Origin of the sequence: Pseudomonas sp. Pse79 (genome assembly GCF_024519615.1) — a bacterium.
Lineage (GTDB): Bacteria > Pseudomonadota > Gammaproteobacteria > Pseudomonadales > Pseudomonadaceae > Aquipseudomonas > Aquipseudomonas veronii.
Window position 1 is genome coordinate 183,698 of record NZ_JALJRR010000001.1, and the last position, 115,343, is coordinate 299,040.

Sequence of the window (115,343 nt, forward strand, 5' to 3'; positions counted from 1 at the left end):
CTGCTGGATCAGTGCTTCGCTGGGCTTTTCTGGTGGGACGTTGGCCAGGCGTGCTTCCAGCCATTGCAGTTTGCCGTCCCAGGCGGGGAGTTTGGCGGGGGGTAGGGGGAGGATGTCGTTGATTTCGGGGACTTTGGGGGCAGCATAGGAGTAGTTTGCGAGAATTCGCCAGATTTTTTCATAGCGCTCGGCGCGCTCAAGGTCTTCCTGTTGACCAATGTAGTACAACTGGTCATCAGGCTGAGGGCCACGAAAGCCTTTGCCCAAACGAGAGGCCGAACTTTCGTCGCCGGCAGCCACCCCCATCTGTAACACTTCGAGTGCCTGCTGGAAGAGCCCCATATTTTTTAGGTTGATGCCGAGGGCGCCAGCTGCATCACCGTGCCCCTGCTCAGCGGCACAGCGCCGCATTTGTCGAGCAATGTCAGGGGCGATATTAATGGGTGCCAGCTTGTCGCCTACAAAGGCTTGGGCCAGGGCACTCCCCTGATCAGAAGCCTTGCGGAAGTAGCGCAGAGCCATTTCCGGGTCCTGTTTTAGCCCAGCCGAACCGCTTTTCAGAAAGAGGCCGATAAAGTAGTACCCCGTCGCCACATTCGCGTCGATCAGTTGCTGGCTCAGGCGCAGATGCTCATCCCCTCTGAGCTTGAACTTTCCACGCATGGTACCGTTCTGCAAGTTGATATTGGCCTTGTAGTGACCGTTCTCAGCGGCAATTCGATACAGTCGTTCAATCTCGGCATCAACGGTCTCGTCCTGCTTGAGCTGGTTATTTTTTTGCAACCAGCGGGCGTACTGGAATAGAACGTCGGCTCCGGCCGACGGTTGGGGAATAGTCTCGTGTACGCAGGTAAAGGTCAGTTTTTCCTTAGCCTCGGCGATCGGGTTCATGGGAAGGTCCTGGTTCAGGTCAGTAAGGGCATCGCCGTTATTACAGGCGGCCAGCAGTAAGCTTGATAGAAGGATCCGACGCATCAGTCGAGGTCCTTCAGTGTCTTTTCGTCGTAAAAAAAACCGACGAGGGGAGCACAAGGCGCGCGCATGAGTTCTTGAAGTCCCTTGTTTTCCTTAATGACCTCATCCCATGCAATGAACGCCAATGCCGGATCATCCTGCGCCCCCTTGCTATTCGTATGCAGATCCCACAACCGTCGCCGCAACGCCCGCGTCACACTCATCCACTCATGCGCAATGTTCAGCTCGCTATCCACCTGCATGCTGCGCGTGTTGATATTCGCCGAGCCGTGGGTGGTGAACACGTCATTGACGATCATCAGCTTGGAATGGATGTACACCGGCATCCACTGCTGCCCCGCCGGCGAATCAGGCGCGACCAGTGAACACACGTGGATTTTCAGGCCTGGGCGCGACTCTGGTTCAAGCGTGCTTTGCTCAATCGCCGCGATCTGGGCTTTGAGAGCTGTCTGTCGAGACGCATTGTTTCTGGCGGCGTCCCGTTGGGCTTCACGGGCCTTATCGCTTATCTCGCCACCCCCCAGTGCGTCGGTCAGGCTGGTCAACGTGAGCAAGGCTTGTCGCTCAAGCAGTTCAGCCAAGGTCGGCGTCTGCGCGTTGGCTTGGGCTTTGGCCTGTTCAATGCGCTGCAACTTGGTGATTTCAGGAATGGTATCGCCGCGTCCGAGGCTTTCGAGCATGCGCTGGGTGTTCAAGCTCCCCGGCCCCACGCCGTCTGGGCTGGCATTGGTGATTACAAACAGGTGTAAATTTCCATGCAGGCCCGGATCACGCCCAGCGCCGGTTTGGACTTCGGCCGCCGCTTTGATCGCCTCGGCCAATGGCGGCCAGCGAAAGTACTGGTTCTCGATGTAGATGAATTGGGTCGCGTTGTTGACCGCCTTCAGGTAGATCTTTTCGATATCGCGCTTGCCGTCTTGTGCCTGGGTACGCACGATTTGGGCCAGTTGGCGGGTGACGCCGGGGGCGCATTGCAGTTGGGGGGCCACCGCCATCGCTTTGCGCGATGCGAGCAGGTCTTCACCGGTTTCCTTGCGCCAGGCGGTGGCGAAGTTATGGTGCAGGTGCTCCAGAATCGGCCCGCTGATCTGGCTGGAAATATCCTGGCGTGGTGTGTTGCCACGCGGCCCGCGATTGGGTGCAGGCTTGCTGCCCTCGGTGCGGTTCAGTGCTGAGTGCTTGTCGGTGTCCCAGTACTCGTCGAGCATGTTGTGGCCCATGACAAAACCAACGGCGCGGTCTGTCTGTTCATAGTCGATCAGGACGGTCTTCTGATGGTGGGTCGCAGTGCTGGCCAGCACGCCCAACGTGCTGAGGCTGAGCTGTGGGTCGAGGCTTTTGTATTTGGCCTGATAGGCAATTTCAGCCCGTTCATACATGCTGAAACCGCGGCCGACAAACACCGGCACATTACGAGCCACTCGGATCGCGGGCGCTAAGTGATCGGCGAATGCACATCGGGAAAACCATTTCCGATCTTCGGTATATTGGTCAGCGGTGGAGCTCTGCATCGCCCGATCCTTGATACGAAGCGGTCCTTTACCGGGAAGGTTGGCCTCGCCCCCTGCGCCCGCAGCATTGAACGGCATCTCCCAACCGAGCACCCGAACCTCGATCCCTTTCCCGGCTTTGGTCATCAGCAGTTCGCCAATGCTTGGGGCACTGCCATCGCGGATAAAGTACATCGACGGTTGAAACCCCCAGCAGATGATGTCGATGGTTTTAGTGGCTTGGGCGATAGCCAGATGCACGGCCTCGAAGGCTTCTTCACCGTTGATCAGCGGCTTATAGGTGGCTTTCGCAGGAGGGTACTCGGTGTTCGGCACGTACCAGGGCGCGGAGCAGGTCACCTGCTGTGTGTGTTGCAGGGCGACGGGGGCGACGATATCGGGTTCAGTCATGAAGTTTTCCCTTCCTGGTCATTGATCACGGCGGCATACAGGGCACGGTGATCCGTGTGCGATGTGGGTTGGCTCACCTCGGTGTCGGCTCGCGAGAGGTGGTTGTGCATGCCGCCATTGGCCAGGTGTGCTTGTTCGGCATTGCGATAGTCAGTAGGCACCGGGATCTGGTAGCTCACCCCGTTGGCCAACACCATTCGGTACTGCTGCGTCACGACCGCGTGGTCGATCGACACTTGCCCGGACTTGTCCAATACGCCGTGATTGAGCACTGCACCATCGGCGTAGAGCGTGTAGGGCATGCCTGCCCAGCCTTGATCAGGGGCATTGGGGGTTTGCGGCACGTTGAACCGCAACGCTTGTTTGAACAGGCTTTGTGGGTACTCCGGATCTGCGGCTTTCTGGCTGGCTGGACCGAGGGCTTCGAAGTACGCCGATTTGATCAGGTAGTCGCCCAGGGTCCCTGACTCGATGCTGCTCGCATCGAGGGTGATGTAGCTGCCGCCGGCATTGAGGGTGATTTTCTGCTTCGCGACGATACGGATTTCATCTTCGCTGCTGATGATCTCCAAACCATGGCGGGCCATCAGTTGCAGCGCGTCGTTTTGTGCCTGGATCTTTACCGGGCCCTGGTTGGCGATCAATTGGATGCCCAGCTTGCGCACGAACAGGCTTACCCCTTGTCCCACGCCGATGAACAGGCGCTTGACCACACTGATATCCGCCTCGGCTCCGGCGTTGATCATCAGGTTGTCCTGAGCGGCCAATTGCAGGTGTTGGCCGCTGGTTACGGCAACGCCTTGGGGGGCGCTGAGCAATACGACCGAGGCCTTGAGTTGATCGAGCTGGTCTCGCATCAATCTCAGTTGCGCTTGCACATCCGCTGGACCTGCGTTGGCGGCCTGGGCATCGGTCGATAATCCTTCCAACTGGTCACTCGCCTGTTGCAACCGGCCCAGCGCGGTGCTCATTTCCAGCATGTGTCCCTGAGCCTTGGGTTGTGCGTCTGCACTGATCAAGATCCCACTGCCGGCACGAATGGCGGCATGCCCATCGGTCCGCAATTCCGCGCCCTGGCCTCGCGGTTGGCGCTTGGCATCAACCAAATGCCCCAGGTTGAGCTGGCTCTTACCACTGTGCTCAGTACTGAGCTTCACGTGTTCTTGCCCCCGCGTGTCGTCCATGCGCAATTTGTTATTGGCGGGGGTGCGCAAGACGTTGCGTTTGTAGTTGCGCAAGGTCACATGGTCAGGATGCTGGCTGTCGTGCAGGGCATGGGCGATGTAGGGCCGGTCGGGGTCGCCTTGTTCAAAGGCGATCGCCACTTCGGTGCCGGGGATCAACGGCAGGTGCAAGCCGTGGGTGTCGCCGGCGTAGGGCCTGGCCAGGCGGAGCCAGAGGCTTTCTTCGCCGGGTTTCCAGGTGTCGCGGTCGAACAGGAAATTGACCTTGTAGCGGCCTTCGATGTCGATGTGGCCGTAGGGGTCGTGCTCCTGCGGGCTGGTGACGCGGGCCGGGACGGTGCCGGCGATCCGAGGTTTTGGCGGCAGTGCTGGGCGAAAGCACACGGTTTCCGAGTAGGGAATGGCTTCAAAGTTGATTTCAAAACTGCGATCGCGGGCGGCGTGGGTGGTCAGTTGCGTGATCACCGCGCCGGGAGCAAAGGCCAGCGGCGCGCCGCCGGAGATGTTCAGGACCTGGCCGGGCGCCAGGGCGGCGCTACTGCTGACGCCGCTGAGTCGGGTCTGGCCGTTGAGGTAACGCTCGTGACGCAGGCGAGCATAGAAGTAGCCACTTTCGCTTTGCAGGTCTTCGTCATGGGCGTATCGGTCGCCCATCCCCGTGTACGCTTCGGCGTAGTGATAAGCCTCGCCGTAGGTACCGCTGGCGCCACGCGTTTGGTCGATCTCGCCATTCAGGTGAGCGTTGGCCACGCGGTGATGGTAGGTGCGGATGTTGACGCGTTTTTCCACCACGTGGTGGCTCGATTGCAGGCCCCACGTGCTGTCTTTTCCGCCGCTGCTGAGCCCGGATTGCGGGCGGTAGGCCAGCTCGACATCGAACGTGTAATGACGCTGGTCGTCGTGAAATTCCACCACGTCGATGTTCAACCGCTCATCGTGGGTGAAGCGATACCAGATGCCCACATCGGCCAATAAGCGCGAGATAAAGGCCAGGTCGCTTTCGCCATATTGCATGACCTGCTCGCGCCTGGGGTATTCGCGCACCAGCTTGAAGAGGAAGTCCTGGCCTTCAAAGTCGTGGCGGCTGCGCAGGATGCTTTCGACGATCTGCGGGACAGATTGGTGTTGATAAATGCGGAACTGGCGGCCTCGCCCAAGCAGGGCCAGGCGCGGTTGCAGAGTGATTTCGTAGCGGGCTTCATCAACGGAGCCGGACAGGCGTTTGAAGCCGGTAACCACGCCGTGCAAGACGCGCAGCGGTTCGCTCGAGGGCACGCTCAGGCCGCGAAAGGGCGGAGGCTGCGGCGCCCCGTACAGACTGAAGCAGGCGTTTTGGCCGAGCATCTTTTCAGCGGCAATGTCGCCGTCGGTGCTGGTGAATTCCACAGCATAGTTGAACGGTTGGCTCAGGCCTTCTGTGCCCTCGAAGGCCAGGACGTCGAGCGGCTCGTCAACATCGCGGACAGTGAGCGTGTGCCGACGATGGTCGAAGAAAACGCTCGGTAATACGCTGGAAGCCATTCCTTTTACTCCTAGGCGCGAAAGCCCGAAGAGTAAAGATTTGGTCTCGGTGATTAATGTCGGAAGATTCGCCTTTACGAGACAGCCACTTCCTGAACGTGTTTTTGCGCTCCCTCTCACACAGGGAATGCGGCGTGCTCGACGATGTCCTCAGTGAGGCGCCGAACTTGGCGATTTGGCGTGTCATCCTACAACCATGGTTTTCATGGTCAGCGCTGTATCCGCAGAATACCCAGATAAACGGCAATCTTTCAGATTGACAGCGCAGAGGGCGCCCGCTATAAAAGTCTCAGTTGTACGACGACATATGACGTTACATATGTCTTATCTAACAAAAATAAAAAGTGATGCCATGAACTTGAACGAGCCCATCAACGCCCATCGCGTGGGCCAAGCGGTAGGCAACTATCGCTGGACCATCTGCGCGATGCTGTTCTTCGCCACCACCGTCAACTACCTCGACCGCCAGGTGCTCAGCCTGTTGGCGCCACAGTTGTCCACGCAATTTGGCTGGAGCAACACCGATTACGCGAACATTGCGGCGGTGTTCCAGTTTGTCTATGCGATTTCCATGCTGTTCGCCGGGCGGTTCGTCGACAAGATCGGCACCAAGGCGGCCTATGTCGTGGCAATCGGCATCTGGTCCACCGGCGCCATCATGCATGCGTTCGCGGTGCCGATGGGCGAGGGGATCGCGGCCGTGAGCGGCGCGATTGGCCTGGCGGTGATTCCGGTGTCGATCGCGGGCTTTATGCTGTCCCGTGCGGTACTGGCGATCGGCGAGGCGGGCAACTTCCCGATTGCGATCAAGGCCACCGCCGAGTACTTCCCCAAGAAAGAACGCTCGCTGGCCACCGGCATTTTCAACTCGGGCGCCAACGTCGGCGCGATCCTGGCGCCGATCTGTGTGCCGCTGATCGCCGGGGTGTGGGGCTGGGAAGCGGCGTTCATGATCATCGGCATGCTCGGCTTCATCTGGGTCGCGGTGTGGGCCGCGCTGTATGAAAAGCCCGATCAGCAAAAACGCCTGTCGGCCGAGGAGCTGGCCTACATCCGCAGCGATCAGACGGTCCAGCCGTTCACCGCGCAGGCTGCAGGCGCGGCGTCGCAAAAAGTCTCATGGTTCAAGCTGCTGACCTATCGCCAGACCTGGGCCTTTGCCTTCGGCAAGTTCATGACTGACGGCGTGTGGTGGTTTTTCCTGTTCTGGCTGCCGACTTACCTGTCGGCGCAGTACGGCATGAAAGGCGCCGATATCGTCATGCCGCTGGCGGTGCTGTACAGCATGACCATGGTCGGCAGCATCGGCGGCGGCTGGTTCCCCAGCTACTTCATGGCGCGTGGTGATGCGCCCTACGACGGCCGCATGAAAGCCATGTTGGTCATCGCGCTGTTTCCGCTGGTGGTGCTGCTGGCGCAACCGTTGGGCTACATCAGCTTCTGGGTGCCGGTGTTGCTGATCGGCGTGGGAGCGTCGGCGCACCAGGCGTGGTCGTGCAATATCTTCACTACCGTGTCCGACATGTTCCCGCAGAAAACCGTGGCCTCGGTGGTCGGTATCGGCGGCATGGCCGGTGGCCTGGGCGGGGTGGTGATGACCAAGGTCGGCGGCTGGGTGTTCGATTATTACAAGTCCATCGGCGATATCCACACCGGCTACATGATCATGTTCGCGATCTGTGCGCTGGCGTACCTGGTGGCCTGGAGCGTGATGAAGACGCTCGTGCCGCGCCACAAGGAAATCACCGACCTGTAAACCGGGCGGGGCTTGAGTCGTGCCAGCCCCGCATCACAACGCACGCGCCCAGGTCTGGCTGACCAATGGCTTGCCGAAACTGAGGGTGGGCTCTTCTTCAACCAGCTCAAAACCGGCTTTCTGGTAGAGCCTGCGTGCGTCGGTGAGGGCGCTCATGGTCCACAGCATCATGCGCGTGTACCCGGCATGTCGGGCAAAGCGCAGGCATTCGTCCACCAGACGCTGGCCGATGCCCAGGCCCCGCGCACTCGCGTCGACGTAGAGCATGCGCAACTTAGCGGTGCTGTCGTCATGGCGCACGACGAACACTGAGCCCACCACCGCGCCGTCTTTCTCCGCGATCCAGCAGCGCTCACGGGTCGGGTCGAACTCGCGCAGGTACTTGGCGACAATCTCCGCCACCAACGCTTCGAACTCCCAATTCCATTGGTATTCTCGTGCATACAGTGCCGATTGCTGCTGCACCACCAGGCCCATATCGCCGGGTTGTGGGTCACGCAATACGTAGCTCGGCGCGCTGCCTTGCAGCAACGTCTGAATGCGCTGCATGGCTGCGGTCAATTGCTGTTGTTGCGGCTCGGGCAAGGCACTCAATAAGGCCATGACTTCTTGCTGGGTTTTCTCTTCCAGCGGAGCCAGGACTGACCGGCCGAGGTCGCTGAGGTGCAGTTGCACCGCGCGCGCATCGATGATCGAGCGGACTTTCTGGATCAAGCCCTTCTTCTCTAGCCCGCTGATCAACCGGCTCAAGTAACCCGCGTCGAGACTGAGCATCTGACACAAGTCGGCGCTGGTCAGGTCGCCACGCGAGGACAGTTCGTACATCACCCGGATTTCGGTGAGGGAGAAGTCGCTTTGCAGCAGGTGTTCCTGCAGCACGCCGATCTGGTGCGTATAGAAACGGTTGAAGCCGCGCACGATACCGGCGCGCTGCACAAGCAGGGGAGTGGACATGATGCGCGCTCTAATAGTTGCCTTGGGCAATTATATTGTTGCCTTAGGCAATTATGTCAATATGTTTAATTCAGCCGAACAGCACCTTCATCAGCGCGGCGACGATGGCTTCCGGTGCGTCTTCCTGCACCAGATGCCCCGCGTGCGGGACGCGAATGCAGGTCGGCTCCGCCAGCCGGCTCGCGAGTGCATCGCCTTGCGCCACGGCGAGCCACTGATCTTCCTCGCCCCACAGCAGCGTCACCGGGCAGCGGATCTCGGCGAGTCGCTGTTCGATCGCGTCGGTGTAGCGTTGATCCATCTGTGCGATCTGTCGATAAAAGGCCATCTGGCCTGTTTCGCCGGTCCACGGTGCGACATAGGTTTGCAGTACCTCGGCCGGCAGTGGCTTGAAGGCGGCACCTTGGATGTAGGCGCGCACAATTGCCTCGTGGATATATGCCGGTGCTTCGCTGAACGCCGATTCGTGCAGGCGCACGTGCTGGATCAACGGGGAGCCCCAGGGCGCCATCGCGACGGGATCGACCAAGGTCAGGCTGGCGTAGTTGCAGCCATCCAGCAGATGGGCGCGCAGCGCCGTGGCACCGCCGAAGTCGTGGGCGAGCATGTGCGGGCGGTCCAGTTGCCAATGCTCGAGCAGCGCCGTGAGCAGGGTGTTTTGCATGCCGAGGGAGACGTCCTGGCCGGAGGCTTTTTCCGACTGGCCGTAGCCGAGCAGGTCGTAATAGAACACGCGACACCGTTGCGCGAACAACGGCGCAATACGCCGCCAGACCTGGGACGAGAAGGGCGTGCCGTGAACCATCACCAGCGCCGGTCCCGCCGTGCCGATGTGCCCCCAGCGCACGGCCTGGCCGTGGAAATCAAAGGTGTCGGGTAATGCAATGGCGTCACGCGCGATGGTCATCGATGAATCTCCTGTGAGGATGATGCGAACGGTTATGAACACGCCGCCTGACACCGGCGAATGTTGAGGAGTGCGCAGCGGTCATCAGGCTTATCCATGAGGCCGTGCCTGCATGGTGCATAACCCCGATGCTGTGCTACAAACGAGTTCTCGGCCCTGAACGCATAACTTCAGATTATGAATATGTTCGGCAAGACCTTACCGCCGCTCGCCAGCTTGTTGCCCTTCGAGGCGGCGGCGCGCCTGGAGAGTTTCTCCAGGGCCGCCGATGAGCTGCACATCACCCAGGCCGCCGTCAGTCGGCAGATCCGCGGGCTTGAGGACAACGTCGGGGTGAAGCTGTTCTGCCGGCGCAATCGCGCGGTGTTTCTCACGCAAGAGGGGCGTGAACTGGCGCAGGTGGTCAGCCAGGCACTGCTCAGCATCAGCGAGAAGGCCACTGCTCTGCGTGCGACGCCCCAGCGCAACCGTGTGGTCCTGCTCTGTCAGTTATGCGAAGCGTTTTACTGGCTGATGCCGCGCCTGTCGACCTTCCACCAGCAATACCCGGCCATCGAAATCCAAGTGGTGACGTCCACCCGGCCACTCGCCGAATTCAATGACCACTTCGATGTGGCCCTGCAAAGCACGCGGCGCGCCAGCGGGCCGCATGCGTTGATGTTCTCTGCCGCCGACGAGGTGTTCCCGGTGTGCAGCCCGGCCTACCTGAGTGCGGAACGACCGCTGCACCTCAGCGAGCTGCAGCCCTGTACGTTTTTGCACCACAGCTCCGAGCCGCCCCATTTGATGGAGTGGGACAGCTGGTTGCAGGTGTTCGGCCAGACGCTGGCCAGCGACGCGCGCAGCGCCACGTTCGACAGCTACCCGCTGATGCTCCAGGCCGCTGTCGAAGGGCATGGGATCGCCATGGGCTGGCGGCGCACCGCGAGCCGGCTGATTGAAAGCGGGGCGCTGGTAAGGCCGTGCGTCGAGAGCGTGCATTTACCGCAGGCGCTCTCGGTCTACCGACAGCAGGGCGGCGGCAACCGCCCCGAGGTGATGGCGCTGTTGGCCTGGCTTGAGGCACAGTTGCAGAGCGAGGGCTGACGGGAGCGAAACCGCTTGCGCCAACCATGTGGCAATGTAAGCGTTCTACGCGTATTTCAAACATCCTTCGACAGCGAAAACGGAGCCTTTCCTTATGCCCACCCTGCACCTGCTGTGCGGCAAGATCGCCTCGGGCAAGTCGACGCTTGCCAAGGCGCTCGTCAGTGAACACGCCGCCATCTTGCTCAGCGAAGACCTGTGGCTGGCACAACTCTATCCCGGTGAAATACTCGCGGTGGCCGATTACGTGCGCTGCGCCCAACGCATTCGCGGGGTCCTGGGGCCGCTGGTGATCGATCTGCTGCAGTCGGGCGTCAACGTGGTGCTGGACTTCCCGGCGAACACCCTGGCCAGTCGCGAGTGGTTGCGTGGCCTGGCCCAGGCCGCACAGGTGGAACATCGCCTGCACTATCTGGAGCTGGATGACGACACCTGCCGCAGCCGCCTGCATGCTCGCAATGCCCAGGGTGAGCATGACTTTGCCGCGACCGATGCCGAGTTCGAACTGATCACCCGCCACTTCTGTGTGCCGAGTGAGGACGAGGGCTTGGTCATTGAGGTCCATCGCCCATGAGCATGGAATGGCCAGCGGGATTTCAGCGCTGATGTCATCGGTCACGCCGACACTGACGCGGCGTGACCGTTCTGTCACGGCTCAGTAGACATCGCGCAAGTAACGCTTCTGCTCACTCATCCGCCGCCAGTAATCGACGGCGCTCTCGACGCCCAGCCCGCCGTGGCGATGGGCAACCTGGCGCAGGGCCTGGTCGACATCCTTGGCCATGTGGCTGGCATCCCCACAGATATACAACTGCGCACCTTCCTGCAGCCAGCGCCACAGCTCGGCGCCGTGTTCGCGGATGCGATCCTGCACGTAGATCTTCTGCGCCTGGTCGCGGGAAAACGCCAGGCTCAGGTGGCTGAGCAAACCGTCGCGCTGCATGCCCTGCAGTTCATCCTGGTAGTAAAAATCGCTCGCCGCATGTTGCTCACCGAAAAACAGCCAGTTGCGGCCCTGATGCCCCAGGGCCCGACGTTCCTGCAAAAACGCGCGGAAGGGCGCCACGCCGGTGCCGGGGCCGATCATGATGATCGGCACATCACCGTCGGCGGGAAGCCGGAAGTGCTTGGAGGGCTGCACGAACACCGGCACTTCGCCGTTGCCGGCACGGTCGGCGAGGAAGGTGGACGACACCCCCTTGCGCTTGCCGTAGCGCACGGCCGCCACGGTGAGGTGGACTTCACGCGGGTACGCCTTGGCGCTGGACGCGATCGAATACAAGCGCGGTTGCAGGCGCTTGAGCGTGCCGAGCAGTTCGTCCGCCGAGCAGTCGACGGGGTATTCGTGCAGCACGTCCGCCAGTTGCCGGCCCCACAGCCAATCTTTCAGTTCGGCTTTGCGCTCAGGTTCGAGCAGGTGTTTCAGGCCTGGCTTGGCGCTGCGTGCGGCAATGAAGGCCAGGGTCTCGCTGTTGGGCCGGGCAATTTCAAAGTGCTCGGTCAGGGCCTGGTGCAGCGGCACGTCGCCGAGTCTGTCGATGTTTACGCAGGTGCTGGAACCCAGGCGCGTCAGCTCGAGCAACTCGCTGACCAGTTCCGGGCAGTTGCGTGGCATCACTCCCAGGGCGTCGCCGGCTTCGTAGGTCAGCGCGGAGTCCGCCAGGTCCAGGGAGAACTGGCGGGTTTCCTTGTGCGGGCTTTGCTGGTTCAGGTGCAGGTTGAGCAGCAACCGTGACGCATGAGGCTTGGGTTTGCCGCTCGGCGTGGCGAGCGCGACGGGCGTTGCCGGGTTGAGGGTGTGTAGGAACTGCGTGAACCAGGCATCGGCGCGCTCTTCGAACTCGGTATCGCAGTCGACGCGCTCCAGCAAGCGCGTGGCGCCCAATTCGAGCAGGCGCCGGTCGAGTTGTTTGCCGTGCTGGCAGAACTGGTCGTAGTTGGGATCGCCCAACGCCAGTACCGCGAAGCGCAGCGACTCCAGGCGGGTTTCGGCCAGGGTCAGGCTGTGCCAGAAACCTTCGCCGTTGTCCGGCGGGTCGCCGTCGCCGAAGGTGCTGCTGATCAGCGCGAGGTTCTGCGTGTGCGCCAGTTTGCTCGCGGGGAAGTCCGCCATTGCGCTCAGCTCCACCGCGATGCCGCCGGCGCGCAGGCGTTGGGCAAAGCGCTCGGCCAAGGCTTCGGCGTTGCCGGTTTGCGAGGCCCACAGCAAGGTGACGGCCGGGATGTCGGCAGCGGGCGCCGGTGCCACGGCGCTGGCCTCGGTGCGGCTGAACAAACCGCCCAACAGGCCGTCCAGCCACAGCCGCGCGTCCCTGGCCACGGGCGCATTCGCCGGCAGCGTCGGAACACCGCTGGCCTGGCGCGCAGCACTGGATTGCAGGCCACTGAGAAAACCGGCGAGGTAGGTGCGCTCATTGTCGCTCAATGACGGCGACGGCAGGTTGCGGATGCCGACCAGGTCGGCGAAGGCGTCGAGGCGCGACATGGCGAGTTCCTCTGTTAAGGGGGAAACGGGGTGGGCGGCCGGTGCCGATACATCGAGGAACTGGTGCTCGATCAGTTCGACCCGTTGCAGGGCGACCGCACAGAACTTGAACTCGGGCTGCAACGAAATCGGGTCGACCGCGTCATGGGTCACGGCGTTGATCGCCAGGTTGTCGCCGAACACATCGTTCCAGTGAAACGGCGCAAAACAGTTGCCCGCCCGCACACGGTCACTGATCACCGCGGGCAGCACGGCGCGGCCGCGTCGTGAGCGCACCTCGACCGGGTCTTTGTGCTTGATGCCCAGGCTGGCGGCGTCGTCGGGGTGGATTTCCACGAAAGGGCCGGGGTTGAGTTTGTTCAGCGTGGCGACCTTGCCGGTCTTGGTCAGGGTGTGCCACTGGTGTTGCAGGCGGCCGGTGTTGAGCACGAACGGGAACGCTTCATCGGGCATTTCCGCCGGGGACAGGTGCGGGCGTGGGAAAAACCGGGCTTTGCCGTGTTCGGTGGCGAAAACGATCGTCGGCTGGCGGCCGTCGGCGTCGGTCTTGAGGGGCTGGTTGATGCCGTTGTTCAAGTAGCGGATCGGGTTGCGCTCTGCGGCCTCAATCGACGCGCACGGCCATTGCAGCGGTCGTTCGCGCAGGCGCGCATAGCTGGCGCCGCGAATGTCGTAGCCGGTGGCGGGGTTCCAGGCGCGCTTGATCTCGTCGAACACCTCGGCGGCGGACGCATACGTGAAGGCGTCGGCGAAGCCCATTTCGCACGCGACCCTGGCGATGATCTGCCAGTCGGCCAGCGACTCGCCGGGTGGCTCCACGGCTTTTTGCATCAGGGTCAGGTTGCGCTCAGAGTTGATCATCACCCCTTCGGCTTCGGCCCACAGCGCGCCGGGCAAGAGGATGTCGGCGTAGCGATTGGTCTCGGTATCGAGGAACGCATCCTGGGTGATCACCAGTTCGGCGCTTTGCAGCGCTTCGATCACGGTCTGGCGATTGGGCGCGCTGGCCACCGGATTGGTGCAGATGATCCAGCAGGCTTTGATCTGCCCGGCCGCCATTTGTTCGAACATGCCCACGGTGCCACTGCCGGCCTGGCGCGGCAGGCTGTCGGCGGGCAGGTTCCACAGTGCTTCGATAAATGCGCGGTCGGCGTCGACCAGCACCGAGCGCTGCCCAGGCAGGCCGGGGCCCATGTAGCCCATTTCACGACCGCCCATGGCGTTGGGTTGCCCGGTCAGGGAGAACGGCCCGCTGCCGGGGCGGCAGATCGCGCCGGTGGCCAGGTGCAGGTTGCACAGCGCGTTGGTGTTCCAGGTGCCGTGGGTGCTTTGGTTGAGGCCCATGGTCCAGCAGCTCATCCACTCGGCGGCCTGGCCGATCCAGTCGGCGGCTTGGCGGATGTCGGCTTCGGCCAGGCCGGTCAGTTCGGCGACCCGCTGCGGCGGGTAGTCTTCCAGAAAGCCGGGCATGGCCTCCCAGCCTTCGGTGAACGAGGCGATAAAGGCCGGGTCGGTGTGCCCGTTTTTCACCAGCAGGTGCAGCAAACCGTTGAGCAGCGCGAGGTCGGTGCCCGGTTTGATCGGCAGGAACAGGTTGGCCTTGTCGGCCGTGGCGCTGCGCCGCGGGTCGACCACGATCAGTCTGGCGCCGGCCTTGACCCGGTCCATCATGCGCAGGAACAGGATCGGGTGACAGTCGGCCATGTTGGCGCCGATCACGAAGAACAGGTCGGCGCGGTCGAAGTCTTCATACGAGCCGGGCGGCCCGTCGGCACCGAGGGAGAGTTTGTAGCCGCTGCCGGCGCTGGCCATGCACAGGCGTGAGTTGGATTCGATATGCGCGGTCCGCACAAAGCCCTTGGCCAATTTGTTGATCAGGTACTGGGCTTCCAGCGACATCTGCCCGGACACGTAGAACGCCAGGGCGTCCGGGCCATCGCGGTCGAGGATGGCGCGCAAGCGGCCGGCGGTTTCGCTGATGGCCTTGTCCATGCCGATCCGCACCGGGTCATGCTCCCGCGCCTGGCGCAGGTAGGCGTTTTCCATGCGGCCGGACTCGGCGATGGCTTGCCCGCAGGTGGTGCCTTTGGTGCAGAGCCGGCCGGCGTTGGTGGGGTGGGCCTTGTCGCCGATCACCTTGACCACGCGGTTGTGCTCGACCTGCATGACGATGCCGCAGCCCACGCCACAATAAGGACACACGCTGCGTACACTTTGGTTTGCCATCGGTAACCCTCGGATCATTTCTGCCGCCCATAAAAAAACGCCCTGCAACCCTCCGTTGGAAACGGGGATTACACGGCGCCTTTGTCGTGAGTGGCAGTCTGCGTTGACTGCTTGGTATGCGTATTCCTAGCAAGTCACGCGCCAGGTTTTTCACAAGCCGCTGTGACGGGCCTGGTTGCCCCCAGCGCGGGCCCGTCACGCGCAGAAATGCACTTTTATGACGCCGGAGCGCACCAGTTGGAGGCACAACCAGCGGTGTCTGGCAGGGTTGAGCACCGTTTGCAGCCTTTGCGACGGGCATGGCGGCTGGTTGGCACAGAGCCTGCAAGCACACTGTACAACCCACCTCGGTCAACGACGATCGACAGGCCATACAGGTCATGGGCACCAGCGGTAGAACCGGCGAAGACGTCCGGATCGACCCCGCATCAGAACAGGCAAAGGCGCCTGGAACCGCAAGGTTTCAGGCGTTTTTTTTTGCTTTTTAAACCGTGATGAGCTTTGTCGGGTGCTTGATATGAATTCCACTCTCGCCAGTCTGAAACAGCTGAAAACCCTGATCGTCGTCGGCAATGGCATGGTCGGCCATCATTGTGTGGCGCAACTGATCGAGCGCGGCGCCCTGGAGCACTATCGCCTGCATGTGTTCAGCGAAGAGCCGATGCGTGCCTATGACCGCGTGCATTTGTCCGAATACTTCACTGGCCGTGATGCCGAGTCGCTGGCGTTGTCGCACGCTTCGCTGTACCAGACGCCGGGTGTGACCCTGCACCTGGGGGCGCCGGTACTGGAAATCGACCGCGCCCGCCGTGAGGTGATCACCGCTACAGGCAGCGTGGCGTATGACAAATTGGTCCTGGCGACCGGCTCTTATCCGTTTGTGCCGCCGATCGACGGCGCGCAAGGCGATTCGCGGCTGGTCTACCGCACCCTTGAAGACCTCGATGCCATCCGTGGCGCCGCCGCGAATGCGCGGCGTGGCGTGGTGGTCGGCGGTGGCCTGCTCGGCCTGGAAGCCGCCAACGCCCTGAAAAGCCTGGGCCTTGAAGCCCATGTGGTGGAGTTCGCGCCGCGCTTGATGCCGGTGCAACTGGATGACTTCGGCGGGCTGGCGCTCAAGGCGCAGATCGAGCGCCTGGGCGTGGGCGTGCATTTGTCCCGAGCCACTCAATCGATCAGCGCGGGCGAGCAGTACCGCTATCGCATGAACTTTGCCAATGACGAATTTCTGGAAACTGATCTTATCGTGTTCTCCGCCGGCATCCGCGCCCAGGACGCACTGGCCCGCCAGGCCGGCCTGGAGATCGGCCCGCGCGGCGGGGTGGTGATCAACGATGAATGCCTGAGCAGCGACCCGGACATCTACGCGATCGGCGAGTGTGCGTCGTGGAACGGCAGCCTGTTCGGCCTGGTCGCGCCGGGTTACCAGATGGCCCGAGGGGTGGCCGCCCTGTTGTGCGGGCAGACCGCCGAGCCCTTTGTCGGCGCGGACATGTCGACCAAACTCAAACTGCTGGGGGTGGACGTGGGGTCCATCGGCGACGCCCATGCACACACCCCCGGTGCGCGCAGCTACCAGTTCATCGACGAGGCCAGCGCCAGCTACCGGCGCCTGGTGGTGGACGCCAGCGGCAAGCAGGTGATCGGCGCGGTGCTGGTCGGCGACAACAGCTACTACGACACCTTGCTGCAGTACATGCAGAACGGCATTGCATTGCCATCCGAACCGGCCGGCCTGATCTTGCCGTCGTCCGCCGGCGCACCGAGCCTCGGCCCTGGCGCGTTGCCGGAGTCGGCCACCGTCTGTTCCTGCCATAACGTCACCAAAGGTTCGATTTGCGCGGCCATCGACAGCGGTTGCGCCGACCTCGGCCTGCTCAAGGCGCAGACCAAGGCCTGCACCGGTTGCGGCGGCTGCGCCGGTTTGCTCAAGCAGGTGTTCGAGCATGAACTGGTCGCCCGTGGCGTCAGCGTCGACAAGAGCTTGTGCGAACACTTCGCCTACACCCGCCAGGAGTTGTATGCCCTGGTACGCGTGGAAGGGGTGATCACCTTCGAAGAGTTGCTGGCCAAGCACGGCCGTGGCCACACCGGTTGCGATGTATGCAAACCGGCGGTGGGCTCGATCCTGGCGTCGTGCTGGAACCAACCGATCATGGACGCCTCGCTGGTGCCGTTGCAGGACACCAACGACACGTTCATGGCCAATATGCAGAAGAACGGCACCTATTCGGTGGTGCCGCGTATTCCGGGCGGCGAAATCACCGCAGAAAAACTCATCGCCATCGGTGTGGTCGCGCAGAAATACCAGCTCTACACCAAGATCACCGGCGGCCAGCGTATCGACCTGTTTGGCGCGCAACTGCATGAGTTGCCGGACATCTGGGCCGAGCTGATCGACGCCGGGTTTGAAACCGGGCACGCCTACGGCAAATCCACGCGCACGGTGAAGTCGTGCGTCGGCAGCACCTGGTGCCGCTACGGTGTGCAGGACAGCGTGAAAATGGCGCTGCTGATCGAGGACCGCTACAAGGGCCTGCGTTCGCCGCACAAGCTCAAGTTCGCGGTGTCCGGCTGCACCCGCGAATGCGCCGAAGCGCAAAGCAAAGACGTCGGTGTGATCGCCACCGAGAAGGGTTGGAACCTCTACATCGCCGGTAACGGCGGCATGCGCCCACGCCACGCCGAGCTGTTCGCGACCGACCTGGATGACGCCACGCTGATCCGCTACATCGACCGCTTCCTGATGTTCTACATCCGCACGGCCGACAAATTGCAACGCACCTCGGTGTGGCGTGAAAGCCTGGAAGGCGGCCTGGATTTCCTCAAGGACGTGATCCTCGACGACAGCCTGGGCCTGGGCGCCGAACTCGAAGCGCAAATGCAACTGGTGGTCGACCGGTACGAATGCGAATGGGCCAACGCCCTCAAAGACCCGGAAAAACTCAAACGCTTCCGCACCTTCGTCAACGACAAACGCCCGGATCCGGACATCCATTTTGTCCACGAACGCGGCCAGCGCCGGCCGATCATGGCCGCCGAACTCAACCTGATTCCCGTCATCGAGGAGCTTGCCTGATGAGCCAGTCCAACACTTTGCGTAACCTTGCCACCTGGAAAAGCGTGTGCAGCGAAAGCGACCTGGTGAACAATTCCGGCGTGGTGGTGTGGTACGACGGCGCACAAGTCGCGCTGTTCTACCTGCCGGACGCGCCGGACCAGACCCTCTACGCCATCGACAACCATGACCCGGAATCCGGCGCGAACGTGATCGGCCGCGGGCTGGTCGGCAGTATCAAGGGCGATCTGGTGGTGGCTGCGCCGATCTACAAACAGCATTACCGTCTGGCGGACGGCCAATGCCTGGAGGCACCGCAGCAGCGCTTGCGGGTATGGCCGGTGCGGTTGAATGCGGGGGTGGTGGAGTTGGGGGTGAGTTGAGGCGAGGTCGGCCGAAGGCGCCCATCCTCCAGCTGCCTGCGGCATGTGGAGAATGGGCGCGTGCCTATCCGCCGTCAGCGGTTGAAACGTTCAACCAGTGCGTATTGGGTGGACGCGGTGTGGGTCAGTTCCTTACTCAGGTCCGCGGATTGATGGGCCTGGACCGACGTCTGGTCGGCCAGTTCGGCGATGGTGGTGATGTTGCGGCTGATCTCTTCGGCCACCGCGCTTTGTTCTTCGGTGGCGGCGGCGATCTGGGTGGTCATCTCGGTGATGTGGGACACCGCTTCGCTGATGCCGACCAGCGCCTGGTCGGCCTCAAGTACCCGGGCCACTCCTTCCTGCGCCTGGCGCTGGCCGTGTTCCATGCTTTGTACAGCGTTGCTGGACGACGCCTGGAGCTTGGTGATCAAGTCATGGATCTGGGTGGTGGAGTGCGACGTGCGTTGCGCCAATTGGCGGACTTCGTCGGCGACTACGGCAAAGCCGCGTCCCATATCCCCGGCACGCGCCGCCTCGATCGCGGCGTTGAGGGCGAGCAGGTTGGTCTGGTCGGCGATGCCTTTGATCACGTCGACGACAGTGCCGATTTCGTCGCTGTCGCGGGCCAACTGCGCCACGGTGACACCGGTTTCGCCGACCACGGCGGAGAGGCGCTCGATGGCTTCGCGGGTATCGCGGGCCACCTCGCGGCCACGCCCGGTCAGCACGTTGGCTTGCTGGGTGGCGTCCGCGGTGCGCTGCACATGGCTGGCGACTTCCTGGGTGGTTGCGGCCATCTGGTTGACGGCGGCCGAGACCTGCTCGGTTTCGACGCGTTGACGGTCAAGGCCGGTCGAGCTGGCCGTGGCCAGTCGGTTGGATTGCCCGGCCAGCGCGTTGAGCTGCTCGGCACTGTCCTGCAGGCGGGTGAGGCAGGTCTTCAACCGGGCGTTCTGGCTGAGGAACGCGGTTTCCAGGCGGCCCTGGGGGCCGTGTTCATCGCTGTACATCTGCGCAATCAGCGCATCCGAGGTCGACGGTTCGACGCCCGAAAGCAAGCGTAACGTTGCACGCCGACGCACCTGCGCGCCGATCATGCTCACGGGTACCGCAACGGCTACCGCCACGGCCATGGCCAGCGGCGCACTGAGGAACAGCCCGCCCACGGCGCCGGCAAGCCCGGTGGCGACGTAGGGCACGCTGTCGAATAACGTCGACAGCCAACTGTCCCGGCGCGAAACCGCCGATTTGTCCTGGCTCAAACGTCGGTAAAGCGCCTGGGCACGTCGGATCTCATCGGCGCTCGGCTTGACCCGTACCGACTCGAAGCCCACCACGCGGCTGCCTTCGAAGATCGGTGTAACGTAAGCATTGACCCAATAATGGTCGCCGTTTTTCGAGCGATTCTTGACGATACCCATCCACGGCAGGCCTTGCTTGAGCGCGCACCACATATGGGAAAAAACGGCTGACGGGACGTCGGGATGGCGCACGATATTCTGCGGGGCGCCGATCAGCTCGGCGCGTTCAAAACCGCTGATATCGACAAAAGCATCGTTGCAGTAAGTGATCATCCCTTTAACATCGGTTGCGGAGATGAGCTTCTGCGAAGGCGCGAGCGAAATCTCGCGCTGTGTCACGGGTTGGTTATTGCGCATTCGACTACTCCCAGAATTGCCTTTAGGACATCGGCAAGTATTCAGATAAGTTGAAGACCGATTGTCTGACAATCTCAAACAGCAACATTGCAGCGGTCGAAATCAGGTATGCAGCCCTGTCAGTCGGCGGCCGAAACGCGAAAGCACAAGACTTCAAACGCAAATACCGGATAATGGCGGCCAATTTGAAGTTCGCTATTTTGGTAATCCCGTATGGAAATTAAGGTTAACTTTCTCGACAACCTTCGACTTGAAGCCAAGTTCGATGACTTCACGGTGATCGCCGATCAACCGATTCGCTATAAAGGCGACGGGTCGGCGCCGGGGCCATTCGATTACTTCCTGGCTTCGTCGGCATTGTGTGCGGCGTACTTCGTGAAGTTGTACTGCGAGACACGCAATATCCCCACGGACAATATCCGGTTGTCGCAGAACAACATTGTCGACCCGGAAAACCGCTACAACCAGATTTTCAAGATCCAGGTGGAGTTGCCGGCAGATATCTCCGACAAGGATCGCCAAGGCATCTTGCGCTCTATTGACCGTTGCACGGTGAAGAAAGTGGTACAGGCCGGCCCTGAGTTCGTGATCGAAGAGGTGGAAAACCTCGACGCCGACGCCCAGGCCCTGTTGATGCCCAATTCCACTTCCGAGGCGGGCACCTACATCGTGGGCAAGGACCTGCCGCTGGAGCAGACCATCGCCAACATGTCAGGCATCCTGGCCGGCCTGGGCATGAAGATCGAGATCGCCTCGTGGCGCAATATCGTGCCGAACGTGTGGTCGCTGCATATCCGCGATGCCCATTCGCCGATGTGCTTCACCAACGGCAAGGGCGCGACCAAGGAAAGCGCTTTGGCCTCGGCGTTGGGCGAGTTCATCGAGCGCCTCAACTGCAACTTCTTCTATAACGATCAGTTCTGGGGCGAAGAACTGGCCAATGCGCCGTTCGTGCATTACCCGGACGAGCGCTGGTTCCAGCCTGGGCGCAAGGATGAACTGCCAGCGGAAATCCTCGACGCCTACTGCCTGAACATCTACAACCGCGACGGCGAGTTGCGTGGCTCGCACCTGTTCGACACCAACTCGGGCAATGAAGACCGCGGGATTGTGGCACTGCCGTTTGTGCGCCAGTCGGACGGCGAGGTGGTGTATTTCCCGTCCAACCTGATCGAAAACCTGTACCTGAGCAACGGCATGAGCGCCGGCAACACCCTGGCCGAAGCCCAGGTGCAGTGCCTGTCGGAGATCTTCGAGCGGGCGGTCAAGCGTGAAATCATCGAAGGTGAATTCGCCCTGCCGGATGTGCCGGCTGACGTGCTGGCCAAGTACCCGAGCATTCTGGCCGGGATCCAGGGGCTGGAAGCCCAGGGCTTCCCGGTGCTGGTCAAGGATGCCTCGCTGGGCGGCGAGTTCCCGGTGATGTGCGTGACCTTGATGAACCCGCGTACCGGCGGTGTGTTTGCCTCGTTCGGCGCGCACCCGAGCCTGGAAGTGGCGCTGGAACGCAGCCTGACTGAATTGCTCCAAGGCCGCAGTTTCGAAGGCCTGAACGATCTGCCGCAGCCGACGTTCGAAGGTCACGCGGTGACCGAGCCGAACAACTTCGTCGAGCACTTTATCGACTCCAGCGGCGTGGTCTCGTGGCGCTTCTTCAGTGCCCGCTCGGATTACGAATTTGTCGAGTGGGACTTCTCCGGCCAGGGCGAAAACTCCAACGCCGAAGAAGCCGCGACGCTGTTCGGCATTCTCGAGAACATGGGCAAGGAATCGTACATGGCGGTGTATGAGCACCTCGGTGCCACCGCCTGCCGCATCCTGGTGCCGGACTACTCGGAAATCTATCCGGTGGACGACCTGATCTGGGACAACACCAACAAAGCGCTGTTTTTCCGCGCCGACATCCTCAACCTGCATCGCCTGGATGACGCGCAGCTCAAGGCCCTGGCCGAACGCCTGGTGGAAAGCGAACTGGACGACTACACCGATATCACCACCTTGATCGGCATCGAGTTCGACGACAACACCGCCTGGGGCCAACTGACCATCCTCGAATTGAAGCTGCTGATCTACCTCGCCCTGCAACAGTACGAGGAAGCGAAGGAAGCGGTGGAAATGTTCCTGCAGTACAACGACAACACCGTCGAGCGCGGCCTGTTCTACCAGGCGGTGAACGCGGTGCTGGAGATGGAACTGGATGAAGACCTGGAATTGGCGGACTACGAGGCCAACTTCCGGCGGATGTTCGGTAACGAGCGGATGGATGCGGTGATCGGCTCGGTCAACGGCAGTGTGCGCTTTTATGGATTGACGCCGACCAGCATGAAGCTGGAAGGGCTGGACCGGCATCTGCGCTTGATCGAGAGCTATAAAAAACTGCACAGCGCGCGGGCCAACGTCACCCTGGCCTGACGCGGTACCCAGTGTGGGAGGGGGCAAGCCCCCTCCCACATTAAGATGGAACTGGCAGACTACGAGGCGTCTGCAAAAACTGCACGGCACGCGGGCCAACATCACGTCAGCCTGACGCAGCATCCAGTGTGGGAGGGGGCTTGCCCCCGATAGCAATCTGTCAGTCACTGAATCAGGAGACTGGCCCACCGCTATCGGGGGCAAGTCGAATCGTCGCACCGCCCCTCCCACATTAGATATAGGCCAAGGCTTGCGCGAGGTCTGCGCGCAAGTCCTCCACATCTTCAACCCCCACCGACAACCGCACCAACCCATCGCCAATGCCCAATTGCGCCCGCGTCGCTGCCGGGATGCTGGCATGGGTCATGATCGCCGGGTGTTCGATCAGGCTTTCCACGCCGCCGAGGCTTTCGGCCAGGGCGAAGAGTTTGACGTGTTCCAGGAAACGCCTGGCGCCGGCCAGGTCGCTGTTCAATACCACCGAAATCATCCCGCCAAACCCGCGCATCTGCCGACGTGCCAGGGCGTGCTGGGGGTGCGAGACCAGGCCCGGGTAGTGAACCCGCGCCACCTGCGGTTGGTGTTCGAGCCAGCTCGCCAGGTCCAGTGCATTGCTGCAATGGCGCTCCATGCGCAGGGCCAGGGTTTTCACGCCGCGCAGGGTCAGGAAGGCGTCGAACGGCCCGGCGATGGCGCCGACCGAGTTCTGCAGGAAGCCCAGGCGCTCGGCCAGTTCGGGGTTATCGCCGACAATTGCGATGCCGCCGATCACGTCGGAGTGGCCATTGAGGTATTTGGTGGTGGAATGCACCACGATGTCGCAACCCAGCTCCAGCGGGCGCTGAATCCACGGGCTGGCGAAGGTGTTGTCGGCCACGCAGAGGATGCCCCGGGCGCGGCAGATGCACGCGATGGCGCTGAGGTCGGTCAGGCTCAGCAGCGGGTTGCTGGGCGTCTCGACCCAGACCATGCGCGTGTCGTCCTGCAACGCGCCTTCAAACGCTTGCACATCGCTCAAGTCGACATAACTGAAACGATGCCCGGCGCTGCGTTGGCGCACCTTGTCGAACAGGCGGAAGGTGCCGCCATACAGGTCGTTGCCGGAGACGACATGGCTGCCGGCATCCAGCAACTCCAGCACGGTGGAAATCGCCGCCAGCCCCGAGGCAAAGGCAAACGCCTGGCGGCCGCCTTCCAGGTCGGCCACGCAGCGCTCCAGGGCGAACCGCGTGGGGTTGTGGGAGCGGCCATAGTCGAAGCCCTTGTGTACGCCGGGGCTGTCTTGCCGGTAGGTGGAATTGGCGTAGATCGGCGGCATCAGCGCGCCGGTGGTTGGGTCGGGGGATTGCCCGGCGTGGATCACACGGGTGGCAAACGCGCTTTTATCGGGCTGACTCATGCAAGGGATCTCCGCAGGTGATTGAGCAGGTCGACACGGGTGATCAGGCCATGGAAGCCCGACGCGTCGGCGATGATGGCGACCAGGCCGCGATCCAGCTCCGCCTGCAACTCGGCGAGGCTGGCGCTGGGGTCGAGGGTGTGCAAGGTTTCGGTCATGGCGCTGGCGACGATCATGGAAAAGTCCGCGGCGTCGTGGTGCAGGCCCAGCAGGATGTCGGATTCGTCGATCACACCCACCAGTGCCTGGCCATTCACCAGCACCGGCAATTGCGAGACATCGGCCAGGCGCATGCGCTGGAAGGCCGTGAGCAGGGTGTCGTCGGGGCTGACGCTGATCACGCGGCCGTCTTCAAAGCGCCGGGCGATCAGGTCGCGCAGGTCGCCGTAGTGCTTGTAGTGCAGCAAGCCCGCGTCGCTCATCCATTGGTCGTTGTAGACCTTCGACAGGTAGCGCGTGCCGGTGTCGCAGACGAAGCTGACCACGCGCTTGGGCGCGGTCTGTGCGCGGCAGTAGCGCAAGGCTGCGGCGAGCAGGGTGCCGGTGGACGAGCCGCCGAGAATGCCTTCGGCCTTGAGCAACTGGCGGGCGTGGTCGAAGCTCTCTTCATCGCTGATGGAATAGGCGTGGCGCACGCTGGACAGGTCGGCAATCGAGGGGACGAAGTCTTCGCCGATGCCTTCCACCGCCCAGGAACCCGGGGTGACCAGGGTGCCGCTGCGGCTGTACTCGGCCATCACCGAACCGACGGGGTCGGCCAGCACCATCTCCAGCGCCGGCTGCACCCGCTTGAAGAAGCGCGTCAGCCCGGTGAGCGTGCCGGCCGAACCGACGCCGACCACAATCGCGTCGAGGTCATGCTCGGTCTGCGCCCAGAGCTCCGGCGCGGTGCTGGTTTCGTGGGCGAGCGGGTTGGCCGGGTTATTGAACTGGTCGGCGAAGAACGAGCCCGGGATGTCCTTGGCCAGGCGCGCGGCCACGTCCTGATAGTACTCGGGGTGGCCCTTGCCGACATCGGAGCGGGTGATATGCACTTCGGCGCCCATGGCCTTGAGGTGCAGCACCTTTTCGGTGGACATCTTGTCGGGCACCACCAGCACCACCCGGTAGCCTTTCGCCCGGCCCACCAGCGCCAGGCCCAGCCCGGTGTTGCCGGCGGTGGCTTCGACAATCGTACCGCCGATGCGCAGACGGCCGTCGCGCTCGGCGGCGTCGATCATGGCCAGGCCGATGCGATCCTTGATCGAGCCGCCGGGGTTTTGCGATTCGAGTTTGAGAAACAGCGTGCAGGGGCCGGTGTCGAAGCGGCTGATCCGCACCAGCGGAGTGTTGCCGATCAGTTCAAGCACGGCGGGGCGGGCAAGCGTGGGCATGTCGTCACCTGGGTGTAGGGTGGGGGGACAGCAAACGGCAAAGCGTGGCTTGGAACATAGGCCGCTATTGCACGGGTCGCAACTGCGCGGTCGGCCGGCTGTCTTTTTTTGGCGCATGAGCGAAGGCTCGGTGCGCCATCGGTGGGCAGTCTTGCCGCGCCGCCTGGGCGCGAACCCGCGCAATCGTTGGGTGCGCGCAGCTGGCCTGGGGTTTGCTAGAAACAAATCCAAACTTGGATACAAGATGGAGACCCTTATGCAGAGCGTTATCGGCTGGACCCTCGGCGAATGGCGTGAGGCCTATCGCAACGGGACGATCACCCCGGACATCGTGCTGACCCTGGCCGCGCAATACGCCGCCGCCGACAACGCCTGGATCGCCCGCGCGCGGCCTGAACAACTGACGGCGCAGTTGGCGCAATTGAGCGAGCGGCTGGCGGCGGTCGGTGGCGATATGACCCAGTTGCCGTTGTATGGCGTGCCGTTTGCGATCAAGGACAACATCGACGCGGCCGGTTGGGAGACCACGGCGGCGTGTCCGGAATTTGCCTACGCCCCGGCGTCGGATGCGAGCGTCGTCGCCAAGCTGCGTGCGGCCGGTGCGATCCTGATGGGCAAGACCAACCTCGATCAGTTCGCCACCGGCCTGGTGGGCACCCGCTCGCCGTATGGCGCGGTGGTCAACAGCTTCAATCCGGCGTATGTCAGCGGCGGTTCCAGCTCCGGTTCCGCCTCGGTGGTCGCCCGGGGTTTGGTGGCGTTCTCCCTGGGTACCGACACTGCCGGCTCCGGTCGGGTGCCGGCGGGGTTCAACAACATCGTCGGGTTAAAACCCAGCAAAGGCCGCCTGTCTAATACCGGCCTGGTGCCTGCGTGCCGCACGGTGGATTGCATCTCGGTGTTTGCCCTGACCGTGGAAGACGCCGAATCCGTGGCGCAAGTGGCCGAAGGCTACGACGCGAGTGACGCCTATTCCCGCGCCAACCCCCATACCGCGCCGGTGGCGGTGGGGCGTGCGATCAAACTCGCCATTCCGGCGACCCTGGAGTTCTTCGGCGATACCCAGAACCAGGCCGTATTCGAGCAGGCCGTCGAGCGCTTCAAGGCGTTGGGTGCGCAGATCACCCCAGTGGATTTCAGCCCGTTCAAGGCGCTGGCGGACCAGTTGTATTTCGGCCCATGGGTCGCCGAGCGCACGGTCGCCCTGCACAGCATGCTTGAACAGCAGCCGGACGCGATCAACCCGGTGGTGCGCGGCATCGTCGAAAACGGGCTTGAGTACAGCGCCTGCGACGCCTACAAAGCCGAATACCTGCGCGCCGACCTGAGTCGGCGCATCAACGACACGCTGGCGGGCTTCGACGCATTGCTGGTGCCGACCTCGCCGACGATTCGCACCCAGGCCGAGATGGCGCTGGAGCCGGTGCGCTACAACTCGCAATTCGGCTATTACACCAACTTCACCAACCTGGCGGACCTGTGCGCGCTGGCGCTGCCCGCCGGCCTGCGCGCAGATGGCTTGCCCTGCGGCATCACCTTGTTGGCGCCGGCCTGGCACGACACGGCCCTGGCCCACTTGGGCAAGCGCTGGCAAGCCGGCCTCGGCCTGCCGCTGGGCGCCACCGCGCGCGAGTTGCCCGCACCGGCCGCACCAACCCCCGCGCCCGGCAGCGTGCGCCTGGCGGTGGTCGGCGCGCACCTGAGCGGCATGCCGCTGAATTTCCAACTGACCACGCGCAATGCGGTGCTGGTGGAGCAAACGCTGACCGCCGACAGCTATCGACTCTACGCGCTACCGGGCACCGTGCCGCCCAAGCCGGGGCTGGCCAGGGCGGACAGCGGCCGCTCGATCATCGTCGAGCTGTGGGACATGCCCATCGCCCGCTTTGGCGAGTTCGTCGCCGAAGTCCCCGCACCGCTGGGCATTGGCAACCTGAGCCTGACCGACGGGCGCAGCGTCAAAGGCTTTATCTGCGAACCCTGGGCCCTGGCCGATGCGCTCGATATCACCGAATTCGGCGGCTGGCGCGCCTTTATCGCGAGCCGGGGCTAAGCATGCCGGGCTCAACCCTGAAAAATCCCAAGGCGCGCCCCGACAGCCTGGCCGAACGCATCTACGCGCAGCTCAAGGCGGATATCTTCGACTTTCGCCTGCTGCCGGGCGACCGCTTCAGCGAAGGCGAAGTGGCCGAGCGCATGAACGTCAGCCGCACCCCGGTGCGTCAGGCGCTCTATCGTCTGGAGAAGGAAGGTTACCTGGAGGTGTACTTCCGCAGTGGCTGGCAGGTGAAACCGTTCGACTTCACCTACTTCGAAGAGCTGTATGACCTGCGGATCATTCTGGAACTGGCGGCGGTCAACCGTTTATGCCTGATGGATGAACCGCGCCCTGCGCTGTTGCAAGGGTTACAGGCGATCTGGCGGGTGGAGGAGGGCGAGCGCCTGCAGGACACCCAGGTGGTGTCCGCGCTGGACGAGCGCTTTCACTGCGCCCTGGTAGAAGCCACCGGCAACCGCGAAATGGCGCGCATGCACTACGCCATTACGGAAAAAATCCGCATCATCCGCCGGCTCGACTTTACCCAGGCATCGCGGATCGCGGCGACCTACGAAGAACACGCGCAGATACTCGACGCTATCCTGCAACGGCGCGGTGAAGAGGCGCAGCAGCTGCTCAAGCGGCATATCGAACTGAGCAAGCAGCAGGTGCGCAACATCACGTTGCACCGGTTGCAGGTGGCGCGGGACACTCAATCAACCGGCTTCACAGCAACGCTTGCAGACGGCTGACGGTGGCATCGCCGGCCCGCTGCATCGGTGCGCGCAATTCACTGCCGATCAGCCCCTGCACGGCCAGCGCCGCCTTGACCGGTGCCGGGTTGGGCTCCATAAACAACGTATCGATCAACGGCAGCAACTGGAAAAACGTCTGCCGCGCCTCGCTCAACTGGTTATCCCGCACCTGCTGCCACAGCGCCACGAACTGCTCGGTGTGTACATGTGCCGACGCTGCGATCGCCCCACTGGCGCCAAGGCACAACGCGTTAAAGATCTGGATGTCCTCGCCACACAGCACATCCACCGCCCCACTGGCCAGCAGCGCCAGGGTATTGCCCAGGTTGCCGCCACAGTCCTTGACCGCGACGATGCGCGGATGGGCGACGATGTTCAGCAGCGTGGCCTGTTCGAAGGTCGCGCCGGTGCGATAGGGAATGTCATAGAGAATGATCGGCACACCGGAGGCGTCGGCCACCGTGCGGAAGAACGCTTCAAGGCCGCTCTGGGACGGACGGATATAGCTGGGCGCCGGCACCAACAGCCCGGCCACCGGGCGTTTGAGGATTTCGCCCTGGAACTGCAACAGCTCAATCTGGTTATATCCCGCCAGGCCCATCACCACGCGGTGCGCCGGCACCCACTGCAACACCGCATCCAGCACCGCCAGTTGTTCCTGGCGGCTCAACGCCGCGGCTTCGCCCGTGGTGGTGCAGACCATGATCCCGGCCACGTGCTTTTCCAGCAGATGCTCAACCAGCCGGCGCAAGCCGATAAAGTCGATGGCTCCGTCCTGAAACGGCGTGACCACGGGAACCCAGATACCTTGAAACGCTGACATGCACTCTCTCCTGATGATTGACCGATTAAGTCACCGTCAGAAGGGCAGAAGGAATTGTGCAAGGGCAGGGTGTCCGTCGCGCTCAATGTCCTGTCAGCTCATCTGACGGGACAGCGCGCCCCGGTCACATGAGCGACTGTTTCTTCGATTTGAGGGCGCGCGCAACGCAACCTTGCGCCTTGGCGATCAAGCCAATGACGGAAAGGTTAACGAAAGACGTTGCAAGCATGAGCTGACACACCCTGAATAAGGGCTCCATCTTCAGGGGGTGTGAGTAAATGTGTCAAGCCCTGCGTAGTTACCGGCAGGTTGCACGGCCCAGGCACTTGAACAGTGCCTGGGCGGTGAAACGATCGTTGTCGGTCAGGGATTAGCCACTGCGGCCTCAATCGCGGCAATGTCGATCTTGGTCATGGTCATCATCGCCTCGAAGGCTCGCTTGGCCGTCGCCGGGTCGGCATGGGTCACGGCGGCCGACAACACACGCGGCGTGATCTGCCACGACAGGCCCCACTTGTCCTTGCACCAACCGCAGGCACTGGCCTGGCCACCGTTGTCGATGATGGCGTTCCACAGCCGATCAGTCTCGGCCTGGTCATCGGTAGCCACCTGAAAGGAAAACGCCTCGGTGTGCGGGAATGCCGGACCACCATTCAGGCCGAGACACGGGATGCCCAGCACGGTGAACTCGACGGTCAGAATGTCGCCCTGTTTACCTGCGGGATAATCCCCCGGCGCGCGGTGTAACGCCTTCACCGCACTGTCCGGGAAGGTCTTGGCATAAAACGTCGCAGCGTCCAGGGCGGTGCCGTTGTACCAGAGGCACAGGGTGTTTTTGTTGTTCATGTTCGGTCTCCACGGTGAATGGGTGTGTGGAGTTTAGATCAGGGAGATGGCGCCGCCTCGTGCAGCACTACGTGGATATCCGCTTGTCCTGTGGTGAGGGAAATCTGCAGCAGAACACCGCGCAGATGATTACGAGTTATTCCAATTTCGTATTTAAAACTGTCATTTATCACAGGTTATCTGCCGGGTGTTTAACCCTACTCTGGATTACGAAGTTTCTGAGAAAATGGGCGGTTTATTAGTGAATTGACCTCCATGAATATCGTTGGGTATTTGCTATTAATCAAAGGTGATAACTCTTATGGTCAAGTCAAACGGTAAAACTGTGCTCCTCTGTGGTGTGATCTTGATTGGTGTTACCACCTCTGCTTTTGCGCTTGAAAAAATGGTTTACAAAACGGCTGGCACCTACGAATACACCGCTCCTGCTTTTGGAACGATTCACAGCATACAGGTCACGATGGTTGGCGGTGGAGGTGGTGGTTCTGGTGGTGACCCTGGTTTTGGCACTGGCACCGATTCCGGGAGCATGTACGCCAATATGCTCGAACCAAATTTGTCCTCCGGTGGCGGCGGTGGGAGTGGTGCAGTCAAAACGTGCAACTTCTATCCGCCGTCAATGGATAACCAAGTCCTGGCCATCAAGATTAATGTTGGTGCGGGAGGTAAGGGAGGCATGGGAGGTGCTACCGGTAATCCCGGTGGAAAAAAAGGCGAAAATGGAGGTGATACCAGTATTACCACCACTGATACAGCCACCGCATCGCGTAATCCAATATATGGCAGTCAGAGCGGTATGATGGCCGCTGGAGGTTCAGGGGGTACAGGGACTTCTTTTGAGTTTTCAAAACGCTCTGAAATAAGAACGGGGGGCGCGGGAGGGGGGCTCAGTGTGGCATGTCGATTTCCTGACGCTAATCCAATCTCAGAGGCGCCTGGACTTTCCGGTGATACTGGAACGTGGAGAACACCTGGCGCCGGCGCAGCGGGTAGTCTCTTGGAGGCGTGTACAGGGGCGGGCGCAGGAGGTAAAGGAGGTTTAATGGGGCTCATGTCCAATCCGCATGATATCATCAAAGGTTTGCCGGCGGATCCTGGACTCCCTGGGGAGAGCGGGACGGATGGATGCGTTATCCTAGAACTCGTACCTTGGTAGGGCAGAATGTTGGTTCATCATCGCGAATACGCAGACTAGTACATAGCCGATGGAAAAGACTTTTACGATGCTATCCAATGGAACATATAGCACGCCCAAGCCGATCATTACCGGTCAGATGAAGGCGGCGGACACCAACTTGTAGAAAGCGTTTGCGCCTTTTCCAGTTTTTTGGGCAGAACGCGGACGTATTTAAAGGGTACAGCAGCCAGAATCAGCATGATGGGGCCAGGAATGCCTACGACTTTCTCAAGCAGACCTCCAAGGACGAAGAATACGCAGATGACCAAAACGTCTGCCCCAACGCCACAGTCACGAATCACGTCGCTCATCAACAGGCGCATGCTGCGCCATCAGCTGCGCGACCCAATCGATGAACACGCGCACCTTGATGCTGATATGCCGGTTCGGCGGAAATGCCACGTAGATCGGCATCGGATCGAGACGCCAGTCCTTGAACAGGGGCACCAATTCGCCGCGTGCTTCGTAGGTCGTGGACATGTACTTGGGCAGCCAAAGCACACCCAGCCCGGCCAGGCCGGCCGCGAGGTAGGCGTTGCCATCGTCGACTGCCAGCGCATAGCGGCCTTTGACCTGGAGGCTCTCAGCGTGGTTGCGCATGGAGTAGGGCAGGGCTTTACCGGTGCGCGCCCACAAGAAGCCGACGATACGGTGTTGCGAATCTTCCAGCTCCCGCGGATGCGCGGGGATACCGACGCGGGCCAGGTAGCTCGGTGCGGCGAAAACGCCAAGCTGGAGGTCGCCAACCTTCCGGGCCATCAGCGACTGATCCTTTATCTCGCCGCCGCGCACCACGCAATCGATGTTCTCACCGATCATATCCACGATCCGGTCGCTGACGCCCATGTCGATCTGGATGTCCGGGTAGCGCAGGTAAAACTCGGGCAATGCGGGGACTAGAATCATGCTGGCCAGCGGGCTTGGCACATCCACTCGCAATCGCCCCCTGGGCAGTGTCGAGGCGCCGGACAGGCTGGTCTCGGCGTCGTCCATGTCGGCCAGCAGCCGTAACACTCGCTCGTAATAGACTGCACCGTCGGCCGTGACGTTGACTTTGCGCGTGGTGCGGTTAAGCAATTTAACCCGCAACCGTGCCTCCAACTGCTGTACCAGTTGTGTCACGGTGGTCTTGCTCATGTGCAGTGTTTCGGCCGCTTTGGTGAAGCTGCCAGTTTCCACCACGCGAGCAAACGCCTGCATCGCATCAAAACGGTCCATTGCTAACCCCCGCTCTCGATTGGATTGTTTGGATTTTACAAACAGTGCTGGCTAAGGTTGCGTGTTTATCGCCCAGGTACAAGTCCATACAGTCTCTGCATCGTTAGTTCCGGGTCGGCTTTGACCCATTGATGGAGGCACCTATGACGCAGCGTGATGTTGTTTTTCCACCTGGACGCCAGGCGCTTTACGAGCGCAATCGCTATTCGCCGGCGATCAAGTCCAATGGTTTTTTATTCGTGTCGGGGCAAGTCGGCAGTCGCGAAGATGGCTCGCCCGAACCCGATCTGGAGGCCCAGGTCCGACGCGCGTTCACCAACCTGAATGCAATCCTGGTCGCTGCCGGTTGCACCTTCGACGATGTGATTGACGTCACCGTCTTCATCGTCGATCCCGAGTCGACGTTCGAGACGATCTGGAAGGTTGTGCCGGAGTTCTGGGGCCGGGCGCCACACCCGACGCTGACCGGCGTGGGTGTCACGTGGCTGTATGGTTACCAGTTCGAGATCAAGGTGATTGCCAAGCTGCCGGAAGGCACCGGGGGATGATCTGGCCAGTGATTACGCAAGGGCGCGGTACCGAAAGCGGTTCATCCTGAACCGTTGGGCTGTGACAGCGCGCACGTCACACCACCGCAGTTGCGAGCGTTCTGGAACGCCAGGCAAAAGCCAACACCATCAGCAGCCCCAGCCCCGCCATTGCTGCTCCGGCCAGGGAAATCGCCGGATAACCCAGCCCGGCATTGATCACCGCTCCGCCCAGCGCCGCACCAATCGCGTTGCCTAAGTTGAAGGCACCGATGTTCACCGCCGAGGCCAGATTGGGCGCGTCCTTGGCCGCTTCCATGACGCGCATCTGCAGCGGCGGCACCAGGGCGAAGCTGGCGATACCCCATATCAGGATGGCAACGGCGGCCGGCAGCGGCCAACGCATCAGTACGGTGAACGCGAGCAAGACGAGAATGAGCACGCTCAGCGAAACGATCAGGGTGCGATCTATCGAGCGGTCGGCGGCCTTGCCGCCCCACACGTTGCCCAGCGTCAACCCCACACCGAACAGCACCAGCATGGCGGTGATGTAGGCGGTGGACGCGTGGGTCTCGCTGCTGAGGATCGGCGCGATGTAGGTGAAGACGGTAAACATTGCCCCCGAGCCGACGACAGTGAGGGCCAACGCCCCCAGCACCGGGCCACGGCCCAATACCCGAATTTCGGCCAGTACACCGCCGCTTTGCGGCGCCGGCAGGTTGGGCAGGGCGAACCATAACGCAGCCATGGCCACCACACCGAGGCCGGTAATCCCCCAGAATGCGGTGCGCCAGCCGAACAGTTCGCCGAACCAGGCGGCCAGCGGCACACCGCCGATGGTCGCCAGGGTCAGGCCCATGAACATGGCCGCAACCGCTCCGGCACGTTTCTGCGGGGCAACCACGCTGGCGGCGACGATGGCGCCGACGCCAAAGAACGCGCCGTGGTTCAGTGAGGTCACCACCCTGGCGACCATGAGGCTGTAGTAATCGGTCGCCAGGGCTGACATCAGATTTCCCAGGGTGAAAATCGCCATGAGTCCGATCAGCAGATAGCGCCGTGGAATCCTGCCGGTGGTCAGGGTCATCAGCGGCGCGCCGAGCAGTACGCCCAGGGCGTAAGCGCTGACCAACAGACCTGCGGCGGGAATGGAAACACCGAGATCCGCCGCGATGCCCGGCAACATGCCCATGGGGGCGAACTCGGTAACGCCGATGCCAAAGGCACCCATGGCGAGTGCGACAAGTGGTGGATTGATACGCATGGAAGGCTCCTTATCTATGCCGCCAATGCTACGATTCAGTCTTTTCAGGCGGTAGATAGCATTTTTGGCAATCACCTTTGCGTAAGGGGCACAAATGGACTTCAACGGCAGATCGGGTGAAATGGGCGTGTTCGTCAGCGTGGCGCAGGAAGGCAGCCTGTCGGCCGCCGCGCGGACATTGGGGCTGACACCCTCGGCGGTCAGTCGGATCATCGCCCGTACTGAACAGCGTCTTGGCACTCGGCTGCTGTTGCGCACCACCCGATCGCTCACCTTCACCGCCGAGGGTGAGGCGTTCCTGCGCGGTGCCCGGCGCATCCTGGCCGACATGGCCGAGGTCGAAGAAGCCATCGCCGACCAGGGCGTCCCAAGGGGGCGATTGCGCGTCAGCGCCGCGCTTGGTCATGGGCGGCTGGCCATCGTGCCCTTGGTGGCGGCATTCAGCGCGCGCTACCCGAACATCGTCGTCGACCTCACCCTCGGCGACGAAGTGGTCGACATTCTCGGCGGCCAGGCCGACGTGGCGGTACGTTTTGGTTATCTGCCCGACAGCCCGCTGACCGCACGCAGGATCGGCGCCACCGGCCAGGTAGTGGTGGCATCGCCCGCGTATCTGCAGCGCCACGGCATCCCCCTGGAACCGGAGGATCTACTGCGGCACAACTGCCTACGCTTCAACTTCCGACGTGCCGAACCCAACTGGCCATTCATCCGCGACGGAAAAGCGTTTTCCCTGAAGGTCAGCGGCAACATCGAATGCAGCAGTGGCGAAGCGCTGGCCCAACTCGCGCGAGTAGGTGCCGGCATTGCGCGTATCGGTGAGTTCAGCGTGAGCGAGGACCTGCAGCGTGGCGATCTGATACCGCTGCTGGAAGCCTGGAACCCCGGCGACGAGGAACCGATTCACGCGGTGTTCGTGGGTGGCTCGGCAATGCCGGCGCGGGTGCGGTTGTTCGTGGACTTCCTGCTGGAACAGCATCGGATGTAGGTGCTGGCGTTAGCTGATCCTTGCGGGTACTCGCGCGATGCTGTTTGCATTAAGCAAATAGTGAGCAACACCCGAATCCAAACTCATTCGAGTGCTAATAGAATGTTGCGCAGCAGCTGACGAAGTACCGAACATGAATTGTATTCGACCGCCGAGCAATAAATTTATTGGCTCGGAATTGGTCGTTCTGGGTGAGATGCCGGGGCTAACCGCGAAGCACTGTTTTAGCTGCGCTTAAGCGTGACTTTGTTGTCCGACTTACTCACTATCTTATAGTTGCCTCTTAACTTTTTTAACACACTAAGGCTTCTCACCGAAACGGCCATGGATATAGCCGCCGAAGTTGCTGCGGCCCCTAGAACGCTGAGGGCTCCGCCTGACCCGGCAACCGCTGCGAAGCCAGCAACCGGTGTGGCAACACCACCCGTACCGACGGTGGCTATGACGCCATAAAAGACTATGCATATAGAACCAATGGCCACAGCCCATGCAACCGTGCCGGTAGCCTTTATCCGAATGGTTTTTTTTGCAAGATCGCCTTCAATCACGATGGTGTCTTCATTGCGGTTTACCGCGTCGGCTAGTTCTTTCTCTGTCGTTACGCTCATTGCTTGTCCTTCGTTTTTTTATTGCCGGCAATAATGAACCCGATGATCAAAAAAAGAATAATGATCGGTGGAAAAGCTACGCACAAAGCGATTGCGCCAAGTAGCAGCAGCCCGCCGATTATCACGCCTACCATTTCCCCTAAAAGTGGAAGCAATAGCTTGAACATAACGACGGCTAAAATAATTCCGGCTATTACGACAATAATCATGTGCGGCCTTATGTGGGTTGTGTTGGTTTTTAGAATATGTTTGTCGGGTCTGCACTAAAGGCCGTACCCCGGAATGATCCGGAAATCGTCGATTGAGCATCCATGTCCGTCGCGTGAATTTCTGATCTTCCAGTTTGAAATCCCATCGCGATCCTGCGTACTTTGCTTGTCTGATACTTGGTTGGACTTCCAAAATCCCCCTTCGCACGCTCAGGTTGTCGGCTGTCGCCCACCATTCTTTAGTTTTAAGGCATCCCTGCCAGTCACTCCCAATCCCCTCAATGATTAATGATCTGCACTTCGCGGTACTCAAGTAACAGTTTGAGGTGTCGAGTGCGAGGCACAGCCATTGAGCACGCTAGGGTTAGAGCAGCCCTTCGTTATTCAGCTTCAAGCGCGCATAGAAGAGAATCGCAACCGCGGGAATCAAGGCCGAGTAGCCGGGCTTGACTGCACTTTTCAGGTTCGTAACCGCCGCCTTGATGCGCTCGGTCGAAACCAGATGAGTGAGGGAGGGCAGTCGCGTTGCAGATGCCAGCGTTAACTCCTTGTTCTTACTGGTCAGCGTTGAGTGCGCCTTGCGATACACAGGGGCCGGTGCGCTAGGGGTCGAGAAGTAAGACGTAACGGTCAGGCTTGCCGCCAACGCATCGACCTGCTCAAAGTAAGCTTTCTCGGACATGACCTCCAAATGCTGGGCAATGTCGTGTTTTGACGCGAGTACATGACCCTCACCGAAAGAAGAGTGGAAGCATTTGCTGATGAGCAACCCCTCCATCTCAATCACCCGAGCACAATCGTGCAACTCGTCTACCAGGTCGTAGTGTTCTGTCAGCATGAGCAGGATCTGTAGATACTTGAGACCGCGTCTACGCGCCAGGTTGGCCAAGCAGTGGCCGCCCAGTAGTTGGAATTCCTTGGTCAGCAGATACAGTGAATGGTCGGTCTCAAGGGTCGTCCAACTGCTGCTACGCAGGTGCTTGGCGACTTGATTGCGGATTCGATCGCTGGTCAGTTCGAGCAGGTCATAAATGAAATGGTCGGTCACGACCGGATCGGGATTCTTGATGATCAGTTGGGGCTGATTCGACGCCGGCAGGCCACTTTTGTAGCCATGGAAGCCTGATGCCCTGAGTACTTGCTCCAGACGCGGCCAATAGTCTGTATGACCGAAGGACTCCATCCGAACGTTTTTGCAGTTACCGATTGGCTGGCGACCCGCGCTGCTTTCGCCCATATTCAACCGCAGAACGTCGTCATCTTTTGAGTAAGCATTGTACAGCCTGCAGTTTGTGCGCTTGCGGATGGCTCGAGCCTCGTCTCCCGACAATTCGGCCGCCGCCGCCATCAACAACACATCGCCAATTTCAAGATCGTGATCAGTTGGCCTGTCGAGTAGATCGAGTAGCGCACTCACGACGACCCGCCCGCCGAGCGAGTGCCCGACCAGATTGACCTTCGACACGTAGGGGTGATGTTTGAGCAGGTAGCCCTCAAGTTGCGAGAGCAGTGTCTTGCCCATGGCGGTGGCGCGCTTGCGGCTGGTGTTGAAGTGGACGGCGCGATCGGCCACTGCTGCCGCGGTACCCGCGAAGATGTTCAACCGAGCCATTGCCGCCACGCTACTGCTGGATAACTTATCGAACTGGCTCCAATGACCGGAAGGCCAGAACGCAAAGATGTTGATGCACTCGTGGAGGGATGACGGGATACATTTGCTCAGCGCGCACCGGTCTTCTATATCGTGGCCGGCTGAGTAGCCGTGGATAAAGATGTTGGCGACCTCGCCGGAGCGGTGGGGCAGGGTCAAGAACTTGAAGTTGTGGCTCACGCGACGTCCTTGTAGCAAATCGTAGATGAGCGAATGGTGGCATTTGGCTATTGCTGTTGTAAACGGATGTTTAGGCACAAAGGCGCGGGGCTAGACCTCGACTCAGTAGGGCCTGAACGTGGCTTGCTGCTTATTCGTCCCGAAAACGCGGTGTTGGTGTTTGAAGAGCAACCCATGAGGCCGACAGGCAACACCGCGCGCATCCCGCCGCTTTGAGAACGCCATTCAAGCCCGCCGCGCCATCAGCAACACCGTCGCCGCCGCAGACAACAGCCCCGCGCAGCAGCGATTGAACAACCGCTTGCCCCGTGGCTCGGCGAACCAGCGGCGCATGTGCAGGCCCATATAGGCGTAGAGGCTGATGGCGATCCATTCCAGCACCAGGAACAGTGCGCCGAGCAGGGCGAACTGTGGGGTGATGGGCTGGCCGGGCACCACGAATTGCGGGAGAAAGGCGGTGAAGATCAGGATGGCTTTCGGGTTGCCCGCGGCTACCAGAAACTCCTGACGCGCCAACGCCCATGTTCCTACCTTGGCCGTAACCGATTCGCTCTGCGCCTGCGGATCGGCCCGCCACAGTTGCAACGCCAGATAGAACAGATACGCCGCACCGACGATCTTGATCGCGTAGAACAACAACTCCGACGTTTGCAGCACCACCGCCAACCCGGCGGAGGCGAGGGCGATCATGCCGGCGAAGGCGAGCAGGCGGCCGATGCCGGCGAGGCAGGCAGTGCGGTAGCCGTAGCGCGTGGCGTTGCTGACGGACAGCAGGTTGTTGGGACCGGGTGCCATGTTCAGGGCGAAGCAGGCGGGTAGGAAGAGGACGAGGGTGGTGAGGTCCATGGCGGTTCCGGGTTCTGGCGGGGAGGGTCGAGGATAAAGGGGCTTGAGGGGGGAAGACAATCCATGTCCTAAAGTTTGCCCCCTTGACGTCGATAACCGCTGTGAACCACTCAATCATGGACCGATGAAATGGTACTTACCCTCAGTTCTACCTATATCCCGCCCGCCAATACCACCTTACGCCTGCCGACCAGATACTCGTGGCCTAGCCTCTGACGGACCTCGCGAAGGACGCCGTGGCCAGCGCCGGCCCGGCGGCTGTCTACCATCCCAGCGCAGACGCTGAACCAATGCAGTCGCTGGAGGCTATCGATACGTGGGTCGGCCGCTCGGCATCACGAGCGCTTCCTCGGATCATCGAGATCGCCAAAGGCGCGCAAAGCGTGCTGAACGCCACGTTCAAGACATTCCAGTCAACGCTGGCGGCGACTTATCCGGATTTGGCCGGCACGAAATACGGCTTTACGGTGGAGGCCGATGGCGCGTTGAAGGTGCTCAATGAAGCCGGTCAGCTCAGCAGTTCGCAGAGCACGGATGAAACCCGCGTTCGTGCGTCTTTTGCGCCTGCCTGAAGATCGAGAACGGCTACCCGAGCGGCCTCATCAGCGTCAGAAACTGTACTTCGCCGTTACCCCAAAGCTGCGCGGGTTGCCGTAGGTGTCGGTGGAGCCCCAGATCGTGCTGTTGCCGATCGCCGAGTAGTAGGTGCGGTCGAAGATGTTGTTGGCGTTCACTTGCAGGTCCAGGTGCTGGTTCACTTGGTAACCGGCCATCACGTCCGCCACCGCGTAGCTGCCTTGCTCCAGGCGATAGCTGCCGTTGGTGAGGGCGATGTCGTTGTACATGCGGCTCTGCCAGTAGACGTTGCCACCGATGCGCAGTTTTTCCAGCGGGCCCTGGAAGCGGTAGGACGTGGTGAGTTTGAACAGGCGCTCCGGTGTATCGGAGCTGAAGCGCTGGTTGTCATTGGCCGGGTCGCTGTCCTTGATGAAATGCGCGCGGGTGTAGGTGAAGCCGCCGCCGACTTGCCAGTTTTCGGTGAGGGCGCCTTGCAGTTCCAGGTCGATGCCCTGGCTGCGCACCAGGCCGGCGGCTGCGTAGCAGGTGAGCACCGGGCAACCAGCCTGGGTGGCGGCGGTGGTGGCGCGGTTTTTCTGGTCGATCTGGAACACCGCCAGGCTGGCGTTGAGCGCACCGTTGAAATATTCGCCCTTGATGCCGACTTCGTAGTTTTCGCCCACGATCGGTTCCAGCACCTTGCCCGAGAGGTCCTTGCTGCTTTGCGGGTTGAAGATGTCGGTGTAGCTGGCGTAGACCGAGTGGTGCTCGTCGAGGTCGTAGATCACCCCAGCGTAGCGCGTCAGGTTGCGGGTGACTTTGTAGTCGCCGTCCTGGCTTTGGCGATCGTCATAGTCGTACCAGTCCAAGCGTGCGCCGAGGATCACCTTGAGCGGGTCGGCCAGGTTGAGGCGCGTGGTCAGGTAGACGCCGTCCTGGGTGGTGAGGGTGTGGGTTTTGCCGTTGCGCTGGAAGTCGGGTTTGGCGCCGTTGAGCGGGTAATTGGTGTCGTAAGGGCTGTATTCCTTGGAGGTGGCGTCGTAGATGCGTTTGCTGGTGCCGACCACCACTTCGTGGGTGCGGCCGAAGGCGTCGACCGGGCCGCTGGCGAAGGTGTCGAAGGCGTACTGTTTGTCGTCCTGATGCGACTGGTAGGCGGTGCGCGCCAGCTCGGTCTGGTAGCGCGATTGGTAACTGCCGGTGAACACGCCGTCCAGCTGCGACGCGGAGCCGGCGACGTTGAGTTTCCAGCCATTGTCGAAGCGGTGCTGGACGTCGCCGAATACAGTGTTGATCGTCAGCTCCTTGTTTTCCCAGTCGCTGCCGGGGTTGGTGGAGCGGGGCAGGTTCAGGTGATGGCCATCGGTGCCGATGGGCAGGCCGCCCCAGAAGAAGTTGGTCTGGTCTTCCTGCCGGGAGAAACCGAGGGTGGCAGTGGTGTCTTCGCTGAGGTCGGCTTCGCTGATCGCGTAGAACAGGCCGTGGTCGCTGGTTTCGTTGTCGCGGAAGCTGTTGGCGTCGCGGTACGAGCCGACGACGCGGCCGCGCAGGGTGCCGCTGTCGTTCAAGGCGCTGGAAGCATCGAGCTCCATGCGATAGTCATCCCAACTGCCGGCCGCGCCGGTGATCGACACCTGCGGCGTAACGGTGGGGCGCTTGCGCACGAAGTTGATCGCCGCCGAAGGGTTGCCGGCGCCGGTGACCAGGCCGGTCGCGCCGCGGATCACTTCGACCCGGTCGAACATCGCCAGGTTGGGCTGCACGCTGTTGGCGTAGCCCGAGTAGGCGCTGGGTAGACCATCGAACATCATGTTGTCGATGTCGAAGCCGCGCGAGCTGTAGGTCTGCCGGCCGGGGCCGCTGGACTGGCTGAGGAACAGGCCGGGGGTGTTCTTGACCACATCGTTGACGCTGGTCATGGCCTGGTCGTCCATGCGCTGGCGGGTGATCACGGTCACGGCCTGCGGGGTTTCGCGCATGGTCAGCGGCAACTTGGTGGCTGTGGCCATAGCACCGGTGGTGTAAGACTGGGTGCCTTCGGTGGTCTCGCCGAGTGCCTGGCCGCTGATCTCGGTGGCGCCCAGTTCAAGCGGTGCCGCGGCCTTTTCGGTATCGGCCGCCAGCGTTGTCTGGGTGCCGCTGAGGCAGATGGCCAATGCCAATAGGCTGGGTGAAAAACGCGTACCGACAGGTTGTTGAACGGACATGAATCTGAGCCTCCCCCGAGCGCCATCCATGGCGAATAATAAACGTATTGATAATTATTCGCGTGAGTGTGGCAGATTGAATCCGCGCAAAAAAGACTTGGGGGAGAATTACTTAACAAATTTTTCACATCTGTCGGGGGGACAGATCACCCTCCCAGCGCGAAATCGTCCGCCGCTGCGTGGGCTCGCGGGCGCCAATGGGCTGGCGCTCAAATCGACGGCACCGCGAAAAAAATCGCCGTCAGAATTCCATTCGCAGGCCCACGGTGCCTTGTCGGCCGTTGAGCATCTGGCTGTCCAGGTTGCGGTTATAGCCGACTTCGCTGTACAGGCTGACGCCCTTGGCCACCTCCAGCGTGGCGCCCAGACTCAGGCCCAGGGTGGTGGATTTCTGTTCGGTGTCGATGTCTGTCACATGGTTAAAGGTGACGGTGTTCTGCCCGGCGGCGGTGTGCCAGATATTGGCCCGCGCGTAGGGCTGCAACGGCAGGCCACGGACCTGATAGTCGCCGCGCAGGCGTATGCCCAGGCGCGTGGTGACGTTGGTGTCGGCGTTGTAGGCCACGTCGGAGATGCCATCGTTCTGACTGTCCAGTTTGGTTCGGCTCAGGATCAATTGAGCCTGCGGTTCAACCACCCAATCGGCGGTCATCTGGAACGGCCTGCCGACCTCGACGGATGCGGCGACGTTGTGTCCACGGGTTTTCATCTTCACCCCACGGTCCGATTCGTTATTGCCATCGAAACGGGTGCCCATCAGCACCAGATCGAGGTAGGCCTGGTTGGCGCCGATCAGTGTCCAGTAAACGCCCAGGCTGTCACCGCGCAAGGTGGTGTTGCCAGCGGCCTTGTCTTGCCAGCCGCCGTTGAAGCCTTTCACGTCACCTTTCAAGCGACTGTGGCCGACGAAGAAGCCGACTCGCTGCACCGCGCCGTTGGCGGTAGCGCTCGCGTACACGTCGGTACCGATCTGGAAGGCGGAGATCGAACTGTCCAGCGTCGGGCTCACCGTGCCGGCAAAGCTCTGGCGGCTGCTGTTGCCATACACACGCCCCCAACCGGCAGGAAACGCACCGGTCTGCTGTTGTTGGCGCTGATCGCCCATGCGTTCGTGATAGGTGCCGAGCATGGCCTGTACGATTTGTTGCGCGGCAGGAAACAACACCGCGTAGATCGGTACTTCCGGGCGATAGATCGGGATCGGTGTGAGGCCCGGATTGGTCGGCAGTTCAGGGGTGCCCACCACCGGTTCGGGGAGCGGCGTCACCGGGCCCGGCAGCGGCGCCACCGGCACTGAAGAGCGCAGGTAGTAGTTTTCGCCCGTGCCCGCGTTGTCGCCCCCTTTGAACAGGTAGTAGTCGAAGGCGCCTGCGGAAACCCGGTTTGCCAGGGTGAACTGGGTGCCGGCGCCGCTGGCGCCGTTGATTGCGCGGACCACCTGGATGCCGTCCTGCACGGTTTCGGCCCCCGGCCCGGCGAGATTGGTCACGCTGATAGCGGTGGTGCCGCTGATCTGGCCCGTGCCGATCACCAGCAAATCGCTGGGTGAGCCGTCGCTGCCCAAGACGCTTTGCAAGGCGAGTCGGCCAGCGTTGCCGTTGTAGTTCCCGTTCACCGTCAGGGTGTCGGTGGCGCTGGTACTGCCGGTGGTCATGTCGATCAGGCCGCCGTTGTTCAAGGTGACGGATTGGCCGGCGGTAAAGGGGTCGATCGAACCGTTGGTGACAGTCAATTTGCTCGAACCGTCGAGGCTCATGATGCCGCTGCCGGTTGCGCTGTCGCCCAGCACGAAGGCACCGCCCAGCTTGAGGTCCGAGCCGTTATCCAGCAGCACCTGTTCCCAGCCGGTATAGCGTGCGGGGACGTCGGTCTGGGTGTTGTCGAATGTGAGCGTGTCGTTACCCAGGCCACCATCCACCAAGGGGTTGGAGGACAGCGACGTTTCGTTGAGGTTTTTCAGCAGCGCGGTGTCGTCGTCGGCGCCCATGACGATCAAACCGTTGACCTTGCCGCCATCGTGCCAGATCAACTGGTCCTTGCCGAAACTGGCGAGGATTTGCCCGTTGACCGTGCCGCCGCTGACTTCAATCAAGTCATCGCCGCCGCTGGTGCTGATGTTGCCGCCGATGTAACTGGTGCCCGAGACGAGAATATGGTCATTGCCGAACCCGGTGACCAGATTGCCCAGGATGGTGCCGCCTTGCATGTCGAACACGTTGTTATCGAGCTTCATATCGACCCGGCCAATGGTGCCGCTTCTCATCGTGGCTTGGTCGCCATCTTCAAACGCCCCGGTGATGACCCCGCCGCTCATGTTGAAGGTGTCCAGGCCATCGCCCTGGGCCAGGGAAGCGATGGTGCCGCCGCTCATGGCAAAGCTGTCGATGCCGCCGCCTTGGCTTATTGCACCCGCCTGCCCACCGGTGATCTGTACCACATCCGCGCCTGCGCCTTGGGTGACCGAACCGCTGACGGTGCCCAGGTTCAGGCGGAAAATATTCGCGCCGTCGCCTTGGTTCAGCGCACCGTTGAGCGCCGCCGTCGGCCCGTTCACGTCCACCAGGTCGTTACCCGCACCAAAGGTGACATTGCCGTTGATGGCGCCGCTGCCGCTGATATTCAGGGTGTTGTTGCCACCGGTGTCGGTAAACCCCGGTGCCGAGGCACTGTCGCAGGTGGAGATGTCGTCGCCGGCGCTGTTGTTGATCGTGCATGCGCCATAAGAGGGGAGTGGCCACGCCGTCACGGCGATGATTGAGCTGATGCCCAGGTACAACAAAGAAGATGTTGGTGCGCGCATGACCCGTCCTCGTTCGAAGGGAACATCTCCCGGCACCTGGACAAGCAGGTGCGTTCGGACCATGGCAACAACGAACGATACGGATCAGGGAGTACCGGTTACCCGATTCTGAAAACATCGGCCAATGCAAAGGGTTGGCATGGCTTTCTCGACTGCGCCTTAAGCAGTGCAGGTTTTTTGCACCTTAGTCGCACATCAAACGGGCCGCCACTGTCAGAAATAACAGGTATAGACGAGTGAATTTCTAGACGAACACGATCTCATAGGGCTCGCGCATCCGCTCCAGCAACACCTGGGCGAGCATCGGCGCGAGCCCGATCTCCGGGTCTCCGGCCAGTTGGCTGGCATAGGCATGGGCCGCATGCAGCTTGCGCGCCACGCTCCAGGTGTCGAGGCGGACCTTGCGCGCACGCTGCCAGGGGATCATCGAACCTTCCCGCGCCGTCCAATGCCAGGCCCAGATCGGTAGCTCATACAGACGTGCCCCGACCAGGCTGCATGCCTTGGCGCTGGCACGGCCGACGGCGTCGTGGTCGGCGTTGCCGTCGTTGCGCCAGGTGCTGAAGACCACATCGCCGGGCTGCAGATATCGGGCGATGAGTTGGCTCATGGGGTGTTCGCTGGCGGCCAGCGCGTCATCGCGAAAGCCGCCGCGAATCCACTTCAGGCTGTGCAGCGGCATGCCCAGCCGGCGCAGCGCTTCGACGCTTTCCTGGGGCCGCACCACGCTCAAGCGCCTCGCCGGCCAGACATTCGAGCCGGGGTGGCTGGCGCTGCCGTCGGTGATGGAAATCAACAGCATCGGGTGTTCGAGGGTGCTCAGCCGTTGCAGCAAACCGCCACAGGCCAACACTTCATCGCCGGGGTGGGGCGCGACGATGACCACTCGCGCACCCGCAGGCACCAGCGAGTGAGGATGAATGGCGGGGATTTGCGCCAACTGCGGGGCACTGTTCCAGATCTGCGCTGGACCGCGGCGGCTTTCGCTGAGGGAGGCGGGTTTCATGGCGGGCACGTCCTTGTCAATTGATGCTGGGTCGTAGCCCGTGGACGGGACGACGCTCTTTTTAGTCGCCGCAGGCTCCGCTGCAGCGATTGCTCGGCATTTCAATCCTGGATTGCCAGCAAGGCGTCCTCAGCATAGACAAGGATTCGCTGCTTTCACATCTTGTAACTTCGATTTTTTTTAACGGGCCCGTTTCAGGCCGCTCAACGCAGGCCCTCATGGGTGGCGACCGACGTACCGTCGCGGCTCCAGAGGTCGAGCAGGAAGTCACTGTCGTGGTGCCGCGCAACACACGGCATGGCCAGCCGTTGCTCGAGCAGCGCATGCACTTGGACGGCGGTTTGCGGGCAGCCGTCGATTGGCGCGCGCCAGTGACAGGCCAGCAGTTGACCGTCGTCGCTCAGCGCGGCGAGGGCGCAGTCGATCAGGCGGGTGAGGTCATCGGCGTCGAGGTAGTAACACAGCTCGCTCAGCACGATCAGGTCGAAGCGGCCGTCAGGCCACTGTGCGGGCAGGCGACTCTGCTGCACCTGGGCATGGGGAAATCCCATCAGACGTGTCTTGGCCAGGGCCACTGCTGCGGCCGCGGTATCGCAGCACACCAGGCGGTCACAACGCGGCGCCAGTTCGACGCTCAGTTCACCATTGGCGCAGCCGGGCTCAAAAATCGCGGCGTAACGCGGGCGGGTCAACAGCGCCAAGGTCAGCGCGCGCTTGCGCCGCTCGTACCAGCGTTGACGGAAGGCCCAGGGGTCATCGTTGTCGGCGAACAGCCGATCAAAATACGGTGTCGCCACGCTCATACAAACACCACTTCAAAAGGCTGCAGCAAACGCTCGACGACATAGGGTGCCAGCACCGGCGGCAAGCCGATCTGCGGATCGCCCTCCAATTGGCTGGCGAACGCGTGGATGGCATGGCGCTTGCGCGCGACGACTTGGCAACTCAGCGGGAGTTTGCGCGCGCGATGCCACGGTACCTGGCTGTCTTCCGGGGTTGCCCAGTGCCAGGTCCACACGGGCAACTCGTACAGGGTCGCGCCGACCGCCAGTGCGGCACTGGCACTGGCGCGGCCGACGGCTTCATGGTCGCAGTGGCCGTCTTCGCGCCAGGTGGTGAACACCACGTCCCTGGGTTTGAGGTGGCGCTCAATGAACGCGGCCAACTGCGCTTCGCGGGCGGCGACCTGGCTGTCGGTAAACCCGGCGCGCAGCCACTTCAACCGGTGCAGCGGCAAGCCGAGGCGGTGCAAGGCCTGGGCCGACTCCTGCGGGCGCACCACGCTGAGGCGCTCCACCGACCAGCGCCGCGAACCGGGGTGACTGGCGCTGCCATCGGTGACAGAGATCAACTGGATCGCCCGACCCAGCGCGGCCAAGCCTTGCAACAGGCCGCCGCAGCCCAGCACTTCATCGTCCGGGTGCGGTGCGATGATCACTGCGCGATGCCCTTCGGGTACCAACTGTTCGACGCTGATCGGCGCCAGTTCGGCCATGTGGGACGAGGTCTGCCACTGATGCAGCGACGTGCCCTGGCCCACGATCGGATTGGCTTTCATAACTGCCACCTCCCAGGTGGCTCGGCGGCAACCTGTTCACCGAGGGCGGCCAGGTCACGCTCGGCATGGCTTTGACGTACATACACCGGCAGGTCCGCCATCAGTTGGGCAAAGTGCGGATCTTTGCAAAAAGGCCCCGCACCGGCGGCGCGACCGACGTGGCGCATGACCTGTTCAACCGTGTCTTCGAGAGACGCGCGTACCTGTTGGGCCAGTTGCCTGGCATCGGCCAGCGGGGCGCGGTCGATCTGCCGCGCACTGGCGCGCAGCACGCAGGCGGCACTGTTCAAGGCGCTGTCGACCGCGCCGAGGTGGGCCAGGGCATGCGGTTCCGCACGCCTGTTGCACTGCTCGCGCAGCACTTCAGCCAGGCGTTGCGCCGCGCCATACCAGCACGCGGCGATACCGACGGCGCCTTGCCAGAAGCCGGGGCGGGCGAGGTAGTCGCCGGGCCTGCCGATGCCAATCCCGCTGGCCGCCTCGAACAGGACATCGACACTGCCGGTGGCCGCCATGCCTACCGCCTGCCACCCCTCATCGGTCACGCAGATGCCGGGCTGGCCCATCTCCACTGCGACCAATTGCTGGCGATCCTCCTCGTCCCAGGCCGTCAACAACCCATGGCTGACCACCGTCGCTCCCGAACACCAGGCTTTACGCCCCTGCAGCACCAGACGATGGCCGTTGCGCCGCGCCCGCACCCTGGCCGTCGGCGGTTCTGCCGCCCACATGCCCCAGAGGCTGCCCTCCGGCGGCAAGGGGCTGCGCAGCTCGGCAATGATCGCCAAGGCATCGGTGTGACCTTCGAACAACTTGCACAAGCGCAGGTCGTGTCCGGCGACCTGGGCCAAGCGGCTGAACCGTTCGAGGGTCTGGCCGCTGCCGGGGAGCGGCAGGCGGTCCAGCCCCTCGGCCTGCAGCGCCTTCAAGGCCGCGCCCAGGGCCTGCGTGTCCGCATAGCCTTGGTAGCCTTGAAGGAATCCATGCAGGCCCATGTCACACCTCTTCGTCGTGCTGCAGTTCAAACAGCAGCAGCGAGCGCCCGGTGACCGCGTACTCATGGTGGAAATCAAAGCGTTCCTGCCCGCGTATCGTCGTGTCATGGGTGTCGAGCATGCAGGTCCAGAACTGGCCTTCCGGCACGGGGGGCAGGCGGAAATTGACCAAGTCGTGATGGGCGTTGACCACCAGCAACAACGTGGCATCGCCACCCGGACGGCGAATCCCGGTCTCCTGGGCGCGGCCATCCATCAGCATGCCCAGGCAACGGCCGTGACTGTCTTCCCACTGCTCGGTGCTCATCTCGTTGCCATCCGGCGCGAGCCAGGTGACGTCCTTCACGCCGATGTCTTCGTTGTAGTCGCCCACCAGGAAGCGGCCACGGCGCAGGATCGGGTACGTCATGCGCAGTTTGATCACGCGCTTGACGAACTTGAGCAGCGCCTTGCCGTCATCGTCCAGCTCCCAGTTGACCCAGCCGATCTCGCTGTCCTGGCAGTAAGCGTTGTTGTTGCCGTGCTGGGTGCGCGCGAACTCATCCCCGGCCACCAGCATCGGCGTACCTTGGGCGAGCAGCAGGGTGGCGAAGAAGTTGCGCATCTGGCGCAGGCGCAGGGCGTTGATTTCCGGGTCGTCGGTGGGGCCTTCGACGCCATGGTTCCAGGACAGGTTGTTGTTGCTGCCATCCTGATTGTTTTCGTCGTTGGCTTCGTTGTGCTTGTCGTTGTACGACACCAGGTCATGCAGGGTGAAACCGTCGTGGGCGGTGATGAAGTTCACTGAGCTGTAAGGCCGGCGGCCACGGTGGTTGAACATCTCGCCGGATGCGGTCATGCGCCCGGCGAAGTCCGCCAGCTGGCCGTCATCGCCTTTCCAGAAGGCGCGCACGGTGTCGCGGAAGCGGTCGTTCCATTCCACCCAGCCCGGCGGGAAGTTGCCCACCTGATAGCCGCCGGGGCCGCAGTCCCAGGGTTCGGCGATGAGTTTCAACTGGCGCAGCACCGGGTCTTGACGGCAGGCGACGAGGAAACTGTGGCGCTCGTCGAACCCGTCACGATAACGGCCGAGGATGGTCGCCAGGTCGAAGCGGAAACCGTCGACGTGCATCTCGGTGGCCCAGTAACGCAGGGAGTCGGTGACCATCTGCAGCACGCACGGGTGGCTCAGGTCGAGGGTGTTGCCGGTGCCGGAGTCGTTGATATAGAAGCGCTTGTCGTCCGGCATCAGGCGGTAGTAGGAAGCGTTGTCGATGCCGCGCATGGACAGGGTCGGGCCGCGCTCGTTGCCTTCGGCGGTGTGGTTGTAGACCACGTCGAGAATCACTTCCAGCTTGGCTTCGTGCAGGTGCGCGACCATCTCCTTGAACTCGGCGATCTTGCCGCTGGCCAGGTAGCGCGGGTCCGGGGCGAAGAAGGCGATGCTGTTGTAGCCCCAGTAGTTGGTCATGCCTTTTTCCAGCAAATGCTGGTCGTTGACAAAGGCGTGTACCGGCAACAGTTCCACGGAAGAAATACCCAACTGGCGGATGTGCTTGAGCAGATCGTCTTCCATCAGCCCGGCGCAGGTGCCGCGCACGGCCTCGCCGACCGAGGGGTGACGCATGCTGATGCCGCGCAGGTGGGTTTCATAAATGATCGTGCGGTCCCATGGCACGCGCACCGGTTGGTCGTCGCCCCAGGTGTGCGCCGGGTCGATGACCTTGCACTTGGGCACGAAGGGCGCACTGTCGCGTTTGTCGAAACTGAGGTCGTCGTCGGGGTGGCCGATGGTGTAGCCAAACAGCGCCTCGGACCATTTGAGTTCGCCCACCAGCTGTTTGGCGTAGGGGTCGATCAGCAATTTGTGGTGGTTGAAACGGTGGCCGTTGGCCGGGTCATACGCGCCGTACACACGGTAGCCGTAAATCAGCCCGGGGTGGGCGTCGGGCAAGTAGCCGTGGAAGATTTCATCGGTGTATTCGGGAAGTTCAATACGTTCCAGCTCGACCACGCCGGCGTCGTCGAACAGGCACAACTCGACTTTGGTGGCGTTGGCCGAGAACAGGGCAAAGTTGACACCCAGGCCGTCCCAGGTCGCCCCCAGGGGGAAGGGCAAACCTTCGCGAATCCGCGATGGTTCGTGGGCCGGGGGGGCCTGTTTTTTATCGGCTTTGCTCATTGTGTTGCTCCTGCATGGGTCTTTTTTCGGGCCGAACGTAGCCCTGCTGACGAGGGGTCAGCTAATAATCGGGCAAGTGGCTGACCTCCGGCCGGGGTTGCCGGCCGGAGGTTCATGACGGCACAGGGCTTACGGCTTGGGCTTTTTTGTGGCCGCCGGCTTTTTAGCCGCCGGCGCGGCCGGTTTGCCTGCGGCCGCTGCCGGCGGCTTGGCTTTTGCTGCCGGCTTGGGCGCGGTTTTCGGTTTGGCGGCGGGTTTGGGCTTGCTGGGCGTCAGCGCTTCGGCTTCCGCCAACTTGCGGGCCATTTCCCAATGGCGCGCATCCTGACCTTGCGGCTTGCCCTCCGACTCCCAGATCTGATACGCGAATTCGCGAACACGTTTGTCTTCAGTACTCATCACAATGTTCCTCGCAGAAAATTTCAGCTTGATTGATCATCAGGATCGATAAAGACGTTGACCGGGAAATCCCCCAGCGCAGTGCTGATCAACAGCTCCTTGTCTGGTGTGACTGCGCGTGTATGAAAAAGTCCCTTCCAGTTTTCGGTTGGCGCGGCGAACGGTAATTTCACTCGGGTATCGCCCCAAACCCGCGCATTGACCTGGGGATGCACACCGTTTTCCAGCAGGCGATAGGGCCAGCGCGGCACCACCACCAGTGCGCGTTTGCCCTGGTATTCGCGGCAGAACGCGACCACGTGCTCGGCATGTCGACCGACCACGTCCAGGGGCGTGTAACTGCCCCGATGGAACAGTTTAGGATGGGCCTTGCGCAAGGCCAGCACCTGGGCGATCAAGGCTTGTTTGATACGCCCGTCCCGCCAGTTGAACAACAGCTTGCCGATGTCCGGTGGGGTATCCAGCGCGTGCTGCCGTGCGTTGAAATCCACCGGGCGGCGGTTGTCCGGGTCGACCAGGCTGAAGTCCCAGAACTCATTGCCCTGGTACAGGTCCGGCACACCCGGCACTGTGACTCGAAGCAAGGATTGCGCCAGCCCATTGAGCGCGCCAGCGGGGGCAATCGCTTGGGCGGCGGCGCCGATGGCGGTGCGCAGTGCGCGGCCTGCGTCGCTGAGCAGCAGGCGCGTGAGAAACGTTTCCACACCCTGTTCGTAAGCCTCGTTGGGCGCGCTCCAACTGCTCTGCAACTTGGCTTCGCGCAGGGCCTTTTGTTGCCATTGCCAGAGGCGTTGTTGATAGGCTTCGAGTGCCGGCCGGTCGTCCAGGTGCAGGTCCAGCGGCCAACTGCCGAGCAGTACCTGATAGAGGATCAACTCATCGCCTGCCGATGGGCTGCTGGCGTCGTTGCGCAACGGCGCGGCGAGGCGGCGCCAATGCGTCACCTGTTCGGCATACCACCCTGCGCACTCACTCAACACGGCGAGGCGGGCGCGGCTGTCTTCACCGCGTTTGTGGTCGTGGGTGGCGGTGGCCAGCAGGTTATCGGGGAACGCCTGCAAGCGCTGCTGATTGGCCGCGTGAAAATCGGCCAGCGGTGCGCTGAACTGTTCGGTACTGAAGCCCACGTCGTTGCGCGACAGCAACACCGCCGAGCGATAGAACGCGGTGTCTTCCACGGCTTTGGCGGCGGCCGGCGAGGTCAATTGCTGGAAGCGCACGCAGGCATGCTTGAGCAGCTTGCGCTCGCGGCCGAGCGGGCGATTGCGCCACGGTTGGCCGCCCAACCATTTTTCCAGGTTGTCCAGCACCGGCCAGTCGCCTTCGCTCAAGGTGCTGCGCGCGCCCGCCAGGGCTTGCAGGAAAAACGTGTCGTCGCGTTCGCTGCGGCCACAGGCGCTGATGTAGGTGCGGTACACCGGGAAATGCACGATCAGTTCCTGCAGGGCGCGGCGGATCGCGCCGAGGGTCAGGTCGCGGCTCATCACGTCGTCGCGGGCCACTTGCAGCAGGGCCTGGGCCACGCTTTCGAAGTCGCCGGCAAGAGAACCGTTGAGGATCTGCCGGCGCGCCAGCCAGGCTTCTTCGATAAAGGCCGACGGCCGTTCGCTGTGCCGGGTCCACAGCTCGGCCAGCGTTGCGAAGCCTTGCGGGCGGTGTTGCAGCAGCGACAGCTGGTTCATGAATTCGTAGCCGGTGGTACCGTCCACCTGCCAGTCCTCGCGCAGGGTTTCGCCTTCGCCGAGGATTTTTTCGACGAAAATCGGCAGGTGACGCTCGGGCGACAGCGTATCGACCCGCCGCCGCAGCTTGCGGCAATACCCGCGTGGGTCGGCCAGCCCGTCGATATGGTCGATGCGCAGGCCATCGACCAGCCCCTGGCTGATCAACTCGAAGATCTTGCCGTGGGTGGCCTCGAACACGGCGCTGCGTTCTACACGCAGGCCGCCCAGATCGTTGACATCGAAGAAGCGCCGCCAGTTGATATCGTCCGCCGCAGTGCGCCAACTGGCCAGGCGATAGGCCTGTTGCTCCAACAGCCCGTGCAGGCGCTGGAAACCTTCTGGCTGACGTGCGTCGAAGGTGCCCAGCCGCTGTTCGATGGCCTGCCGCACGGCGTTGTCGGTGGCGCGTTCGGCCAGGGCTTGTTTGAGCCAGGCCGCTTCGGCGTAGGCATCGCTCTGGTAGGCGAGGGTGCTGAAGCGGTCGGCGAGGGGCTTGAGCAGTTCATCGGCGCCCAGAATCGTCGCGTAATCTTGTGGGCAGATCGGGAAGCGGTGTTCGTAGTGCTCGACGGAAAAACTGCCGTGCGCGGCGTCGAAGTGCAGGGTCAACGTGCCGGTTTGCAGGGCTTCGCCGTAGTCGCTGGCGAGGAACGGCATGAGCAATTGGCCCTTGAGCAGCGGGTCGGGCGAGTGCCATTGAATGTCGAAGAATTCGCAGTAGGGACTCAACCGGCCCCATTCCAGCAGGTCGAGCCACCAGGGGTTGTCGGCGCCGCCCACGGCCATGTGGTTGGACACGATATCGAGGATCAGCCCCATGTCGTGTTGGCGTAGGGCGGCCACCAGGCGGCGCAACGCCGCTTCGCCGCCCAGCTCCGGGTTGACGGTGGTGGGGTCGACCACGTCATAGCCATGCATGGAACCTGCGCGGGCACTGAGCAGCGGTGAGGCATACAAATGGCTGATGCCCAGCCGGGCAAAGTACGGCACCAGAGCCACCGCGTCATCGAGGGTGAACCCTTTATGAAACTGCAGGCGCTGGCTGGCGCGCAGGGGCAGAGCCTTCATCGGTCACGCTCATGGGCTTGATTGCGTGCCACCGCCAGCAGTTCCAGGCGGCGCGCGGCACCCGCATTGTCGAGCAGGCTCGCCGCCTCGCCTGGCAGGCGGCGGCGCCAATTGGGGTGGGTGTCGATGGTGCCGGGCAGGTTGGCTTGTTCTTCGAGGCCCAAGGCATCTTCCAGCGGCAGCAGCACCAGCGGCGCGCGGGTGTGGCCGAGGTAGCGCACGCTGGCATCGATCATGTGGTCGGTTTCATTGCGCACTTCATCGACGAAGTTCTGCGGGTCCTGGCTCAAGGCCTGGCGCAGTGCCTGGCGTTCGCGCAGGCGGTGCTCGCGCCATTGCTCCGTGGTGGGCGCATCGATCAGGCCGAGCTGGACGTTCCAGTCGATGTCGCGGCTGTGCCACCAGCCATTGAGGGTTGGCAGGTCGTGGGTGCTGGTGGTGGCCAGGGCGTTGTCCGGCCAGTCGAGGATCGGCTTGAATTGGCCATCATGACCCTGTTCGAACAGCAGCACGCGCATGCCCAGAATCGAGCGGCCGATGAGTTTGTCGCGCAGGCCGTCGGGCACGGTGCCGAGGTCTTCGCCGAGGACGATGGCCTGGTGGCGGTGCGATTCCAGCGCCAGCAGACGCAACAGATCGTCCACCGGGTAATACAGGTAGGCGCCGTCCTGGGGCGAGGCATCCATGGGCATCACCCACAGGCGTTGCAGGCCCATCACATGGTCGATACGCAAGCCGCCGGCATGGGCGAAATTGGCCCGCAGCATCTCGATAAACGCACGGAAGCCGTGGCGCTTGAGGCCTTCCGGGGCGAAGGCGGAGATGCCCCAGCCCTGGCCGGCGCGGTTGAGAATGTCCGGCGGCGCGCCGACGGTCAGGCCGGCGAGCAATTCATCCTGGCGGCTCCAGGCCTGGCTGCCGCCACCGTCGGCGCCGACGGCCAGGTCGGCGATCAGGCCGATGCTCATGCCACTGCCACGGGCGGCTTGTTGGGCGCGTTCCAGGCAGCGCGCGATCAGCCATTGGCCGAAGGCGTAGAAGCCGATGTCGTCGCGGTTTTCCTCGGCGAAGCGCAGGAGCGCCGGGCTTTGCGGGCTGCGCCATTGCTCTGGCCAATGGCGCCAGTCGAGGTCTTCGCCAGCGGCGGCGCGCGCGGCCTGGACCGCTTCGAAACGGCAGTGGTTCTCCAGGGCTTCACCGCCCGCTTGGCGGAAACTGAGGAAGTCGGCGTGTTGCGGGTGTTGACCGTGGCGGAAGTCGTCGTACAGGGCACGCAACAGGCGGTGTTTGGCCTTGGCTGCGGTGGGCCAGTCGATCAGGGTGTGTTGTTCGAGGGTGTGCAGCTCGTCGGCCAGACCGCAGGCCTCGATGGCATTGCGCACCTGGCGCTCACCCAGGATGCAGCCGGGCGATGCGTACAGGCTATTGAGAAACAGGCGGCTCGACGGCGAGTACGGGCTGTAGCGCTCGGGGTCGGCGCTGAACATCGCGTGCATCGGGCTGATCGCCAGGGCGTCGGCACCGCGTTCGGCGGCCGAGCGGGCCAGGTGTTCCAGCGCCAGGGTGTCGCCGAACCCGCCGTCGCCGAGGCGGCGCAGGGCGTACAACTGGGCGCTCAGGCCCCAGGCACGTGGGGTTTGACTGTCGACGGCATCGGCGACGCTGTAGCAGTGACGAGGGGCCACGGCCAGGGTGAAGGCCTGGTCGGCGATATGCACTTGGTGGTAGCCGAGGGCGATCACGCCGGGCAGTACCGCGTTGCCGTCGAGGCGTAATTCGAGGACTTCGCCCTCCTCGAGGCTGACCCGGCAGACGGTGTCGGGCGCGAAGTAGCGCGCCAGGTCCAGGCCTTCGCCACTGTCGACGGTGAGCAAGGGCGGCAGGTGTTTGTCCTGTTGCACTTGCTCCAGGTCTCGCAGGCTGGCGTCAATCTCGGCATCGCTGTCGGCCGGGTGGCCCAGGCCTTTGAGGACGGCGCGCAGGGCGTCCGGTTTGACACGTTGCGGGCGGCCGTTTGCGTCGATCCAATCGACCGCCAGGCCCGCTCGGCCGGCGAGGATTTCCAGGTTCGCTTCGCTCAAGGGTGCTCTCCAACAGGGGATAGGGTAACGCGTGCGCTGAAGGGCGCCAGGTGCGCGTGGTCATGCGCCGGCGTTTGGAACAGCACATGCTGCGCAGCGGGGTGATCCAGGGCCGTGGCACTCAGGTTCAGGTCGATCTGTAACAGGCTGCCGTTGCCCAGGCGCCAACGCGCACTGACGGCGCGGTCTGCCAGCACCTGCGCACCGAGGGCCACGCTGCCGGGCAGGTGCGGCACGATATGCTGGTGGCGCAGGCGCAGCAGGTGGCGATAGAACTCGGTGTGTTCGTTGGCGGCGAACGACGGCGCCGATTGTTCGAAGGTCGGCAGCGCGTTGGGATCGGGAATCCGCTCGCGCCGCTCGGGGTCGTGGAACGCGGCGAAATCGGCGAATTCATTGCGACGTCCTTCGCGTACCGCTTCAGCCAGTTCGCCATGGTGGTCAGTGAAAAACAGAAACGGCTCGCTGGCGTTGACTTCATCGCCCATGAACAGCAACGGGATCATCGGCGACATCAGTAGCAAGGTGGTCGCCGCCTTCAGCGCCTGGGGCGAACACAGTTGGTGCAGGCGTTCGCCGAGGGCGCGGTTGCCGATCTGGTCGTGGTTCTGCAAGAACGCGACGAAGGCGGTGGGCGGCAAGCCGCTGCTGGGTTCGCCGCGTGCATGCCCGTAGCGCGTGGTGTGGCCCTGGTAGACAAAGCCGTCGCTGAGGCAACGTGCGAGTTTTGCGGTAGGCGCTTGGGCAAAGTCGCTGTAGTAGGCATCGGTTTCGCCGGTCAGCAGCACATGCAATACGTTGTGGAAGTCGTCGTTCCATTGCGCATCGAAATCGTGTTTCAGCAGGCTGGCCTGGTTCAGTTCGTTTTCCAGCACCAGCCAAACATGACGGCCGATGTCGACCTGCTGGCGCACCCGGTGCGCCAGTTCCCGCAGGAAACCGGGGTTGTCGATGGCGTGTACCGCGTCCAGGCGCAGGCCGTCGAAGCGGTAGTCGAGCAGCCACATCAGGGCGTTGTCCAGAAAGAAGTCCCGCACTTCACGCCGCTCGAAGTCGATGCCGGCGCCCCATGGCGTATGCACATCTTGCTGGAAGAAGTCTTTGGCGTACTGGCCCAGGTAGTTGCCATCGGGGCCGAAGTGGTTGTAGACCACGTCGAGCAAGACCGCGAGCCCGTGTTCATGGGCGCTGTCGATCAGATGCTTGAGCTGTTCGGGGCTGCCGTAGGCGGCGTGCGGCGCGTAGGGCAGCACGCCGTCGTAGCCCCAATTGCGCTCGCCGGGGAATTGCGCCAGGGGCATCAACTCAATCGCGGTAACGCCCAGTTCGGCCAGGCGTGGCAGGTGCTGCTCGACGGCTGCGAAGCCGCCCAGCGCGCCGACATGCAGCTCGTAGATCACCGCTTCATGCCAGGGGCGGCCCTGCCATGGGTGGTGTCGCCATTCATAGGCGAGCGGGTCGACCACCAGGCTCCAGCCATGCACGTCCGAGGCCTGGGCCCTGGACGCGGGATCGGGGACATCCGTTTCCCCATCGATGTTGTAGCGGTAGCGCGTGCCTGCGGGGCACTTTATCTCCGTTTCGAACCAGCCATTTGCCTGGGGCAGCATGGCGACCGAGCGGCCATCTTGCAATTCAACGCTGACATAAAACGCGTCTGGCGCCCACAAGGCGAAACGCGTGTGTTGCGCGTCCAGCATGATTGCGCCGTGGGGCCAGGTTTCCAGAGTCCGTAACGGCATCTATGAAGACCTCCCTTGATTATTTAGTCGATTTCCCCAGCGCCTTGGCCACCAGTTGTTCATACAGTTCGGCATAGGGTTCGACCGCCTGGCACCAGTTGAACGGTTGGGTCATCGCCCGGCAGCGCATGGCGTTGAGCAGGCCTGGGTAGGCGAACACTTTGAATGCACGGTTCAGGGCTTCGCGGTAGCTGTCCACGGTGGACTCGTTGAACAGGAACCCGGTGACGCCGTCTTCGATGGTGTCCGCCAGGCCGCCGGTGTTGCGCGCCACCGGCAGCGAGCCGAAACGCTGCGCGTACATCTGGCTCAAGCCGCACGGTTCATAGCGCGACGGCATCAGCAGGAAGTCGCTGCCGGCAAACATGCGACGGGCGTCGGTTTCGTTGAAGCCGATGCGTACACCGACCTGGCCCGGGAAGCGCAGCGCCAGTTCGCGCATGGCCTGTTCTTCTTCCGGCTCGCCACGACCGATGATCGCGATCTGGCCGCCGTTCTCGACGATAAAGCTGGCGACCGCTTCGGTCAGGTCCAGGCCTTTTTGATAGACCAGCCGCGAGACCACGGCGAACAGCGGGCCGGTGGAGTCATGCAGGCCAAACAGGTTGCGCACGTGGGCGGCGTTGACTGCCTTGCCTTCCCAATCGCCGATATTGAAGTTGTGGGTCAGGTGCGTGTCGGTGGAGGCTTCCCAGCTTTCATCGATGCCGTTGGGAATGCCGCTGAGCAAGCCTTGCTGGGTCTTGCTGGCGAGGAAACCGTCCAGGCCGCAGCCGAATTCCGGGGTGGTGATTTCCTGGGCGTAGGTGGCGCTCACGGTGGTGATGTGGCTGGAGTAGGCCATCCCCGCCTTGAGGAACGACATCTTGCCGTAGAACTCCATGCCTTCCTGTTGCAGCGCATGGGGCGGAATGCCCAGCTCCGGCGTGGAGGCCAGGCTGACCACGCCCTGGTATGCCAGGTTGTGGATGGTGAACAGGGTCGGTGTGCGTGACCCACGCCAGTGCATATAGGCAGGGGCCAGGCCGGCGGGCCAGTCGTGGGCATGCACCAGGTCCGGGCACCAGTGGATCTGGGCGAGGTTGGCGGCCATGTCGGCAGCGGCCAGGCCCAGGCGCGCGAAGCGGATGTGGTTATCCGGCCAGTCGCGGCCGTTGTTGGCGCCATAGGGCGTGCCTTCGCGCTCGTACAGTTCGGGGCAGATCAGTACGTAGATAACCAGGCCATCCTTGAGGTCCATGCGCCCGATCTTGCATGGCGGCAGCGCGGCGTGGCCACCCAGTTCGCCGATGATATGGATCGGGTTGTCGCTTTCCATCACCTGCGGGTAACCGGGGATCAGCACGCGCACATCGTGCAAGTGCCCCATGGCGCGGGGCAGGGCGGCGGAAACATCGCCTAGGCCGCCGGTCTTGACCAGGTCGGCAAATTCGGATGTAACGAACAAGACTTTCTTTCGATTGGGGTTATGACTCACGACCGGCCGCACAGCATTGGGCAGATCGACCAACGATGTTGGCCCCCCTGCCGATTTACTAAAACGCTCTCCCTGAGTTTCTACTGCGGCACTGATCATAGTTCTCTCCCACATGTTGGTTGGCTGGTGGCCCGCTGCCACTAGCTCCGAAGACCGCTTCCTGCGGCCAGACGCACAAGCGCTATACAAACTGGCAAGGCTTGTGCCAGTTGCACGGTTAGCTGAAATAGATTGGATGGACGGGCATTCGGTCTGAACCGCTTATGCACGCCTTACCCTAAACCTGACCTACGGCAGAGTTTGAAAGTTTCGATTTTTTGCGGGGCTTTTGTTTTTGAACGGACCCATCGAGCTTGAGTCTAGGACAAATCCTAAAGACTGTAGGGTTTATGTGGAAATTTTGTAGGACAAAAAAACTTGTAACGATATGCGACGTTAGAAAACGGTGTGGGCGCGTGGCGATCGGTGGATAGCGCGTGGCGAGGGCGCGCGGTCCGGTTGGTGGGCTGGCGCCCCGCTTCAGGGGCGTTTCGGGAGCAGGCGCCTCGTCATCGCAGTGCGCGTGCGCTGAATTGGTGCGTCAGCCGAGCACGCGAATGGGCGTGCCCGCGGCCCAAGCCTGGATATCGGCAATCATCTGCTGATAGAACTGCCGGTAATTCTGCTCGCTGACATACCCGACGTGGGGAGTGGCCAGTACGTTTGGCAAGCGGCGCAACGGATGATCGACCGGCAGTGGCTCCTCGGCATACACATCCAGCGCGGCTCCCGCCAGGCGGCCGTTGCTCAAGGCCTCCAGCAGCGCCGGTTCGTCCACGATCGGCCCGCGTGCCGTATTGACCAGGCGTGCCGTCGGCTTCATCCAGCCGAGCGCCTCGGCATCCACCAGCCCACGGCTACGCTCGCTGAGGACCAGGTGGATGGTGAGAATATCAGCCTGTGCGAACAAGTCGCGCTTGCTGACCCACGTCACCCCGGATTCCGCCGCGCGTTGCGGTGTAAGGTTTTCACTCCAGGCAATCACCCGCATCCCGAACACCTGGGCAAATTGCGCGACCTTCTGGCCAATGCTGCCCAGCCCCAGGATCCCCAGGGTCTGGCCATGCAGGTCGCCGCCCAGGCCCACCTGCCAGTGGCCGGCGCGCAGGGAATTGGCTTCGGCCAGCAGGTTGCGCGTGGACGCCATGATCAACGCCCACGTCAGCTCCGGTGCCGCGTGTTTATAGCTGTCGGTGCCGCACACCTGGATACCCAGGGCTTTGGCGGCGGCAAGGTCGATGGCGGCGTTGCGCATGCCACCGGTCACCAGCAGCTTGAGGTTGGGCAGGCCTTGCAGCAACGGGCTATCGAAGGTCGAACGTTCGCGCATCACGCAGATCACGTCGAAGCCTTTCAGGCGCTCGACCATTGTGGCGGTGTCCGCCGGGTAATCATGCAGAAAATGCACCTGGCCGAGCGCCGCCAGGGCTGACCAGTCCACCACATCACGGGCGACGTCTTGCCAATCATCAATGACTGCGATCTGTAGCGACATACGCGGGCGCCTCTTATAACGTTGGATTAAAGGTGGTCGAGCCCCTGCAGCAAGGCCTTGTGGAACTGCGCCGGTTCTTCCATCTGCGGTGCGTGGCCCAGGCCGGGGAATTCCACCAGGGTGGCGCGGGGGATCAACTTGGCTACCTGTTTGCCCAGCACCGCGTAGTGCCCGATCTTTGCCTTTACCGCCGGCGGCGCGAGGTCTTTGCCGATGGCGGTGGTGTCGCTGGTACCGATCAGCAACAGCGTGGGCACCTGCAGGTCCTTGAACTCGTAGTACACCGGCTGGGTGAAGATCATGTCGTAAATCAGCGCCGAGTTCCATGCCACCTGGGTGTGGCCGGGGCCTTTGTTCATGCCGGCGAGCATCTGTACCCAGCGCTCGTATTCGGGCTTCCAGTGGCCGGCGTAGTAGGTGTCGCGCTCGTAGCTGCGGATGCCGTCGGCGCTCACCTGCAATTCGCGTTCGTACCATTGGTCGACGCTGCGATAAGGCACGCCGAGGGCTTTCCAGTCTTCCAGGCCGATCGGGTTGACCAGCGCCAGTTGCTCGGTTTGCTCTGGGTACAGCAGCGCGTAGCGGGTGGCGAGCATGCCGCCGGTGGAGTGGCCGAGCAGGGTGGCCTTCTGAATGCCGAGTTTTTCCAGCAGTTGGTGGGTATTGATCGCCAGTTGCTGGAAGCTGTACTGGTAGCTGTCGGGCTTGCTCGAGGTGCAGAAGCCGATCTGGTCGGGTGCGATCACGCGGTAACCGGCGTCGCTCAACGCCTTGATCGAACCCTCCCATGTGGCGCCGCAGAAGTTCTTGCCGTGCAGCAGCACCACGCTGCGACCGTTGGCTGTGCCGCTGGCCGGGATGTCCATGTAGCCCATGTGCAGGGATTTGCCCTGGGACTGGAAGTTGAAATGCTCAACCGGGTAGGGGTATTGGAAACCCTGCAACTCGGGGCCGTAGGCCGGGCTTTCGTCGAAAGCAAGGGCGAGAGGGGGGCCGCTCACCAACAAGCTGGCCATGCAAAGGGTGCGGATTGACGGCATAAGTAAGACTCCGGAGACGTCGCCGGATGCTGGCGCAAATGGATTAAACGCAGGTTAACGCTGTGTTAAACGTAGGCGCACAAAAAAGGCGAACTTATTGGTTAATAAATTCGCCTTTCGTTTTTTCAACGGACTCCGTTTTGGGGGTCAGATAATCGCGTAACCCGGAAATTGGCCGGTACCCCAATTAAGATACGGAGGAAGGCCACCGCCAGTGGCGACATTGACCGTGTAATGACTTGATGGAGATATTGGAGGAATACCTTCGTTAACCCAAACCTCCTCACTGCGAGGGAATCGGTTGCTGAATCGCCCCCTCAGGCTAGAGGCCGTATCGTATCTGAGCATTATGCCACCGGTACTGGCGATGACACTGTTCATATAGTTCCAGTCTCCAACCCCAACATAACGACATCTCCTGCCGGAGCCGGTGACCTGGATGTTGTAGCTTTTTGACTGGTTCGCCTGATCTCTAACGGTAATGGTTGTGATCCCAGGCCCCGTGAACGTCAGTCGTCCGCGATTGGCATTATCAACGATGGCCACTGATGTGTTACTGGAGCTAAACGTCAGGGCTCCCACGCCCCCGCTGGCGCCACGACCGATATTGCCGGTATACGCGACATCGGTGAACCCGAAGCCTTCCAGTATCCATCCCCCGAGATCCACAAACATCGTAGAGGTATCGAGACCTATTGCAGGTAGTGTCCTGACGACGTAGTTCGTCTCCGGGAAGTTGACAATCTGCGATTCCTTGTTTGCCCCGCTGAAGGCTACCCTGAAGACCACCCTGATCCGGGTGTTATCCGCCAGCGCCGCGAACCAGCTCCGCAATACCGCTATTCCAACCAGGCCATTCGCTGCTTGCGTTGTGTCGATAAGGTCACCATCGATCACAGTCAGCGAATTTTCACCGGCTATGCAGTACATCCAGACTTGTTGATCCTTGGCACTCAAGGCCCATTTCGCCACGCTTGCCAGTGGATTGCCGGTGATGTTTTGCAGATTGATCACACCGCCTTCCTCGATGTTGTTGATCCGCGGTGCAGGCAAGTCTGCGATGGGAATAGTGTCGACCCTCACCGTCTGCACCTCGGACGGAATGGGGTCGGGGAAGTCCGGGTTCTCCACCCAATACATCAGTTGAATGGTCGTGTTCACGCTGTAATTCAAAAATCCAGCGCTGGTCAGGTTGAACACCACTTCTCCGCCGTCCAGGCCGTTCAGGCTTCTTTCTCCTTCGCTAGAATCGGCGAAGATCCACTTCAGCGTAATACGGTGACGGCTTGTCATACCGTCATATTTAACGCTAACGGTGACGTTGTGTTCATTGCGCAATGGGTCATACGTTACGTCAGGCCCGACGCCTGATGCGCCATTGATCACCGGATGTGGCAGGGTGCCGGGAACTGCTTGAACTATATATTCGCGCACGCGGAACAGGGTAGCCTGGCTCCTGTCGGCGCTGCGATCAAAGCTGACCCAGAAACTGATCGTCAGGTGCGAGCCGTCCTCGAGTTTGCGCAACTCGTCCACTGGCGTCGGCGGCATAATGCCCAGTCTCGCGCCCTCTTCGGTGACCAGGTTCGCGGAGTAGGTGGCTTCAAAGTAAGACGCACCATCGGTATAGGTGCCGCTATATTCCAGCCACATCTGCTGGAATTGGTGAATAAATGCCCACAGATTGATCAGCGTGCGCTCCTCGCCGTTGAGCTGGGAGATATTCAGTACCGGCCGGTCCTGACCTTCGATAGTAGGGACCGGTAACGTAGTCAAGGGCAACAACTGCAGAAACAGAGTTGGTGACGGTATTCTTCGTGTGCCTCGCAGCACAAAGTACTGCACTTCAATCAGGCGGCCTTCGGGGAGAATATTGGCCCCAACGGTATCGCTCGGCACGTCGAAATGCACTGTTTTCGACGTGTTGCCGTTCTTGATTTCTTCGTGGGTGCCGATACCGGGCACGCCACTCCACACGGCCATGATTCTGTCATTGGGCGACATCGTCAGGAACGATATTGCAATGGTTGCCCCCGTTGTTGCGGACTCCGGCCGCAGTTCGTCGGGGTGCCTCGACGCTTCGATGACTTCCGGCCTTGGCAATTCGCCGATCGCCTTGCCAACAGTCACTTCAAGGATTTCGGAGCGTAGCGTGGTCGAACCGCGTATGAGCGTATAGCTAAACCGAATCGTGCCATCGTTGTTCAGGTCGATAAATTCGCGGTCCACCGGGAACGAAATTTGTCCCGCCACCACCACGTCAATTTCGCCTCCAGTGCTGCCGCCCACACCCGAGCCTACCCAGCGCCAAACGACTTTGTCGCCCGGTGCAAAGCGAGTGAAGGGCAGCGTGGTATCGACCTGAAAGATCACATCGTTCGGGTCGATGTTGCCATTCGCGTCGACTCCGTCAATCAGCGGTGCCGGCAGGTCGGCGATACGTTCGCCAATCTCAACCACCCGGTGCTCGGACTCACGGACTGTCAGCACGCCGGCGTCCAGCACTGTGTTGACGCCGTCGTTGACGCGATAAAACACGGCAACAGGACCGAGGCCGATGAACCGCGCAAAATTGGCCGCAGTGACAATCCTGAAGCGCGTAGGCGGCGGCGGTGCGCCGGCTTGCTGGGTTTGCTCATAAAACACTACGCCGCCACCCGCTTGCTGCGCCTCCATGCGTAACGTAACGGGGAAGTTCGGGTTATAGGGGGTGTAGACCGGGAAGTTGATTTTGAGGTAAGGCACGGTCGGATCGATCAATCCCCCCTCATCTTCCTCGATATCAACGGGCGGCATGGTGGAAACGGTACCAAAAATCGTGACAGTCGAACGGCGGGACTCACCAATGACGGTGCCCAGTGGGAATTGCAACTGGTAGGTGATTTGCATCGAGCCGTTGATCAGGTCTTTGAGAATACTGTTACTGACGTCGGTTGTTGCCGACCGACCGGGTCGTGCAGCAAATGGCGGTAACTGAACCGTGATCTCCGTACCGTCGAAGCGCGTGCCGGGCAGGGTCACCAGGATCTGAGCGCCTGTGGGGATCGCGGAGCCATTGGGAAGCCGGGTGGGCACAACCACTTCGATCTGGAAATGGCTTTCTGCTTGTGTGTCGAAGTTGACATCGGAAATGTCCTCGCCATCCACCAAGAAGTAAGGTTGTTCGAGCAAGTCCGGGTTCAAGTCACTTTCCAGGCGCACCGCTTGGGACCACTGCTGCAGTTCCCCGGAGAAGTTCAGTACGACGTCATACACCCTGAACCTGATGATGACTAGGCCGCTGCCACCTGGCAGTAGAATGATCTCCGGTGGGACAAATACCTCAATAGGCGCGAGCCCGTCCGCCTGGGCCTCGCTCAGCACATGTGTCACCAAATGCCCGTTCCAGTAGAGCTCGATGGTGTCGCCCTTGAATGCCTCAGGGTAATGCTCGATGGTAATGAGCACGCCTTCATTTGCACGGTCAGGGTGCAGTACGGCACCCGGGCCACTCAAGTCGGCGGGCAGATGAAGAATCAACGCTGAGTGGTAAAACTCTCCTGGGTCCTGATCGACCCCTCCAGGGCGCGTTGCTTTGATAAACCAGGTTTGCTCGTCTGATGTACTGACCGTGTTGCTCCCTATTCGCCTGACCAATCCAAAGCAAGGGAACACAATACCCAGCGGCACAAGTTCGCGTGGTACCGAGAGCTGGAAGCGGTTCTGGCCAACCTGGTTATCGCCCACTTCGCCCCACGCGACAGGGAATCGCCTATCCGCCATGTAATATTCGAAGACGTCGTGGGCACTCAGCGACGTCCAGCGTTCAAAGGTAATCAGCAAACGGTTTTCGATACTGCGGATGCCAGCTCCTACATCAGCAGGAGGATCTATCAGGGGGCGCACAGTGTTGTCGTTGTAGGGCGGGGGTTCGAGGTCCGCGATGCGCGTGGCGTAAAGAACCGGGAGGCTGTCGCTAGTTTCGTCGGACATGGAAGTGCTCCTTGTAGGCTCATTTTTAAAGTGCCGTGCAAGGTCAGCAGACATCAGGTGCGGGCCTGGGTCTAGCTGTGAGAAATGACAGTGGCGACCAGCGGTTATGTCGCTAAAGGTCTACCCATTGTGTGTCGATCAGTAGTGTCAGCGCACCATACCGGGCGGCTTTCGCCAAGGTCACCAGGAGCAGGAATCGCCACAGTGGCTCGCGCATCACCCCGGCGATCAAGGTCAGCGGGTCGCCGATGATCGGCACCCAACTGAGCAATAACGTCCAATGCCCCCAGCGTTCGTAGTGGCGGCGCGCCTTGTCCAGTTGCCTGGCGTTGACCGGAAACCAGCGCCGCGCCTTGAAGTGCTCGATCGAGCGCCCCAGCAGCCAATTGACCAGCGAGCCGAGCACGTTGCCCAGCGTCGCAATGCCCAGCAGCCACCACAGGTTGTAATGCCCGCTGAGCAGCAGGCCCACCAGCACCGCTTCCGATTGCAAGGGCAGGAGGGTGGCGGCGCCGAATGCCGCGAAAAACAGCCCCAGGTAACCCGTCAGCATCGATCAGTGTGCCGGGTAGTCGGCTACCACCACATCTTTACCGTCGCGGGTCAGGCCGATGACTTGGTAGGCGTCGCCGTGGCCGTCCATTTCCATGCCGGGCGAACCCATAGGCATGCCTGGCGCGGCGATACCGAGCAGATCATCGCGCTTGCGCAGCGCCAACACGTGCTCGGCGGGTACGTGACCTTCGACGAACTTGCCGTCGATCACGGCGGTATGGCACGAGCCCAGGCGCGGCGCAACGCCGAGGCGTTGTTTGACCGCGCTCATATCGGCTTCAACGTGATCATTGACCTTGAAACCGTGGCTTTCCAGATGGCGGATCCATTGCTTGCAGCAACCGCAGTTGGCGTCGCGGTGTACGTCGATGGGGATCAGCTCGGCCGCCTGGGCCAGGCCGGTGGTCAACAGGGCTGAAAGCAGGGCCAGTCGCAATGGGGTTTTCATGGGGCGTCTCGCAAGTCAGAGAAGGTTGTGGGATGGGCGCTATCATGCCAGTTTACGTCCACCGCCAAACCCCCTTCAGGTGCTGGGTTGACCTGCGTCCCGTGGTTTCAGCGAAACTCGAACCGTTCGCTGTGCAGGTTGGCCGGTGGAATCCGGTGGGCGTTCATCAGCTCGCGAACCTTGACCAGCAAGCCTTTGGGGCCGCAGAAGCTGATATGCACTTTGTCGGGGGCGGTCTCGACCACGGCTTGGCGCAGGGTGTCGGCCAAGCGCTCGAGGCCGCCGGCATTACTGACGAATTGCGCACCCCGTAAGCGGGCCATGGTCTGCACCTGTTCGGCCGGCGGGAAGGCGCGCGCGGGCGTGAAGCAATAGACCAGCGTGGCTTTGTCGAAGTCTTTGGCGGCAGGGTCTTGCAGCCAGGAAATAAAGGGCGAAATGCCCACGCCGGCGCCGATCCAGATTTCCCGCTCGGCCTGCACAGCACGCTTGAAGCGCCCGTAAGGCGCATACAGATCGGCGCGCATGCCGACCTTGGCGCAGTCTGCCAGGGCGTTGGTGTAATCCCCCAACCCTCTGATCATGAACGCAATCTGCCCGTTTTCACGGTTGGCGCTGGCGATCGTGAAGGGGTGCGGCTCGCGCAACCCTTTGACCTGCATGGCCAGGAACGCGAATTGCCCGGCCTTGAAGTCAAACCCTTTGTGAATTGGTGCCAGTGTCAAATGCAACGCGCCGTTGGCGCGGTTGACGGCCGTCACCCGGTATTCGCCGGCACGCCCAACCCAGGGGTAAAGCACCAATTTATAGAGGGCTCCGATGACGCCCAGGCTGCAGCACAAGGTCAACCAGACGCCCGATGGCGCGGTCAGGGTGATCGGCGATTTGAAACTCAGCCCGTGCAGGATCACGATCAGGAACAGCGGGCCAGACAACTTGTGCCACCAGCGCCAGACGTTGTAAGGAATGTTGCGGTTCAACGCCAACAGCACGATCAGGCCCAGCGCCACGTAGCTCAGTTGACGGACGAGGCGCGTCCAGTATTTGGGCAGCTCCAGGATGGGCACGCTGTTCCACACATCCAGGTTAGCTTTGAACACAAAGTGATACGTGGCGAACACCAGCGCCCAGATGCCCAACCACTTGTGTACTTCATAGACGCGATCCAGGCCGCCAAACACGTTCTCCACCACCGACCAGCGACTGGCCAGTACGCAGGACGCCGCCATGTACACCAGCGCGCAAGTGCCAAGCAGCAAACTGAGGGTCGCTGAGGTCAGCCACGTCTTGACCGGTATATCCATGAGTAACGTCAACGTCGTGATCAGGAAGAGGACGACGAGGCAGTGACGGGTTTTCAACGGGTGCTCCTAGGGTTTCTTCGGGGGAGTGAATACTCATCTCACATTTTTAGGTTACCCGGTTACGTGAAGAGCGGCCTTGACGTCGGTCATGCGCAAGGGCACAGGCCATGGCCTGGCCCCCGCGCTGAAGTCGACCGAGGTTTTTCGCTCAGTTCTTGAAGGTCGAGTGTTTACGGCCCTGGTCGCACAGGGCGAACACCACCACCAGCAGTGCCGCGATCGCGAGGATAATCACCACCCCGCCTGTGGCGTGGGTCGGTGACGCGGCCACCAGGGACAAGGCTCCCAGCGGTGCCAGGCCGCCGGCGATAGCGGTACCGATTTCGCGGCCGGTGCCGAAGCCCGAGGAGCGCGTTTGGGTCGGGAATTGACGGCTTAAGAACGAGCCCTGGGGCGCGAACATCATGGGAGCGAGCAGGCCGGTGCCGACGCCGATGGCAATGTAGATCATCAGGCTGTCGCCAGTGTCGAGCAGGGCCAGGAACGGGTAGGCAAACAACAGCGAGCAGACGCCGCCGAGTACCAGCACTTTTTTGCTGCTCCATTTGTCGCACAGCCAGCCGAAGCACGGCACCGCGACGATGGCGATCAGGCTGGCAATGGTCACCGACAGCGACGTGACGTGCACATCGACGCCTTTGAATTGAGTCAGGTAGGCCAGGGAAAACGTCTTGAAGATATAGCTCAGGGCGTTGTAGCCAATGGCTACGAAGAACACCACCGCCAACCCCTTGAGATCGTTCTTGAACAGCGCTTTGAGCGGCGAAGGCTTGGCGACCTTGGGTGCCTGGCTCAGCTCCTTGAACTCCGGGGTTTCCGGAATGCTGTTGCGCACCCACAGGCCGACGCCCACCAACGCGATACTGCAGATGAACGGGATACGCCAGCCGCCTGCCAGCATGAAGTCGTTGCCATTGATGGTCAGCAGGTACACGGTCAATGACGACAGGAGCAGACCCAGGTTCAGGCCCAACGCCGGCCAGGCGCCCTGGCTACCGCGCTTGCCTTCCGACGCGTGCTCGTAGGAAGTGACCGCCGCGCCCGACAACTCGGCCCCGGCGCCCAGGCCCTGGATGATCCGGATGAACACCAGGATGATCGGCGCCCAGATGCCGATGGAGGCATAGCTGGGGATCAGGCCGATCAGCGTGGTACACACGCCCATCATGCAGAAGGTCAATACCAGCACCTGCTTACGGCCGAACTTGTCCCCCAGGTAGCCGAACAGAATGCCGCCGAACGGTCGGGCGATAAAGCCGATGGCGAAGGTGGAAAAGGCCATGAGCGAGGCGGTTTTCGGGTCACTGTTGTCGAAGAAGATCTTCGAGAACACGATGGCCGCCATGGTGGCGTACAGGTAAAAGTCGTACCACTCCAGCATCGATCCGAAGATCGTGGCGGCGGCGACTTTGCGCAGGCGTTTTTTGCTTTGTGCCGGCGTTTCCGGGGCAGCGGTATGCGGTGTTGCCGTCATTCTGTACTTCCTTCTGAGTCATTATATTTATTGTCAAAGTGACGCTTGTGGCGATGGCCCGGGAAGGGCCGGGGATGCGGTGTCAGCCGGGTGTGAACATGCGATCGGCGATCATTTCGCCGATGGGAATCGCCGAGGTGGCGGCGGGTGAGGGCGCGTTGCAGACATGGAGCATGCGGGGCGTCTGGGCGAACAGAAAGTCGTGGACCAGGCTGCCGTCGCGCATCACGGCCTGGGCGCGGATGCCTGCTTCGTAGGGCAGCAGATCTTCGCGGTTCAACGACGGGCAGTACTTGCGGCATTGCTCCAGGTAGCCGGACTTGAACAGTGAGTTTTTCATCTCGACGCTGCCCGAACCCAGGTTCTGCCAGAGGGTTTTCCAGAAACCGGGGAAGCTGGCGTACTGCGCCACGTCGCGCCAGTTGATCGAGAACTTGCGGTAGTTCTCCCGGCCCAGGCCCAGCACGGCGTTGGGGCCGACCGTGATGCTGCCGTCGATCATCCGCGTCAGGTGCACGCCGAGGAACGGCAGTTCCGGGTCCGGAATCGGGTAGATCAGGTGGTTGACGAGGTTGTTCTTCGAGGCCGGCAGGCGGAAGTATTCGCCGCGAAAGGGAATGATCTGGTGGTCGATCTTGACCCCGGCCATCGTCGCCAGCCGATCCGACTGCAGGCCGGCGCAGACCACCAGGTGCCTGGCTTGCCAGGCTTCGCCGCGGGTGTTGACGGTGACCTTGTCGGTGTCTTCCGAAATGGCGGTGACGGTGCGCTCCAGGCAGATCTCACCGCCTTGTCGGCGAATTACCTGGGCCATGGTTTCGCAGACTTCGCGGTAATCGACAATGCCGGTCGCATCGAGAAACAAGCCGCCCAGACCGATGATGTTGGGCTCGCGCTGGCGCAGTTGGTCGGCGTCCAGGCGTTCGACCTTCAGCTCATTCAACTGCGAGCGCGCATAAAGTGCCTCCATCCGCTGCATTTCCAGGGGCGTGGAGGCCACCAGCAACTTGCCGCACACCTCGAACTTGATCCCGTGTTCGCGGCAAAACCGTTTGGTGGCCTCGGCGCCGCGTTTACACAGATCGGCCTTGAGGCTGCCGGGGGCGTAGTAGATGCCGGCGTGAATCACCCCGCTGTTATGCCCGGTCTGGTGCTTGGCCAGCGAGGCTTCTTTTTCCAGGATCACCAGTGAGGCGTTGGGCTGGCGTTTGAGCAGCTCCATCGCAGTGGCCAGGCCGACGATGCCACCGCCGATGATGCAGAAGTCGTAAATCATGGTTTGGAGTACCTAAGGGTTGCACATTTCAGTCTGCTTATCAGGTTGTCAGACTAATGTTTTTGTTAAAAAAATGGCGTGCCTGAGGCACGCTGCACAAAGCTTGGATCATTCAATTCGTGGCAGGCAGCTCAAGTTGCAGGCGTTTGGCCGCTGCGCGCAGGTGCGCTTCGGCATTGGCTGCGGCCGCTTGGGCATCACCGTCGGCGATGGCCTGGTAAAGCGCCTGGTGTTCCTGGGTGGCGTCGGCCGAGCCACTGGCAAAACGCGACGCCGAGTTTTCCCAGGCGGTTTTGCGCGCACTGGCCAACTGGCTGCGCAGAAAGTCGTGGAAGGCGACAAAGTAGTCATTCTTGCTGGCTTCGGCGATGGCGCGATGAAACTCGACATCGGCGAGGGCGGCGGCCTCGAAGTCGGCGCGCTGGTCGTGCATTTCCTGCAGCGCCTTCTGCATGCGCTGCAGGTCGTCGGCATCACGGCGTTGGGCGGCGATCGAGGCGGCCTGGGTTTCGATCCACAGGCGCACTTCGAACATCTGCGCCAGGTCCGGACGACGACCGTTTTTTTCCGGGAAGCGAAACACCGTACCCGCAGGGGTTTGCGAGATAAATGAGCCCAGGCCACGCTTGGCTGTCAGCACACCATCGGCCTTGAGTTGGGCAATGGCTTCGCGCACCACCGAGCGGCTGACGTTCAGTTGTTCAGCCAGTTGCTGTTCAGTGGGCAAACGCGACTCGGGCGCCAATTGGCCAGAATCGATTTCGGCGCGGATGGCGCTGACAACCCGTACAACGAGCGAGTCAGGGCGCTGGAGCTCAAGCATGGAAAAAACCTTGGTAGTCAGGTTGTCAGACAATAGAGGTTACGCTTTTGCCTTGTCAAGATGTTGCCGGAGATGTTTGCAGGCTGCCCGGTCGTTGGGTCGATAGGCTCGCCGTCGAGACTAAGGCGCATCGCGGCCGTGCGGAAGCTCGACGGTATGTTGGCTCATTCGACGAAGGCGGGGTTTTCCAAGCGTTGCTTGAGCTGGTCCAGCGCAACCGTGGACAGCTCCACCATGCGCTCGTGCAAGCCGGCCAGTTGCAGTTCGGTTTCGTAGGTCAACACGCGCTTGAACAGCGTGCCGTCACGACAGGCGTGCAGGCTGTAGTGAATCGAGCCGTCGACGGCCAGGGAGGTGAATACCGCCTTGAATTCTTCCGGCGGCCGGGCGATCTGCACGCGGTAACTCATCGGCACCCGCACGCCCAGCAGGTCGATCACCTCGGTAAAGCGCGTGCCGGCGGAGAGTGAACCGGTGGTGCCGGTGTCGGCACTGAGGGAGGTCGGGTGCCATTCGTGCCAGCGATCGGGCTGGGTTACATAGTTGTAGACAGCCTCAATAGGCGCTTGGATAAAGCGTTCCTGACTGATCCGCTCCAGGCGGACCGACTGCTCGACAGCGCGCATGGAACACCTCCTGTGTGGTGAAACTCTGCACCCGGAGCTGTCAGGATAGACCCACTCCCATGCATTGCACGGGAGTGTCTCATTAATTTATCACTGCACCTTGAAGCGGCTCATCAGCGCGATCACCCAGGCATTGGCGTTGAGCAGGCTTTGCGTATTGGTTTCAGTGGCATGGCCGCTTTGCACCCGCTCTTCGACCATATGTCGGATATGGACCATGCTGCGGTTGATCCACTCGGTCACAGCGCTTTGCTGCTCGGCAGCCGTGGCGTTCTGGGTGCTGAGGTTGTTGATATGGCTTGTACTAGAGACCGTCCCCCTGAGCACTGAGATCAAATCGGTAACTTTTCCTAAGCGGTTTACCCATTTCTTCGAGCAGACCGTTCTCAGTGAAGGGTTTTGGATTAATGGTGCTTGGTGGCGTGGCGGGGTCGTTATCGAGGTCAAAAGGTTCTGCATCGCTGGGCAGGCCAACGACTTGGTGTTCTAAATGCGGGACGACGTCCGTTCTGCCTGATTCCCGACGTTGGGTACTCTCACCCGCCAGGAACGTGCCGGTGGCGCCATTGTAGGCATGCCCAATCTCGTGAAAGAGGCCGGTTACGGGAAACCCTGTAAAGGTACCGTCAGCTCGCTCCCGGGTAGACTGGGGGTCATAAAAAATGTGGGCACTATTGGCGCCCAAACCGGCCACACCATTTTGGATGATTCCCTGCTCCGATGGGGTGAGAGCTTCGTATGCCTCAGGTGTCAGCTCGTCCTGATCAGTTCTCCCGAAAACGTATGACGTGTTGCCCGAGTCACCTCGTTCGATGGTGACTTTGCCGCCGTTCAGCACGGCGAGTTCATCCATTTTGGCAAGGGTCTGTTGGCCTAGCGGCGAACTGCGCAGGAATTCGAGGTCGTCGGTTACCCGTTGTTTGAACTCCAGGTGCCCGTCTTTCACGATGAACGCCTGCTCGCCGGCGTTGCTGGGTTTCACCTCGGTGAAAGCCGAGCCTTGGGTACGGTCGAAATGATCACTGGCGTTGGCGTAGATACGGTCTTTGCGCTGATTATTCAAAATGGTGTCGTGGCCTTTCCCTGTATAGAAGGTGGTACGGTCGCGCCCTATAAGAAGATCATCGTCATTGCCGCCATGTGAAACCGTATGCCCGCTGCCTGAGACGAGTACATCTTCGTTGTCGCCACCGTCCAGATAACTCTGCTTGGTGGTGGGACCGTCGCCGGCAATGAGCAGGTCCATGCCCTTATTGCCATACATCACGGCATGGCCGCTTCCCCCAAGGATGGTGTCGTCGCCGTCATTGCCCTCGGCATAGCCGAGACCACTGCCCAGTTGCAGGAAGTCCTTGCCGTTCCCGCCATAGAGTCTGCTCCGGCCGCCGCCTGCCCGGATGTAGTCGTTGCCATCGCCCCCTTCAACGTCAACACGAAGCTTGACGTCATCGTCGATTATTACCGTGTCATCGCCCCCTTGGGTTTCGATCCAGAGGTGCTGCTCCGGGCCCTGTTTTTCTTTGATGTCGAAAAAATAGGGCTTGTCGTTGATCAGGATTTGCAGCTTGTCGCCGGGCCAACTGCGTACATGGATACGGTCCGAATGGTTACCGCTTTCCACTAAAAGCCAATTGTTCATAATCTCCGGCTTTTCAGGGGTCGATGTATCCCAGTCAATGAGTCGACTGATTGTCACGTCGCCGTCAGTGTGCAGCGGGTGTTTTCTGCGGTTACTGCCGTCTGGCGTCAGATCGGATGGGGGATCGTAAGGCGAGGGTTTATCGCGAGGGGCAGGTTGTGGCGTGTGGGTATGAGTGGCTGCGAAATAAACGAGAGGAAATAGCATCGGCGGGGCCTTCACATTCAATGAGGTGAGCATCTGATTGCGCATCAGGGCTGCCCATTCCGTGGTGGGTTGGCTGAAAGTGTTCCGCAGGATGGCGAGAAGCTTGGTGCAAAATGTTTCGGGCCGGCGGTGATCGGCGGGCCAAACGCGCCCTTTGAAGGCAGGTGGATAAGCGACGGCTTGAGCGGTCTCGCTCTGCGCAGGGAGAGCGAGACGCACGTGTGATCAGCGGTGGTAGTAACCCGGGCCGCCACCGTAGTAACGGTGGTCATGCCAGCCACCACCGTGTGGGAAAATGATGCAGCCGCTCATGCTCAGGATGATCAACAAGGGAATCAGCAGTGTGATTCGACGGAACATTTCAAAATCCTCTAGGGTACTCATAGATTGAATTAGGCGACGGGCAAGCCAAAGTTTTTCATCGCCTGTAACATGAGACCCTGCCGACCCGATTCCATCCCCGCCAGCGGGTATGTATTTGGCATGTTCGGCGATACAAAGTGGATACATTCTCAAGGTTCAGGAACCCGTCATGACGCAAAAGCAACGTTTGAAATACTCGATTCTGATTTCCCTGGTCGTACTGGGGACGATGTTTGGCCTGTCCTACTTGCAGAACACCGGGGTTATCAGCGAAAAAACGTTCCAGTACATCGCCATTGCGGTGGCGGTCACCGTGGTCGTGATCAACGGTGTGATGCGGCGCAAGGTCAAGCCCAACTTCTGATTCAACTGCGTGGGTCAGGCGCGGCCTTCGAGCACTTTGGCAGCCTCTTCATGGAGGCTGTAGCTTTTGTCGGCATTGAGGGTGATCACGCCCTCGCTGCACAGGCGCTTGAGTACCTCGCGCACGCTGAGAAACGACAACGGGATGCCCAGCTCCAGCAAATGGCTGTGTACCCCGCGTACCCCAAGGGTGCGCTGGTTGTCGGCGGCGGTGAGGAGGGCGTCGATGACCTTCAGCCGGATCAGGCTGGTGCGCAAACCAAAACACTTGAGCAAATGGCGGATGCGCTGATTGCCGTGCTGTTCAGGTGCGTTGCCGAACGCTTGGGCGCCTCTGCCATGAGCGGCCTCGGCGGTCGGTGAATGTCCGTCCGTGGGCAGTTGCGAGTTGTACATGCAAAAAACTCCTTATCAGAGCCTGATCAGGAAAATGATGGCGCTGTTACCTAATAAGACGAACGAGCGATGCAAATCATGAAGTGCCGGATGTAGAAAATTTGTCGGTATCCGCTTTGTCACATTGCAATCGCTCTGGATAGACGTCTTCTGGCTGCTGTTCCCGTCACACCGGCCACACTTCGCCGGCGAAAATCTGCAGGTCGCCGGTCAAGTCATCCGCAGGGGTGAGGGTGCCCGAGGGGCCGGGGCGTGGGTCCGCCGAGCGAACGCCGTAGTTAACGCGTCCGGCTCTTCCGTACACGGCGATGCCGGTGGCGCCGGTCAATTCGGAGAGGCCCAGAACATTCTGGGTGGTATTGAGATGATGGCGCCCTACCAGGGCAACCCACTTGTCCTCGCCTGCGTGTTGCTCGATGGTGCGGGTGGCGTAGTAGTTGAACTCTTCGAGTCGTCGTTTGGCCTGCGCAGGCGTCTTGATGGGGCCGCCGAACAGGTGGCGTTCGTCGTTGTGCCGCGTCAGGTAAAAATGGTCAAGCGGTACGATTTCGATCCCGTTGTCTTCGAATTTCTTCAACAGTTCGCCCAGGGTCGGGCGTTGGTTGGGAGGGCGGTATATGAGCCCGATCCGGCCCATGCCATCGTCTTTCCAGCGCATGATTTTGTCGTACACCAGGCCTTCGACGAATAGCTTTTTTACCTTGTTTTGAACAAATACATCGACGTTGTCATACAAAGTTCGGAAAGCCGCCAAGCTGCTGTGGGATTCGCCGAATACCAGGCCAGGCGCCGTGCGAAAAGCATCGGCAATCACATCGCTCGTTTTCTTTGGCGCGGGAATGTTTGGAAACTCGGGGCGAGGGGGCAGCCCGTTTGCGGCCATGTGCGTATAAAAATCGCGCATTTCCTGGGCGAATTTCTCATGGGTTGCCTGCTTTCTGCTGGGGGTGAAATGGCCCTCGATAGGGCGGCCACGAATGCTGCTCACGTACTCGGCGTCGGGCAAATGGTCGATTTTACGCACCGGCTCGACTGGCAGCCCAGCCGGCGGTTGACTGAGTGGCGGACGTGACGGTCGGCTCAGCGGGTTGAAGCGATGATCGCGAGCCGATCGCCCCGGGTGTTGGGCAGTGGGTGAGGGCGGCATCAGCGTATGGGTAGGGGTGAATGCGTCGAGTGCGGGCCCATAAGGCTGCATGGCGTCTGAATCGAAGGCATACCATTTACCGTGTTGGCGTATGGCCGAGCCTTCCACTTGCTGCGTACCCACCTGTAAAACGCCTGTTGCGGCGGCCTCGTAACGTTGGCTGGCGATGACCAGCGACTGGCCGTTGGCCGTGCCGCGCAGCTTGCGGATGCCTTGCGCGCTGGCGCTGATGCCATCCGTGACAAGTCTGCCCGCACCCACCGCCAGGTCAACGCTGCCACTCAACGGGTTGAAGGCGTTGAGTGCGGTGACCCCGAGGATTTTGCCGCCGCGCGCCAAGGCACCCAGGGTTGAACCCGCGTTTGTCACTGCCTTGCCGAGTTTTGCGGTAGCGCCCAACCCGGCCGTCACAAAGCCAAATATATCCAGCGCCAGGTCAATCGCGCCGTCCTTGTAGTGACCGTTGCGCAAGTGGGTGATGGCCGAGCGGAGGGGGATCAGGTTCAATAATGCGTCCGTTGTTGAACTGACCCATTCGCGTCGCGCCTCGTCCGGGGTTTCGCCTGCGGCGTATCGCTTGACGGCAGGCTCATCAAACCCCAACGCCTTGATCAGTGCGTCGGCGATGTAGTGGGTTCGCGGACTTTGGAACGTGTTGAAGGTGGGGTATTGCGGTTCCTTTTCTTCGGCGTCGTAGTTGTGGGTTGAGCGATTGGGATGAAACGCTTCGATTTTGTTGACTTCGTCCGACACGTATTGGTGGGGCCGGCTGATCCTGCCCTGGTCAACCTTGGAGATGCTGCCGGTTGTGGTATCGAATTCGTATGTCTGATGGCTGTTTTGATATTCGCTGTGTACGAGGATCTTTGGGCTGGTGTGGAAGAGCTTGTCTTGGGCGAAAGGAATCAAGCTGGTGCGGTAGTCGTTTTCCTTGAAAAAACTGATTTTTCCATAATTGAGGCGCGTTCGATCGGCCAACGGCAGGCGGTCAATGGCACTGATGAGTGAGTATTTTTTTACCTGTTTGATAGTGTCCAGCGCGTTGGTAAATGCCGTGTCGAACGCCTGCGGGATATTGAAAGACGGGCTTCGGGTGAACTGCGCAAACGCCTCAAGATCGATGTCGGCGCGCGCGCCTCTGACCAGCCAGCTCTGCGCGTCGATTTCCAGCCCCTGCTGAGTGATGTCGAGCATCGAATAGGCTTGGCTGAAGCGCGGGGCCTTGGGGTCGTTGGATTTATAGTTGATGTGCAACACGCGGTCCTCAAAGTCACCGCGTTCGCCGAAGGTGGCTTTCAGCAGATCCAGCGCCATCTGTTTGCGGCTGGGCAGTGTCGCGCCGACTTCTTTGGACGCGGCGCTCAATTCGCTGTGTTGGGTATTGAAGGCTTCGCGGGTGTACTCGATTTCTGCGTTGTTGTACGCCGCATCATCTTTGGCGTAGAGAAAACCGTTCACCACGCCCCAATCGATCAAGGCGGCCTTCTGCGCCGCTTCACCCGCCGGTGCTATTGAGTCGGCATGGCGCATGACTTCGGCAAAATCCATGTGCATTGCCTTGCCGGGTGCCTGGGCTTCAATCGCAGCCACGGCGATGCACAAGTTGGCCCATGCCTGGCTGCCGTACACCACCGTGGCGGGAATATCCTTGACCAGATATTGCGGCGCCACCCGTGCCAGCAGCAACCTGGCGCCGAGATCCGCGCTAGCGAGGGAAGTCTTGCCGCTGTCGCTCAGGTGTTTGGCCAGTGCGCTGATCACACTGGCTGGCGACATGCCCCAGTGACTGTCGGCAGCGAGGTTGAAGCCCGCGACGGTATTTCTGCCAGGCTGTTCGATGGATTCGGGGTCCAGCCCCAAGTGGATCGCGCTCAGTACATAGTCGTTTGCGCTGGTATCGGTCGCGATGCCGCCGACCTTGGCCTGTATCGCCTGGCCCAGCTCCTGCGCCTTGGGGGTATCGAGGAGTTTCTCCAACGCCTTGGCCGGGTCCTGTAGCTCGGTACCGGATAGCGGATTACCTTCCAGCAGATACCCCAATGCTCCGCGCCGAGGGTCGAAAAGGGGCAGGCCCGGCAGTTTCTCGGTGTTGTCGGCAACGACGTCGCGCACCACGCGCTGGTGTTCCACGCTCAGCGGCAATGCCCAACTGAGCCCGCCGCCCAAGTTGCCCAATGGGTGCGACAACGAATGATTGATCAGTGCGTCGGCCATGTCGAAAAGGTCTTCACGCGTGGCCGGAATGTACGTGCCGTGGTGTGTGATGAAACGCTCAAGGCTGATTTTCTGCGGCGATTGATGTTGAAGCGCCGAGTCTGGATCGACGTCCATCAGGGTTTCTTGCAGTGCGCGCAGCACTGCTTCGGCGCTGGCTTGCGGTGCCAGTGACTGGGCGGCCTGTTTGAGTTGGCGGGCGAGCGTTTGCAGGTTGCGCCTGTGCGCCAATGCGGTTTTGAGGGCCTGGCGGTTGTCATTGCTGTCGACTTTTTGCTCTGTAGGCGGGTCTGCGACCGGAGCCATGTCGTCGGTCGCTAAAGCCGTGGGCAGCAGCGGGTAAACAGGTTGCTGGGACGAGCCGGAGGTTAGGGTGACGGATGTCATGCTGAGTACCTTCTTTCACACGGTGAGGCAGTCCTTGCCGACGAACGCCTTTGTATGAAGGCGCTCGTTTGGGTGTTGAAAGCAGGTGCTTGTGTTCCGCTTGCGGGCGGTGCGGGTTGTCAGTATGTGTAACGGAGGCCATCGGCACTTGGACTGGTCACCCTCGTAGCGCAGAAAATGACGCGGCCGCATTCGTACCTAAATTATTCGCGGGCTGTTGCGTTCTTACGTTGGGGTGATTGCCCTGTGAGGCGGTTTAATCTGACGGTGGGGTCTGCGTGATTATTTGTAACGGGTTGTCCAGGGTGTGTGTGACGGCGCTATTGCTGGGCGTGAGCCTGGCCGCATCCGCGCGCGAGGCGGTGGTGCAGGCGGCGGACATCCGACGCACCAGTTTCGGTGTGCCCCATATCCGCGCCAGTGATGAGCGCGGCCTGGGCTTCGGCATCGGTTACGCCTATGCCCAGGACAATCTGTGTCTGCTGGCCAACGAGGTGGTTACGGTGAGCGGAGAGCGCGCCAGGTTCTTTGGCCCTGAACAATCGACCCTGGAGGAGCGCAACAACGTTACCAGCGATGTGTTCTTTGCCTGGCTGAATACGCCAGAGGCGGTGGCCTCGTTCTGGGCGGCGCAAAGCCCACCGATCCAGCAGCGTATCGAAGGGTACGTCGCCGGCTACAACCGTTATCTGACAGAGCAGGGCGCTCCGGCCCAGTGCCAGGCGGCGTGGGTACGGCCGATCACGCCGCAGGATGTGATCAAGCTGACGCGCAGGCTGCTGGTGGAAGGCGGCGTCGGCCAATTCGCCGAAGCCCTTGTCGGCGCCACGCCGCCCACCACCACCGCCCATCGGCAGGGCGACACCAAGGCCTTTGAGCTGGCCGCTGCGCATCAACAGCGTTTCACTCTGGACCGAGGCAGCAACGCCGTCGCCGTGGGCCGTGACCGCTCATTCAACGGGCGTGGCATGCTGCTGGCCAATCCGCATTTCCCCTGGATCGGCGGCATGCGCTTTTATGAGATGCACCTGACCATCCCTGGCCAACTGGATGTGATGGGCGCTGCACTGCCGGGCTTGCCGCTGGTGAATATCGGCTTTAACCAGCATGTGGCCTGGACCCATACCGTCGACACGTCCAAGCATTTCACTGTGTATCGCCTGACCCTCGATCCCAAGGATGCCACGCGCTACCTGCTGGACGGTAAATCCATCCCGCTGGATAAAACCACGCTGACGGTGCAGGTCAAACAAGCCGATGGCAGCCTCAAAGGGCAGGCGCATACCGTCTACCGTTCGCAATTCGGCCCGGTGGTGCAATGGCCTGGCAAGCTCGATTGGGACAACCGTTACGCCTTCAGCCTGCGCGATGCCAACCTGGGCAACGACCGCGTGCTGCAACAGTGGTACGCGATGAATCGCGCCGGTAGCGTCAAGGAGCTGCAAACCGCGGTACACACCCTGCAAGGCATCCCGTGGGTCAATACCCTGGCTGCGGATGACCAGGGGCAGAGCCTGTTCATGAACCTGTCGGTGGTACCCAACGTCAACGCGGCCAAACTCGCGCAATGCAGTGACCCACGGGCCGGCCTGCAATTGATCGTGCTCGACGGTGCCCGCAGCGCCTGCGCCTGGGACGTCGACCCGCGCGCTGCCCAAGCCGGGATCTTCGCGGCCGACCAGTTGCCGCAACTGGAACGTACCGACTACGTGCAGCATTCCAACGATTCGGCCTGGATGGTCAACCCCAAGGCGCCCCTCACCGGTTTTTCCCCGGTCATCAGCCAGGACAGCACCGGCCTCGGCCCCCGCGCGCGTTTCGCCGTGCAACGCCTGCAGTCGCTGGACAACCGGCCGATCAGCGTTGCCGACCTGCAAAACATGGTGATGGACAACCAGGTCTACCTCGCCAGCCAGGTGATGCCCGATTTGCTCGAATTCTGCGCCAAGCACCTCGGCGCCGACACCGCCACGCTGCAACCGCTGTGCGCCAGCCTGCAAACCTGGGACCAGCGCGCCAACCTCGACAGCGGCCTGGGCCTGGTGCATTTCATCAACCTGATGCAACACCTGCAGCACAGCCCTGACGCCTGGCGTGTCGCCTTCGACCCGGCTCAACCCCTCACCACCCCACGTGGCCTGGCCATCGAGCGAGCGCCCGTCGCCAAGGCCCTGCGCGAAGCCATGCTGGCCTCGACCGTCGAGGCCGGCCAACTCGGGCTCACCGCCAACAGCCGCTGGGGCGACCTACAAGTCTCCGGCCAGACCCCAATCCACGGCGGCCCGCAACAGCTTGGCATCTACAACGCCATGCAAACCGTGCCCCGCGCCGATGGCAAACGCGAAGTGGTCAGCGGCAGCAGCTACCTGCAAATCGTCACCTTCGACGCCAACGGCCCCCGCGCCCAAGGCTTACTGACATTCTCCCTGTCCAGCAACCCTGCATCGAAATACGCAAAGGACCAGACACACGCATTCTCCGAAAAAAACCTCCGCCCGCTGCCCTTCAGCGAAGCGCAGATCAAGGCCGATCCGCAGTACCAATCGCAGGTCATCAAAGAGTAGGGCGCGCACGCAACCCCTTGATGCCAGGGCAGAATATTTTTTGAAATCAAGGGGTTGCAGGCAAAAGCAAATGAGTACATAATGGCGCCCATCGAACGCAATGAAGCATTAAAAACTTCAATGTATTCAATGAGTTAGAGTAGAGGCACGCTTCACATAGCCCACTCAAGTTTGTATGCGGTGAGTGCCAGCAACCAGGGTACTGATCGTTTGAGGCCGAGTAGCAAAATGGTTATGCAGCGGATTGCAAATCCGCCTACGCCGGTTCGATTCCGACCTCGGCCTCCACTCTTAAAGCCCCGTAGATCAATGGTCTACGGGGTTTTTTAATGCCTGCGATTTAAGAACCGTTCCGCAACTTTTGGCATGCGTTCCGCAACCCCCTGCGGTTTTGGTCGCATTCGGGGAGCGGATCGGCACCTGGTGGCGTGGTTATGCGGCGGGTTATTTCGTGGGTTTTACGATCTCACCCACACGTCGATAGACCTTCTTGGTCATCTCTTCGGTGGTGTGTCCAAGCAGGCGGCTGGCGTGTGTCAGCTCGATCTCGCTCGCAGCTTTCGGGCGGATATCCTTGAACTGGAATTGGCGGATCAGCACTGCCAGGTCAGAGTCACCGGCGGCGCCGGCTTTGATGGCAGCTTTTTCGCGTGCTTCGTCCCAGCGATTGCGGAGCATCTGCTGGCTCATCCGAAGGCCGGATGTGTTGGTGATCAGCCTCGATGTTTTTATACCGTTGAGGGCTCGGCGTTCCTGCAGGTCATTGATAAAGGCGCTCAGCCCAGACTGAACACCTTCATCCTCCAGTCGTAGGCGTAGCTTCTTCGCGGTCTTGCCTTGTTTGACCATCAGGAACTCGGCGTCCAAATCAGTGGTCGCCACTTTCAGCACGTCGGCGGGGCGCTGGCCAGTCAAGTAGGCAAGGTCCATAGCGTCCTTGAGTTCCTGTACGGCTGCGTCGTACACGGCATTCCATACGATATCGCCCGCGTAATAGTCCCGTGGGGTCTCTTTGTTGCGTCGTACACCGAAGCAAGGGTTGGCGTTGTTGGTCAGGCCCCACTCGCGTGCGATCGTGAACACGTGTGACAGCAGCGCGATTTCCCGATTGGCCCTGACCTTTGCCGTCCTGGCGTCCCTATACTGCGCGACCACCTGGGGGGTTATCGAATCAATGGGGGCTTTCTCAAAGGCTTTCCTAAGTTGTTTGAGTTCCTTCATGTTGTCGGACTGGGTGCGTAGCCCCTTGGTCGGGATGATCTCTTTCACGTACCTATCGAACAAAGAGCCCAGTAAATGGCTGGGCTTCGGTGGTGCTCGGCGTTCAAGCCTAGCCCATTCCACTTTTGCCTGGTCGAGGTCAGCACCCAGGGGGATTTCTTTGCGTTTGCCCTGGGCGTCCCTGCCGTTGTAGTAATAACTGATCCACGTTTTTCCGCTCTTGCGCTTGTGGCATCGTCGGATCATCCGTGGGGGTAGGTCCCGGTTGGCTGCTGATTTCTGGCGCATTGATCAGCTCACGTTCGCCAGGTCGAGCGTCCAGGTTTCAGCCGCAGGATTGACAGCGGATGGTGTGACGCCCGCCAACTTCATTCGAGCATACACTCGGCCAACGATTGGGCGGCGGGCGGCGGTCAGAACATGCTCCCAATGGTTGTCGGTCAACCATTGGATCTGCTTGGACGGGATCTGGTAGCCGGTGATAGTGGCCAGCTCTTCATCGGCTAGTGTTTCGCTTTGGAATTCCATCATGCAGCTCTCCCTGTAGGACTTTTCGCCCCATTACCTTTGCTTGTTTTGTCCTCTGGAGTGGATCCGATAGTGTCTGAAACACGCGTATATCCCACGACAGGCTGCGCGAGCGGGCGTTCCTGAGCGTTTAGCGTTGCATCAGCGAGCGCTGCCCCGCGCAGCTTTTCGTGGGGTATACGTGCCTCGGCAGTGGCGCTGGAAGGGTCAATAATGCCTGCTGCTGCGCAGCAGGGACTGTTTGTTTCTAGCATGTCGACACCATTTGCAGTACGGAGCAAAGCGGACAGGGCACTGGTGTTGTTCTGTTGGTTCTTCATGCCGCTTTCCTCCGGTGTTCGATAGCAAGTTGGTCCATCAGCCGCTGGTGGTAGGTGAGTCGTGCTTCTGCGGCAGGCCATGGGCGGATGGTTTCAGCCATGGGTTCGATGCCGACCAAGCAATCCCAGATAGCCGGATCGGTTGGCATGAGGTCGCGTCGCTCTGTCGCCAGCGCAATCAGGTCGGCCTTGTAGATGCAGGCGGGGAGTTCTGGGGCGATGTCGAAGCGCTCGCAAACGCGCCACCAGATACAGTCCTCGAAATGTTGGTAGGCGTTAATCCACTGCTTGAGTGGTCGCGTCATGTCGCCCAGGTACGCTTCGGGTGCGTCATGAAGTAAGGCCGCGAGTTTGTGTTCTTCCGGCACCAGCTCGGCGACGATGCAGCTGTGTTGGGCGACGCTGTAGAACTCGCGGGTGTGGCCGTTGAATCGGCACAAGTGGGCCAGCGAGTGCGAGATGTCCCGTGGATCGATCATGTCGGCGTCAGGCTCGAACAGGTCAAAGCGCTTGCCGGTGGAGGTGAGGATCCAGTTCATGCGGCCTCCTTCACGAGATCGGCCAGCAGCAGGGCGTTGTTGGTTGATTTGTGCAACTGGCGCAGAGCCAAGTAGCCGATCAGGGCCTTCAACTGCCGGTCAAATTCCTTGTTGTAGCGCGTCAGTGTGCGCAGATCCTTGATTGCCTTGGTGTGCTGCTGTTGCAGGGTTCCGGCGGCTTGAGGTGTCAGTCGCAGCATTGGGATGGCGAGGCTCATGCTGCGTTCCCCTCTACGGCTGGTTCCAGCTGGGCTGCCATGTCCAAGGCTTTATTGCGCAGGGCAAGGGCTTGCGCGGCCTGGGTCTTGGAGTTCACGGCGCGGAAGGTATCGGCGGCGAGTTTGAGTTTTTCGGCGATGGCCAGAAGGTTTTGGTGGTTGTCAGGGTTCAGTTTTTGGTTGTCGATGAGCTTCCTGTGCCGCAGGGCCAGGTGTTTGTGGTCGGCACGGATGAAGTCCAGAGAGGCTTCCAATGCCTTGATGACCTTGGCGCTGTCGGCCCGCTCGGTGTTTTTGCCTTCCTCTATCCCTGCTGCCAAGCCATCGGTTAAGCCGCCTTTGTACCCGACCCAATAAAGGATGGTCAGCGCGGTAACGATGCTGATCAGTGCGCAGATTTGCATTGCCGTCATGTGGTGTGCTCCAGGTGTGTTGTTGGCTGGTGGTGGCAGCCATTGGGGTTACTGGTCCTGCTCGGTTGAATCGTTTGGTGGTCGCGGCATCTCTTCGTCCGCCTTGTAAGCGCGAATGTCGATCAGTGCTGCTACGTGTTTTATGTGGGCGTACCGCAATGCCTTGACGCTGTGATCCAGGGTGGTCACTGGCAGCTGAATACGGCCGCTGTTGATCGCCTCAGTGAAGGTCTTTTCGTTAAGGTTTTTGAAGTAATGCACGCGCAGCTTTTCCAGGGGGATAAGCACGTCGCCGAAGAGTTGGTGCAGCATCTCGATGGTGGCGCTATCCGGTGCGGGTTGCAGTCGTAGCGGTGTTTGACTGATGTTGCTCATGGGCAGCGGCCTCCTTGCGTTTGAGTCGTGAAGGGTGGTTCCAAGCATTCAGGCAATGGCGTTTGGTCAGCTCCCGCAGATGCTCCGGCACTTCGAGGAGCGCAGCGTTGCGCTCCTCGCGTGTACGCATGGCGACGATCTGGCGGGCGTACTCCCTAGGCCACGTCACGGTTGTCTGCCGGGATGGCTGGCAGTTCGAGGCCCAACTGGTCGGCGAGCCAGCGGATGCCGGCTTGTCGGACCTTGGTCGACTGGCTGTACTGCATGCCGGCGGTCGCGTGGTACCAGTTGCTGTCTTTGACGCGTAGGTACTCGCGATCCCGCACCGGGAAAGCTGGCAGGTTGCGGTCGTTGAGCAGGCCCTTTTGACGCATGAGTAGGATCAGCTTGGGGCGGGTGAGGCCAAAGTACTTGGCGGCTTTTTCGAGGCTACGTTCCATCTCGACCTCCTAGGCTGCATGCGCGGCGTGAGTCGCCACGGCAGCCAGGTGGGTGATGGATTCCGCGACCATGGAATAGATCTCCAAGTCGCTGCCGTACACCGTGAAGCACTTGGAGCGCGGCGTCCGGACGCCAATACTCATGATGGTGGTGATGCCGGCGCGGGTTTTGTTGCGGTGTATTGCAAGGCTGATCGGTTGCTCAAAACCCATATCGAGGCTGAGCGCGCCGCCGGTTCGCACCAGATCGAACACCTGTTGCTTATGTTCGGTGTCAAACACGCCATAGCGTCGATCTGCATGCGGCGTGGCAGGTGTCTCGGCAGGATTAGATGGCCCGTTGACGATCTCCTCGATGAAGTCCGCAAGCTTAAGGTGCATCTTCTTGCTGTTGGTCAGGGTCAGCGTGTGGCGTTCGCTGTCCAGCTCAACAGTGAAGTGCGTGTCGACTTTGCGGCGTTCGACTTTCAGGCGGAAGGCCAGGGCTTCACGCTGCGTCTCGGCGCGCAGGAGGTGGTTGAAGGTTTCGGTCAAGTTGACCTGGGCCTTGAGCAGGGTCAGGGAGCGATTGTCGAGTTTGAACTTGCTCATGCTGCAAACCCTCCGCCATTTGGATCGAACGGAGCGCGTGTGGCGCGGGCTTTCTGCTTTGGCTTGGTGGTGACAAACGTGCAGCCGCATTCGCGAGCTAGGCGACGAATCTCGAAGATGCGGGAGGGAGCGGCAGCGGCCGGGTGGACGTGTAGGGTGGCTGTGGTGTGCATGGTGAGCTTCGCTCTGTGGTGGAGAGAGAAGCTCAAATATCAACCATTGGTTGATTTTAGTCAACTGATGGTGACACCCTGCGCTAGAAATATTGTGTTTTTACAGATTGCTATGACGGCCTTTCCTCCAGAAACACAGAGTATTGACCGCCAGAGTAATTCAATCGGCGCCAGTCATTTAAAGATCTTCCTGAGCTGATCTCATATGCAAATTGAGTTATGTGATCTAGATCTTGGTGGATTTCGCTTACGACAGGCAGATGGTGCCGGACCCACTTTAGATAACCATAAATCCAAAAACTGGCTTTCAGATGATTGTCCCATTCCGTCCAGTTAGTAGTGGATGCTAAAGGTTTCTGTATCTTTCGCTTGAGTGTACCCAGTTTTGTGGTAAGCATCGCAAACACCTCTTTTTGGAAAGTAGTGTTGCTATTTGCTAATAGAAAGGCGCCGACATCCGTTGTTTTTGCTTGATGGTCAGTTTGAAATATACTTGTTCCATTTTTTGTTAGTTTTTCTATCAGAAACAGGATTTCATCTAGCCAAACTTCAGCTAAGAAGCTAATGTTTATAATTTCTTTTTCAAGTAACGGGTTTACAATCTCGGTTATCAACCACGGATAGCAGTAACTAAGCTCGTTCATGTGGTTGCGTAAATTCTTGAATAGCTCTTTTGTGTTTTCTTTAGAAGTTGGGAATTGAAATAGGGTTAAATAGTGCTTTATTGATTTTTTGTAAATTGTGTTATCGCTGTCGCGGCGATAACTGTTGTTTACTATCCATCCCGTGACCAATTTTTGTTCGGTATTCGTTATTGACTTTATAAGATTGAAGTTTCGAGGGTTTTTATTGATGAGCGTTTCCAAGCCAGAATAACCAAGCCAGCGGAGTAGCGGTTTTTTTTGCGACATTAAGAGTTTTGAATATTCGGGCGTCAATCCGATGATCGCACTCATAGATATCTCGCATATGATCTGTGCGGCAACTGCACATGCAATAGTTTGGTTGGCGTTTTTTAGATTGATTTCTTTGTCGATAGAACTAAGTGTGTGAAATAGCACGCTTGGTTGCTTGATCCATAAGAACTTTATTGCGTAGAAATCTCCCCAGCTTAATGATTTGAATTTTGTGGGGTGGACAAAATCTGACCCTCGTGCGTGTAGTAGAAGTTCTTCTATTGAACTTCTTAGGGATGAGGCGATATATACTTCTTGTGCTGGCTCTAATTCTTCTGGCGGCTTAGATTTTGATTTTTTGATAAGAAGCAGGCTTAGTTTGTTTGCAATGCTTTCTGTAATGATAAAAGTTTTAAGTGTTCTTGTAGGAGAGTGGGCTAAAATATTTGCCCCTATCTCCCAGTAGTCACTAAGTTCTTGCTCGGTAACTTTGTGAAGAGATATTAAGAAGTTTTCAGGAGATCCTAGTTTTTTGCTGTTGAGGATGTTGTCTTTTGTATATCCATCTTGTTCAAGTTTTGTTTTTAGATTTTGAGCGCTTAGATTGGCGAGTTCAGCGTTATTTGTCCAAGCAGCTATAGCTTTTGCTGCTAGCGGTGCATCGAGGAATGACAATGGTTCATAGGTCGCGGTTACGAGTCGTTGCTTGATAAAGGTCGTTGAGTCGATCAGAAGTTCCAAGGTGTTTATTGGTAGCGTGGATTTTGTCAGTAAGTTGTGGGTGTATTCCGCTACTTTAGGAAGTATGTCGCCAGGGATGATGGTTATTAGTAGGGGGTAATTGTCTGTGGCGCTTTGTAGAGAGTTCGAAAGATGAAAGCCTTTGATGGGTTTTCCTGTGTGGTCGGATACAATGATGTATCGATCATGTAGGAAGTCTTTTGGGATTCCGTATAGTTTGAAATTTATATTATCTGTGATTGTGGATACTTGTTGATATGCTTGAGTGCAGTTCGCGATTCTAGGGTTTGGCTGTCCACTTTCATAAGTTGTTATTACGATGTATTCACTTCCTGTGCTGGCCTTAGGAAGAAGTAACGAGATGCCAACATCTTCAAAGTAAGGATCAAAGATAACTAACTGATGCTCTTGGTAAGAACCAATGACTCTATGGATCCATTCAACGAACTCTACTCTTCCTAAGCCACCGCTATCTCTAAAACGTTGGAAGAAGCCGCCTTCAGATACTTCGGGGAATGCTTCTTTTATAAGGCTTTTCATCTGATGATTAGAGCGAACCCAAGGGTCGTCTATCTCATTTTTAAATTTGGAGGTTGTCGCTTTCGATCCATGGTTAATCGTTTGAAGCGCTTTAATTCGATCTGTTTTTGGTGACGAGTTAATAACGTTGGTCAGCCAATCAAAGTTAATTGATTTTCCAGATATAGTGCCGATGCGAGTAGAAATTGCATTTGCTCGCATATAGCTGACATCATATGAGCAATGTAATTTTCCGACAGAACTGTTACTTGTGGATGTGAATATTTCAAATTTCACACTGTCAATTATATTGATGTATTCTGCCTGGGCCTCGACCAAAAAGATGACAGTGCCTTCAACGGGCTGTTGTGTTAAAACTAAAGAATGTATTTTTTGATTGTCATTTATAAAGTGTATGACTAGTGAGGCGCTTGTGATTTTTTGTATTTCTTCTTCGGTGGTTAGATCTAGTTCTACTGTGAATATATTATTATGTCTGTCCCAGCTTGCATGAAGGTTGTCTTTTTCTTTTTCGTTTAATGTTGGAAATACTAATAACTCAACACTTCCTAGTCTAGGGCTATCTTCGTTGTGGAACTGCATTCCTGTATCTTTGTTTAGTTGGGAGATGGCAAACTCCACTAGCTTGGTGTTGTATGTGTTCTCAATGTTGAAAGTGGTGCTTCTATTTGGGAGTATTATTGAGGCGCTAAATGCAGAAGCGGTTCCATGTGGGCTTCTTATGGTTCCAGATCGAGGCCCATTTCTCATTGTTATTAAAGTGGTTGGTTTGTAAATTACATCTGTTTGTATAGTGAAATCCTTTATTCTCTCTGCCAGGTCGCTGCTAATGGTGATGTCAAGCTCACGACTTATTTGCTCTATGGTCTTTCCTAGTAGTAGATTTTCTAATGTGTTGCTGGCTTTTGATGGGGCGCAGTAAAGGTTTAGTGGCAGTATTTGGCTTTTTGTATTGGAAACTATTTTAAAATGATCCTCCTTCGGTGCATGCCATTCATTGCCTTGGTAACTTGAAGGAAGGAATCGTGCGTAAAGAAGATTGGTGATCTTTGATTCGTCTTGAATTGTTTGGAGTAACCATATCTGAATTGCGCAGTTATCGCCGGCAGTATCATCGAATAGACGTTGAAGGTTGGTATCGTTAATTATCGATTGTATGTCTGTCATGGCTGTCCTTGTCTGACGGTGTACGGGTGTTTAGTTAGTGAGTGTAGCGATAATTAAAGTTCTTATTATTCGGGGATAAAAGAGCCAACAACTTTTCCGCAGATATGGGTTTCTTCTGTAATGTCGATGATAGGATATTGGGGGTTTATAGGCCTCAAAAACTGACGCCCGGCGTCTTCTACCAAGACTTTGAATGTGGCTTCATTGGTTCGTGGGACTCTGGCTATTACTCGATCCCCAGTTTTAGTTTCGGCCTCTGGATCAACAAAGATAATGCAGCCTGTGGGATAGCTACGGCCTGGACCTGGATTGGTCATTGAGTCGCCAAGGACCTTGAGTGCGTATCCGTGGTTGCTTATTGGTACAGGGCAAGATAACCATGAGTCGGAATCATATGATTCGAAATTGGAAATCGCCTCGCACCAGGCGCCTGCTTGAACCCAAGAGATTAGCGGAACCTTTCCAAAACGCTGATAGATTTCGCTGACGTTACTCCCGTCTCCGACAACCATGTGTCGAACGTTGGTTTCACCAGTCTGTTCCTTCGGCAGCACACCGTATTCAAGCCATTCACGGCGCACCTTTAACCAAGAGCAAAGCGCAACCATGCTATCCGCTTCCGCCATGGCCTCGCCATTCAACCATTTGCTAACAGCTTGAGTGGTCTTGTTGACTCCCAGTCCTTTTAACTGACGATGGATGTCCACACCACGACCCCGGGCGCGTACGCCAGCATCGTCGAGAGCTTCGTGTAAGCGGGCGCTAAAAGCGACCCTCAATTCATTTTTATCAACCATGGGTTGAGGGTGCCACGGAGCTTGCACAATAGTCAGTTGATGTTTAATATCAACTTCGAGTTGATAAATGGAGGTTGCCATGTTGGACCCCGCAGGTTTTCCGAATGCCATTGCGTTCGCATTTGAAGCTGTAGGCGGCATCGGGGCCGCCGCCAAGGTTTGCGATAGAAGCTATCAAGCGCTGAATAAGTGGCGTCAGGCAGCCTGTCTGCCACGGACCGATTACACCGGTGAAACCCAATACGCTGTGCTTTTGGCGAGAGCCGCAAAGCAGAAGGGCAACGACTTTGAGTCGGCCTGGCTTCTGAGCGCTTCTGCACCGCAGAAAGTTGCTGCATAGCATAGTCAGAAAAAAGGCGACCCAAGGGCCGCCTAGTTCCTCCCGGCACACACCACCACAGTGCTGTCGGGTCGCGACGAAGGTAGGAGGGCACACCACATGCAAACCACCTCCCTTTATCGCGCTGCCAAGACACGGATGCCTTGGGTTGCTGCCTTCTCCACCACAGATTAGGCAGCTGTTGCGCCAGAGGTGAGCAACGGATTGTTCGCCTCGGCACGGTGCCGGTTTCGATCCCTAAGATCTGGCCGGCGTTTGGGCCCTTTCAAGCCACGCGGCAAATGTAACACCACTGCATGTCGCGGGGCACTGGCAACTTAGTAGGATTAATGCCATGAGCCGAGTAGCTTTAAGCTGTGTTGATCGAGCGCAAAGGGAAGTCCTGACGCTCGAATTAGCCCTGTACCACGCCGCACGGGACTATCCCGGCGGTGCCGCTGCAATCGCGGCCACCACCGGCCGCAATGCCACCACGCTGCAGCACAAGTTGTCTCCCACCCATCCCTCGCACGCGGTCAACATTCAAGAGTTCGGCGAGATCCTCGAATTGACCAAGGACCGCCGCATCCTCGATGCGGTGCATGCATTGGTCGGCGACACAACGTGGCAAGAGCTGGCTGAAACCTATACCAGTGACATGCCTGAGACCCTGACCACCGGTATTGCCTCGTACTTCAGGCAGGTGGCTGACCTGGCCGACACCTGGGCCAAGAGCATTGGCGATGGCGTTGTGAGTGATCAGGAACTGGCCGAGATTCGCCTGCAGGTATTTCGCGGAATCCAAGGGCTGTTGGGGATGCTCAATCGCGCCCAATACGTCAACCAGACAACTCGGGGGGCGGACCGTGGCTGACGACATCGACTTTGCAAATGACCTGGTGCAGGAGCGTATGGACCGTGCGCTTGCCGCACGAAACGCGAAAAAAACCGCCATGCCCGCGCATTCCTTCATGTTCTGTGAAGAGTGCGACACGCCGATCCCAACAGCGCGCCGCGTTGCGATTCCCGGCTGCACGCATTGCGTGACTTGCCAATCCATCGACGAAGCCAGGAATGCCCGCCATGCTCGATGAGGTATTGAATCAGTTCGCGGACTACGGCCTTGAACCCGTTCAGCCCCTGGTCTTCGGCAAACTCACCCGCTGCAAAACCACCCAGGACAAGGGCAAGGAAAAAAACGGCTGGTACGTCATCCACGAACACCGTACTGAAAAAAACGAAACGCTGATCTTCGGCAGCTTCGGTGACTGGCGCTCCGGTGACACCCAAAAGATCAAGGTCAAGGCCGGGCGCATGAGCACCGAAGAGCGTGAGGTCATGCGCGCTCGGCAGGAAGAGGCAAAGCGTAAGGCTGCCGAGGTTGCGGCCAACGCCTCGCGCCGAGCGGCCAGCCGTGCTGCCGGCCTGTTCAAGCGCATGCCGGAGAAGGGCAAGAGCGCCTATCTGGATCGAAAGCAGATTGTCGGCTTCAAGGTTCGCTATGCGCCACGTACTGGCGCATTTTTGGTGCCTATGTGCAATGTGCGCGATCAGATCGTCGGCCTGCAGGTGATTTTCCCCGCGAAGCAAGAGGACACCGGCCGCGACAAGGCGTACTGGCCCTACGGCATGTCGAAGGAAGGCGCCTTCCACCTGATCGGCCCGCATCCTGAGCCCGGCGAACCGGTGTTGGTGTGTGAGGGCTACGCCACGGGCGCCAGCCTGTACATGGCGACGTCGCTTACTGTTGCCATCGCCTTCGACGCGGGCAACCTGCTGCCGGTCTCCAAGGCCATGCGCGAGCGTTTCCCCGGCTGCCCATTGATCATCTGCCGCGACGACGACTGGAAGACCAAACGCCCCAACGGTGACGCCTGGAACCCAGGCGAAGAGAAGGCCGCCAACGCCGCGTTGGTCGTCGGCGGTCAAGTGGTTGCCCCGGTGTTCTCCGGCGAGCGCGAGATCAAGTGGACCGACTTCAACGACCTGCACGTCGCCGAAGGTTTGGAGGCCGTCCGCCGCCAGGTGCTGGCGGTGGTCAAGCCTCCTGCAGCGGGTGGTTGGAAAGACCAACTCGCCCGCACAGAAAACGGCTCCCTGATCGCACACATGCAAAACGTGGAGTTGATCCTGGGCAACGACGAACGCTGGGCCGGCGTCATCGGTTACAGCGTGTTCAGCTCCAAGATCGTCAAACTGCGGTCTGCGCCTTTCGGCGGCGGTGCCGGGGATTGGGCCGACATCGACGACATGCGCGTGATGAAGTGGCTCGCGCAGCAATACAACCTGCGCGTCAAAGCCTCCCACGTGATCGAGGCGGTCAGCGTTGTCGCCCACGACCACGCCTTCCATCCCGTGCGTGAGTACCTGGAGAAGCTGGAGTGGGACCGCGTGCCCCGTATAGAAACCTGGCTGACTGACGTGCTGGGCGTCAATGCCAGCGAGTACTCGGCCAAGGTCGGCAAGCGCTGGCTGATCTCCGCAGTCGCACGGGTGATGCGTCCAGGCTGCAAAGCTGACTCGGTGATGATCCTCGAAGGCGGGCAGGGCGCCGGCAAGTCCACGGCCATGGGCGTACTCGGCGGCGAGTGGTTCATGGACACGCCTTTTGCCCTCGGCGACAAGGACAGCTTCCAGGCGATTCGCGGCAAGTGGATCGTCGAGCTGGGAGAGCTGGACAGCTTCAACAAAGCCGAAAGCACCAAGGCCAAGCAGTTCTTCTCCGCGTCCACCGACACCTACCGCGAAAGCTACGGCCGCAGAACGAATGACGTGCCACGCCAGTGTGTTTTCGTGGGCACCACCAACCAAGAGGAATACCTCAAGGACGCCACGGGCAACCGTCGCTACTGGCCGGTGTTCTGCAACAAGGTCGATCTGGAGCAACTGCGCGAGATCCGCGATCAGCTGTGGGCCGAGGCTTTGTTCTGCTTCGAGGCGGGCGACATCTGGTGGGTGAACAAAGACGAATCCAAGATGTTCGCCGAGGCCCAGGACGAACGCTTCGTGGTCGACGAATGGGAAGGGCCAATCCTGGCGTGGATGGAAGAGTCGCAGATCGGCGAGACGGCCACCGGCAACGAGATCCTGACCCAGGCGCTGAAACTGGACTTCGGGCACTGGGGCAAACCCGAGCAGATGCGGGTCGGGGCAATCATGCACCGGCTGGGTTGGCGAAAGCGGCGCATGCCGGCGTTGCCGAAAAGTGGAGTGCGGCCATGGGCCTATGAAAAGCCTGCGGGCTGGGGGCGTGCGTCTGTGTTGCAGCAGTCGGTGATCGAGGAGCCTTGCTTTGATTAAGCGAATCGACGAGATGCTCAAGCTATGGGCGCAGGATCTGCATTCGCCTTTACCAGAAAACGTTGGAGGGCCGAGTGGCGGCAACATGATCGCCATGCTGATGGAATGCAAAGGGGAGCTGATACGCGGCACGCGTGGTAGTCGGGTGCTGCTGGATGAGTCGGTCGACATCGAGCTGATCGTCAACAAGCACTTGCCGCCGCAGCTGTCGGTCGTCGTGCGCGAGCACTACTGCAACCACGAGAGCTTCCTGTCCCAGAAGTACACCCACTGCGGATGCAGTCGGGATACCTACTACCAGCGTCTGCACGAAGCCCACCTGCACATCGCCGGCATGCTGATGGGGAAGGCTGCATGACCCTCGGCGTCAATCCACGTGCCGCTGTCCTACTGTCCTGCCTTGTCCGACTGCTATTTAGCGCAGTTGGACAGGCGCAGGCCGCGCCGTTGTTGGTCTGTCCTACCGTCCAACCTTTACCCGCCCCACGCACACATGAGCATAGCGGGCACGTAATCGCGCCCATGGCGCGCACGCGTGATTTTAGCTTTCTCTCTATACACAAGAGAAAGGAAGAAAAGGTAGGACAGTAGGGCAGAGCCCCGAATTCAGGCGCCTGTAGCTGTCCTACTTCGATCAGGAATAGTAGGACAGGTCAGACAGGGCACCAGAAGCGATAGCCGATTGAATGCGTTGTCCCTGTGTTGCACCTGCGTCATACCTGTATTGCACCCGTATTGCGCCATGGCATTAAAACTCCCTTGCTGCCACCGGAATCCACCTGTAAAAAGTACCCATCTTCGATAGGTGCGACCGCAAGCAGCGGGACTCACCACCACACTGAACCCGGCCATTGCGCCGGGTTTTTGCGTTTATGGGCTATGGCGTTACCAGCTGCTGGGCTTTCTTCTTGTCTTCAAGTTGAAACATGACGATCACGGCCAGCGAAATCACGGAAAAGACGCCCAGGCTCATGAAATTCATCAGCAGCAGAAAAACATCGAATCGAGTCATCGGCTCGCTGCTGGTGATGAACTCCACCATTTTCCCGACGCCGGTCGCGACAAGGACAAAGCAGGAGAAATACACCCAGCCTCTGTAGATCTTGCGTCGTATCCAAGCCCATGTGTTTCGAAATTTATCTTTTGCTTCATCAGATGCCTGCGCCCATGCCAATACGAAGCCGGGCACGCCAATGACAGTAATCAGCAAACTCGCAACGCCGATGACAAGGCTTAGTAGGTCAAACGCGCTCATGTGCACTCTCCAAAAAACCAGTAATTCCATGTGATGAACGTTTGATAAATACGAGGGGGCGAAAACAATTTTTGCCCCATAACACCGATACCAAACAGGAAAATGGTATGACAAACGAGCAGCAAGCGCTTATTGAGATGCCGATCTGGATGGTGATCGTACTGTCCCTGGTCGGCGGGATTTCCGGCGAGGCGTGGCGGGCCGACAAAGCGGGGGTGAGCGGCTGGTCATTGGTCCGCCGTTTGCTGCTTCGGTCCGGGGCCTGCGTGGTCTGCGGGCTTTCCACCATGATGTTGCTGCACGCTTCGGGGATGTCGGTTCTGGCGGCGGGGAGCATCGGCTGCCTCACCGCGATGGCCGGTGCCGATCTCGCCATCGGTCTGTACGAACGCTGGGCCGCCAAGCGGTTGGGCGTGTGCGATGTTCCTCCCTCGGGTGGTGGTCAGGCATGACGTACTGGGGGCCACGGAATACGTGGCCTGTAGGGGCTTGCATCAAAATGGTGCGCCGAAAAGTCGCCGGGGACCCTGGCGGCATTCGAGGGACACGGGGCATGAAACCCGCGGGAAAGCGTTAGCGGGAGAGCTGCCAACTTACTGAAATTCAATCCATTGAAATTGAAAGGCTTGCATTGAAAAGCCGTTGAAAAAGGATAGCTCATGACAGAACCAACCTACCTGTCAAAGAGCGCTTTCGCGGCTCGCATCGGCAGGACGCCTAGTTACATCACCTGGCTAAAAGGCAACAACCGCCTAGTGCTTTCGCCGGATGGCAAGATGGTGGATGTGCTGGCAACCGAAGCACTGATCCTCGAAACCGCCGACCCTAGCAAAGCCGCCGTCGCGGCTCGACACCAACAGGACCGGATCCAGCGTGACGTTTACAGTCAACTTTCCTCCCAGGTCGAGCCGACTAACGCGGCTGCGCCGCCGCAGCCAATTGCTGTCGGCGCCAAGGGCCATGACTTCCAAAAGGCTCGCGCCATGCGCGAACACAATCTGGCGCAACTGGCCGAGATCGAGCTGCACAAGGCGCAGGGCTCGCTGGTTGCCAGGGATGCTGTCGAGCTGGGGGCCTACAACGCTGGGCGGCACTTGCGTGACCAACTCTTCGGCCTGCTACCCCAGCTGTCCCACAAAGTTGCAGCCATGACCGATCCCTGGGATATCGAAAAACACCTGACGGCAACACTCCGCAAATCACTGGAAGAGGCGGAGCGTATGTCTTCGTCCGACCTCGAACGAGCGATAACTGTGAGCTGACCTATGACCACGGAATTTCCTGACGGTGACCGTGCGTACCGTGAAGCGTATTTCCGTGGGTTGCGACCCGACCCAGACCTCTGGATCGACGAGTGGGCAGACGAGTTTATGCGTATCCCGCGAGACACTGGTGCACCTGAGCCCGGGAAATACCGCACCGAGCGGACGCCATACGCTCGCGAACCTATGCGCTGCCTGTCGCCGGCTCACCCGTGCCGGCGCGTGGTCACGATGGTAGCTTCGCAGCTGATGAAAACGCAGATCGCCTTGAACTGGATGGGCGGCCTGATCCACATGGCACCGTCCAACATCCTGGCGCTGTTGCCTAGCCTGAGCCTGTCCAAGCGAGTTTCCGGGCGGATCAGCAAGACGATCAAGGCAACACCAGAGCTGGCAAAGCGGGTAGCGGCCAGCCGCTCACGGGATGCCCGCAACACCATGGATACCAAGGAGTTCGAGGGCGGCGCCCTGTACGTCACCACGGCGGGCTCTGCGGCCAACCTGTCGGAGCTGTCGGCGCGCTACATCTACGGCGATGAGGTCGACCGTTGGGAGAACGATGTCGGCCAGGAAGGCGATCCCATCGTGCTGGCGGAAACGCGGGCGACCAACTTCGGGCGCAACGCCAAGATCTACTTCTCCAGCTCGCCGACGATCAAGGGCGCCTCGCGGATCTCGGACCTGTTCGAGTCCAGCGACCAGCGTTACTACTATGTGCCATGCCCCACCTGCGGGCACATGCAGGTGCTGGAATGGGAGCGGCTGCTCTACAGCAAGGACTACAGCACGGTTCACTACCAGTGCGCTGCGTCTGAATGTGACGTCCTGATCGAGGAGCATCACAAGACCGACATGCTCGCCCGTGGGGAATGGCGCGCCCATGGCAACGGCGATGGCAAGACGGTGGGTTTCCACCTCAACGCGCTGTACTCGCCGATTGGTTGGAAGGACTGGGCCTCGCTGGCCGAAGAGTTCGAAGATGCCAAGAAGGCCCAGGCCAAGGGCGACATGGGCCTGATGCAGGTGTTCTACAACACCCGTCTCGCCAAGGTTTGGGACAGCGCGCAAGAGCAGACCAAGGCCGAAGTGCTGGTCGCTCGGGCACGGCTGGAGACCTACACCCTCGGCAGCATGCCGGTGGGCGTATTGATGCTGACGGGCGCCGTCGACGTCCAGGCCAATCGCCTGGAGTTGATGGTGATGGGATTCGGCGTCGGTATGGAGCGTTGGGTGGTCGACCACCAGGTGATTTGGGGCGATCCTGCGGATGAGCGCACCTGGGCGGTGTTGGACGAAAAACTCAAGGTTCGATACCGACACCCTTGCGGCGTTGCGTTGGCGATCCTGGCGACGGGCGTTGACTCCGGCGGTCACCACACCGACGAGGTGTACCAGTTCTGCCGTGTGAGGCGCTGGCGCAACATCTTCGCCATCAAGGGCGCGAGCAAGCCCGGCAAACCGGTGATTGCTCAGCGGCCGTCCATGGTCGACGTGACATGGAAGGGCCAGACCGAACGCGGCGGCGCCGAGCTGTGGTTTGTCGGTACCGACACCGCGAAGGACTGGATCTACAACCGTTACGCCTTCGAGGACGGCCCTGGTTCGCTGCACTTTGCCAACGACCTGCCGGACGAATTCTTCGCCCAGTGCGTTGCCGAGCGCAAGGTCGCCCGATACGTCAAAGGCTACAAGCGTATCGAGTGGGTCAAGGGCAAGGCTGAGCGCAACGAAGCGCTCGACCTGATGGTGTACTGCCTGGCGATGGCGCATTACCTCGGCATCAACCGGTACCAGGAACACGACTGGGAGCGAGTACGCCAAGCGCTGGCGCAGTCCGGATTGTTCGACGATGTGTCGGGCGTCAAGCCCGTGCAAGACGAACGCGCCGACGTTGACGAAGCACCGGCACCGGTTGCTGCGCGTCAGTCGCTTCCAGCACCGCCGCCTGCTGCCTCAGTCGCCCAACCGCGACCCGCTGCACCCCCACAACGCCGCAGTTCCACCAGCGGTTACCTGAAGAGACGCTGATATGTCGTTTACCCCGAAGCACCTCGAAGCCATCGAGCGCGCCATCGCACGCGGTGAAAAGACCGTGCGCTACAGCGACCGCACGGTGGAGTACCGCTCCATCGATGAACTGCTCAAGGCCCGCGACGAGATCCGCACGTCGCTGACCAACGCTGCCGGGCCGCGCTCTCGCGTGGTTCGGCTAACCCACGGAGGCAAAGGACTCTAATGGCCCGACATTATCCGACGCTGACCCGTAACGGATTCTTGCTGCCGTCGAACATCAAGGCCAGTTACGAAGGCGCCGGGGAGGGCCGGCGTTCGGCCAGTTGGGAAGCCTCCGATAACGGCATCAACAGCATCAACACCCCGGCGCTTCGCAACCTGCGGGCTCGTTCGCGGGCGGCAGTGCGCAATGACCCGTATGCCTTCAACGTCATCGACAAGCGCGTCAGCAACCTGATCGGCACCGGCATCACACCCAGGCCGACCACGGACGATGCTGAGCTGCGCAAGTTGAAACAGCAGCTGTGGGACGACTGGGTGGATGAGGCCGACGCCGATGAACTGACGGACTTCTACGGCATGCAGGCGCTGGTGGCGCGCACCGTAGAAACTGCAGGGGAATGCTTCGTCCGATTACGGCCGCGCAGCCCGAGCGAAGGGTTGGCGGTGCCGCTGCAACTGCAGGCGCTGGCCCCTGAATTTGTCCCACACGACAAGTTCGAGACGGCTAAAAACGGCAACGTCATCCGTGCCGGGATCGAGTTCAATCCGGCTGGCAAGCGTGTGGCGTATTGGATGTACCTCTCGCATCCACGCGATTCGTCGTCGTTGAACGCGGGCTACAACCAGTTGGTACGTGTGCCGGCGGCTCAGGTGCTGCATATCTTCGAACCGATGGAGCCAGGGCAACTGCGCGGCGTGCCGCGTCTGGCGCCGGTATTGAAGCGCCTGCGCAGCCTGGACAACTACGACGATGCGGTGTTGTTTCGCCAGGAAGTGGCAAACCTGTTCGCCGGTTTCATCAAGCGGCCGTCACCGGAGATGGGGCAGCAACCACGCGACCCTGTCACGGGGCAACTGCTGACGACCGACCGTGATGGCTTCACGCCGATGGTCGCCCTGGAGCCCGGCACCATGCAGGAGCTGGGGCCTGGTGAAGAGGTGGAGTTTTCCAAACCACCGGATGCCGGCAACAACTACCCAGACTTTATGCGGCAGCAGTTGATGGCTGCGGCGGCGGGGTCGGGCACGCCTTACGAGATCCTCACCGGCGATATGCGGGAGGTCAACGACCGGGCGCTACGGGTAGTGCTCAACGAGTTCCGGCGGCGCCTGGAGCAACTGCAATTTGGCGTGTATGTGCATCAATTGTGTCGCCCGGTGCGGGCAGCCTGGATGGACATGGCGGTGCTGTCCGGCGCCCTGGTGCTGGAGGACTACGCGCAACGCCGTCGCGAATACCTGCGCACACGTTGGGTGCCGCAAGGCTGGGCTTACATCCAGCCGGTACAGGACGTACAGGCGCGGCGGATGGAAGTGCAGGCGGGCTTTGCCTCGCGCAGCGAGATGGTGCTGCGTACTGGCTATGACGCGGAAACGGTCGATACCGAAAACGCTGCAGATCTCGTCAGGGCCACGGGCCTTGGCCTCAATTACACGACTCTTGAAGCCATCGAGGTGATCGATGACAAGGAACAACCATGAGCAAAAAAACCAAACCCCGCGTTTATGACAAGGCCGGCAAGCAGGTAAAGGTCGCTGACAAAAGCTGGTACACCTTCCAGGCCAGCGGCGAAGCTGAGCAACGCAGCATCGAGATCTTCGTGTACGGCGAGATCGGCGCCTGGGGCGTCACTGCCAACCAGTTCGTGCAGGATCTTCGCGCCATGGATGACGGTATGTCGCCTGTGATTGTTGCGTTCAACAGCATCGGCGGCGACCTGTTCGACGGCCTGGCGATCCACAACGCACTGTCGCGCCTGGGAGCGCGCTGCACCGGTCGCATTGATGCCTTGGCGGCCAGCGCGGCCAGTGTCGCGGTGTGCGGCGCTCACCGGGTGGTAATCGCGGCCAATGCCATGCTGATGATCCACAACCCCTACACCTTTACCAGTGGTGATGCCGAAGACTTCCGCCGCGTCGCCGATGTGCTGGACCAGACCCTGGAAGCCATCATCGCGGCGTACAAATCCAAGGCGCCGGACATCGACGAAGCCGAGCTGCGGCGCATGGTTAACGCTGAAACCTGGCTCACGGCCAATGAAGCGGTGGCGCTGGGCTTGGCCGATGAAGTGGGCGATGGCCTCAAGGTCAGCGCCTGTCTCGGTCAGGGCAGCGTGTTGCAGCGTTTCCAGCATGCCCCACCGGAGTTGCTCGCCCAACTGGATGAAGAGCCGGAAGTCGAGCCGCCGGAGCCTGATCCAGCGCCGGTGGTGGACTCGTCCAAACTGGCGCTGATGGTCACCCAGGGTTGTGCTGCGGCGGGCATCAATAACCTGGTGGATTCGTTACTTGCCACCACAAAGCTGGAAAGCGAAGCCGTAGTCCAGGCTGCGCTGACAAAGGCCAAAGCCTTGCACGGCCTTTGCGTCGCAGCACGACTCCCGGAACTGACTGCCGAGTTCATCTCGGCGGGCCTGGACGAAGCCGCAGTCCGCGCGCGTCTGTTCGACAAGCTGGTGGGCAGTGGCGGTGGCTTTGAAATCAACAACAGCCTGCCGCTGGACGATGACCCAGTCCCAACGATAAAGGCCAAACAGGTCGACACCCACGCAGTCTGGGCCGCCCGCCAGGCAGCACAGAACGGAACCTCGAAAGGAGTAAGAGCATGACCATCAAACTGGAATCGATGCACGCGGGCGAGTTTCTGCTGTCCGAAGGCGCCGGCAATATTTCCCGTGAAGCGATCAACGTCGCCGCCGGGGCTGCCCTGGAGCCGGGCCAGATCCTCGGCCTGATTACGGTCAGCGGCGAGTTTGCGCCCTATCAGCCAACGGCCGAGGACGGCACTGAAAATGCCACCGCGATTCTTTACGGGCCGCTGGGACAATCGGACGTCGTCCGGCGCGGTCGTGCGGTAGTGCGGCTGGCCGAGGTCAGCGAAGCGCATCTGACGGGGCTTGATCCCGCCGCCGAAAAGGCTCTGGCCGCCCATTTCCTGATCGTCCGCTAAGACGCTCCCCCTATTTATCCATCCCGCCGAGTGCGGGATTTTTCGTTTCTGGAGAGTACCCCCATGGCCGATATCGCCATTTTTGAAGACGATGCGTTCAGCGTCTCCTCGCTGACCGCTGCAATCAATGAACAGGAATACCTGCCGGGCCGCATCAGTAGCTTGGGCCTGTTTCGCGAAGAGGGCATCAGCACGATCACCGTGCAGATCGAGAAGGACGGTGACACGCTGGCCCTGGTGCCAGCGGGGGAGCGTGGCACCTCGGGCCTGGTGGTCGGCGGGACCAAGCGTCAGTTGATCCCATTCAATACCGTGCACCTGCCTGAACGCTTCACCATCAAGGCCGATGAGATCCAGGGTATCCGAGCCTTCGGCACTCGCACCGAGTTGCAGTCGGTGCAAGATGTGGTCAACAAACGCCTGGCGAAGGCTCGCCGCCAGTTGGATGCCACGCACGAATTCCAGCGCATGGGTGCCCTGAACGGGCAGATCCTGGACGCGGACGGCAAGACCTCGCTCCTGGATATCTACAAGACGTTTGGCGTCAATCGCAAAAAGCTGCCGATGGGCCTGGGCAATCCGGACACTGAGTTGCGTGTTCGTGCCGGTGAAGCTCTCGATATGCAAGAGGAAGCCCTGGGCAGTATCACCAGCACCGGCTCCCGGGCCTTCTGCGGCAAGAACTTCTGGAACAAGCTGATCGTTCACCGGTCGGTCAAAGAGACCTACCTCAACACTATGCAAGCCGCGTCCCTGCGTGGCGATGCCCGTGAAAGCTTCGAGTTCGGCGGGATCGTCTGGGAGCGTTATCGTGGCAAGGTGGCCGGTGTTTCGTTCGTCCACGACGACAAGGCCCTGTTGATCCCCGAAGGCGTCCCGGATCTGTACATCTCGTCCTTCGCACCGGCCGACTACATGGAAACGGTCAACACCCAGGGCATCCCGTACTACAGCAAGATCGAGCCGCTGCCGTTCAACAAGGGCGTGGCCGGTGAAGCCCAGTCCAACCCGTTGCACCTGTGCACGCGGCCCCTGGCGCAGATCCTGCTGGAACTCTAACCATGGCCTTCCGCGATCTGATCGACGACATCGACGACGTGGTATTCGAGATCCTGGGGGACAGCGCCCAGATCGAAGGCCGCGCTGAGCCCGTGCTGGGTATGTTCGCGGCGCCGTGGAAGCAACCGCAGTTCGGCAAGGTCCACACCGGCTTACGCGAACCTCGCTTTGAGATCCGCGTGAAGGATTCGGACGGACTGAGCAAGGGGCTGCGGGTCACCATCGACCTGCCGACCCTGGATGGCGGCGGCGACTACGACCTGCTGCAACTGGAGCCCGGCGGCGATGGCTTGGTTGCCCTGATCTTGAGGAAGCGACCATGAGCGTCGGCAGCCATGTGCAGCAAAACCGCGACAGCGGGATGATCAATATCCTGCCGTCGGCGGAGCATTCCCGGGCCTTGCGCGAGTTTGGCCAACTGGTGCCCAAGGCTGCGGCGGCGGCTCAGCGTCGAGCAATCAACAAGACGTTGGGCTGGCTGCGTACCCACATTGCACGGGCGGTAGGCAAGCAGGAGCGGATCGCCATCGGCACCGTCCGGCAACGCTTGCGAGCTTACCCGGTGAGTGGTGGGGCAATGCGCGGCAAGTTGTGGTTTGGGGTCAACGCCATCGAGGCCAGCCGCATCGGACGGCCTCGGCAATCCCGCACCGGTGTCTCGGTGGCGGGGCGGCGGTACCAGGGGGCGTTCTTCAAACAGGTGTATGGCAGCAGCCCTGACATCTGGATACGCACGTCGAGCAAGCATTTCAACGCCACGGACTACCCCGGTAGCACGCAAGGCCGGCGCAGCTCGGGTTTCGTTGCGGAAAGCGACAACCGCTTCCCGCTAGCGAAAGCCAAAGTCTCGTTGGACCAGGTGCGACCTCACTTCGAAAGCTGGGTGAAACGTGCCGATGAACGCTTGCTGGAGATCCTCAAGCAAGAACTCAACTTTGAACTGCAGAAGTACCTCAAGGGGACCGCCCGTGTCTGATCAGCCTTTCAGCCTCGACCGTCTGTATGACGCCATCGAGCAGCACCTGCAGGAGCAATTGCCGGGCATTCGGGGCGCGTCGTTCTGGCCGGATCTGTCGGCAGACACCAGCATTCCTACGCCGGTGGTGTTACTGGAAATGGCCGAGATGGAACCGGCGCCGGATATCGGTACCGGTGAAACCTCGCTGACCTGCAAGTTCGAGGCGCGGATCATTGTCGATTCGATCAGCGCGGATCCGCAACGTCAGGCCGTGCAACTTGCCTCACAACTGGCAGTGCTTCTGCGAGGGCAGAACTGGGGCTTGGGTGTCGCCTGCGCACAGTTCGTGCGCTCCACTCAGGACTGGACCAAACCCGAACTGGATGGCTACTTTGTCTGGCTGGTTGAGTGGGATCAGACGGTTTACCTGGGCGCTGAGGAATGGCCTTGGCCGGATGAGCCTCCGGGTTCGTTGGTCATCAGCATTGAGCCGGGTGACGGGCCGGTGAGCCCCGAGGACATTCAGTGAGTTACGCCAGTGCGGAACATGACCGCATGATTGCCGCCATGCTGATGCCCTGCGTGGTGGTAGGTGTGGATCTGGCGGCGCCATCTGTGCGTGTCAGCAACGGCGAATGGACGAGCGCCTGGGTGCGCTGGCACAGTCTGGCGGCCGGCAAGGCGCGGCACTGGCGGGCGCCCAGCCTGGGCGAGCAGGGGGTATTGTTCAATCCCAGCGGCCAGGCGGGCATGGGCACGTTTATCCCTGGGCTGTACGGCAATGCCGGCGGCCCACCCGATAACCGCGATCATGTCGAGGTCTGGCGTTTTGACGATGGTGGCTCGCTGGTCTACGACTGGGCGGCCAAGACCTACGCCATCACCCTGCCGACCGGTACCGTCACTATCAAAGTGGGCAGCACCGTTGTGACCGTTACGGATAACGCGGTGAATGCCACGGTGGGCGGTACCGAGTTTGATTTGGCGCCTGGCTGGGCGGCTATTAAGTCGCCGCAGATAGCGTTGATCGGCGCGGTGGAAATAGACGGCCCGTTACACGTAACGCAAAGCATCACCGGCGCCGCCGACATCCTGGCGGCCGGTAACAGCGACAACCACCACAAGCACTAACCCAATTCAACTACAGCCCGCCGCGTGCGGGCTTTTTCATGCCCGGAGAAATCATGGCCAAAACCATCGAGAAGCCCGCACCCGAAGAACAGGCCCCGGCCGCGCAAGCGTCGCTGACGTTCCGCGATCTGGTCTACACGTCGCGCACGCTGGTTGTGCCTGACACCGATCGTACTTACCCGGTGGCCAAGGGCCTGGTGGTGGTGCCGGAGTCCGACAAAGAGGCTGTGGCCTTCCTGAAGGCTAACAGCGAATACGCCGCCCAGGAGGGCTAAGCCAGATGATCGGAATGGATCGCCACACCGGGCAGCCCATATCCGGCATCGAGCATTTTCGACAGTCCATTGCCGACATATTGAGTACGCCTCTGGGCAGTCGCCGGCAGCGGCCCGAGTACGGCAGCAAGCTACGCCTGTTCGTTGACTTACCAATCAATGCTGGCTGGAAAAGTGCGGTTCAGGCCGAAGCGGCCCGTGCCCTCGGCCTTCATGAGCCGCGCCTGAAACTTGAGCGCGTGACGGCGCTGTCGCTGCTGGATGGGAAAATAAACATGCTCGTTGCGGGCGAGTACCTGGGCGACAGCTTTGTCTTGGAGGTAAGCGTATGAGCATCGTGGATTTGTCGGCCTTGCCGGCGCCGGAGGTGCTTGAGCCGCTGGACTTTGAAGAGGTCTACGACGAAGGACTGTCAGCGTTTCGCGACTACATGGGCGACAACTGGAACGCCGCACTCGAAAGCGATCCTGTTACCAAAGTGCTGGAGGTGGGGGCTTACAACAAGGTTGGTAACCGTGCCCGGGTTAACGATGCCTGCAAGGCGCTGCTGTTGGCTCACGCCATCAAGGGCGACCTCGATCAGTTGGGCGCAAACGTCAACCTTCAGCGCCTGGTGATTCGTCCCGAGGATCTGCTGGCGGTTCCGCCGATGGCTGAAGTCCTTGAGGATGATGACCCGTTTCGTGAGCGCATCCAGTTGGCCTATGAGGGGCTGACCACAGCGGGACCGCGTAACAGCTACATCTTGCACGCGCGTAACGCGTCCGGCTTTGTGCTGGACGCCTCGGCGGAAAGTCCGTCGCCGGCAAGCGTTACCGTAACGGTGCTGAGTACCGAGGGGGATGGTACGCCCACGCCGGAACTGTTGGCCACGGTGGCTACTGCTTTGAATGATGAGGACGTGCGGCCATTGGGTGACCGGGTAAAGGTCCAGGGTGCCCAAATTCTGAAGTACCGAATTGACGCCATCCTGCACATGAACAGCGCCGGGCCTGAAGGTGACGCCGCCTTGGCCGAAGCCAAAACCCGGCTGTCGAAATGGATCAACCCCCGTAAGCGCCTTGGCGTTGAGGTGGCCCGCTCCGCCGTGGACGCCCAGGCGCATGTTGCTGGCGTTTCGCGCGTCGAGCTGCCCGGATGGGTCGACCTGGCCCCTACTGAAGCCCAGGCCGCGTACTGCACTGGTTACAACGTGAGGTTGGCGGATGAAAAGCCTACTGCCCAGCAATAGCACACGGCTAGAGCGGGCCATGGAGGCAGCGTTCTACGAGAAAACCATTGTTCCGTTACGCACGCTCTACAACGCCGATACGTGTCCGGCCCATTTGCTGCTGCATCTAGCGTGGGCTTGGTCGGTCGACCGCTGGGATTACCGGTGGAGCGAGGCGAGCAAGCGGGCCGCTATCAAGGCTTCGTATTACATCCACAAGCACAAAGGCACGATTGGCGCATTGCGCCGCGTGGTCGAGCCGCTGGGCTACCTGATCGAGGTCGTGGAGTGGTGGCAGACGGTGCCCGAGGGTGTTCCGGGGACGTTCGCGCTAAAGGTCGGCGTTCTTGACACCGGCATTACCGAGGAAATGTACGAAGAGCTGACCCGGCTCATAGATGACGCCAAGCCTGTCAGCCGGCATATGACCGGTCTGGCAATCAGCCTGGAAACCACCGGGTACATCGGCATTGGCGCCTGTGTAAGCGAGGGTGAAGTGATCGACGTTTACCCACCAACCCCCCGCGATATCGAGGTGACCGGCACCTATGGCCTGGTCATATGTATTGATGAAATTGACACCCTGGACGTGTATCCATGATTGATCAGAACAGTCAGTTTTTCGCCATCCTCACGGCAGTGGGTGAGGCGAAACAGGCAAACGCAACTGCCCTGGGCCAGCCCTGGACCTTCTCGCAAATGGGCGTAGGTGATGCCAACAACGCAGACCCTATTCCCGATCGCACCCAAACGCGCCTGATCAACGAGTGGCGCCGGGCTTCGGTCAATCAGGTGCGAACCGATCCAGCGAACCCGAACATCATCATCACCGAGCAGGTGATCCCGGCCGACGTGGGTGGTAAGTGGATTCGGGAAATCGCCCTGTATGACGCCGATGGCGACATGGTGGCGGTGGCCAACTGTGCGCCGAGCTTCAAGCCGTTGCTTGTGCAGGGGACTGGCAAGACCCAAATCATTCGTATGAACTTCATCGTCGCGAATACCGCGAGCGTCGTCCTGAAGATTGACCCGGCGATTGTCCTGGCAACTCGTGAATACGTTGACTCTCAGATTGTTGAAGCCATGGCAAAAATGGACTTCAAGCATTCGGTGTTGGTGGCCACCACGGCCAGCATCGCTTTGAGCGGTGTGCAGACCATCGACGGCGTGCTGTTGCCGGCGGATGCGCGCGTGCTGGTGAAGAATCAGGCGGCAGCCAAGGAAAACGGCCTGTACGTGGTTTCTTCTGCCGGCGTGTGGAAGAGAACCCAGGACGCAGACACCAGCGTCGAGGTGACGCCGGGCCTTTTCGTCAGTGTCGAAACCGGCACCTTAAACGGCGACAGTGTTTGGCAACTGGTGACGGATGCGCCGATTGTCCTGGACACTACCGCGCTTTCCTTCGAAATGGCCGTTGGCCGCACAGGCGTTAGCGCTGGCTCTTACGCCAATGTGACGGTCGACAAATGCGGTCGGGTTATCGCTGGCACCAACCCTTCGACATTGGCGGGTCATGGCATTACAGATGGCCTGCAAAAAGGTTATGTCGGTTTGGGCGGGAAGACTGCGCCAGTTGGTGAGATTGAAACGATCGCCTTAGATGGTGGGTTTCATTCGTTTGCGGGAGGGGATACAAATTTTGGTAATTACGTATCTGTCTTGAGCTTCCCTTATATCACTGCCGATTACAGCGCCCAGCTAGGGTTCAGGTACGCCGGCGACGAGCCTACGATACTTGCTCGTTCGACCAAAGCTTCCGGGCAGTGGGGCAACACGCGCACGTTGTGGCACAGCGGTAACTTTAATCCGGCAAGCTATATGACGCTGGCAAATGGGTATACCCGAACGCAAGTCGACGGTTTGCTCGCTCCCAAGGCCAATTGGGCGATCACTCTGGCGGGTTACGGGATCGGCGACGCGTATACAAAAACGCAGGTTGATAGCCTTGTAGCTAGTAAGGCCGCAAGCCAGGAAGAGGTCGATACCGGAAGTGCGGATAACAAATTTGTGCCGCCCGCCAAGATGCGTTTTGGCTTCGCTTTCATCAAGGGTGGCGGCGGGGCCAATAACGCAATCGTGTTCCCGACGTGGCTGGGGGGGGTGATGATTCAGTGGGGCGTGCACCTTGCACAAGTGGCTGACGCTGAAACAGTCGTTACATTCCCGCTGGGTTTTAACGTTACTCCCGCGTGCGTCAGTACCTTCGGCCATGATGGGGTGCTAAGTCAGTCGACGGTAACCTCGCAGGTTCGAACGTTAACAGCGACGGGTTTTCAGTCCCGTCGCGAGGACATTACCAGCACTTCATCTTTCAGTGGCACGGCGTTCATTCGCTGGATTGCTATCGGTTATTGAGGACTAGCTATGAGCATTTGGGCCAAGTGGGTCGAAGTTGACCAGCGCTTTACTTTCGGGCTTACGGACAATGGCGGTGTCGAAATCAGTCGCGAAAATCATGCGCAGTTACTGGCGGAGAGCGCGACAGGTAAGGTTTTACGGCCCGGTAAAAAAGGTGAGCCGGTGGCTTCTAATCCTGCCCCGCCTTCTTCCGGGGATCAGCAAGAACGTGAACGGATTTGGCGCACCGGTGAGCTTGCTCGTTACGAGTGGGTGGTTACCCGTCACCGCGATGAGCAGGACATGGGCGGCGGCACGACGCTGATCGTTCAGCAATTCGCCGAGCTATTGAAATACCGCCAGGCGCTACGGGAGTGGCCATCGGCAGATGTTTTTCCTGATGCGGATAGCCGTCCGGCGCCACCTAGCTGGCTGCTTGATCAAACCCAATAACGCCCCGCACAACGGGGCGTTTTCCTTTCTGCGTTACGCGTAACAACAAAAACGGCCTCGCTTATGCGGGGCTTTTTCGTTTCTGGAGATTGAGCCTTATGAGTTTCTTTCACGGCATCACTACCTCGTTGATCGACACCGGCGCGCGCACCATCACGCTCCCGTCGTCCTCGATCATCGGCCTGTGCGACACCTTCACCCCGGGCATTCTTGGTGGCGGTAATGCCAAGGCCGGCGAGCTGAAACTGATCACGTCCGAGCGTGAAGCCATTGCAGCGTTCGGAGCGGACTCGGCGATTACCCGCGCTTGCCAGGCGATCTATGTACGAGCGAAGGCTGTAATCGTCGCCATTGGCGTTCCTAAGCTCGCTGACGCCGCGCTGCAAACGTCCGCCATTATTGGTGGTGTTCTGGCGGATGGGCAGCGCACCGGCCTTCAGGCGCTGCTGGACGGCAAGAGCCGACACAACGCCCAGCCCAAGCTGTTGATCGCTCCGGGGCACTCGGCCACGCAGGCGGTGGCCACCGCTATGGATGCGCTGGCCGGCAAGCTGCGCGCGCTTGCAATCATTGATGGTCCGAACACCACCGACGAGGCCGCCATGGCCTACGCGCTGAACTTCGGCAGCAAGCGCATCTATCTGGTGGATCCGGGCGTGCAGTTCTGGAGCACCGTCGAAAGCGCGACCTTGGATGCACCGGCCTCGGCCTGGGTGGCAGGCCTGTTTGCCTGGACTGATGCCGAGTACGGCTACTGGGCGTCGCCATCGAACAAAGAGTTTGTTGGCATCACCGGTACCACCCGGCCGGTGGAGTACTTGGACGGCGACGAGACGTGCCGGGCCAACCTGCTCAATAACGCGAACATCACCACGATCATTCGTGATGGCGGTTACCGCCTGTGGGGCAACCGTACTTGCTCCGCTGATGCCAAGTGGTCGTTTGTTACCCGTGTGCGTACCTGCGACATCCTCATGGATGCGATCCAGGCCGGGCACAAGTGGGCAGTAGACCGCTCGATCACGAAGACCTATGTGTCTGACGTGACTGAAGGGCTCCAATCCTTCATGCGCGATCAGAAGAACGCCGGCGCGGTGATCAACTTTGAAGTCTACGCGGACACCGAGCGCAACACGGCCAGCCAAATCGAGCAGGGCAAAATCTACTGGCGCATCCGCTTCACCGACGTGCCGCCGGCCGAGAACCCGAATTTCCTGATCGAGGTCACCAACGAGTGGCTGACCGAAGTACTTGAAGCAGCCTAAGGGGGCCGAGCAATGATTCCTGAAATGTTGACCAACTGCGTCATGTTTGCTGATGGCGTGAGTTTTTCCGGTGATGTGCCGTCTATGACACTGCCCAAGCTCTCGGTCAAAACCGAGGAATACCGGGGCGGTGGTATGAGCGGCCCGGTCGACCTGCCCACCGGCTTGGAAAAGCTGGAAGCGGCATTCACCACCAACGGCGTGCGTAAAGAGGCGCTGAAGTTCTTCGCCCTGGCGGATCAGACCGCGTGCAACCTCGTTTTCCGTGGGTCGTTCAAGGGCCAGAAAGGCACCGTCAAGTCGGTAACTGTGACCCTGCGTGGCTCGCTCAAAGAAGTCGATATGGGCGATTGGAAGCCAGGCGACAAAGCCGAAATCAAGCACGCCGTGGCCGTCACGTACTACAAGCTCGAAATCGACGGGCGTGTGATGTACGAAATCGACTTTGCCAACATGGTGCAGGTGATCAACGGTGTTGATCAGTTGGCCGCTGAGCGTTCGGCCCTGGGCCTTTAAGGATTGATGATATGACCGACTCTCTTACTGCACCGCTCCCGTCCTGGCTTGTCCTGAGCGACGACGGCGTTACCGTAACGCTCAAGCACAAGGCCAATCTCAATGGCGTTTTGACCGACAAACTGATGATGCGCGCACCCAGCGTAAAGGATGTTATGGCCGCCAAAATCGCCGGCAATGGTGACCATGAAAAGGTGGAGTTGAACCTGTTTTGCAGTCTGCTCACGGCTACCGAGGCAGAACTCACGAACCTCAAATACAAGGACTACATGCGCCTTCAGGCGGGCTATTTTCGCCTGGTTGAGGAAGGCGACGTGTAACGAGGGCACGCTTAAGGTGCTGGCGAAACGCTTGGCAAAAGAGACGGGTTTCTCGTCTGCCGAGATCCTGGCCATGCCCTTTAACGTGATGGTGTGGTGGCTCACGGATTGAGCCGCTGTTGATCTTCCCGACGTATAGGGCGCGCACATGGCAAACAAACTTGCTCTCGGCCTGGTCATTGGCGGGGCTGTCAGCTCGACGGTAGGGGCGGCGTTCAAGGACGTCAGCAACAAAATCAAGAAGCTGGAGGAACAAGGTTCCCGGGCGCGGGTACTGGAAAAAACCATCGGCGAGACCATGCGCCTGCGCGATGAATGGCGCAAAGCGCACATGGCCGGCGACAAGGGCGCCACGGCGTTACAGCGAAAGCTGGAGAACAATCTGGACGGCCTGCGCAAGCAGGGCGTGGAAGTGCGAAACCTGACCAAGGCTTACGCGGCCATGGGGCAGGCCGCTACTAAGGCCGAGCTTAAAGCCAAGGGGCACATGCAGCTCGATGCTGGCAAACAGCAGATGAAAAGTAGCATTGGCCAGGCGGCGGCCGCCACGGCAGCGATGGCTATTCCCACGAAAGTGAGCGCGGATTACGGCGCGATCATTCGTGACATTGCGATCAAGGCGAACATTGCCAACAAGCCCGAAGAAGCGCAGATGTCGAAAACGATCATCGGCACTTCGCGTGATACCGGCATGGCGCGCAATCAGGTGGCCGAGGTGGTCAACGCCCTGGTGGGTGCCGGCATGGAGCTGGATAAGGCCCTGTCATATGCGCCAGTGGCGGCCAAGTTCGCGATTGGCCAGGGTTCGGACGGCGGCGAAACGGCCCGAATGATCAACGCCCTGGGACAGAACGCCAAAATCTCCGACCCGGCCGTGATGCAAAAGGCACTGGAGGCCATCGCCTATCAGGGGCAGGCGGGTAGCTTCGAAGCGGCCGACATGGCGCGTTGGTTCCCCGAGTTGTTGGCGGGTATGGGCAAGATCGGCATTACCGGCATGGATGCCGTGACGCAACTTGGCTCAATGCTTCAGGTGCAAATGAAGACCGCCGGCGGTGCTGATGAGGCGGCCAACAACCTCAAGAACTGGATGGAGAAAATTGGTTCTGGCGATACGGTCAAGGCCTACAAGGATGCCGGGATTGACTACCAAGGGTCGATGAATACCGGCCTGCAGAATGGTAAATCCACCCTGGAATCCAGCTTTGAGCTGGCACAGAAGTACATTGCGGCAACGGATCCGAAGAAGGCCGCCGCCATGGCGGCCGCTACGGCGAAGATCAGTAAGGAGACTGATCCGGAGAAAGCCAAAGCCATGATTGCGTCCCTGGAGCAGGCTTTGCGTACCGGGGATCTGTTCGCGGACATGCAGGTTAAGGGCGCTTTGACGGCCTACATGCAGAACAAAGAGCTGTATGCCCAGCTCAAGAAAGACTCGGCCAGTGCCACCGGGATCCTTGATAAGAACCTTGAGGAGCGCCGGCAGGCGTCAGCGCAGAAATGGTCGGAAATGGCCCAGGGCATGGATGAAGCCATGCGCGCCATTGGTGACGCATTCCGGCCGGTCACTGACAAAGTGGCGGATGGGTTGGCCTATGTCACCCAGGGGCTGGCTAAGCTTTCGGACGAGTCGCCCCGGGTTGTGACGGGGATCGGCGCCGCTGTGGCGGCGGTGATCGCGTTTCAGACCGCTATGAGCGGATTCAAGATTGCCAAGGGCCTGTTCAACATTGGGCGCGGCTCGCTGATGGGCAATCCAAACATCCCGCAAAAAGTCATTGTCACCAACATGCCCGTTGGCGGATCTGGTGGCATGGATTTGGGGGGCGTCGATGACGCTGGTGGCAAGGATGGAAAAGGTAAGGGCAAGGGCGGCGGCCGTGGTGGCCGAGGCCCCGGGCGCGACATTGGGGCAGGCCTGAAGGGTCCGGCAGTATTGGCCGTGATAGAAGCCGGTTTTAAGGTCAAAGACACTTACGACAACGCTGAAACCCAGGACGAAAAAGCCGAAGGATATGGCGCTGCGGCTGGCGGACTTGCTGGCACGCTCGCCGGTGCGGCGGCCGGTGCGTTCATCGGTTCGGCGGTACCGGTAATCGGCACCGTCCTGGGCGGCTTGATTGGGGGCTGGCTGGGCAGCATGGGCGGTGACGCCCTGGGCGGTACCATCGGCAAGTCGATGTTTGGCTCTGACGAAAGTACGAAGGCCATGCCAGTGGCGGGGCCGTTGATGATGCGGGATGCCGGCAAGGACATTCCCCCAGTGCTGGGGGATATCGCCAAGTCGTTTGCGCCTTCGCGCACCGGGCCGCTAATGCTGACCAACCCAGGTCAAGGTGCTTTGTCAGCAGCACCTGGCGCTGTTAATCCGGGTGATGTCGCGCGGTCCATGATGATGCCTCAGGCCAACGCAGAAGCGACGGCCGGGCCACTTGCGGCGGCCGTGGTTGCGAAGGTGCAGCCGGCGAAGTTCGAGACCAAGGTGGATATTCACGCGCCTATCACGCTGACGGTGCAAGGCGATGTGAAGGATCCAAACGAGATCATTGCCCAGTTGCGGCCGCTGATGGAGCAGCAGCAACGGGAAATCGCCCAGCAGCTCGAAAACCGCAAGCTCTACGACGCGCCGCATGTCTAAGGGGAAAATATGGAATCACTGGCACAGCTACAGTCCGGCCTGAAGTATCTGGCTTCGGCCGGTGAAGCGGGCCGGCGCAGTATCGATGGCATGATGGGACCGGTAAATGGTGCCATCAGCGAAATCACCGGCGCCGCCAATGAACTGGAGGATCTGCCGTTTATTGGTCCTGCGGTGGGGGCGAAGCTACAGCGTGTTATGCGCGGGATTTCTACGGCCCAGGCCAAGGTGGGAAAGGTTATCGCAACCTACAATCGTGCTTCCCGCGCCTTGTCGCAGATTGATGAGCGCATGGGCACGCTAAAAGAGCAGGCAGGGAGGGCGGCAACCGCTATCAACAAGATCGCCGGAATGATTGACCCGTCACTGGCCAACATCATTCCCACTGGTGCATTCGCCACGGATGCAACGCCGGCGAAAGAAGCTGTGAAGCCTTTCCCCCATCTGCTGATCATTCAGCCGCTGGACCCGAAGGCGCAGCCGTATTACTTCAACCTTGATACGGCGGCCTTTGACTCATTGCGCCGCTCTACGGCATACCGCTGGGCCTCACAAGAGCGCCTGACGCGCCGGTCGGCCCAGCAGGCCGTGGGCATGGGTGACGAGAAAATCACACTCAAGGGCGACATTTTTCCGGGCTATCGGGGCGGCCTGGGACAGCTAAACACGCTGCGCTCGATAGGCTCCCAGCTCAAGCCGGTAACCCTGACCACGGGCCATGGTGTTGTGCTGGGCACCTGGTGCCTCACGAACGTTGACGAAGACCAAAGCGCGCTGATGCAGGGTGGTATCCCTCGCAAGCAGGCCTTTACCTTGGAGTTTGTGCGCTATGGCGACGACATGCAGAACATCTGACGGGGATCTGCTCGATACCGTTTGCCATAACTTCTATGGCCATCTGGTGGGCAGTGTCGAGGCAGTGTTGGCGGCCAATCAGGGCTTGGCGGATGAGGATCAGCCTTACCGTGCTGGCGTGGTGATTTTCTTGCCGGATCTGCCAGGCCCTGTGGATGAGCAAGTAGCCCTGTGGGATTGATTCAGTTCTATCGGCTGCGTCCTTGTTCCGTTATGCGTAACGCCCCCTTTCCCTAAAGCCCGCTCAGTGCGGGCTTTTTATTGGCCAATGCCCTATGACTCCCCAATTTAGAATCGTCGCGAACGGTTCCGATATCACGTCGCTGATTAACGATCGGCTTTTGCTGTTGCGCACCACAGACAAGCCCGGCATGGAGTCGGACGAGTTTGAGTTGCGCATTGATGACCGCGACGGCCTGGTAACGCTGCCCAAGCGTGGCGCCGGGATTGAGGTCTACCTGGGCTATGCCGAAACCTCCCTGGTGCGCTTGGGGCGCTATGTGGTCGACGAGATCGAGGTATCCGGTCCGCCGGACACCATCGTTATTCGGGGTAAGGCCAGCGACATGCGCGGTACCGGCAAGTCGATCCGCAGCGGTAGCTGGGAAGACGTGCCGCTGTCGAAAATCGTTTCCGACATCGCAGCACGCAATGGCTGGACGTCGGCCTGCACCATCGCCACGAAGGTCGCCCGGGCTGATCAGCTCCACGAATCGGACTTCAGCTTTGTCACGCGCCTGGCCAAGCAATACGACTGCACCGCCAAGGTGGGCGACGGCAAGTTGATGGTTATGCAGCGCCAAGCGGGCCTGAGTGCCAGCGGCAAGGTAATTGGCGCGATCACCCTCACGCGCAGCGACGTAAGCCGCTGGCAATTCCGCCTTGGCGACCGTAACGCGCACAAGACCGTGGCGGCCAAGCATCAGGACAAGAAGACGGGCAAGTTGTCGGTGGTCTCCCTGGAGAATGACGACGTGCCGGACGGCCTGCCGGCAGTACACACAGATCGCCATATCCACCCGAACAAGACCGCTGCCGAATCCGCGGCCAAGGCGCGCTTGGCTGCGTTCAACCGATCTACGGCTGGCGTGCGTCTGGAAATGCCCGGGCGCACGGACCTATTCGCGGAGCGCTCTATCAATGCCCAGGGCTTCAAGGTGGGGCTCGATGGCGAGTACTTGGTGGATTCGGTGGAGCAGACATTCACCCAAGCGGGCTGGTCCACCACCGTTGAGTGCAACGGCGGCAAAAAGGGCAAGGCCAAAGCCAAGGGCAAGAAAACGAAGAAAGCCGCCAAGCCAGTCAAAGTCGTCAGCTTGGCTTAGCGGTCGCGCACCACAACCCCCGCCAAGTGCGGGCTACTCATGTTAGGAGCTTGTATGCCCATGACCCAGCAGCAGTTGCTGCAGATCCTCCCGAACGCCGGCCCTCGAGCCGGTATTTTTTTGCCTGGAGAAATGTAATGGCACGACTTTCCGAATCGCTCGC

The 115,343-nt window shown here is 60.4% G+C and carries 101 protein-coding genes, 1 tRNA gene and 1 pseudogene (1 of these 103 cut by a window edge); 46 read left to right on the top strand and 57 right to left on the bottom strand.

Going from position 1 to position 115,343, the window contains the following annotated elements:
- The 3 genes from NR164_RS00795 to NR164_RS00805 form a co-directional block, all read right to left on the bottom strand.
- Positions 1 to 978, bottom strand: a 978-nt coding sequence (locus NR164_RS00795) for a sel1 repeat family protein (protein ID WP_256822280.1), incomplete at its 3' end; no start/stop codon positions are given.
- Positions 975 to 2,876 (bottom strand): phosphatidylserine/phosphatidylglycerophosphate/cardiolipin synthase family protein, encoded by a 1,902-nt coding sequence (locus tag NR164_RS00800; protein ID WP_256822088.1) that lies wholly within the window; start codon positions 2,874 to 2,876, stop codon positions 975 to 977. The genes NR164_RS00795 and NR164_RS00800, both read right to left, overlap by 4 nt.
- The gene (locus NR164_RS00805) at positions 2,873 to 5,581 is read right to left on the bottom strand and encodes a type VI secretion system Vgr family protein (protein ID WP_256822089.1); all 2,709 of its coding nucleotides are present in this window, start codon (positions 5,579 to 5,581) and stop codon (positions 2,873 to 2,875) included. Before NR164_RS00805 ends, NR164_RS00800 begins: the two co-directional genes overlap by 4 nt.
- A gap of 352 nt (positions 5,582 to 5,933) precedes the next feature.
- Here NR164_RS00805 and NR164_RS00810 point away from each other — a divergent pair, with 352 nt between their 5' ends.
- Positions 5,934 to 7,337 (top strand): MFS transporter, encoded by a 1,404-nt coding sequence (locus NR164_RS00810; RefSeq protein WP_017846428.1) that lies wholly within the window; start codon positions 5,934 to 5,936, stop codon positions 7,335 to 7,337.
- Positions 7,338 to 7,370: 33 nt separating this feature from the next.
- Here NR164_RS00810 and NR164_RS00815 read toward each other — a convergent pair whose 3' ends face one another.
- Complete coding sequence (locus NR164_RS00815; protein ID WP_256822090.1) at positions 7,371 to 8,291, bottom strand: bifunctional helix-turn-helix transcriptional regulator/GNAT family N-acetyltransferase; 921 nt, start codon at positions 8,289 to 8,291, stop codon at positions 7,371 to 7,373.
- A 70-nt stretch (positions 8,292 to 8,361) separates the two neighbouring features.
- Entirely contained in the window at positions 8,362 to 9,198 is an 837-nt protein-coding gene (locus tag NR164_RS00820) for an alpha/beta fold hydrolase (protein ID WP_256822091.1), read from the bottom strand.
- A 177-nt stretch (positions 9,199 to 9,375) separates the two neighbouring features.
- Here NR164_RS00820 and NR164_RS00825 point away from each other — a divergent pair, with 177 nt between their 5' ends.
- Both NR164_RS00825 and NR164_RS00830 read left to right on the top strand, forming a co-directional pair.
- Entirely contained in the window at positions 9,376 to 10,284 is a 909-nt protein-coding gene (locus tag NR164_RS00825; RefSeq protein WP_256822092.1) for a LysR substrate-binding domain-containing protein, read from the top strand.
- 94 nt (positions 10,285 to 10,378) lie between these two features.
- Complete coding sequence (locus NR164_RS00830; RefSeq protein WP_046383619.1) at positions 10,379 to 10,858, top strand: ATP-binding protein; 480 nt, start codon at positions 10,379 to 10,381, stop codon at positions 10,856 to 10,858.
- Positions 10,859 to 10,939: 81 nt separating this feature from the next.
- Here the strand turns inward: NR164_RS00830 and NR164_RS00835 are convergent, their stop codons facing one another.
- Complete coding sequence (locus tag NR164_RS00835) at positions 10,940 to 14,995, bottom strand: bifunctional nitrate reductase/sulfite reductase flavoprotein subunit alpha (RefSeq protein WP_256822093.1); 4,056 nt, start codon at positions 14,993 to 14,995, stop codon at positions 10,940 to 10,942.
- A gap of 517 nt (positions 14,996 to 15,512) precedes the next feature.
- Between NR164_RS00835 and nirB the strand changes: the two genes are divergently transcribed.
- Together nirB and nirD are read left to right on the top strand one after the other, a co-directional pair.
- Entirely contained in the window at positions 15,513 to 18,074 is a 2,562-nt protein-coding gene (gene nirB / locus NR164_RS00840) for a nitrite reductase large subunit NirB (RefSeq protein ID WP_017846423.1), read from the top strand.
- Positions 18,074 to 18,436, top strand: coding sequence for a nitrite reductase small subunit NirD (gene nirD / locus NR164_RS00845; RefSeq protein WP_017846422.1), 363 nt, complete (start codon positions 18,074 to 18,076; stop codon positions 18,434 to 18,436). Before nirB ends, nirD begins: the two co-directional genes overlap by 1 nt.
- A gap of 74 nt (positions 18,437 to 18,510) precedes the next feature.
- Here the strand turns inward: nirD and NR164_RS00850 are convergent, their stop codons facing one another.
- Positions 18,511 to 19,992, bottom strand: coding sequence for a PAS domain-containing methyl-accepting chemotaxis protein (locus NR164_RS00850; protein ID WP_371928128.1), 1,482 nt, complete (start codon positions 19,990 to 19,992; stop codon positions 18,511 to 18,513).
- A gap of 297 nt (positions 19,993 to 20,289) precedes the next feature.
- Between NR164_RS00850 and NR164_RS00855 the strand changes: the two genes are divergently transcribed.
- Positions 20,290 to 22,488, top strand: a complete 2,199-nt coding sequence (locus NR164_RS00855) for an OsmC domain/YcaO domain-containing protein (RefSeq protein ID WP_126588531.1) — start codon at positions 20,290 to 20,292, stop codon at positions 22,486 to 22,488.
- A 232-nt stretch (positions 22,489 to 22,720) separates the two neighbouring features.
- On the opposite strand, the gene NR164_RS00860 is transcribed toward NR164_RS00855, so the two are convergent.
- Positions 22,721 to 23,887 (bottom strand): cystathionine gamma-synthase, encoded by a 1,167-nt coding sequence (locus NR164_RS00860; RefSeq protein WP_256822094.1) that lies wholly within the window; start codon positions 23,885 to 23,887, stop codon positions 22,721 to 22,723.
- A complete protein-coding gene (locus tag NR164_RS00865; protein WP_256822095.1) occupies positions 23,884 to 25,260 on the bottom strand; it encodes a cystathionine beta-synthase in 1,377 nt (458 codons plus the stop codon). Before NR164_RS00865 ends, NR164_RS00860 begins: the two co-directional genes overlap by 4 nt.
- 256 nt (positions 25,261 to 25,516) lie before the next feature.
- On the opposite strand from NR164_RS00865, the gene atzF reads away from it, so the two are divergent.
- Both atzF and NR164_RS00875 read left to right on the top strand, forming a co-directional pair.
- A complete protein-coding gene (gene atzF / locus NR164_RS00870) occupies positions 25,517 to 27,313 on the top strand; it encodes an allophanate hydrolase (RefSeq protein WP_256822096.1) in 1,797 nt (598 codons plus the stop codon).
- Between the two features lie 2 nt (positions 27,314 to 27,315).
- Entirely contained in the window at positions 27,316 to 28,050 is a 735-nt protein-coding gene (locus tag NR164_RS00875; RefSeq protein WP_256822097.1) for a GntR family transcriptional regulator, read from the top strand.
- On the opposite strand, the gene dapA is transcribed toward NR164_RS00875, so the two are convergent.
- Together dapA and NR164_RS00885 are read right to left on the bottom strand one after the other, a co-directional pair.
- Positions 28,025 to 28,876 (bottom strand): 4-hydroxy-tetrahydrodipicolinate synthase, encoded by an 852-nt coding sequence (gene dapA / locus NR164_RS00880; RefSeq protein WP_256822098.1) that lies wholly within the window; start codon positions 28,874 to 28,876, stop codon positions 28,025 to 28,027. The genes NR164_RS00875 and dapA overlap by 26 nt on opposite strands.
- A gap of 363 nt (positions 28,877 to 29,239) precedes the next feature.
- Positions 29,240 to 29,722 (bottom strand): VOC family protein, encoded by a 483-nt coding sequence (locus tag NR164_RS00885; protein WP_017846413.1) that lies wholly within the window; start codon positions 29,720 to 29,722, stop codon positions 29,240 to 29,242.
- A gap of 301 nt (positions 29,723 to 30,023) precedes the next feature.
- Here NR164_RS00885 and NR164_RS00890 point away from each other — a divergent pair, with 301 nt between their 5' ends.
- Positions 30,024 to 30,878, top strand: a complete 855-nt coding sequence (locus tag NR164_RS00890) for a hypothetical protein (RefSeq protein WP_128191365.1) — start codon at positions 30,024 to 30,026, stop codon at positions 30,876 to 30,878.
- A gap of 107 nt (positions 30,879 to 30,985) precedes the next feature.
- Here NR164_RS00890 and NR164_RS00895 read toward each other — a convergent pair whose 3' ends face one another.
- Positions 30,986 to 31,210, bottom strand: a complete 225-nt coding sequence (locus NR164_RS00895; protein ID WP_227778665.1) for a 2-hydroxycarboxylate transporter family protein — start codon at positions 31,208 to 31,210, stop codon at positions 30,986 to 30,988.
- Entirely contained in the window at positions 31,191 to 32,117 is a 927-nt protein-coding gene (locus tag NR164_RS00900) for a LysR family transcriptional regulator (RefSeq protein WP_079443980.1), read from the bottom strand. Before NR164_RS00900 ends, NR164_RS00895 begins: the two co-directional genes overlap by 20 nt.
- Before the next feature lie 143 nt (positions 32,118 to 32,260).
- On the opposite strand from NR164_RS00900, the gene NR164_RS00905 reads away from it, so the two are divergent.
- A complete protein-coding gene (locus NR164_RS00905; RefSeq protein WP_079443979.1) occupies positions 32,261 to 32,665 on the top strand; it encodes a RidA family protein in 405 nt (134 codons plus the stop codon).
- Positions 32,666 to 32,741: 76 nt separating this feature from the next.
- Here the strand turns inward: NR164_RS00905 and NR164_RS00910 are convergent, their stop codons facing one another.
- Positions 32,742 to 33,908: an MFS transporter gene (locus NR164_RS00910; RefSeq protein WP_256822099.1), complete on the bottom strand. Its 1,167-nt coding sequence runs from the start codon at positions 33,906 to 33,908 to the stop codon at positions 32,742 to 32,744.
- Between the two features lie 94 nt (positions 33,909 to 34,002).
- Between NR164_RS00910 and NR164_RS00915 the strand changes: the two genes are divergently transcribed.
- Positions 34,003 to 34,896, top strand: coding sequence for a LysR family transcriptional regulator (locus NR164_RS00915; protein ID WP_017846409.1), 894 nt, complete (start codon positions 34,003 to 34,005; stop codon positions 34,894 to 34,896).
- A 224-nt stretch (positions 34,897 to 35,120) separates the two neighbouring features.
- Here NR164_RS00915 and NR164_RS00920 read toward each other — a convergent pair whose 3' ends face one another.
- The 4 genes from NR164_RS00920 to NR164_RS00935 form a co-directional block, all read right to left on the bottom strand.
- Positions 35,121 to 35,504: a hypothetical protein gene (locus NR164_RS00920; protein ID WP_017846408.1), complete on the bottom strand. Its 384-nt coding sequence runs from the start codon at positions 35,502 to 35,504 to the stop codon at positions 35,121 to 35,123.
- Positions 35,501 to 35,713, bottom strand: coding sequence for a hypothetical protein (locus tag NR164_RS00925; protein WP_046486048.1), 213 nt, complete (start codon positions 35,711 to 35,713; stop codon positions 35,501 to 35,503). The genes NR164_RS00920 and NR164_RS00925 overlap by 4 nt, the downstream gene beginning before the upstream one ends.
- Before the next feature lie 364 nt (positions 35,714 to 36,077).
- On the bottom strand, positions 36,078 to 37,544 hold the full coding sequence (locus NR164_RS00930) for a DUF726 domain-containing protein (protein WP_057004607.1): 1,467 nt from the start codon (positions 37,542 to 37,544) through the stop codon (positions 36,078 to 36,080).
- Between the two features lie 225 nt (positions 37,545 to 37,769).
- The gene (locus tag NR164_RS00935) at positions 37,770 to 38,390 is read right to left on the bottom strand and encodes a LysE family translocator (protein WP_057004606.1); all 621 of its coding nucleotides are present in this window, start codon (positions 38,388 to 38,390) and stop codon (positions 37,770 to 37,772) included.
- A 290-nt stretch (positions 38,391 to 38,680) separates the two neighbouring features.
- Here NR164_RS00935 and NR164_RS00940 point away from each other — a divergent pair, with 290 nt between their 5' ends.
- The gene (locus NR164_RS00940) at positions 38,681 to 38,962 is read left to right on the top strand and encodes a hypothetical protein (protein WP_152032022.1); all 282 of its coding nucleotides are present in this window, start codon (positions 38,681 to 38,683) and stop codon (positions 38,960 to 38,962) included.
- 36 nt (positions 38,963 to 38,998) lie between these two features.
- Here NR164_RS00940 and NR164_RS00945 read toward each other — a convergent pair whose 3' ends face one another.
- The 25 genes and pseudogenes from NR164_RS00945 to NR164_RS01065 form a co-directional block, all read right to left on the bottom strand.
- Positions 38,999 to 41,155 carry a TonB-dependent siderophore receptor gene (locus NR164_RS00945; protein WP_177030396.1) on the bottom strand — a complete coding sequence of 719 codons (2,157 nt, stop codon included), beginning with the start codon at positions 41,153 to 41,155 and terminating at the stop codon, positions 38,999 to 39,001.
- 241 nt (positions 41,156 to 41,396) lie between these two features.
- A complete protein-coding gene (locus tag NR164_RS00950; RefSeq protein ID WP_256822100.1) occupies positions 41,397 to 43,955 on the bottom strand; it encodes an autotransporter outer membrane beta-barrel domain-containing protein in 2,559 nt (852 codons plus the stop codon).
- Between the two features lie 244 nt (positions 43,956 to 44,199).
- The gene (locus tag NR164_RS00955) at positions 44,200 to 44,961 is read right to left on the bottom strand and encodes a PIG-L deacetylase family protein (protein WP_057004602.1); all 762 of its coding nucleotides are present in this window, start codon (positions 44,959 to 44,961) and stop codon (positions 44,200 to 44,202) included.
- Positions 44,962 to 45,164: 203 nt separating this feature from the next.
- Positions 45,165 to 45,764: an SAM-dependent methyltransferase gene (locus NR164_RS00960; RefSeq protein WP_256822101.1), complete on the bottom strand. Its 600-nt coding sequence runs from the start codon at positions 45,762 to 45,764 to the stop codon at positions 45,165 to 45,167.
- A complete protein-coding gene (locus NR164_RS00965) occupies positions 45,761 to 46,519 on the bottom strand; it encodes a PIG-L deacetylase family protein (RefSeq protein ID WP_017846399.1) in 759 nt (252 codons plus the stop codon). Before NR164_RS00965 ends, NR164_RS00960 begins: the two co-directional genes overlap by 4 nt.
- Complete coding sequence (locus NR164_RS00970; RefSeq protein ID WP_079443973.1) at positions 46,516 to 47,514, bottom strand: acyl-CoA dehydrogenase; 999 nt, start codon at positions 47,512 to 47,514, stop codon at positions 46,516 to 46,518. The genes NR164_RS00965 and NR164_RS00970 overlap by 4 nt, the downstream gene beginning before the upstream one ends.
- Before the next feature lies 1 nt (position 47,515).
- Positions 47,516 to 49,675, bottom strand: a complete 2,160-nt coding sequence (glgX, locus tag NR164_RS00975) for a glycogen debranching protein GlgX (RefSeq protein ID WP_102617033.1) — start codon at positions 49,673 to 49,675, stop codon at positions 47,516 to 47,518.
- Positions 49,676 to 49,804: 129 nt separating this feature from the next.
- A complete protein-coding gene (locus NR164_RS00980; protein ID WP_079443972.1) occupies positions 49,805 to 50,074 on the bottom strand; it encodes a DUF2934 domain-containing protein in 270 nt (89 codons plus the stop codon).
- Positions 50,075 to 50,097: 23 nt separating this feature from the next.
- Positions 50,098 to 52,866 (bottom strand): malto-oligosyltrehalose synthase, encoded by a 2,769-nt coding sequence (locus tag NR164_RS00985; protein WP_256822102.1) that lies wholly within the window; start codon positions 52,864 to 52,866, stop codon positions 50,098 to 50,100.
- Positions 52,863 to 54,947, bottom strand: a complete 2,085-nt coding sequence (gene malQ / locus NR164_RS00990; RefSeq protein ID WP_057004598.1) for a 4-alpha-glucanotransferase — start codon at positions 54,945 to 54,947, stop codon at positions 52,863 to 52,865. The genes NR164_RS00985 and malQ overlap by 4 nt, the downstream gene beginning before the upstream one ends.
- Entirely contained in the window at positions 54,944 to 56,689 is a 1,746-nt protein-coding gene (gene treZ, locus NR164_RS00995) for a malto-oligosyltrehalose trehalohydrolase (RefSeq protein ID WP_256822104.1), read from the bottom strand. The genes malQ and treZ overlap by 4 nt, the downstream gene beginning before the upstream one ends.
- 19 nt (positions 56,690 to 56,708) lie before the next feature.
- Entirely contained in the window at positions 56,709 to 58,265 is a 1,557-nt protein-coding gene (gene glgA, locus NR164_RS01000; RefSeq protein WP_079443969.1) for a glycogen synthase GlgA, read from the bottom strand.
- A gap of 481 nt (positions 58,266 to 58,746) precedes the next feature.
- A complete protein-coding gene (locus tag NR164_RS01005; protein ID WP_017846391.1) occupies positions 58,747 to 59,700 on the bottom strand; it encodes a D-2-hydroxyacid dehydrogenase family protein in 954 nt (317 codons plus the stop codon).
- 26 nt (positions 59,701 to 59,726) lie between these two features.
- Positions 59,727 to 60,740: an alpha/beta fold hydrolase gene (locus NR164_RS01010; RefSeq protein WP_256822105.1), complete on the bottom strand. Its 1,014-nt coding sequence runs from the start codon at positions 60,738 to 60,740 to the stop codon at positions 59,727 to 59,729.
- Between the two features lie 147 nt (positions 60,741 to 60,887).
- Entirely contained in the window at positions 60,888 to 64,712 is a 3,825-nt protein-coding gene (locus tag NR164_RS01015; protein WP_256822106.1) for an Ig-like domain-containing protein, read from the bottom strand.
- A gap of 112 nt (positions 64,713 to 64,824) precedes the next feature.
- Entirely contained in the window at positions 64,825 to 65,265 is a 441-nt protein-coding gene (locus NR164_RS01020) for a YqaA family protein (RefSeq protein ID WP_046383591.1), read from the bottom strand.
- A 3-nt stretch (positions 65,266 to 65,268) separates the two neighbouring features.
- On the bottom strand, positions 65,269 to 65,715 hold the full coding sequence (locus tag NR164_RS01025; RefSeq protein ID WP_046383590.1) for a DUF411 domain-containing protein: 447 nt from the start codon (positions 65,713 to 65,715) through the stop codon (positions 65,269 to 65,271).
- Positions 65,716 to 65,822: 107 nt separating this feature from the next.
- Entirely contained in the window at positions 65,823 to 67,076 is a 1,254-nt protein-coding gene (locus NR164_RS01030; RefSeq protein ID WP_256822107.1) for a ferric reductase-like transmembrane domain-containing protein, read from the bottom strand.
- 151 nt (positions 67,077 to 67,227) lie between these two features.
- Positions 67,228 to 68,553, bottom strand: coding sequence for an MFS transporter (locus tag NR164_RS01035; protein ID WP_046383588.1), 1,326 nt, complete (start codon positions 68,551 to 68,553; stop codon positions 67,228 to 67,230).
- An 82-nt stretch (positions 68,554 to 68,635) separates the two neighbouring features.
- Complete coding sequence (gene lhgO, locus NR164_RS01040; protein WP_017846385.1) at positions 68,636 to 69,829, bottom strand: L-2-hydroxyglutarate oxidase; 1,194 nt, start codon at positions 69,827 to 69,829, stop codon at positions 68,636 to 68,638.
- A gap of 112 nt (positions 69,830 to 69,941) precedes the next feature.
- Entirely contained in the window at positions 69,942 to 70,652 is a 711-nt protein-coding gene (locus tag NR164_RS01045; RefSeq protein ID WP_017846384.1) for a FadR/GntR family transcriptional regulator, read from the bottom strand.
- 164 nt (positions 70,653 to 70,816) lie between these two features.
- Positions 70,817 to 71,278, bottom strand: coding sequence for an SRPBCC family protein (locus NR164_RS01050; protein ID WP_017846383.1), 462 nt, complete (start codon positions 71,276 to 71,278; stop codon positions 70,817 to 70,819).
- A gap of 90 nt (positions 71,279 to 71,368) precedes the next feature.
- Positions 71,369 to 71,584 (bottom strand): annotated as a pseudogene (locus NR164_RS01055) (methyl-accepting chemotaxis protein); the annotation flags it as partial.
- Positions 71,583 to 73,343 carry a M91 family zinc metallopeptidase gene (locus NR164_RS01060; protein WP_256822108.1) on the bottom strand — a complete coding sequence of 587 codons (1,761 nt, stop codon included), beginning with the start codon at positions 73,341 to 73,343 and terminating at the stop codon, positions 71,583 to 71,585. The pseudogene NR164_RS01055 and the gene NR164_RS01060, both read right to left, overlap by 2 nt.
- Before the next feature lie 6 nt (positions 73,344 to 73,349).
- Positions 73,350 to 73,484: a hypothetical protein gene (locus NR164_RS01065; protein WP_017846380.1), complete on the bottom strand. Its 135-nt coding sequence runs from the start codon at positions 73,482 to 73,484 to the stop codon at positions 73,350 to 73,352.
- 172 nt (positions 73,485 to 73,656) lie between these two features.
- Here NR164_RS01065 and NR164_RS01070 point away from each other — a divergent pair, with 172 nt between their 5' ends.
- Positions 73,657 to 73,851, top strand: a complete 195-nt coding sequence (locus tag NR164_RS01070) for a hypothetical protein (protein ID WP_017846379.1) — start codon at positions 73,657 to 73,659, stop codon at positions 73,849 to 73,851.
- Positions 73,852 to 73,865: 14 nt separating this feature from the next.
- Here NR164_RS01070 and NR164_RS01075 read toward each other — a convergent pair whose 3' ends face one another.
- Both NR164_RS01075 and NR164_RS01080 read right to left on the bottom strand, forming a co-directional pair.
- Positions 73,866 to 74,246: a hypothetical protein gene (locus NR164_RS01075; RefSeq protein WP_046486080.1), complete on the bottom strand. Its 381-nt coding sequence runs from the start codon at positions 74,244 to 74,246 to the stop codon at positions 73,866 to 73,868.
- 166 nt (positions 74,247 to 74,412) lie between these two features.
- Positions 74,413 to 77,508, bottom strand: a complete 3,096-nt coding sequence (locus NR164_RS01080; protein ID WP_256822109.1) for a membrane-targeted effector domain-containing toxin — start codon at positions 77,506 to 77,508, stop codon at positions 74,413 to 74,415.
- Positions 77,509 to 78,272: 764 nt separating this feature from the next.
- On the opposite strand from NR164_RS01080, the gene NR164_RS01085 reads away from it, so the two are divergent.
- Both NR164_RS01085 and NR164_RS01090 read left to right on the top strand, forming a co-directional pair.
- Complete coding sequence (locus tag NR164_RS01085) at positions 78,273 to 80,558, top strand: acylase (RefSeq protein ID WP_256822110.1); 2,286 nt, start codon at positions 78,273 to 78,275, stop codon at positions 80,556 to 80,558.
- Positions 80,559 to 80,772: 214 nt separating this feature from the next.
- A tRNA-Cys gene (locus NR164_RS01090) sits at positions 80,773 to 80,846 on the top strand.
- A 156-nt stretch (positions 80,847 to 81,002) separates the two neighbouring features.
- Here the strand turns inward: NR164_RS01090 and NR164_RS01095 are convergent.
- The 11 genes from NR164_RS01095 to NR164_RS01145 form a co-directional block, all read right to left on the bottom strand.
- Positions 81,003 to 82,067 carry a tyrosine-type recombinase/integrase gene (locus NR164_RS01095; protein ID WP_256822111.1) on the bottom strand — a complete coding sequence of 355 codons (1,065 nt, stop codon included), beginning with the start codon at positions 82,065 to 82,067 and terminating at the stop codon, positions 81,003 to 81,005.
- Positions 82,068 to 82,070: 3 nt separating this feature from the next.
- Positions 82,071 to 82,307: a DUF4224 domain-containing protein gene (locus tag NR164_RS01100; protein WP_256822281.1), complete on the bottom strand. Its 237-nt coding sequence runs from the start codon at positions 82,305 to 82,307 to the stop codon at positions 82,071 to 82,073.
- Positions 82,307 to 82,627, bottom strand: a complete 321-nt coding sequence (locus NR164_RS01105) for a hypothetical protein (protein ID WP_256822112.1) — start codon at positions 82,625 to 82,627, stop codon at positions 82,307 to 82,309. The genes NR164_RS01100 and NR164_RS01105 overlap by 1 nt, the downstream gene beginning before the upstream one ends.
- A complete protein-coding gene (locus tag NR164_RS01110; RefSeq protein WP_256822113.1) occupies positions 82,624 to 83,166 on the bottom strand; it encodes a phosphohydrolase in 543 nt (180 codons plus the stop codon). The genes NR164_RS01105 and NR164_RS01110 overlap by 4 nt, the downstream gene beginning before the upstream one ends.
- Positions 83,163 to 83,384, bottom strand: a complete 222-nt coding sequence (locus NR164_RS01115) for a hypothetical protein (protein ID WP_256822114.1) — start codon at positions 83,382 to 83,384, stop codon at positions 83,163 to 83,165. Before NR164_RS01115 ends, NR164_RS01110 begins: the two co-directional genes overlap by 4 nt.
- Positions 83,381 to 83,797: a hypothetical protein gene (locus NR164_RS01120; protein ID WP_256822115.1), complete on the bottom strand. Its 417-nt coding sequence runs from the start codon at positions 83,795 to 83,797 to the stop codon at positions 83,381 to 83,383. The genes NR164_RS01115 and NR164_RS01120 overlap by 4 nt, the downstream gene beginning before the upstream one ends.
- A 48-nt stretch (positions 83,798 to 83,845) precedes the next feature.
- The gene (locus tag NR164_RS01125; RefSeq protein WP_256822116.1) at positions 83,846 to 84,172 is read right to left on the bottom strand and encodes a pyocin activator PrtN family protein; all 327 of its coding nucleotides are present in this window, start codon (positions 84,170 to 84,172) and stop codon (positions 83,846 to 83,848) included.
- 155 nt (positions 84,173 to 84,327) lie between these two features.
- On the bottom strand, positions 84,328 to 84,612 hold the full coding sequence (locus tag NR164_RS01130; protein WP_256822117.1) for a phage antirepressor KilAC domain-containing protein: 285 nt from the start codon (positions 84,610 to 84,612) through the stop codon (positions 84,328 to 84,330).
- A gap of 9 nt (positions 84,613 to 84,621) precedes the next feature.
- Positions 84,622 to 85,203 carry a hypothetical protein gene (locus NR164_RS01135; protein WP_256822118.1) on the bottom strand — a complete coding sequence of 194 codons (582 nt, stop codon included), beginning with the start codon at positions 85,201 to 85,203 and terminating at the stop codon, positions 84,622 to 84,624.
- Between the two features lie 283 nt (positions 85,204 to 85,486).
- On the bottom strand, positions 85,487 to 88,720 hold the full coding sequence (locus tag NR164_RS01140; protein WP_256822119.1) for a VPA1262 family protein: 3,234 nt from the start codon (positions 88,718 to 88,720) through the stop codon (positions 85,487 to 85,489).
- Positions 88,721 to 88,785: 65 nt separating this feature from the next.
- On the bottom strand, positions 88,786 to 89,517 hold the full coding sequence (locus NR164_RS01145; protein ID WP_256822283.1) for a LexA family transcriptional regulator: 732 nt from the start codon (positions 89,515 to 89,517) through the stop codon (positions 88,786 to 88,788).
- 79 nt (positions 89,518 to 89,596) lie between these two features.
- On the opposite strand from NR164_RS01145, the gene NR164_RS01150 reads away from it, so the two are divergent.
- The 5 genes from NR164_RS01150 to NR164_RS01170 all read left to right on the top strand — a co-directional run bounded on the left by NR164_RS01150 (position 89,597) and on the right by NR164_RS01170 (position 93,494).
- Positions 89,597 to 89,857, top strand: coding sequence for a hypothetical protein (locus NR164_RS01150; RefSeq protein ID WP_256822120.1), 261 nt, complete (start codon positions 89,597 to 89,599; stop codon positions 89,855 to 89,857).
- A 334-nt stretch (positions 89,858 to 90,191) separates the two neighbouring features.
- Positions 90,192 to 90,710, top strand: a complete 519-nt coding sequence (locus tag NR164_RS01155; protein ID WP_256822121.1) for a phage regulatory CII family protein — start codon at positions 90,192 to 90,194, stop codon at positions 90,708 to 90,710.
- The gene (locus NR164_RS01160) at positions 90,703 to 90,930 is read left to right on the top strand and encodes a TraR/DksA family transcriptional regulator (protein ID WP_236238592.1); all 228 of its coding nucleotides are present in this window, start codon (positions 90,703 to 90,705) and stop codon (positions 90,928 to 90,930) included. The genes NR164_RS01155 and NR164_RS01160 overlap by 8 nt, the downstream gene beginning before the upstream one ends.
- On the top strand, positions 90,920 to 93,136 hold the full coding sequence (locus NR164_RS01165) for a VapE domain-containing protein (RefSeq protein ID WP_256822122.1): 2,217 nt from the start codon (positions 90,920 to 90,922) through the stop codon (positions 93,134 to 93,136). Before NR164_RS01160 ends, NR164_RS01165 begins: the two co-directional genes overlap by 11 nt.
- Positions 93,129 to 93,494 (top strand): hypothetical protein, encoded by a 366-nt coding sequence (locus NR164_RS01170; protein WP_256822123.1) that lies wholly within the window; start codon positions 93,129 to 93,131, stop codon positions 93,492 to 93,494. Before NR164_RS01165 ends, NR164_RS01170 begins: the two co-directional genes overlap by 8 nt.
- 519 nt (positions 93,495 to 94,013) lie before the next feature.
- On the opposite strand, the gene NR164_RS01175 is transcribed toward NR164_RS01170, so the two are convergent.
- The gene (locus NR164_RS01175; protein WP_256822124.1) at positions 94,014 to 94,391 is read right to left on the bottom strand and encodes a hypothetical protein; all 378 of its coding nucleotides are present in this window, start codon (positions 94,389 to 94,391) and stop codon (positions 94,014 to 94,016) included.
- Between the two features lie 107 nt (positions 94,392 to 94,498).
- Here NR164_RS01175 and NR164_RS01180 point away from each other — a divergent pair, with 107 nt between their 5' ends.
- The 26 genes from NR164_RS01180 to NR164_RS01305 form a co-directional block, all read left to right on the top strand.
- On the top strand, positions 94,499 to 94,843 hold the full coding sequence (locus NR164_RS01180; protein ID WP_256822125.1) for a phage holin family protein: 345 nt from the start codon (positions 94,499 to 94,501) through the stop codon (positions 94,841 to 94,843).
- Between the two features lie 207 nt (positions 94,844 to 95,050).
- Positions 95,051 to 95,653: a terminase small subunit gene (locus tag NR164_RS01185; RefSeq protein WP_256822126.1), complete on the top strand. Its 603-nt coding sequence runs from the start codon at positions 95,051 to 95,053 to the stop codon at positions 95,651 to 95,653.
- Between the two features lie 3 nt (positions 95,654 to 95,656).
- Entirely contained in the window at positions 95,657 to 97,681 is a 2,025-nt protein-coding gene (locus NR164_RS01190) for a phage terminase large subunit family protein (RefSeq protein WP_256822127.1), read from the top strand.
- A 1-nt stretch (position 97,682) separates the two neighbouring features.
- Positions 97,683 to 97,889, top strand: a complete 207-nt coding sequence (locus NR164_RS01195) for a phage head-tail joining protein (protein WP_048729082.1) — start codon at positions 97,683 to 97,685, stop codon at positions 97,887 to 97,889.
- Positions 97,889 to 99,370 (top strand): phage portal protein, encoded by a 1,482-nt coding sequence (locus NR164_RS01200; RefSeq protein ID WP_256822128.1) that lies wholly within the window; start codon positions 97,889 to 97,891, stop codon positions 99,368 to 99,370. The genes NR164_RS01195 and NR164_RS01200 overlap by 1 nt, the downstream gene beginning before the upstream one ends.
- A complete protein-coding gene (locus NR164_RS01205) occupies positions 99,367 to 100,497 on the top strand; it encodes a head maturation protease, ClpP-related (RefSeq protein ID WP_256822129.1) in 1,131 nt (376 codons plus the stop codon). The genes NR164_RS01200 and NR164_RS01205 overlap by 4 nt, the downstream gene beginning before the upstream one ends.
- Positions 100,494 to 100,838 carry a head decoration protein gene (locus NR164_RS01210; RefSeq protein WP_256822130.1) on the top strand — a complete coding sequence of 115 codons (345 nt, stop codon included), beginning with the start codon at positions 100,494 to 100,496 and terminating at the stop codon, positions 100,836 to 100,838. Before NR164_RS01205 ends, NR164_RS01210 begins: the two co-directional genes overlap by 4 nt.
- 63 nt (positions 100,839 to 100,901) lie before the next feature.
- On the top strand, positions 100,902 to 101,897 hold the full coding sequence (locus NR164_RS01215; protein WP_074059106.1) for a major capsid protein: 996 nt from the start codon (positions 100,902 to 100,904) through the stop codon (positions 101,895 to 101,897).
- Between the two features lie 2 nt (positions 101,898 to 101,899).
- Positions 101,900 to 102,220 carry a hypothetical protein gene (locus NR164_RS01220; RefSeq protein WP_256822131.1) on the top strand — a complete coding sequence of 107 codons (321 nt, stop codon included), beginning with the start codon at positions 101,900 to 101,902 and terminating at the stop codon, positions 102,218 to 102,220.
- Entirely contained in the window at positions 102,217 to 102,873 is a 657-nt protein-coding gene (locus NR164_RS01225) for a hypothetical protein (RefSeq protein WP_256822132.1), read from the top strand. The genes NR164_RS01220 and NR164_RS01225 overlap by 4 nt, the downstream gene beginning before the upstream one ends.
- Positions 102,866 to 103,384, top strand: coding sequence for a hypothetical protein (locus NR164_RS01230; protein ID WP_256822133.1), 519 nt, complete (start codon positions 102,866 to 102,868; stop codon positions 103,382 to 103,384). The genes NR164_RS01225 and NR164_RS01230 overlap by 8 nt, the downstream gene beginning before the upstream one ends.
- Positions 103,381 to 103,986: a phage baseplate assembly protein V gene (locus NR164_RS01235; RefSeq protein WP_256822134.1), complete on the top strand. Its 606-nt coding sequence runs from the start codon at positions 103,381 to 103,383 to the stop codon at positions 103,984 to 103,986. The genes NR164_RS01230 and NR164_RS01235 overlap by 4 nt, the downstream gene beginning before the upstream one ends.
- Positions 103,987 to 104,024: 38 nt before the next feature.
- Positions 104,025 to 104,261, top strand: coding sequence for a hypothetical protein (locus NR164_RS01240; RefSeq protein WP_256822135.1), 237 nt, complete (start codon positions 104,025 to 104,027; stop codon positions 104,259 to 104,261).
- Between the two features lie 5 nt (positions 104,262 to 104,266).
- Entirely contained in the window at positions 104,267 to 104,593 is a 327-nt protein-coding gene (locus tag NR164_RS01245; RefSeq protein ID WP_256822137.1) for a GPW/gp25 family protein, read from the top strand.
- Positions 104,590 to 105,492 carry a baseplate J/gp47 family protein gene (locus NR164_RS01250; RefSeq protein WP_256822138.1) on the top strand — a complete coding sequence of 301 codons (903 nt, stop codon included), beginning with the start codon at positions 104,590 to 104,592 and terminating at the stop codon, positions 105,490 to 105,492. The genes NR164_RS01245 and NR164_RS01250 overlap by 4 nt, the downstream gene beginning before the upstream one ends.
- Positions 105,467 to 106,072 (top strand): phage tail protein I, encoded by a 606-nt coding sequence (locus NR164_RS01255; RefSeq protein ID WP_256822139.1) that lies wholly within the window; start codon positions 105,467 to 105,469, stop codon positions 106,070 to 106,072. Before NR164_RS01250 ends, NR164_RS01255 begins: the two co-directional genes overlap by 26 nt.
- Positions 106,069 to 107,826 (top strand): phage tail protein, encoded by a 1,758-nt coding sequence (locus NR164_RS01260; RefSeq protein ID WP_256822140.1) that lies wholly within the window; start codon positions 106,069 to 106,071, stop codon positions 107,824 to 107,826. Before NR164_RS01255 ends, NR164_RS01260 begins: the two co-directional genes overlap by 4 nt.
- Before the next feature lie 9 nt (positions 107,827 to 107,835).
- The gene (locus tag NR164_RS01265) at positions 107,836 to 108,261 is read left to right on the top strand and encodes a phage tail assembly chaperone (RefSeq protein WP_256822141.1); all 426 of its coding nucleotides are present in this window, start codon (positions 107,836 to 107,838) and stop codon (positions 108,259 to 108,261) included.
- Positions 108,262 to 108,359: 98 nt separating this feature from the next.
- The gene (locus NR164_RS01270) at positions 108,360 to 109,526 is read left to right on the top strand and encodes a phage tail sheath family protein (protein ID WP_256822142.1); all 1,167 of its coding nucleotides are present in this window, start codon (positions 108,360 to 108,362) and stop codon (positions 109,524 to 109,526) included.
- Between the two features lie 12 nt (positions 109,527 to 109,538).
- Entirely contained in the window at positions 109,539 to 110,042 is a 504-nt protein-coding gene (locus NR164_RS01275) for a phage major tail tube protein (RefSeq protein ID WP_256822143.1), read from the top strand.
- 11 nt (positions 110,043 to 110,053) lie between these two features.
- Entirely contained in the window at positions 110,054 to 110,362 is a 309-nt protein-coding gene (locus NR164_RS01280; protein ID WP_256822144.1) for a phage tail assembly protein, read from the top strand.
- A 148-nt stretch (positions 110,363 to 110,510) separates the two neighbouring features.
- The gene (locus tag NR164_RS01285; protein ID WP_256822145.1) at positions 110,511 to 113,000 is read left to right on the top strand and encodes a phage tail tape measure protein; all 2,490 of its coding nucleotides are present in this window, start codon (positions 110,511 to 110,513) and stop codon (positions 112,998 to 113,000) included.
- A gap of 9 nt (positions 113,001 to 113,009) precedes the next feature.
- The gene (locus tag NR164_RS01290; RefSeq protein ID WP_256822146.1) at positions 113,010 to 113,855 is read left to right on the top strand and encodes a phage tail protein; all 846 of its coding nucleotides are present in this window, start codon (positions 113,010 to 113,012) and stop codon (positions 113,853 to 113,855) included.
- On the top strand, positions 113,830 to 114,036 hold the full coding sequence (locus tag NR164_RS01295) for a tail protein X (RefSeq protein ID WP_256822147.1): 207 nt from the start codon (positions 113,830 to 113,832) through the stop codon (positions 114,034 to 114,036). Before NR164_RS01290 ends, NR164_RS01295 begins: the two co-directional genes overlap by 26 nt.
- A gap of 94 nt (positions 114,037 to 114,130) precedes the next feature.
- Positions 114,131 to 115,180, top strand: coding sequence for a phage late control D family protein (locus tag NR164_RS01300; protein WP_256822148.1), 1,050 nt, complete (start codon positions 114,131 to 114,133; stop codon positions 115,178 to 115,180).
- Between the two features lie 137 nt (positions 115,181 to 115,317).
- Positions 115,318 to 115,343, top strand: the start of a protein-coding gene (locus tag NR164_RS01305; RefSeq protein WP_256822149.1) for a glycoside hydrolase family 104 protein. Its footprint extends 484 nt past the window's final position; the window shows 26 of its 510 coding nt (coding positions 1-26); it begins with the start codon at positions 115,318 to 115,320; its stop codon lies beyond the right edge, outside the window.

Bases quoted from the DNA above. Each gene is read 5' to 3' on its own strand.
- NR164_RS00800 (WP_256822088.1), bottom strand. From the start codon at position 2,876: ATGACTGAACCCGATATCGTCGCCCCCGTCGCCCTGCAACACACACAG.
- NR164_RS00805 (WP_256822089.1), bottom strand. From the start codon at position 5,581: ATGGCTTCCAGCGTATTACCGAGCGTTTTCTTCGACCATCGTCGGCAC.
- NR164_RS00810 (WP_017846428.1), top strand. From the start codon at position 5,934: ATGAACTTGAACGAGCCCATCAACGCCCATCGCGTGGGCCAAGCGGTA.
- NR164_RS00815 (WP_256822090.1), bottom strand. From the start codon at position 8,291: ATGTCCACTCCCCTGCTTGTGCAGCGCGCCGGTATCGTGCGCGGCTTC.
- NR164_RS00820 (WP_256822091.1), bottom strand. From the start codon at position 9,198: ATGACCATCGCGCGTGACGCCATTGCATTACCCGACACCTTTGATTTC.
- NR164_RS00825 (WP_256822092.1), top strand. From the start codon at position 9,376: ATGAATATGTTCGGCAAGACCTTACCGCCGCTCGCCAGCTTGTTGCCC.
- NR164_RS00830 (WP_046383619.1), top strand. From the start codon at position 10,379: ATGCCCACCCTGCACCTGCTGTGCGGCAAGATCGCCTCGGGCAAGTCG.
- NR164_RS00835 (WP_256822093.1), bottom strand. From the start codon at position 14,995: ATGGCAAACCAAAGTGTACGCAGCGTGTGTCCTTATTGTGGCGTGGGC.
- nirB (WP_017846423.1), top strand. From the start codon at position 15,513: ATGAATTCCACTCTCGCCAGTCTGAAACAGCTGAAAACCCTGATCGTC.
- nirD (WP_017846422.1), top strand. From the start codon at position 18,074: ATGAGCCAGTCCAACACTTTGCGTAACCTTGCCACCTGGAAAAGCGTG.
- NR164_RS00850 (WP_371928128.1), bottom strand. From the start codon at position 19,992: ATGATCACTTACTGCAACGATGCTTTTGTCGATATCAGCGGTTTTGAA.
- NR164_RS00855 (WP_126588531.1), top strand. From the start codon at position 20,290: ATGGAAATTAAGGTTAACTTTCTCGACAACCTTCGACTTGAAGCCAAG.
- NR164_RS00860 (WP_256822094.1), bottom strand. From the start codon at position 23,887: ATGAGTCAGCCCGATAAAAGCGCGTTTGCCACCCGTGTGATCCACGCC.
- NR164_RS00865 (WP_256822095.1), bottom strand. From the start codon at position 25,260: ATGCCCACGCTTGCCCGCCCCGCCGTGCTTGAACTGATCGGCAACACT.
- atzF (WP_256822096.1), top strand. From the start codon at position 25,517: ATGCAGAGCGTTATCGGCTGGACCCTCGGCGAATGGCGTGAGGCCTAT.
- NR164_RS00875 (WP_256822097.1), top strand. From the start codon at position 27,316: ATGCCGGGCTCAACCCTGAAAAATCCCAAGGCGCGCCCCGACAGCCTG.
- dapA (WP_256822098.1), bottom strand. From the start codon at position 28,876: ATGTCAGCGTTTCAAGGTATCTGGGTTCCCGTGGTCACGCCGTTTCAG.
- NR164_RS00885 (WP_017846413.1), bottom strand. From the start codon at position 29,722: ATGAACAACAAAAACACCCTGTGCCTCTGGTACAACGGCACCGCCCTG.
- NR164_RS00890 (WP_128191365.1), top strand. From the start codon at position 30,024: ATGGTCAAGTCAAACGGTAAAACTGTGCTCCTCTGTGGTGTGATCTTG.
- NR164_RS00895 (WP_227778665.1), bottom strand. From the start codon at position 31,210: ATGAGCGACGTGATTCGTGACTGTGGCGTTGGGGCAGACGTTTTGGTC.
- NR164_RS00900 (WP_079443980.1), bottom strand. From the start codon at position 32,117: ATGGACCGTTTTGATGCGATGCAGGCGTTTGCTCGCGTGGTGGAAACT.
- NR164_RS00905 (WP_079443979.1), top strand. From the start codon at position 32,261: ATGACGCAGCGTGATGTTGTTTTTCCACCTGGACGCCAGGCGCTTTAC.
- NR164_RS00910 (WP_256822099.1), bottom strand. From the start codon at position 33,908: ATGCGTATCAATCCACCACTTGTCGCACTCGCCATGGGTGCCTTTGGC.
- NR164_RS00915 (WP_017846409.1), top strand. From the start codon at position 34,003: ATGGACTTCAACGGCAGATCGGGTGAAATGGGCGTGTTCGTCAGCGTG.
- NR164_RS00920 (WP_017846408.1), bottom strand. From the start codon at position 35,504: ATGAGCGTAACGACAGAGAAAGAACTAGCCGACGCGGTAAACCGCAAT.
- NR164_RS00925 (WP_046486048.1), bottom strand. From the start codon at position 35,713: ATGATTATTGTCGTAATAGCCGGAATTATTTTAGCCGTCGTTATGTTC.
- NR164_RS00935 (WP_057004606.1), bottom strand. From the start codon at position 38,390: ATGGACCTCACCACCCTCGTCCTCTTCCTACCCGCCTGCTTCGCCCTG.
- NR164_RS00940 (WP_152032022.1), top strand. From the start codon at position 38,681: ATGCAGTCGCTGGAGGCTATCGATACGTGGGTCGGCCGCTCGGCATCA.
- NR164_RS00945 (WP_177030396.1), bottom strand. From the start codon at position 41,155: ATGTCCGTTCAACAACCTGTCGGTACGCGTTTTTCACCCAGCCTATTG.
- NR164_RS00950 (WP_256822100.1), bottom strand. From the start codon at position 43,955: ATGCGCGCACCAACATCTTCTTTGTTGTACCTGGGCATCAGCTCAATC.
- NR164_RS00955 (WP_057004602.1), bottom strand. From the start codon at position 44,961: ATGAAACCCGCCTCCCTCAGCGAAAGCCGCCGCGGTCCAGCGCAGATC.
- NR164_RS00960 (WP_256822101.1), bottom strand. From the start codon at position 45,764: ATGAGCGTGGCGACACCGTATTTTGATCGGCTGTTCGCCGACAACGAT.
- NR164_RS00965 (WP_017846399.1), bottom strand. From the start codon at position 46,519: ATGAAAGCCAATCCGATCGTGGGCCAGGGCACGTCGCTGCATCAGTGG.
- NR164_RS00970 (WP_079443973.1), bottom strand. From the start codon at position 47,514: ATGGGCCTGCATGGATTCCTTCAAGGCTACCAAGGCTATGCGGACACG.
- glgX (WP_102617033.1), bottom strand. From the start codon at position 49,675: ATGAGCAAAGCCGATAAAAAACAGGCCCCCCCGGCCCACGAACCATCG.
- NR164_RS00980 (WP_079443972.1), bottom strand. From the start codon at position 50,074: ATGAGTACTGAAGACAAACGTGTTCGCGAATTCGCGTATCAGATCTGG.
- NR164_RS00985 (WP_256822102.1), bottom strand. From the start codon at position 52,866: ATGAAGGCTCTGCCCCTGCGCGCCAGCCAGCGCCTGCAGTTTCATAAA.
- treZ (WP_256822104.1), bottom strand. From the start codon at position 56,689: ATGCCGTTACGGACTCTGGAAACCTGGCCCCACGGCGCAATCATGCTG.
- glgA (WP_079443969.1), bottom strand. From the start codon at position 58,265: ATGATCAGTGCCGCAGTAGAAACTCAGGGAGAGCGTTTTAGTAAATCG.
- NR164_RS01005 (WP_017846391.1), bottom strand. From the start codon at position 59,700: ATGTCGCTACAGATCGCAGTCATTGATGATTGGCAAGACGTCGCCCGT.
- NR164_RS01010 (WP_256822105.1), bottom strand. From the start codon at position 60,740: ATGCCGTCAATCCGCACCCTTTGCATGGCCAGCTTGTTGGTGAGCGGC.
- NR164_RS01015 (WP_256822106.1), bottom strand. From the start codon at position 64,712: ATGTCCGACGAAACTAGCGACAGCCTCCCGGTTCTTTACGCCACGCGC.
- NR164_RS01020 (WP_046383591.1), bottom strand. From the start codon at position 65,265: ATGCTGACGGGTTACCTGGGGCTGTTTTTCGCGGCATTCGGCGCCGCC.
- NR164_RS01025 (WP_046383590.1), bottom strand. From the start codon at position 65,715: ATGAAAACCCCATTGCGACTGGCCCTGCTTTCAGCCCTGTTGACCACC.
- NR164_RS01035 (WP_046383588.1), bottom strand. From the start codon at position 68,553: ATGACGGCAACACCGCATACCGCTGCCCCGGAAACGCCGGCACAAAGC.
- lhgO (WP_017846385.1), bottom strand. From the start codon at position 69,829: ATGATTTACGACTTCTGCATCATCGGCGGTGGCATCGTCGGCCTGGCC.
- NR164_RS01045 (WP_017846384.1), bottom strand. From the start codon at position 70,652: ATGCTTGAGCTCCAGCGCCCTGACTCGCTCGTTGTACGGGTTGTCAGC.
- NR164_RS01050 (WP_017846383.1), bottom strand. From the start codon at position 71,278: ATGCGCGCTGTCGAGCAGTCGGTCCGCCTGGAGCGGATCAGTCAGGAA.
- NR164_RS01065 (WP_017846380.1), bottom strand. From the start codon at position 73,484: ATGTTCCGTCGAATCACACTGCTGATTCCCTTGTTGATCATCCTGAGC.
- NR164_RS01070 (WP_017846379.1), top strand. From the start codon at position 73,657: ATGACGCAAAAGCAACGTTTGAAATACTCGATTCTGATTTCCCTGGTC.
- NR164_RS01075 (WP_046486080.1), bottom strand. From the start codon at position 74,246: ATGTACAACTCGCAACTGCCCACGGACGGACATTCACCGACCGCCGAG.
- NR164_RS01095 (WP_256822111.1), bottom strand. From the start codon at position 82,067: ATGCGCCAGAAATCAGCAGCCAACCGGGACCTACCCCCACGGATGATC.
- NR164_RS01100 (WP_256822281.1), bottom strand. From the start codon at position 82,307: ATGGAATTCCAAAGCGAAACACTAGCCGATGAAGAGCTGGCCACTATC.
- NR164_RS01105 (WP_256822112.1), bottom strand. From the start codon at position 82,627: ATGAAGAACCAACAGAACAACACCAGTGCCCTGTCCGCTTTGCTCCGT.
- NR164_RS01110 (WP_256822113.1), bottom strand. From the start codon at position 83,166: ATGAACTGGATCCTCACCTCCACCGGCAAGCGCTTTGACCTGTTCGAG.
- NR164_RS01115 (WP_256822114.1), bottom strand. From the start codon at position 83,384: ATGAGCCTCGCCATCCCAATGCTGCGACTGACACCTCAAGCCGCCGGA.
- NR164_RS01120 (WP_256822115.1), bottom strand. From the start codon at position 83,797: ATGACGGCAATGCAAATCTGCGCACTGATCAGCATCGTTACCGCGCTG.
- NR164_RS01125 (WP_256822116.1), bottom strand. From the start codon at position 84,172: ATGAGCAACATCAGTCAAACACCGCTACGACTGCAACCCGCACCGGAT.
- NR164_RS01130 (WP_256822117.1), bottom strand. From the start codon at position 84,612: ATGGAACGTAGCCTCGAAAAAGCCGCCAAGTACTTTGGCCTCACCCGC.
- NR164_RS01135 (WP_256822118.1), bottom strand. From the start codon at position 85,203: ATGAGCAAGTTCAAACTCGACAATCGCTCCCTGACCCTGCTCAAGGCC.
- NR164_RS01140 (WP_256822119.1), bottom strand. From the start codon at position 88,720: ATGACAGACATACAATCGATAATTAACGATACCAACCTTCAACGTCTA.
- NR164_RS01145 (WP_256822283.1), bottom strand. From the start codon at position 89,517: ATGGTTGATAAAAATGAATTGAGGGTCGCTTTTAGCGCCCGCTTACAC.
- NR164_RS01150 (WP_256822120.1), top strand. From the start codon at position 89,597: ATGTTGGACCCCGCAGGTTTTCCGAATGCCATTGCGTTCGCATTTGAA.
- NR164_RS01155 (WP_256822121.1), top strand. From the start codon at position 90,192: ATGAGCCGAGTAGCTTTAAGCTGTGTTGATCGAGCGCAAAGGGAAGTC.
- NR164_RS01165 (WP_256822122.1), top strand. From the start codon at position 90,920: ATGCTCGATGAGGTATTGAATCAGTTCGCGGACTACGGCCTTGAACCC.
- NR164_RS01175 (WP_256822124.1), bottom strand. From the start codon at position 94,391: ATGAGCGCGTTTGACCTACTAAGCCTTGTCATCGGCGTTGCGAGTTTG.
- NR164_RS01180 (WP_256822125.1), top strand. From the start codon at position 94,499: ATGACAAACGAGCAGCAAGCGCTTATTGAGATGCCGATCTGGATGGTG.
- NR164_RS01185 (WP_256822126.1), top strand. From the start codon at position 95,051: ATGACAGAACCAACCTACCTGTCAAAGAGCGCTTTCGCGGCTCGCATC.
- NR164_RS01190 (WP_256822127.1), top strand. From the start codon at position 95,657: ATGACCACGGAATTTCCTGACGGTGACCGTGCGTACCGTGAAGCGTAT.
- NR164_RS01195 (WP_048729082.1), top strand. From the start codon at position 97,683: ATGTCGTTTACCCCGAAGCACCTCGAAGCCATCGAGCGCGCCATCGCA.
- NR164_RS01200 (WP_256822128.1), top strand. From the start codon at position 97,889: ATGGCCCGACATTATCCGACGCTGACCCGTAACGGATTCTTGCTGCCG.
- NR164_RS01205 (WP_256822129.1), top strand. From the start codon at position 99,367: ATGAGCAAAAAAACCAAACCCCGCGTTTATGACAAGGCCGGCAAGCAG.
- NR164_RS01210 (WP_256822130.1), top strand. From the start codon at position 100,494: ATGACCATCAAACTGGAATCGATGCACGCGGGCGAGTTTCTGCTGTCC.
- NR164_RS01215 (WP_074059106.1), top strand. From the start codon at position 100,902: ATGGCCGATATCGCCATTTTTGAAGACGATGCGTTCAGCGTCTCCTCG.
- NR164_RS01220 (WP_256822131.1), top strand. From the start codon at position 101,900: ATGGCCTTCCGCGATCTGATCGACGACATCGACGACGTGGTATTCGAG.
- NR164_RS01225 (WP_256822132.1), top strand. From the start codon at position 102,217: ATGAGCGTCGGCAGCCATGTGCAGCAAAACCGCGACAGCGGGATGATC.
- NR164_RS01240 (WP_256822135.1), top strand. From the start codon at position 104,025: ATGCCCGGAGAAATCATGGCCAAAACCATCGAGAAGCCCGCACCCGAA.
- NR164_RS01245 (WP_256822137.1), top strand. From the start codon at position 104,267: ATGATCGGAATGGATCGCCACACCGGGCAGCCCATATCCGGCATCGAG.
- NR164_RS01250 (WP_256822138.1), top strand. From the start codon at position 104,590: ATGAGCATCGTGGATTTGTCGGCCTTGCCGGCGCCGGAGGTGCTTGAG.
- NR164_RS01255 (WP_256822139.1), top strand. From the start codon at position 105,467: ATGAAAAGCCTACTGCCCAGCAATAGCACACGGCTAGAGCGGGCCATG.
- NR164_RS01260 (WP_256822140.1), top strand. From the start codon at position 106,069: ATGATTGATCAGAACAGTCAGTTTTTCGCCATCCTCACGGCAGTGGGT.
- NR164_RS01265 (WP_256822141.1), top strand. From the start codon at position 107,836: ATGAGCATTTGGGCCAAGTGGGTCGAAGTTGACCAGCGCTTTACTTTC.
- NR164_RS01270 (WP_256822142.1), top strand. From the start codon at position 108,360: ATGAGTTTCTTTCACGGCATCACTACCTCGTTGATCGACACCGGCGCG.
- NR164_RS01275 (WP_256822143.1), top strand. From the start codon at position 109,539: ATGATTCCTGAAATGTTGACCAACTGCGTCATGTTTGCTGATGGCGTG.
- NR164_RS01280 (WP_256822144.1), top strand. From the start codon at position 110,054: ATGACCGACTCTCTTACTGCACCGCTCCCGTCCTGGCTTGTCCTGAGC.
- NR164_RS01285 (WP_256822145.1), top strand. From the start codon at position 110,511: ATGGCAAACAAACTTGCTCTCGGCCTGGTCATTGGCGGGGCTGTCAGC.
- NR164_RS01290 (WP_256822146.1), top strand. From the start codon at position 113,010: ATGGAATCACTGGCACAGCTACAGTCCGGCCTGAAGTATCTGGCTTCG.
- NR164_RS01295 (WP_256822147.1), top strand. From the start codon at position 113,830: ATGGCGACGACATGCAGAACATCTGACGGGGATCTGCTCGATACCGTT.
- NR164_RS01300 (WP_256822148.1), top strand. From the start codon at position 114,131: ATGACTCCCCAATTTAGAATCGTCGCGAACGGTTCCGATATCACGTCG.